Here is a 115,343-nt window from a genome sequence, read left to right as displayed (position 1 = left end):
GCCGGTGGCGATGTCCAGTGCCACCAGCTCGTTGCGGAACTCGGTGGCCTGCGCGCCGCCCGCGTCCGGGTCGCCGGGGTTCACCTGGACCGGGCTGGTCGACAGGATCACCTTGCCGCCGACCACCTTCGCCGCCGGGCAGTCGCGGAGTCCCTGACCCGCGCAGGCGTACTTGAACTCGCCGCGGGTGTCGGTCTTGTAGGCGGCGAACGGTTTCGCCGCGCCGGACGCCGGATCCACGGCGAGCAGCCGGGTCTCGTGACCGCTGTGCCCGACCTCGACCACCAGTGGGTCGACGGACAGCACGCCCCGCACCGGGAGCGGCTCCCCCTTGTCGTCCTTCGGGGTCTTCCACTCCCACTTCAGCGCGAAGTTCGCGTCGTAGGCCCGGAGCGTGCGGAGCTCGTCGTTCTTGTGGTCCCTGTCCTCCGTGTTGCCGGGGCACGTCGAGTCGGCCAGCAGGACGTCGCCGAACAGGCCGAGGCTCGGCGCGGTGCACCCGGCGAACGCCGGCGGGACAGGCACTTCCGCGCCACCGGCGAGGTCGAACACGCGACCCGGCGCGGTGTCGACCACCACCCGGTCGGCGGTGAGGACCGGCCTGGCCATCGTGTCGGGCAGCTTCTTGTCCGCGTCCGGCGCGAGGTCGGCCGTGAACACCTCCTTGCCGGTGCCGAGGTCGAGCACGGTGAGCTTGCCGCAGCCGCCGGGTGTCCCGGCCCTGGACTTCGTGCGCGGCTGCCCCTCGCCCACGCTCCGCAAGAGCGCCACCCGGTTGCCGGACTGTTCGCGCGAGGACTTGCAGTTGTCCTTCGGCGGGTCGTCGAGCGGGAACGCCCACGCCTCGTCGCCGGACGACAGGTCGTAGGCGACGACCCGGCCGGGGAGCCTGCGCACCAGGTGTTCGCCGGTGAGCCAGGCGCCGTTGGCAACCGCCTGGTCCGCCGCCCCGCCCTGCGCGACCCGCCAGGCCACCTCCGCGGCACCGTGCTCCCGGACCGTCGCGTCGTAGTCCTGGTCGGCGGCCGTGCCGCCGCCGGAACCGCCGCCGCCACCCGCGAAGAACAGGAAGTAGCCACCGGCCGCGGCGGCCAGCAACGTCACCGCGACGACGAGGACGATCAGCCCGCGGTTGCCCCGCTTCCGAGGCGGCGGCGGAAACCGGTGGTACTGCTGGTACTGCGGCGGCGGGCCGTACTGGGGTTGCCCACGCCAGGGCTGCTGCTGGTTCACCGCGCCCACCCCTGCGCGACGTAGGCGCTGGGCTGCCGGCGAATCGCACCCTTGAGCTTTCCGGTGCCGTACAACAGGTATCCGGCGACGACCACCCCGGCGAGCAGACCACCGATCATGCCCGCGAACTCGTCGCCGTCCGGGTCGAGGAACGAGTACAGCGACTCGTACACCCCGGCCGACAGGAAGTAGGCCAGGTACGCCACCGGAAACGCGATCCACGTCAGCGGGTGCCACCACTTGGCGGCGGCCTGGTTGCGGCCCACGAACAGCCAGTCGACCAGCACCAGCAGCGGCGTGCAGATGTGCTCGAACGGCAGGTAGCCGAAGTCGCCGCCCATGATGCCGAAGAACGTGCCTGCCACGAGCAGCAGCAGAACCGTGGTGGCGCCGCGCAACCACGGCGACTTCGGCTCGTGCCGCGCGCCGCCGGTGGCGAGCGGGTAGAGCAGCAGTCCGAAGTAGACGACCGCGGTCGCCAGGCTGGCCTGCTGGCTGAGGCCCTCGAAGTTCGCCGACCAGCCGGTGGCATCGCCGAACCCGTACAGCGCGGCCGCGACGATCGCCACCCGCCACAGGCTGACCCCGGCCAGCACGCCGGGGTGCACCTTCGGTTCCGGGTAGGGCTTCGGGTACTGCGGATGCACGTGAACGACCTCACTCTGCGACGTCAATGGACCAACCCGCGAATCGCCCGCGGAAACCCGGCCGGCACGCGCTGCCCCCTCGGCAACACCTGCCGTGTCCGGTGAACACCTGACAACCCGGACATCGGACTCCCGGAAGCCTGGTCTCGACACACAGGATCACGGCGACGCTTTCACCGCGCTTTCACGACGACGAAAGCCGGCGATGGCGAGGGGGCGCGATGGAGTTCCGGGTGCTGGGGGCGGTGCGGTTGCGGGCGGGCGACCGGGAGACCGAGGTGACGGGCAGGCTGCAGCGGACGCTCCTCGGCGTGCTGCTCCGGCACGCCAACCAGCCGGTGCCGGTGGACGTGCTGGCGGGCGCGCTGTGGGGCGACCGGCCGGACTCGCGGACGGCGCAGAAACTGCAGTTGCACGTCCACCGCCTGCGGGGCCTGCTCGACGACCCGGACCGGCTGTCGTTCGGCGCGGACGGCTACCTGCTGCGGGCTGCGCGGGAGGAGGTCGACGCGGAGCGGTTCGACGCGCTGGTCGGGGCCGGGCTGGCGGCGGACGAGCCGCAGCGCGCGATCGAGGCGTTGCGGGCGGCGCTGGCGTTGTGGCGCGGTGGCCCGTTCGGCGATGTGGACCTGCCGGCGCTGGCCGACTGGGCCGGCCGGCTCGCCGAACGCAGGCTGACCGGGATCGAGGCGCTGTACCAGGCGCAGCTGGCGGCGGGCCTGCACGAGGCCGTCACCGGCGAACTCGCCGAGCTGGCCGCCGCGCACCCGCTGCGGGAGCGAGTGCACGGCCTGCTGATGACCGCGCTGTACCGGGCGGGCCGCCAGTCCGAGGCGCTCGACGCGTACCGGCGGGCGAGGGACGTGCTCGTCACCGAGCTGGGGCTGGAGCCGGGACCCGAGCTACGTGCGCTGCAGCAGCAGGTGCTGGCGGGCGATGTGGCGGAGCCGGTGGCACACCGGGAGACGCCGGCGCAGCTACCCGCGGACGTGCACGGGTTCGTCGGCAGGCGCGATGAACTGGCGGAGCTGGACGCGCTGCTGTCCGCCGAGGCGCCGGTGTCGGTGCTCGCGGGCACGGCCGGGGTCGGCAAGACGGCGGTCGCCGTGCACTGGGCACACCGCGTCCGCGACCGCTTCCCCGACGGCCAGCTGTACGTGGACCTGCACGGTTACGGCCCGGACGAACCCGTGTCCGCGACCGACGCGCTCGCCGGGTTCCTGCGTGCGCTCGGCTTCGACGGCGCGGGCATCCCGGAGGACCCGGCCGAGCGTGCGGCCCGCTTCCGGTCACTGACCGATCGTCGCAGGCTGCTCGTCGTGCTGGACAACGCCCGCTCCGCCGACGACGTGCGGCCGCTGCTGCCCGCGGGTCCGTCCTGCGTCACGGTGATCACCAGCCGGGACACGCTCGCCGGGCTCGTGGTCCGTGAGGGCGCGCACCGGCTGGTGCTCGACCGGCTGCCGCTGATCGACTCGGTGACGCTGGTGCGCGAGCTGCTCGGCGCGCGTGCCGACGCGGAGCCGGCCGCGGTCGGCGCGCTCGTGGAGCGGTGCGCGCGGCTGCCGCTCGCGTTGCGGATCGCCGCCGAGCTGGCGCGGTCCCGGCCCGGCCGCGCCATCGCCGACCTGGCCGCCGAACTGGCCGAGGAGGACGCGCTGGACTTGCTGGACGTCGATGGCGACCCGCACACGGCGGTCCGCGCGGCGTTCTCGTGGTCCTACCGGCGGCTCGAACCGGCGGCGGCGCGGGTGTTCCGGCTGCTCGGCGTGCACCAGGGCCACGACGTGGACGCGTACGCGGTGGCCGCGCTCGCCGGCACCGGCCTGCGCCCGACCCAGCGCGCCCTCGACGCGCTGGTGCGGGCCCACCTCGTCGAGCAGACCCCGGCGGGCCGCTACCGGTCGCACGACCTGCTGCTCGCCTACGCCGCCGAGCTGGCCTGGACCGACGGGGACACCACGGCCGCGCTGACCAGGCTGTTCGACTACTACCTGGCGACCGCGGCCGCCGCGACGGCCGCGCTGGCGCCGCACGAGGCGGCGCGGGACACGCACTCCGACACCGAACGGCCCGCGTTCGCGACGCACCACGCGGCGCTGCGGTGGCTGGACGCGGAACGCGCCAACCTGCTCGCGGCGGCCGCGCACCGCGAACCGGCGGCGGTCGTGCGGATGTCGGCGACCGTGTGGCACTACCTGGTGACCGGCGGGTACCACGACGAGGCGATCGCACTGCACACCCGCGCGCTGGCCGCCGCGCAGTCCCTCGGCGACCCCCGCGCCGAGGCCGACGCCCGGCGGATGCTCGGCTCCACGCTGATCCGGCTGGGGCTGGTGGAGAAGAGCGTCGAACACCTCGAACGCGCCAGAGACGGCTACCGCGCACTCGGGGAGCGGGTGATGGAGGCCCGCGTGCTCAACAACCTCGGCATCGTGCACTGGCACCGCGGTGAGGTCGCCGCCGCCAGGGACACCTTCCGCGCCGCGCTCGACGTGGTCGAGGCGGACGACGCCGGGAACCCGAGGGCGGGCGTGCTGAACAACCTCGCCCGCATGCAGGTCATCCTGGGCCGCTGCGACGAGGCGCTGGCCCTGTTCGCCGAGGCCGCGGACCTCGCGACGGCGAGCGGCGACTGGTCGGCACTGGCCAGCGCCCGAGCCGGGGTCGCCGAGGCCACCGCCGCGGCGGGCCGGTACGAGCGCGCGCTCGGCGCGGCACGCCAGGCGCTGGCCGCGGCCCGGGACGCGGGCCACCGCGGTCTCGAGGGCACGGCCCTGCGGGTGCTCGGCGTCGCCAGTCACGGCCTCGGCGACAACGAGCAGGCGCTCGGCCACTTCGAGTCGGCGCTGCGGATCGCCCGCGCGGTCGGTGAACCCGACGAGGTGATGGGCGCGCTGAACGGCTTGGCCGCCACCCGCGCGGCGACCGGCGACCACGCCGAAGCGCTACGCCTGTACCGGGAAACCCTCACGACGGGGAACGGCCACCCCGACCTGTGCGCACACGCCCACGCCGGGATCGCCGCCAGCCACACCGCCCGCGGCGACCACGACGCGGCGCGGGAACACCGGGCGCGGGCGCTGGCCGTCTACCGAGAACTGGGCATGCCGCAAGGGGATGCCTGACGACGCGTGTCGGGTGTTCGCCTCACCGCACGGTGTCGTTGAGCTCGGACAGCGTGATCACGCCGTCGTCGAGGGCGCGGGTGACCAGCTCGCTCTTCGTGCGCGCGGCGCGGCCTGCGTTGGCGTACTTCACCCGCACGCGGGTGATGTGGGTGTCGACGGTCTTGACGGTGATGTGGAGCTTGGCGGCCACGAGCTCCTTCGAGGCGGAGGCGAACCACGCACGCAGCACCTCGGTTTCCCTCGGGGAGAGGTGCGGCCGGCCGGCGTTGTCGTCGGCGGCGAGCGCGCCGGAGAGCGACGGCGCGGTGTAGGGCGCGCCGCGGGCGGCGGCCCTGATCGCGGGCACCAGGTGGCCGGGGCCCTCGCGCTTGGTCAGGTACGCGAGCGCCCCGAGATCGATGCACTTGATGGCGGTGGCGTTGTCGGCGTGCTGCGAGTACACGACCACCCTCCTGCCGCTGTCGACGAGCCTGCGCAGCTCGCCGAACCCGGGTTTGCCCGGCACCAGCTCCAGGTCGAAGATCACCACGTCCGCGGCGCCGCCGGGGCCGGTCCACACGCCGGCCAGCCGGTCGCCCGCGTCGATGAGCGTGATCGGCGGGTCGGCCCGCTCACACCAGTAGCGCACGCCCGCCGCGATCGCCGCGTGGTCGTCCACGATGACCGCCGTGATCAGCTCGGCTGCCATTGGGCCTCCGTCCACACCATTCCGTCCCCGCCGAAGGTCTCCACGCGCACGTCCCCGGTCGCCGGGCGCGGCAGCGACGACTCCACGCAGTCCGCGACCACGCTGACCGACACCAGGTCCGCGCTGCCCACGACGGTGACCCGGGCCCACGAGACAGCGGTGGCGAGCGCGGTGAGCGCCGCGTCGGTGAGGTCGCGGCGGACCACGACCGGCGGCACCGGCCAGGTGCCGCGCGCGTCCAGTTCGACCTCGACCCCCTTGCGGTCGGCGATGTCCGCGCAGTGGCGCAGTTCGTGCAGCAGCGGGTTGTCGACCAGGTCCGTCTCGGCGAACAGCCTGCGCATGCGGGCCGCCTCGACCGCGGACCGGCGCCGGACGTCGGGATCGGACGGGACCAGCGAACCGTCGGCGAGCCCTTCGAGCAGCGGCACGCTCGTCGCCGACAGCTCGGCGTACCGCTGCGCGCGGCGGCGGTGCGCGGCCACGGCGACGGCGTCCGCGGTGCGCACCCGTTCGAGTTCCCGCGCGGCCGCCGCGGCCTGGGCGCCGATCCGGCCCAGCGCGGCCGCCAGCACGCCCAGGCACAGCGGAAAGCCGATCACGGTGACCGAGCCGGTGGCGAAGCGGGCCAGCGAGTTGCGGCTGACGTCGTTCACCACCACCACGTTCGCCAGCGCCAGCAGTTCGTGCCCGGCCAGGAACGCCCCGACCGTCCGGAGTGGACGGTCGAACAGCACCACCAGCCCGGCCCAGTTGGCGGCGCCGAACGCCCAGTCCACCCCGGTCGAGGTCCGGCCCGCCGGCAGCGTCAGGTAGGACAGCGCGGTCGCCGCGAACACCACCGCCACGGCCGGCCCCGCCAGCCGCCCCCACGACCGGCGCCGCACGACCAGCACCACGTTGAGGGCCAGGACCGCGGCCAGCACGGCGAACGCGGTGAGCTGCGTCGCGGGCACGTCGTACTTGCCCAGGTTCTTCTGCAGGTTGTTCATGCTGAGCAGTCCCACGCTCGCGACCGCCGCCAGCATTGTCGCGATCCGCAGGCCGCGCAGCAGCTGCGCGCGGATCAGCTCGTCATCGGGCACGTTCGGCCCGCCATTCCAACCGCACCACGGTGCCCGCTCCCTCGGCCGACGTGACCGTCGCCGTGCCGCCGACGCGGGACATCCTGCCGTGCACGGACTCCCGCAGGCCACGCCGGGTCGCGGGCGCACCGGCCACGTCGAACCCCCTGCCCTCGTCGGCGACCTCGACCCGCAGTTCCCCGTCGCCCGCGTGCAGGCGGACGGTCGCGCGGTCGGTGCCGGCGTGCCTGCGGACGTTGTTGAGCGCCTCCTGCACGGCCCCCGCGATCGCCGTGGCCACGCCGAACGGCAGCGGCAGCCGCGGCGGTCCGTCGAGGTCGACGGTCAGGTGGCCCGCGTCGAGGTCGCCCCGCAGCAGGTCGACGAGGTCGGCGCCGTCCGGTGGCGGGCCGCCGTCGGCGCGCAGGCGCTCGAGGTCGCGGCCGGCCTGCGCGGCGAGCCAGTCCGCGCCGGGCGGGACCTGCCCGACGCCGACCATCAGCAACGTGGTGGCCGCGGTGTCGTGCAGCGAGTTCGCGAGCTCGCGTTCCTCGGCGCGCACGGCCGCCGTGACCGCCGCATCCCGGTGTGCCTGTGCCGTCTCGGCCATCATCCGGTCCGCGCGCCGGGCGGCACGGGCGACCACCACCCACGCGACCCGCGACATCACGGCCATCGCGGGCACCCACAGCTGTGCCTCCACCAGGGTCAGGTCGGACGGGTGGCCCGCGACGACGAGCGTGACCGACCCGCTAGCGGCGACCGCCACGGCCACCGCCCCGGCCACCGGTGCCGTGTGCCACTGCCAGGTGATGCACGCGAACGTGATCAAGAGCCGCAGCCAGCCGGTGTTGGCGGAGGCGACCGCGTCCGTCCACAGCACGCTCAGGTACACGCACATCAGCACGGCGACGTCGAGCGACATCGCGGCCGCGCCGGTCCGGCCCCGGCCCTTCGCCAGCCACCAGCAGTAACCGCCGGTCCAGGCGACGGCCACGACGGCCGCGAGCAGCGTGCCGGTGAACGCGCCCGGCGCGGGCCGCAGCAACGCGATCGCACCGATGGGCACGATGGTGACAAGGCGTACCGCGGCCGCGTAACGGCGGCCGAACCCGTCCAGCGTTCGTACGGCTTCGCCCGCCACCCGTCACCCCAACCCGGTCAATTGTCGCGGCGGGGATAATACCGGCAATCAGCCCATGATTGGGTACGCGTCAGTGGTTCTGCGGCTCGGAGCCGATCCGGTAGGGCACCGGCCGGCCGTCCGCGTCCCGCACCGGAAGCGGCCGCCCCTGCGCGTCGACGATCTTGCCGTCGACGACCTTGTCGCCGTTCTCCAGCTGAGACAGCACCTTCAGGTCGGAGTAGTCGATCACGCGGGTCGCCGTCGCGAACACCGACGGCTCGGTTCCCGCCTTGCCCGGTTTCAGGTGGTTGAAGACCAGGTTCAGCACGACCGCCAGGAGCGCCGCGGAGCTGATCCCCGAGTGGAAGATCGTGCCGACCCACGCCGGGAACCGGTCGTAGAAGCCCGGTACCGCGATCGGGACCATGCCCAGGCCGACGGAAGCCGCGACGATCACCAGGTTGAGGTTGCCGTTGTAGTCCACTTTGGACAGGGTCTTGATGCCGGACGCCGCGACCGTGCCGAACAGCACGAGACCGGCGCCGCCCAGGACGGGGTACGGGATGGCGGCGACCACGCGGCCCAGGACCGGGAGCATGCCGAGGACCACCAGGACGCCGCCGCCGGCGGTCACCACGAACCGGCTCCGGACGCCGGTGATCGCGACGAGGCCGACGTTCTGGGCGAAGGCGCTCTGGATGAAGCCGTTGAAGACCGGCGCGATCGCCGAGGACGCCATGTCGGCCCGCAGGCCGTCGCCGATCCGGCGCTTGCCGACCGGCGTGTCGACGATCTCGCCCACCGCGAGGATGTCGGCCGTGGTCTCGGTGAGGGTCACCAGCACGACGATGAACATCGACACGATCGCGGCGACGTCGAAGGTCGGCGCGCCGAAACCGAACGGCGCCGGCACCGCGAAGATCGGACCGTTCCCCACCTGGGAGAAGTCGGCCTTGCCGAGCAAAGTGGCCAGCGCGGTGCCCACCACGATCGACAGGAGGATCGAGAGCCGGGAGATCGCCGGGACGGCGACCTTGCTGAGCAGCAGCACGATCGCCAGCGTCAACGCGGCCAGCCCGATGTTCGAGACCGACCCGAAATCGCCTGCCTTGGTGTCGTTGCCCATCGCCCACTTCGCCGCGACCGGCATCAGGCTGAGGCCGATCACGGTGATCACCGTGCCGGTGACGACCGGCGGGAAGTACTTCACCAGCCGCGAAAACACGGGGGTGATGAGCAGGCCGAGCAGCGCGGAGGCGATCACCGAACCGAACACCGCGGGCAGCCCGCCGTCGGCCACGATCGCGGTCATCGTCGCGACGCCGGCGAAGGAGGTGCCCTGCACCAGCGGCAGCCGGGAGCCGAAGAAGGGCACGCCGTAGGACTGCAGGATCGTCGCCAGCCCGCCGATGAACAGGCACGACGCGACGAGCAGCCCGACTTCGGCGGGTGAGACGCCCGCAGCGCCCCCGATGATCAGCGGGGGCGCGATGATCCCGCCGTACATGGTCAAGACGTGCTGGACGCCGTAAGCGAGGCTCTTGCCGAACCCGAGCCGTTCGTCCTCGGGGCGGCGTACCGGGGCCACGTCACCCGTCGCCGGCGTCCGCTTCACCCGCGCCATCCGACCTCCCACAGTTTTCGTTCTGCGGAGGTTAACTTCCGTATAGCAGAACAGCAAGACCCGCGTGCTCGAGGGCGACCGGCACTTCCACCCCACCCTGGTCGCGGCCACCTCGCGCCGGCCGAGCACTCCCGCCGCGAGCTCGGCCGCACCGCGGACGACCACCGCCGGCTGCTGGACGCGTTGCGTGCTCGACCTGCTCGCCCACCGCGACAACGGATTCTGTCGCGGCACGACTCACGTCTTCGCGGCGAACGCCCGGGTTCCCGCCTCGCGCCGGAAAGGCTCCAGGGTCTGCCGCTGGCGGGCGGCACGGGCGAGCAGTTCGTCGAAGTCCGTGCCCGGCAGCCGCTCCCGCAAGCCGGCCAGCTCGCCCAGCGTGTGCCAGAGGATCTTCTTGCCCTCGATGCCCATCGCGAGGCCCTCCAGCTCCACGAACCGGCTCAGCGGCGAATAGGAAACCCACCGGCCGTTGCGCTTGAGCCGCCCGAGCCGCTCCCCCGCCGCCGCCAGGACGACCTTGGCCGGGTTGGGGCGGACGCCGAGTGTGCGCATGATCGTCTCGAACGTGCGCACGTCCTCCGCGATTCCGTCGGCGACCTGAACCAGTGCCTCGCCGAGTTCGGTTCCCTTGTTGTTGTCACGGGCGCGGCGCGCCAGCGCCCGCCAGGTGATGCCGAGCGCCAGCTGGTCGCGGAGGTAGACGGCCAGGTAGCCGGTCCTCGCGCGCCGCCGTCGTTCGCGCGCTGCCGGAGTGGTTGCTGACATGACTTTCCTTCCGTGGTGACGGTTCGGAGGTGCCGGATCACGTCCGGCCCGGCTTCCCGTTTCGCACGCGAACACACGCCGGGGGACGCGTCGTTCGTCCACAGGGTGTTCCCTTTTGGGCGATCCTGAGCGATAGTGGTCGAGTCTGAGTTTTACAACGTTGTAAACCCTGGAGGCCCCGATGCGCCGGCGACTGTCCTGGGGAAGTACCTGGTTGGCCGCCCTCGTCCTGGTCGCGCCGGTCGCGCTCGGCGGAGCCGCCGCGGCCGAAGACACCACTCGCGGCTCGGGGACGCACTTCCTCGACCACTCCGCCGCGCTCGCCGGGTTCAGCGAACCTGGGTGGTACGAAGCGAACATCCCCTTCGTGGACTTGCCCGACACCACGATGGAGAGCGTCTACTACTACCGCTGGCGCGTCTTCAAGGAACACCTGCGCTACACCAACCCCGCCGACGGCTGGATCTCGACGGAGTTCCTCGACTGCTGCGGCTACGCCGCGCCCTACCAGGCGATCAACGCCGCCGCCGGGCACCAGCTGACCGAGGGGCGGTGGCTGCGCGATCCCCGCTACGGCCAGGACTACCTCCGGTTCTGGCTCACCGGGCCCGGCGCGGGCGCGAAGCCCGCCACCGACGACGTCAACGCCGACACCACCGACTGGGCGCACGAGTACAGCGTCTGGCTGGCCACCGCCGCCTACGGCCAGGCGCAGGCGACCGGCGACTTCGGCCCGCTGCGCGAGCTGCTGCCCGCGCTCGTGCGCCAGTACCGCGGCTGGGACAAGCAGTTCGACGCCGGCCTCGGGCTCTACTGGTCGGTTCCAGTGTGGGACGCCATGGAGTTCTCCGCCTCGTCCTACGAATCACCGAACCCCTACCACGGCGGCGCCGGCTACCGGCCGACGCTCAACTCCTACCAGTACGGCGACGCGGTCGCGATCAGCCGCATCGCCGGCTCGGTCGGGGACCACGCGCTCGCCGCCGAGTACGCCCAGCGCGCCGCGAACCTGAAGGCCGCCCTGCGGAAGTGGCTGTGGGACCCGGAACGGGGCTTCTACTACGCGATGGCCCGCGACGACAACCCCGGGCACAAGCTGTCGGGCAGCCGTGAGCAGATCGGTTACCTGCCCTGGATGTTCGGCGCCGCGCAGCCCGGTGACAGCGCCGCGTGGTCGCAGCTGCTCGACGCCCAGGGCTTCGCGAGCGCCTACGGTCCCACCACGGCCGAACGCCGCAGCCCGTTCTTCATGAAGGACGCCGGCTCCTGCTGCCGGTGGGACGGGCCGAGCTGGCCCTTCGCCACCGCACAGACCCTGACCGGACTGGCGAACCTGCTCGACGACTACCCCGCGCAGACCACCGTGTCCAAAGAGGACTATGCCGCGGCGCTGGCCACCTACGCCCGCACCCAGACCAAGAACGGCAAGCCCTACGTCGCCGAGGCGCACGACCCGGACCGCGACGCGTGGATCTACGACGGGCGCAACCACAGCGAGGACTACAACCACTCCACGTACAACGACCTGGTGCTGTCCGGGCTGATCGGCCTGCGCCCGCAGAGCGACAGCACCTTGCGCGTCCAGCCATTGACTCCGTCCACATGGGACCACTTCGCCGCCGAAAACGTGCCGTATCACGGGCACGACGTCACCGTGCTGTGGGACCGCGACGGCAAGCACTACGGGCAGGGCGCCGGGATGCGGCTCTACGTCGACGGACGGCTCGTCCAGCGCTCCACGACCCTGCGCGCCACGACCATCGACGTCGGCCGCACCGCACTCCCCGCGGCGGACGAACTCGTCAACGACGCCGCCAACCCGCTGCGCACCGGCTTCCCGAAGCCGATTACGTCCTACACCTGGGCGGGCGACAACCCGTGGAACGCCCTCGACGGCAAGGCCTGGTACGACGAGGTCCCCGAGAACACCCGCTGGACCAACTATTCTTCGCCGAACCCGAGCGACTTCTACGGCGTCGACTTCGGCGCTCCCACCCCCGTCGGCGACATCCGCTGGCAGGGCTACGACGACGGTGGCGGCGTCAAACCCGCCGCGGCCTACCGGCTGGAGTACTGGACCGGCTCGGCCTGGCGGGAAGTACCCGGCCAGGTCCGCGAGCCGGCGGACCCGGTGGGCAACGGCGTCAACCGCGTGACCTTCCCGACGCTGACCACCAGCAAGGTCCGGCTCGTGTTCACCAACCCGCCGGGGGCCTTCGTCGGCGTCACCGAGTTGCAGTCCTGGACGCCGTCGAGCCGGGACGCCCGCATCACCGTCGGTCCCGCCAACGCCAACGGCGTCATCACCGTCCGCCCGGGCACGCCGCTGACCGTGACCGTGCGGAACACCACCGGCAGCCCGCTCACCTCTCCGCGGCTGAGCGTCGCCGTTCCGGACGGCTGGTCGGTCACGGCCGGCAGCCGGCCGGCGGGCGCCATCCCGCCCGGGCAGAGCCGGACGTGGAACTACACGCTGAGCCCGCCGCCGGGTGCCGAACCGGGCGGCGCGGCGACGTTGACCGCGACCGCGTCCTACCGCGGCCCCGGCGGCCGGACCGCATCCACGCACCAGCGCCAGAACCTCCAGATCGCGCACCCCGCGGGACAGCAGGACCCGGTCGGCGCCTGGACCTTCGATGAAGGCAACGGGACCGTCGCCCACGACAGCGCGGGAACGCACGACGCCACCTTGAGCGGCTCCCCCGCGTGGGTCCCCGGCACCGCGGGCACCGCCCTGCACTTCGACGGCTCGGGCCAGTACGCGGCGACCGGCGGCCCCGTCGTGGACACCACCGGCAACTACTCGGTCAGCGCCCGGGTCCGGCTGGACCGCACGGGCTCCTGGGCGACGGCGGTGAGCCAGGACGGCACCCCGAGCAGTGGCTTCTACCTGCAGTACTCGGCGGCCGACGACCGCCTCGCGTTCTCGACCAGTTCGGGCCGGGCGTTGTCGGACGCCGCCCCGCAGACCGGGCGCTGGTACCACCTGGTCGGGGTGCACGACGCCGACGCCGGCACCTACACCCTCTACGTCGACGGCGTGGCGCAGGCGAAGACGTGGGCCCAAGCGGCCGGAGACAGCGCTCCCGGCCCGCTGGCGATCGGCCGGGCGGTCTCCGGCGGGCGGCACAGCGACTTCTGGCCGGGCAGCATCGACGACGTCCAGGTGTGGAACCGGGTCTTGACCGCGGCCGAAGTGAGCCGCTGACGGGCCGGACCTCAGGGCGCCGGCCGCGGCGAGTCGCGCCGGGCGAACCGGCGCGACTTCGCCGGAACCCTGGACGGAACCGGCGTGCCGTCAAGGCGCGCTGCCCGCGGCGCGGGCGGCGCGACGGGACAGCTCGGCGAACGCCGCACGCAGCTGCGGCGGGGCGACCACCTCGATCTCGGTGTCGAAGCGCGCCAACGCCGCCGCGAGGGCGGCCCAGGACCACGACCCGGTCGTCAGCCGGGTCCGCCCCGCGCCGAGTTCCTCGACGACGCCGTCGCCGGCGAACGGGGCGACCTCGGCCGCGGGCCGGTCGAGGATCACCTCGCCGCGGCAGGGCCAGGCGTTCGTGACCTCGGCGCCCTTGAACCGGGCCGACAGGAAGGCGGCCACGTCGCCGCCCGGTACCTCGCGGGGGGTGAACCTCGGCCCGTTCGGCACCCGCGGTGTCATCCGGTCGGCGCGGTAGGCGCGCCAGTCGCCGCGGCCGGGGTCCCAGCCGACGACGTACCAGCGCCCCGCCCGCACCACGAGGTGGTGCGGCTGCACCCGGCGGGGCGGCCCCGGCTCGGCATCGGCGGGGCGTCCCGGCGAGCGGTAGTCGAACCGCAGCTCCTCCCGGGCGCGGACCGCGGCGCTCAGCGTGAGCAGGACGTCGGTGTCGACCTGGGAACCAGCTCCGGCCGCGCTGATCTCGAGGGCGTCGACCCGCTGCCGCAGCCGCGAGGGCAGCACCTGCCGCACGGTGGTCAGTGCCCGCGCGGCCGCCTCCTCGATGCCCGCGCCCGTCCCGACGGCGATCCGCAGCGCCACGGCGAGCGCGACCGCCTGCTCCTCGTCGAACAGCAGCGGCGGCAGCTCGCTGCCCGCTTCGAGCCGGTAGCCGCCGTCGGGTCCCTTGACCGCCTGGACGGGGTAACCGAGCTCCCGCAGCCGGTCGACGTCGCGCCGCACCGTCCGCTCGCTGACGCCCAGCCGCTCGGCGAGCAGGCCGCCCGGCCAGTCACGGCGGGCCTGCAGCAGCGAAAGCAGCGACAGCAGCCGGCTCGAGGTCGTCGTCGAAGAAGCGATCGGCATGTTTTCAGAATGCCACGAGTAGGGGACGTACCCTGACCGCTACTCACGCGACAGTGGCACTCGTCGCCGGAACCCCCGGCGTCGGAAAAACCTCGTAAAGGACCGGAACACCATGCCGCTCAACGCTGTCGCCCACCTGAACTTCCACGGCGAGGCCCGCGAAGCCCTCGAGTTCTACCAGTCGGTGTTCGGCGGGCAGCTCACCATCGCCACCTACGCCGACTTCGGGATGCCCGCCGACCTGCCCGGTGCCACGCACGTCGTGTTCGGCCAGGTCGTCGCCGACAACGGCTTCCGCGTCATGGCCTACGACGTGCCCGGCCAGGCCGCGCCGGCCACCCCGGGCGCACCCCGCACACGGCGCGAAAACGGCACCACGATCACCACCGAGCCGTTCTTCCTCTCCGTCCGCGGCGAAAGCGTCGACGAGGTCGCCCCGGTGTGGGCGGGCCTCGCCGAGGGCGCGACCGTGATCGAGGAGTTCGGCCCCGCCCCGTGGGCGCCCGGCTTCGGGATGCTGGCCGACCGCTTCGGCGTCACCTGGATCGTCGACGTCGCGGCCCAGTACGCACAGGCCTGACCGCCCGCCAGGGGTGCGGCCCGTCCCGGCCGCACCCCCGCCACCCCAGGAGAAACCCCATGCGCACCCGCCCGCTCGGCCGGACCGGTATCCAGGTCAGCGCCTACACCCTGGGCACGATGATGTTCGGCCCGCACGGCAACCCCGACCCCGGCGAGTGCGTGCGGATCGTCCACCGCGCCCTCGACGGCGGCATCACCGTCATCGACACCGCCGACGTCTACGGCGGCGACGGCGAATCCGAGAGGATCGTCGGTAAGGCGCTGCGCGGCCGCCGCGACGACGTCGTCCTCGCCACGAAGTTCAACGGCCCGATGGGCCCCGGCGCCAACCAGCGCGGCAGCTCCCGCCGGTGGATCGTCGCCGCGGTCGAAGGGTCGCTGCGCCGACTGGGGGTCGACCACATCGATCTCTACCAGGCCCACCACCCCGAGCCCGGCACGGACGTCGAGGAAACCCTCGGCGCGCTGACCGACCTGCTGCGCGCGGGCAAGGTCCGCGCGATCGGCCACTCCAACCTGCCCGCGTCGGACATCGTCGAGGCCCAGTGGGTGGCGCGGCGGGCCGGGCTGGCCCGGTTCCGCGCCGAACAGCCGCACTACTCGATCCTCAACCGCGGGATCGAACGCGAGGTCCTGCCGGTCTGCGAGCGCCACGGACTGGGCGTCCTGGTGTGGAGCCCGCTGGCGATGGGCCTGCTCGCCGGCCGCCTCCGCCGGGGCAACGGCGAAACGGCGTCGGCGGGCCGGCTGCACTGGGCGCGGCGGCACATGACCGACGAGCGCAAGCTCGATGCCGTCGAAGCCCTCGCCCAGGTCGCCGGCCAGGCCGGGCTGTCGCTGCCCCACCTCGCGCTGGCGTTCGCGACCGCGCACCCGGCGGTCTCCTCGGCGATCATCGGGCCGCGCACGCCCGAGCAGCTCGACGACCTGCTCGCGGGAGCCGGGACGCTCGTGGACGACGACGTGCTCGACCGCATCGACGAGATCGTGGCGCCGGGCACCGACGTCGGGCCGGTCGACGTGGCCTACGTCCCTCCCCCGCTCGAGCAGGCGGCGCTCCGCCGCCGCCCCGTCGAAACCCGGGCAGCACAACCGAAGCCGGGTACCTGAGGTCAGCGGTGGGCTCGGCGGTCCATCGGTCCCCACTCCGCCGAGCCCTGTCCGTCCACCAGCCGGCGGGCTTCCAGCAGCACTTCGTCCGCCACCCACGCCAACGGCTCCACCGCCACCACCAGCGGTTCGTTGTCCGGCCCGCGGGAGACCTCCCTGGCCCGCAGCACCCACGGCCGGACGTCCGGTCCGCGCAGGTCCCGCAAGTGCTCGTAGTCGTACAACCGCCGCGCCAGCCACAGCCGGATCGAGCGGTCGCCCCACCACGGCTCGCGGCGCAGGGAGTTCGCCGACAGGCCCGGCAGCGGAATCCCGGTCAGCCCGTCCCGGCTCGACGCCGCGTCCGCCAGGTCGACGTCCGGGCCGCGTGACCAGCGGACGTACAGGTCGTCGCCTTCGGCTTCGAACAGGCGGACCAGCTCCCGCAAGTCCTTCACCGTGGGCAGCATGATCACGCGGTACCCCCGCGACCACCGGTTAACCACGCCCCGGCCCCACCGTCGCTAGGCTGCGGCCATGGCCGAGATCGCATCGTTGACCCCCGCTGACGCGTTCGAGCTGCTGCTCGCCGGCAACCGGCGCTTCGTCGCCGGAGCTCCGGAGCACCCGAACCAGGATGCGGCGCGGCGGGCCGAGGTCACGCCCGGTCAGCGGCCGTTCGCCGTGCTGTTCGGGTGTTCCGACTCCCGGCTGGCCGCCGAGATCATCTTCGACCGCGGCCTGGGCGACCTGTTCGTGGTCCGCACCGCGGGGCACGTGGCCGGCTCGGAGGTACTGGGCAGCATCGAGTACGGCGTGGCGGTGCTGGACTGCCCGCTGGTGGTCGTCCTCGGGCACGACTCGTGCGGCGCGGTCGGCGCCGCGTCCGCCGCGCTGGCGGACGGGGTGACGCCCGGCGGGTACATCCGGGACGTCGTCGAGCGGGTGACGCCCAGCGTGCTGGCCGCCCGGGCCGCGGGGCGGGTGGCCCCGGACGAGGTCCTCGCCGAGCACGTCCGGCACACCGTGGACCTGCTGCTGGAACGCTCCCGGGTGCTCGCCGACGGCGTCGACGCGGGCCGGGTCGCGGTCGTCGGCCTGTGCTACCGGCTGGCCGACGGCCGGGCGGACGTGGTGGCGGCCCGCGGCCTCGAGGTCACCGCGTCCTGACCGGACGCCGGGCGGCCACGGCGGAGACCCACAGCATCGCCGTGATGACGCCGAGGGCAAGGGTCAGCGAACCGCCCGCGCCGCCGGTCATCGCCCAGCCGTTGCCCACCAGCAGCGCCGCTCCGGCGACCGCCGACACCACCGCGTCGCGGCGGTTGCCCGCGCGGGCGAAGCGGCGGGCGAGGACGTAGCAGGCCGCGGCGAGCGCCAGGAAGGAGACGCTGCCCGCGGCCAGGTGGCCGATCCCGTGCCACGACAACGTGGCAGGCACGCCCGCGGGGGTGCCGGCCGGGAAGCCGTTGCCCGGGTCCGGGGTGAAGACGCCCGCCGCGATCATGCCGGCGCCGTAGACGGTGAGCAGGCGGGTGACCGCCTTGCCGCCGGAGGTGAACCGGGTGGCGCCGAGGAGGATGAGCACGCCGGCGAGGACGAAGTTGGTGATCTGCAACCAGCCGAGCGAGCCGGTGCTCAACGCGCTCAGCGGGTGGCGGGTCAGGTCGAAGCCCTCCCGCGTCGCGGCCTGGACCAGGGAGACGGCGACCCACAGCGGGGCCGCCACTGCCAAGGTCGTCGACTGCGCGGACGTGGGGCGGGTCAGGGTGACGGTCATGGTTCGTGTCCTTTTCGGATCAGGGGTTTCAGAAGGTGACGCCGGCTTCGGCGGCCGCGGCGTCGTCGAGGAAGTCCTGCTCGATGCGCGGGGAGGCGTGGATGCACATCATCCGCAGCGGCTCGGGGCCGACCGCGCGGAAGGCGTGCGCGGTGCCCGCGCCCACCACCACGACGTCGCCCTGGCGGGCGGTGGCCTCGCCGTCGCCGGTGCGGAACAGGGCCTCGCCGGCGAGCACGACCCAGGTTTCGGTGTAGGGGTGGACGTGGGCGTCCGGGCCCTGCCCGGCGGTGTTGTGGACGTGGAAGAACGAGATGCCGGAGCCGTAGGGCTCGCCCTCGAACCGGGCGGTGCGCCCGCTGCCGATGCGCAGGTCGTCTTCCTTCGCGATGACCACCACGGGAGGTCTCCTTTCGGGGTGTTTTCCGGACTGGGAAGATCCTCGGGCCGGACCCCCGCCCGGGACATCCGTGGCGACCACGGATTCCGCCACGGAGAGCCGGTACGGAAACCGCGGTGCGGCATACTCGGGCCCATGCCCAGCTCGCCGACCATCTCGCCGCGCGAGCGCGAGGTCCTGCTGGCCGTCGCGGACCGGCTGAGCAACGCCGAGATCGCCGAGCGGCTCTTCGTGTCGGTCCGCACGGTCGAGAGCCACGTGTCCGCGTTGCTGCGCAAGCTCGACGCCGCCGACCGCCGCGAACTGGCCGCCCGCGCGGCCACGCTCGGCGGCGAACGGACCGGGCTGGTCGTCGGCGCGCCGCGGCCGCCCACGAGCTTCGTCGGGCGGGCCGAGGAGCGGGACGCCGTGGTGCGGCTGGTGGACGAAAGCCGCGTGACCACGGTTCTCGGGCCCGGCGGGGTCGGCAAGACCCGGCTGGCCGTGGCCGCGACCGAAGCCGCCGCCGCGCGGTTCCCGGGCGGTGCGACCTTCGTCAACCTCGTCCCCAGCCGGCCCGGGTCGGTGCTCGAGTCGGTCGCCGCCGGGCTCGGCGTCCTGCCCCGGCCGCAGCAGCCGCTGGCGGACGCGGTGGCCGCGCAGCTGACCGGGCGGGCGCTGCTGGTGCTGGACAACTGCGAGCACGTGGCCGACGACGTCGCCGACGTCATCGCCGCCCTGATCGCGGCGAACCCGCGGCTGAGCGTGCTCACGACGAGCCGGGAACGCCTCGGCGTCCCCGGCGAAACGGTGCTGCAGCTCGGGCCGCTGCCCGCCACCGGTGCTGCGGCGGCCCTGTTCACCGACCGCGCGAAGGCGGTCGATCCGGCGTTCGACGCCGACCCCGCGCAGGTCGCCGAGCTGTGCCGCGAGCTCGGCGGCACGCCGCTGACCATCGAACTCGCCGCCGCGCGCGTCGCGTCGCTGGGCCTGGCCGGGCTGCGCGCCGGGCTGGCCGACGACCCGCTGCGCGTGCTGTCCGCCGCGCGCGGGGAGCCGCGGCACCGGTCACTGCGGTCGGTGCTCGACTGGAGCTACCGCCTGCTCACCGAGGAGGAACGCACGGTGCTGGTCCGGGTCTCCCGGTTCCGCCACCGCTTCGACCTCGACGGCGTCGCGGCGCTGTCGCCGGAGCTGTCCGCCGGCGCGGTGTCCGACCTGCTTGGCCGGCTGGTCGACAAATCGCTGGTCACCGTGCACGGGACGGACGGCTGGGCGCTCTTCGACGGCGTCGCCCGGTTCGCCCGCGAACTGCTGGACGACGAGGTGTCGGCGCGCTACCGGCAATGGGCCGCCCGCCGCGCGCGGGAGCTGACCGGCCGGCTCGGCGGGGACTGGCGCGACGACTTCGACCGGATCGCCGACGACCTGCGCGCCTGCGTCGCCGAGGACGACTCGCACGGGCTTACCGCCGACCTGGCCAGGCTCGCCTACGCGCGCGGCTTCGTCGCCGAAGCCGTCACGCACTGGCGAACGGCCGCCGGCCGGGCGGCGTCGACCGCGGAGGCGGCCGCGGACCTCGACCGGGCGGGCAGCTGCGCGCACCTGCTGGGCACCGCGCGCGAGCACTACGACCTCGTGCTGACCGCCGCCGGCCGCGCGGCGGACGACGCGGCGACCCGGGCCGGGTGCCTGGCCGCCGCGGTCGTGCTGGCGGAGCGGTTCCGCGGCGCCGGGTTCGTCACCGACCCCGTCCCGGACGCCGAACTCGACCGGATGCTGACCGAAGCGGACCGGCTCGCGTCCGGCTCGGCGCCGGTCGCCGTCGCCCGCGCGTGGCGGTCGGGGCCCGGCCCGCAAACGGTCACGGCCGAGGCGGCCGAGCGCGCGGTCGCGGCCGCGGCAGGCGACCCGCTGCTGCTCAGCTCCGCGCTCGACGCCCGGTGCACCGCGGAGGCCCTCGCGGGCCGCCCGGACCTGGCCCATGCGACGACCCGGCGGCGCCTGGACCTCGTGCTCCCCACCGACCGCGCCGACCCGCGGGCGGCGCTCGAGGTGGTGGACGCGTTCCGCTCGGCGATCACCTACGCCGTGGCCACCGGCGCCCTCGCCGACGCGCTGAGCGTGAGCAGGCGCGCCGCGGCCGACCCCGCGCTCGCGGGGCACCCGTACTGGGCGACGAGCGGGCTGGTCACCACCCTCGCGCTGACCGGGAGCTTCGCCGAAGCCGCCGAGTCCGCCGCCCGGTTGTGGCGCGCCACCGCGGAAACCGGGCCACCCCGCAACGCGACCCTCGGCGTGCCGCTGCTCGCCGCCGCCCTGGCCGCGGGCTTGTCGGGCGACGAAGAGGCGATGGCCGGCTGGCGCACCCGCGCGGCGGCGGTCGCGGGCGTCGCCACCCCGGCGGACTCGGCCAACCTGGCCCCGCTGGACGCGTTCGTCCGCGCCCGCGTCGCGGTGCACACCGGAACGGGCCTGCCGCGGCTGCTTCCCGAGGTCGGCGCCGACTTCACCCCTGGCCGGTTCAACGGCTACGCGGCCGGTGCGGCCGCCGAACTGGCGGTGGTGCTGGACGCCCCGGACGCCGAAAAGCACCTGGAACGCGCCGAACGCCATGCGGCCCACAACACCTGGACCGCGGCGATCCTGACCCGGGCCCACGCCCGCCGCACCGGCGACCCGGCGCTCGTCAAGGACGCGGCGACCCGGTTCGCCGACCTCGGCGCCGCCTTCGAGGAACAGACCACGCTGCAGCTGACCGATCCCGCGTAAGGGCCTACCGGCCGGTCAGCTCGGCAACGACCGGCGCGAGCGCACCGGCACCGGCCGCGCCGACCACGAAGTAGGAAAACCCGATTTCCTCGCGCCGCCGCTGGATCTCCTCGGCCGCGGCAGCGGGGTCGGCGGGCAGGAACGCCAGCGAGTCCGCGGCCCGGACGGCGGCGGGATCGGTGCCGGGCCCGGTCATGAACGCCGCGACCGAGTCGCCGACCACCCGGCACGTGCAGCGCCAGTTCCGCGTCACGACGGTTGTCGAAGCGCGCTACCCGCTGCGTCGTCGTGGCCCGCGTTTCGGTCTGCGGCATCACGAACGTCACCGTGTCGGCCAGCTCGGCGGCGAGCGCCTCGGCCTTCGGACCGCCCACGGCCATGACCACCGGGGTGTGCCGGTCCGGGCCGTCGAGGTCGCGCAGCGCCGTGACGACGTCACGCACCTGGCTCGCCCGTTGCCCGACCGGGGTGGGCGGCAGTCCCAGCTCACGAAGCTGGTCGGCGATCCCCGGCCGCCCGGTGCCGATGCCGAGCTCGAACCGGCCCTCGGTGAGCACCGACAGCGAGTGCGCCTCCCACGCGGTGATCCACGCGGGCCGGACCGGCGAGGCATACACCCAGGTGCCCACGCGCAGGCCGGTGACGGTCGCCGCCACGGCGAGCGCCGGGCCCGGTGCCGGCTGCCACTGCGGCACGTCGGGCATCAGGATCGTCGAGAAGCCGCTGTCGGCCAGCCGCCGTAGCTGATCACGCCAGGCCGGCAGGTCCGCGGTGATCGGCGCGACGACGCCGAACCGCAGCGGCTTGTTCGTCGGGTGGTCCGTCATGGTGAAGCCCCTTCGCCTGCGCCCCGGCCTGGTGCCGGGCTCGTATCCTCCACGAACGGGCCCCGGGGCATCCGACAAGCCGGGCTCTCAAAGCCGGAAGTGGACCCGGATGGCCGTACTTCCGCTGCCGGTGTGCAGGCGGACCAGGTCGGACATGTGGTTGACCAGCAGCAAGCCGCGGTTGCGGTGCTGGTCCGGCAGGACCGGGTGCCGCCCGGCCAGGGGGTCGGTCAGGGTGCCCCGGTCGTCGACCTGGCAGACGAGGTGCGCGTCGGCGGTCCAGATCCGCAGCCTGCCGGAGCCGCCGCCGTGGTCGATGCTGTTGGTGACCAGTTCGGTCACGACCAGTTCCGCGTCGACGACCTGGTCGTCGGCCAAGCCCGCGTGACGCGCTTGCGTGCGCACGAGATCCCGGGCCTGGGCCAGGTTGGTGGCATCGACGGTGAGCTCGGCGGCGCCGGCCGGTTCGGGCAGCGGCCGGTTGTAGGCAGTGATCACCGCCTCGGGGTCGTAGGCCGGGCTGGTTCGCTGACCCGTGCTGTCGATGAGCACGGGATGGGTGGCTTCGGCGTCGGCCAGGACCGCCGGGGTCAGGTTCCGCGTGTCGTAGGGACAGAGGATGGTGACGTCCCGGCCGGTGAAGGCCAGGTTGATCAGCGCTTCGTGCTGGACGCAGGCCGGGTATTCCTGGTCGCTGCGGTCCGGCCAGATCGGTTCGCCGATGATCCGGACCGGCCGGTCCGGGTGGGAGTCGGCGAAGGCGCGAAGCACGCCGGGGATGATCCGGCCGGGGTTCCGCCCGGCCGTCGTCATGTCCATCAGCTGTACGCGGTCGGCGTCGGCGCCGAGTTCGGCGCGCAGCGGAGCGAGGTTGTACCCGGGAACCGCGACGGCGACCGGCTCGCCCGCGGCGAGGCCGGACCGGATGAACGGGACGGTACCGGCGAGGTACTCGGCGGCGTCCCGGTAGAAAAGCGCGGGATGGGTGAACGGCTCGGGAGCACGCCCCTCGACGTGCGTACTCACGACGTTTCCAGTTCTTCGATCACGATTTCACCGGTTCGGTGGGGTACAGCACTGTCAGCATCCTACGCAGCGGACCTGTCGAGGACCGTACCTGTCCGCATCCGATGTCAGGATGGGCGGCACAAGCCCCGACGACAACGGAGAACCCCTGATGAGCCGACACGTCCAGGTCACGTTCGACGCCCACGACCCCCGAGCGCTTTCGTCGTTCTGGCGCGAGGTGCTGGACTACGTCCACCCCGCACCGCCCGGCGTCGAGCTGGCCGAGGGCGCCGACCCGCTGGCGGCGTGGGACGAGTTCCTCGAGCGGGCCGGCGTGCCGGAAGACCGGCGCAACAGCAGCTCCGCCGTGGAGGACCCCGACGGTCGGGGCCCGCGCCTGTTCTTCCAGCAGGTACCGGAGGGCAAGACCGCGAAGAACCGGGTCCACCTCGACGTCAGGAGTGCACCCGGCCTGCAGGGTGCCGAGCGGATGGCGGCGCTCGAAGCGGAGTGCGAACGGCTGGTCGCCCTCGGTGCGACCCGGGTGCGCCGCTTCGAGCCCGAACCCCCGCTCAGCGCCGGGTTCATCGTGATGACCGACCCCGAAGGCAACGAGTTCTGCCTGGATTGACCACGGCGGGGAGCGGGCACCCTCGTCCCATGGAGGTACACCGGCCAGGACCGCTGCGGTGGATCCAGTACGTCTACGGACGCCGGCTGCCCGACACCTACCGCGGCTGGGTCCTGCACGACGCCACCGCGCGCACCTGGCTCCTGCGGTTCGCCGCCCGCATCTGCGCCGAGGCGCTGCCGTGGCTGATCGCGGCCTTCGTCGTCCTGGTGACCCTCACCCCGGTGCCACTGCCGCTGGTGTTCACGATGCTCGCGCTGAGCCTGTTCCTCAGCCTGTTCTTCACCATGACGATGGCCGACGAACTCGCCGAAGTCCGGCTCACCAAGCACGGCTTCCCACCCGGCACCGGAAAGCGCGTCCGCGCCGCACACGGCCGACCGGCCACCTGGCCGTAGCCGGGTCCGCGGTCGCCGTGCGGACGCGGAAACCGGGGATCCAGCGGGCCAGCATGGTGAAGCCCAGCACGGCGACCGGCACCCCTCGTGCCGGCGAGTGCTGTGTGGAACTGCGGCCCGCATCGCCCGGCGAAGGTCAGTGCAGCAGGTCCGGCCGGACGCCGGCGATCTCCTGGGCCAGCTGCCGGACCAGGGTGCCGTTCGGCAGCTTCAGTTCCACTTCCGGGCCGGCGGTGGGCGGCCGGTTCAGCAGCGCCGCATGGCGGGTGGCGAAGTTCCGGTCCACCGGGGTGAAGACCAGTGCCGACAGCACGGCTTTCGAGTTCGGGTCGTCCTTGACCGGCGGGCGCGGTTCCCGGCCCCGGACCGCGCGCAGCTCCTCCCACGCGATCAGGTCTGACTTGCGGCCCGCTCGCCACCACAGTCCGCGTTCGTCGACGACGAAGCGGTGCGTGCGGGGAACGGAGCCGACCATGAGCAGCAGGCCGCCCACCGCGAGCGCGCCGAAGATGAACGAGGCGGCGGTCGGGGAGAAATCGGCTCTGGGCGTCGACGAACGGCCCCCGGCTTCCGGGAAGAGGGCGCCCAGTCCGAAGAAGACACACATGACCAGCCCGCCGATGAACAACCACCGGCTGGACCGGTACTCGATCGCGGGCGTCCCCGGCTTGGGTGACCATGTCTGTTCCGGCACGATCCGCACTCTAGCGGCAGGTGCCGTACCGGACACGGGAACCGAGCCGTTCACGGGCGATCCGCAGGTCGACCCGAAAGCCGTGAAGGGCGGCGTGGACGGCGAAACCGGCGACGGTGCCCATGTTGAGCTACACCTTGTGACCTTCCGCGCCCTCGAAGAGCTTGGTCACCGAGCCGTCGTCGAAGACTTCGTGGATGGCCTCGGCCAGCATCGGCGCGACGGAAAGCACGGTGAGGCCCGGGAACCGCTTGGCAGGCGGTAGCGGGACGGTGTCGGTGAGGACGACCTCCCCGATGCCGCTGGCGGCGAGCCGGTGCGGGGCGTCGCCGGAGAGGACGCCGTGGGTGGCGGCCGCGATCACTTGCGCCGCACCGTGTTCGCGCAGGAGGCGGGTCGCGCCGGCCATGGTGGCACCGGTGTCGATCATGTCGTCGACGACTACGCAGACGCGGCCCCGGACGTCGCCGACGATCTCGGTGCCGTGGCCGTGCTGCAAGGAGTCGCGGTGCTGGACGAACGCGATGGGCCGGCCGCCGAGCAGCTCGGCCCAGGTCTCGGCGAGGCGGACCCGGCCGGAGTCGGGGGCCACGACGGTGAGGTCCGCGTCCGGGTGGGCCGCGCGGACGTGGCGGGCGAGCAGGGGTTGGGCCCGCAGGTGGTCGACGGGCCCGGCGAAGAACCCCTGGATCTGCGCGGTGTGCAGGTCGACGGTCATGAGGCGGTCGGCGCCGGCGGTGGCGAGCAGGTCGGCGACCAGCCGGGCGGAGATGGGCTCGCGGCCGCGGTGCTTCTTGTCCTGGCGGCCGTAGGGGTGGAACGGCCAGATCACCGTGATGGTCTTGGCGCTGGCGCGGCGGAGCGCGTCGAGCATGATCAGGCTTTCCAGCAGCCACGTGTTGATCGGGTCGGTGGGGGTCTGGAGGACGAAGACGTCGCTGCCGCGGACCGACGTGCCGAACCGGACGAACACCTCGCCGTTGGCGAACGCGTGCGCGGTCCGGGGCGCGATCGTCGTGCCCAGGCGCGCGGCGACGGCGTCGGCCAGCCTGGGGTGGGAGCCGCCGGCGGCGAGCATGAGCCGCTTGGTCACGCCGCCCTCGCGCCGGGTGGCCGGGACGCTGGCTGTCACAGGTGTCTTCTCCCTCTTGCGTCGCGGTCAGGCTCCCGGCGGAGTGGCCGGCGCGCACTCGCGCCCATCCCGATCAGTCCCGGTAGGGCGGCGTGGTCAGCGCGACGGCGTCGACCCAGCCGGTGGTGTCCACGTCGTGCCGTCCGGCCAGTTCGAGCAGGTCCCGCACCCGGGCGACGTGCAGTTCGACCTCGCGGTCGAGGCCCGCGTCCCGGGCGGCGTTCAACGCGTCGAGGGCGCCGGCGACCCGCTCGCGCAGGACGCTCACGAACTCGCTCACGGACGTCCCCCGGTTTCGCTGCCGGCCGGTCCCGCGGGCTCGCGCAGGTCGTCGAGCAGCTCGACCTGGCCGCTGAGGACGCTGGTCAGGATGCGCCGGGCGACCCGCAGCAGCTCGGCCACCTCCGGGCTGGTCAGCGAGTAGTAGACCGTCGAGCCCTCTTTGCGCGTCACCACCAGGCCGGCGCGGCGGAGCACGCCCAGCTGCTGGGACAGGTTCGCCGGCTCGATGCCCACCTCCGGGAGCATCTCGGAGACCGCGTGCTCGCGTTGGCTCAGCAGCTCCAGGACCCGGATCCGGGCAGGGTGCCCCAGGTTCTTGAAGAACTCGGCTTTCGCCTGGTAGAGGGGCCTGCTCACGGACTCTCCTCACTGCCGCGCCCGCCGGCGGCGAGCCGGTGACGACTTGCGAAATTCTTTAAGTTCGAAGATTATCATCACATGACGATCGCCGTGGTCTCGGAACCGGCGTTGCCCCGCTACGCCGCCCTGCTGGCCGCGCTGGCCCGGCACGACCGGACCCCGCGGGACGTGCGGGTCCTCGTCGTCGGCGCGCGGACGCTGCCCCCGCTCATTTCGCTGCTGATCGCCGCCGACACCCGCGACCTCGCGCTGTGGAACCTGCCCGACGCCGCCGCTTTCCCGCTGCACCAGGCGATCTTCGGGGCCGACGCCGTCATCGACCTGCTCGGCGCGTTCTCCGCGGAGTTCCGGGAAACCAGCCCGCTCACGATCATCACGCCGGACGACGCCGGGACCGCGCCGTCGGCGATCGCCGGGATCCTGGGCGCGGCGGCCCGCAACCCGCTGGTGACCTGCGACATCGACGTCTACCGCACCGCGGCGGTCGCGCTCGCCGCGGCGCACCGGGGCGGTCCGTTGAGCCCGCACCGGGCGAGGGCGGTGGCTACGGCCGTCGGCGACGCAGTCTTGGCCATGCTCGATCCGACACCACGGCCACCCGGAATCCAGCGCGCCGCCGACGCCTAGCGTTCAGCGCGCTGCCACCCCGCAGGCGGTGGCGACGCCGTCCTGGCCACGCTCGACCTGACACCACGGCCACCCGGATTCCAGCGCGCCACCGACACCTAGCGTTCAGCGCGCTGCCACCCCGCGGGCGGGGTCGGCGTGTCCGCGCCGTTCGCCGGCTCCCGGCCGGCGGGCCGGCTTCCCAGGTTCGCGAGCCAGCCGCGCCAGCGGTCCTGGGCCGGCTTGATCAGGCCGCCGCCGAAACCGACCACGATCACGCCGCCGATCGTCGCCAGCACCGCGATCAGGACCGGGCCCGTGATCGCCGTCGCGATGTTCACCTGGCCCAGCGCCGCGATGATGCCGAACGCCATGATCAGCCAGTACGCCGCCAACGACAGCGGACGCGCCGCACCCCGCCCCGACAACGCCGAGGCCACCACGTCCCGCACGACCTTCGCGATCGCCGCCGCCACCACGACCAGCACCAGTGCCACCACGATCCGCGGCAGGAACGCGATGATGTCGTTGAGCAACTGGCTCACCGGGTTCGTCGGCCCGAACACCCCGAACGCCAGCTGCAGCGCGATCAGCAGGATGAAGTAGTACACCAATTTGACGAGGATCCCCGCCGCGTCGATCTTCTGGCTGCCGATGTTCCCGGAAAGGCCGGTCTTCTCCACGAGTTTCCCGAACCCGACTTTGCCGAGGACCAGCCCCAGCGCTTTCGAAACCGCCTTCGCGATCAGCCAGCCGATCAGCAGGATGATCAAGAATCCCACGAGTTTCGGGACGAACGTGGCCACCAGGTTCCACGCCTGCCCGAGCCCGTCCTTCAGTTGCTGGCCCATAGCGATCCTCTTTCCTTTTCCCGCGTGGAAATCTGCAGCCAGTCTGCGCCCGTCGGCACTGCTTGCCCTGATGGGGTTCCCACGTGGGTGAACCCGCCTGGGTGATCCGCGCGGGTCCGCCGGGCTCAGCGACGAGCGGACCTCCCCCGGCCCGGCCGCCCTCGTCCGACGCGGAGCATCAGCAGCCCGAGCAGGATCGCCGCCAGTCCACTGAGGACCGGCAGGGCGACGTCCACGCCCGTTTGCGGCAAGTCGCCAGGCGGCACCGGGCCACCCGGGCGCGGCGGCGGGGGCGGGCTCGGCGGCGTGGCCGGCGGGGTCGGCGCCGGGATCTCGCCGGCCGGGACGATGACGGTGTCCGGTGGTGAGCCGACGTCGCGGCCGCCGGGGGTCTTGCCCGTCGCCGTGGCGGTGTTCACCACGCCGCCCGAGCCGGCGTCGGCCGGTGTCACGACGTAGGACGCCGTGCAGGTGACCGTGCTGCCCGGCGCCAGCGGCCCGGCCGGGCACTCGACCGCGATCCCGGCGGCGGTCAGCCGATCGTCGACGACCCCCACCGCGGTGACCGTGACCGAGCCGCTGTTGGTCACCACGAACCGGTAGTCGATCCGCTCCCCGGCCTGGGCCTTGCCGTCGCCGTTCGCGTCGGCCAATGCGGCCTGCTTGTCGAGGTTCAGGCCGGCGGTGGCGTCGATCGGCGTGCTCGTGCTGTCGCTGCTGACGACCGGGGTGCCCGAGGGCGGCCGGCCGGTGGCCGTCGCGGTGTTGTCCACCCGGCCCGCGTCGACGTCGGCCTGCGTCAGCCGGTACGCCGCCGTGCAGGTGGTCTGCCTGCCGGGCGCGAGCTTCGAATCCGGGCACCGCACCGGACCGGTCTTCGGGTCGGTCACCTCGATCGGGTCGAGGGTGACGTTCCCGCCGTTGGTAACGGTGAACGCGTAGTCGATCGTGTCCCCCGCGCCGGGGCCGTTGCCGTCCACATCGGACACCGCGCCGGCCTGCTTCACCAGGTTGATCGCGGGCCCGGGCGCGACCGGCGTCGACGTGGTGCCGTCGGCGGTGACCGGGTCGCCGGACGGCGGCCGTCCGGTGGCGGTCGCGGTGTTGTCCACGCGGCCGGCGTCGACGTCGGCCTGCGTCAGCGGGTACGGCTGCGCGGTGCAGGTCACCGACGCGCCCGGCGCCAGCGGACCGGCCGGGCAGGTCACCGCGCCGACCTTCCCGTCGGCCACCGAGACCGGGTCGAGCGTCACCGTGCCGGTGTTCGTCACGACGAACGTGTAGTCGATCGTGTCGCCCGCGCCGGGACCGTTCCCGTCCCCGTCGACGACGCCGCCCGACTTCTTCACCAGCGCGATGGCCGCCTTGCCCGCGAGCGGGGTGCTGGTGGTGTCGACGGCGGACACCGGGTCGCCGGAGGGAGGCGTGCCGGTGGCCGTGGCGGTGTTGTCCACCTTGCCCGCGTCGACGTCGGCCTGCGTCACCGCGTAGGTCACCGTGCAGGTCGTCCGCGCCCGCGGCGCCAGCGCGGTCACCGGGCAGGTCACGGGGCCGGTCTTCGGGTCGTCGACCGCGACGGGGTCCAGCGTCACGTTGCCGGTGTTGGTCACCACGAACGTGTACTCGATGGTGTCCCCGGCGTCGGGGCCGTTGCCGTCGGTGTCGGTGATCGGGCCCGCGGTCTTGTCCAGCGAGATCCCGGGCAGCCGGGTGATCGGCGTGACGACCGTGTCCCGGCCGGTCACCGGGTCGCCCTTCGGGGGCGTGCCGGTCGCCGTCGCGGTGTTGCTCTTCTCCCCCGCGTCGATCTCGGCCTGGGTGAGCACGTGGGGCGCCGCCGTGCAGGTGACCGTGGCTCCCGGGGCCAGCGGACCGGCCGGGCAGGTCACCGGGCCGAGCGCCGGGTCCTCGACGGTGACCGGGTTCAGCGTCACGCTGCCTTCGTTGGTGACGCTGAAGGTGTAGGTGATGACGTCGCCCGGGTCGGTGACCCCGTCGCCGTTCCGGTCGATCACGCCGGAGGAGTTCTTCACCAGGGCCAAGCCGCCCTGCCCCTGGACCGGGGTCGACGTGCTGTCGTCGGCGGTGACCGGATCGCCCGAGGGTGGGGTGCCGGTCGCCGTCGCGGAGTTGTCGACCACGCCCGCGTCCACCTCGGCCTGCGTCACCGCGTACGGCGCGGCGGTGCAGGTCACCGACTTGCCGGGCGCCAGCGGACCGGCCGGGCACGTGACCGCGCCGACCTTCCCGTCCGCGACCGAGACCGGGTCGAGCGTCACGTTGCCGGTGTTCGTCACGACGAACTTGTAGTCGATCGTGTCGCCCGCGTCCGGCCCGTTGCCGTCCACATCGGACACGCCGCTCGCCTGCTTGTCCAGCGCGATCGCGGCCACCACCGGAACCGGTGTCACGGTGCCGTCCCCGGAGGTCACGGGGTCGCCGGACGGCGGCTTCCCGGACGCCGTCGCGGTGTTGCGGACTTCTCCGGCGTCCACATCGGACTGGGTCAGGGTGTAGGACGCGGTGCACTTCGTCGAGGCGCCCGGCGCGAGTTTCGGCTCGGGGCAGCGCACGGTGCCCGCCTTCGGGTCGGCCACCGAGACCGGGTCCAGCGTGACGTTGCCGGTGTTGGTGACGGTGAAGGTGTAGGCGATCGTGTCGCCGGCGTCCGGACCGTTGCCGTCCACGTCGGTGCTGCCGCCGGATTCCTTCTCCAGGGCGATCCCGGGCACCTGGGCGATCGGCGTGGTGGCGGTGTCGTCGTCGGTCACCGGGCCACCGGACGGCGGCCTGCCGGAAGCCGTGGCCGTGTTGTCCACCTTGCCCGCGTCCACATCGGACTGCGTCAGCGGGTACGGCCGCGCCGAACACTGCGCCGACTTGCCCGGCGCCAGCGACGACACCGGACACGACACCGGCCCGACCTTCGGATCAGCCACCGACACCGCCGACAACGTGACGTTCCCGGTGTTGGTCACCGTGAACGCGTACGCCACCGTGTCCCCGGCGTCGACGACCGCGTTGCCGTTCACGTCGGCGATCCCCGTCACGGCCTTGGTCAGCGAAATCGACGGGCCGGACGTGATCGGCAGCGTGGCGGTGTCGTCGTCGGTCACCGGGTCGCCGGACGGCGGCCTGCCGGAAGCGGTGGCCGTGTTGTCGACCTTGCCCGCGTCCACATCGGACTGCGTCAGCGGGTACGGCGCCGCCGAACACTGCACCGACTTGCCCGGCGCCAGCGACGACACCGGACACGACACCGGCCCGACCTTCGGATCAGCCACCGACACCGCCGACAACGTGACGTTGCCGGTGTTGGTCACCGTGAACGTGTATGCCACCGTATCGCCCGCGTCGACGACCCCGTTGCCGTTCACGTCGGTGACTCCGCTCACCGCCTTGGTCAGCGAAATCGACGCCGCGCCGGTCACCGGCGTCGACGTGGAGTCGGTGCCGGTCGCCGTGCCCCCGTCGGGCGAGCGGCCGGTCGCCGTGGCGGTGTTGTCGACCTTCCCGGCGTCCACATCGGACTGCGTCAGCGCGTACGGCCGCGCCGAGCACCGCGTCGATTCCCCCGGCGCCAGCGACGACACCGGGCACGACACCGGCCCGGCCTTCGGGTCATCGACCGACACCGGGTTCAGCGTGACGTTGCCGGTGTTGGTCACGGTGAAGGTGTAGGCGATCGTGTCGCCCGCGTCCTGCCCGTTCCCGTCGACGTCGGTGACCGGGCCCGCCTGCTTGTCCAGTGCGAGGGCGCGGACCACCGGCACCGGGGTGGTGACCGAATCGTCGTCGGTGGCGTCGGGCAGATCGGTCGCGGTACCGGTCGCGCGTGCGGTGTTGGGCACGCTGCCGCTGTCGACGTCCGCCTGGGTGAGCCGGTAGGTGGCGGTGCAGGTGGCCGAGGCGCCGACCGCGAGCCCGCCGGGCGGGCAGGTGACCGGTCCGGTCTTCGGGTCCGCCACGCCGATGGTCAGCAGGGGCACCGTGCCGGTGTTGGTCACGGTGAACGTGTAGGCGATCGTGTCGCCGGCGTCCGGGCCGTTGCCGTCGACGTCCGTGATCGGCCCGGCCTTCTTCACCAGGTCGACGCGCGCGACCTTCGCGACGTCGGTGAACGTGCAGAGCGCGGCGACCCCGGCGGTGCCGCCGTTCGGCATGGTGAACTGCCCGCTCGTGCCGGTACCGCCGGCCAGCGTCCGGCCGGTGTTCTGGTCGACGCACTCCCACGAGCGCTCGTAGCCGGCCGCCGCCGGGCTGCTCTCGACGGCGCCGTCGCCGGACTCCGACACCGTGTAGGTGGTGCCGGCCAGCCCGAACACCGGGCCGGCCACCTCGCCGGGCTCGGTCTGCAGGCCCGCGTCGGTGCCGGTCGTCGTGCCGGTGTTCCCGGTGGTGATGCCGCCGCCGGTGACCGCGACGGTGACCTGGTCGGCCGGCTTGACCCGGCCCTGGGGGAAGTTCTTGCGCACGGTGATCGTGTTCGGCGAGGCGCAGGAACCGAAGTCGACCGAGCCGGGCTGCGACAGCGCCCGGCTGTCCAGAACCGCGCCAGTGCTCGGGTTGGCGCGGTACAGCGTCGTGCCGCTGGCGAGGTAGAGGAACCCGTCGCTGGCGAACGCGATGCCGTTGAGCGCCTGGCCCGGCGTGCTGATCGACGTGATCCGGCTGCCGGTGATCGTCTTCGCGGGCCCGGCGGCCGGGATCTCCTCGTTGACCGCGAACACGCTGTTGGCGCCGTTGGCGCCGCCGACGACGAACAGCTTGCCCTGCTGGTCGAACGCCCAGTCCCCGCTGGCGCCGTCGGTGGGCACGGTGCCCTGCGCGACCAGCCCGAGCGAGGTGCCGGTGTTGGGGTCGAAGCCGTAGACCTTCAGCGTGGTCCCGGAGAAGCCACCGTAGTAGTAGAAGCCGTTGCGCGGGTTGACCGCGCCGTGCGTCACCGGGGCGTCGGCGACCCCGGGGACCGAGGTGGTCACGCCGGTCGTGGTGTCGAGCCGGTAGATCGTGCGGGCCGATCCGTTGGCCGCGACGCCGTACGCCGCGCTGCCGCCCTCGGTGATGCCCAGCGCGTTGATGGTGCCGGTCACGCCGCCGAACGTCGCCGCCGGTGCGCCGGCGCCGGTGGCCGGGTCGACCGACCAGATCGTGCGGGTGCCGGGGTTCGCGCCCGTGCCCTGCAGCGAGTAGAGCGCCCCGCAGCTGAAGGCGGGTGCCGCGGCGGCCGCCACGGCGGCTTGCCGGACGTTCACCGCGGGCGGCGCGCCGCTCCACGCCAGCAGGCTCAGCCCGAGGGCCGACGCGGCCGTCAACGAGCCGATCCGACGCGCTGCCGACGACACCACGGTTGCCTCCTGAGGTCACTCACGCACAGCGGCCCCGTGACACGGCGCAGTGGCGTGGTCACCGTCGGGAATCCGGCTCGATCATAAGGACTCGACGGCCCGGTGCGCGCCCGAAAGTGTCCACAAAGGAATATTCGGCGGCGGAATTCACCCACCCCAGGCCTGGGTTAACCGGTTCGGGTGAGGATTTCCTCGCGGTCCGATTCGGACAGTCCACCCCAGACGCCGTACGGCTCCTGCGCCTCGAGGGCGTGGTTCCGGCACGTCTCCAAGACCGGGCAGTGCTCGCAGATCGCCTTGGCCGTCGCCTCGCGCTGCCTTCGCGCGCTCCCGCGCTCCCACTCGGGGTGGAAGAAGATCGCGCTGCTCGCGTTCCGGCACGAGCCGTCCAGCTGCCAGTCCCACGCTTCCGTGCGGGGAGCGGGAAGCCTGCGGGTGTTCGTCATGACACCTCCGTCGCGATGGTCGCCGGGCCACCGGGACGGCCGAGCAAGCCGGCCTGGTAGGCCAGTGAGACCGCGTGCGTGCGGTCGCGGGCGTGCAGCCGCCGCAGGATCTGCTTGGCGTGCGTGCGCACGGTTTCCGTCGAGATGAACAGGATCCGGCCGACTTCGGCGTAGCTGTTGCCGTCGGCGATCAGCGCCAGGATCTCGTGCTGGCGAGCGGAAAGCTCGAGGTGCCGCGGCCGGACGCCGCCGGGCGCGGGCAGCGCGACCCGGGCGCACCGGTTGGCGTGCGCGAGCCGGATGCTCGCGACCAGCACCGACGGCGGCGCGTCGGCCGGCAGGACCGCGTGCACCCCGGTGGCCGCGTGCCGGTCGGCCGGCGTGCACGGGTCGACCAGGACGACGACGGCGAGCCCGGGGAACAGCACCGTCAGCTGCGCCGCCAGGCGGGCGTCCGGGTCGATGGTGTTGTGCAGGACCAGGACGTCGGGGTGGACGGCGCGGAGCACGGTGTCCGCGGTGCGCACCGAGTCGGTGGCCCCGAGCCACTCGATCCCCTCCCCCGCCCCGACGAGTTCGCCGAGCTTGCCGACGGCGCGCGCGTTCGCACCGAGTGCGTACACGCGCAAGGTTGCCCGCTCGGCCCCGGCGCGCCGGAGACGCCGGTCGAGCAGCTGCACAGTGGACATGGGATGGCCCCCTCGGTTGACGCTGTTGTTCACGACACGGCGGCGGTTTCGCACCCTTACGCGACAATCGACGTGACGCGGGTCACATCACAGAGGGTCGCCGGGAGCGCAGGACCAGCCGACGGGTCGCGGGCGCGGTCACCGCGGGGGTCCGGGTGCCGTAGATCGCCTGCGCGACCGAGCTTTTCAAGGCCTGGCACCGCCGCAGGACGTGCGGCGGGAACGCGCCGACGGGCGGCGCGGGCGGCTCGGGGTCGTCCGCCTCGGACAGCGTCCAGCCGGAGCCGAGATCGATCAGGCCGCGGTGCTTCGGCGTGTAGTAGTCGCGCGAGACGCTGATCGCCACGCCGTTCGCGCCGGCGGCCGCCGCGAGCAGGTGCATGTGGTAGCGGCTGGAAATCCACGTCTGCCCCGGCGCCACCGGCAGGCCGCGGCGCCACACCTCGCGGAACGGGTGGAACTCGGCACCGTCCAGTTCGGACTCCAGCACGGCCGGAACGGCGCGGTCGACGCGCGGGATGCCCTCGACCACGGCCAGCCGCCGGGGATCGACCTCCCACGCCCGCAGGATGTCCAGCACCCGGGCGGCCAGCGCCGGCGGCGAGGCCGTGCCGATGTCGGACTGCAGGCACAGCACGAACTCCCGCGCCTCCCGCGCGGGCACCGGCGCGGGCAGCTCGAGGAAGACGTCGTCGCAGGTGCTCGCGCCCCGGTCCAGCAGCTCCGCCGACGGCTCGTCGCGCGTGTCGACCACGTCGAAGTGCTCGGCCAGCGACCGCAGCAGGCCGGCGGCGCCGGCCGGGAACGGCACGAGGCCCTGTCCGGTCATGGCGGTGCGGGCTCCGGAGCGCCGGGCAGCGGTGGCCACGCCCGCGAGCAACCCGATGTGCCGCGGCCAGAGGGCGTTCAGGTAGCCGCCGCCGATCACGTGCAGCACGTCGGTGCGGCCGAGCAGGTCGATGCCGGCGTCCCAGCGCGGGGCGAGCCCGGGGTCGGACACGGCCGCCCGCACCCACTCCGCCACCTCCGCCGGTTCGTCCGACGGCGCTTCGCCGCACAGCCGCCAGAGGGTGTCGGTGCACCGCAACCGGGGGTGCAGGTCGCCGAGCAGCAGCTGCGCGGGTCCCGGCGAATGCGTGTCGAGCCAGACCTCGGCGTCCGGTTCGGTGCGGGCGAGGTACCGCAGCCACGTCGCGGCGATCAGTTCGTCGCCGAAGTTCGGGTAGCCGCTCGGCCCGACGAGGTAGTGCACCCGGCCCGCCGGAGCGGACGAGGCGGCGCCGGCCGGCCGGAACCAGCCGACGCCGTTGCCCAAGCTCACTGCGCGACGCTGATTTGCGTGTTCAGTGCCTGGTCACCCTGGGCCTTCTCGTTGCCGGTCGCGTCCTGCGCGACGCGGTCCTTGGGCACGCCGAGCCCTTCGAGGGCGGTGGTGATCGCCTCGGCGCGCTTTTCGGAAAGCGCCTTCGCCTTTTCCGCGTCGGGGTAACCCGCGTGGGTGGCGACGGTGATCTTCACGGCGTTCCCCTGCAGCGCCTTGGCGATTTCGCCGAGCGTCTGCGTCGCCTGCGCGGTCAGGTCGGCCTTCTCCGATTCGAAGGTGATGGGCGCTCGCTGCAGCGCCTGCTCGATCGACGTGCTCACCTGCTGGGCCGCGTCCCCGGCGGCCTGGCCCGCCGAACTCGGCGCCCCGGCACCGGACGAGGCGGCGGCGCCGCTGGACGAGCTGAGGTCCGGACCGGAAGAAGCCGCGTTGTCCGTGCCGCCCGAGCCACACGCGGTGACCAGGCCCGCCACGATCGCCAAACCCGCCGCCGTCCGGGCAATTGTACTGCGCATGAAATTGAAACTTCCTTTACGTTCGCTCCGCGTCGGCTGATGCCAGGGATCCGAACACGGCGCGCGGGCAACGGCAAACCACACCCGGGGATGACAGCGAGCCACCCACCGCCGTCCGACCGGGGAAACAATTACCCCGCAACGGGTTCCGGGCGCGGGTCACCTGGCCGGGGGAAGCGCGGCAGATCCACCCGCGTGAGGGATGACCGCCGCCCCGCGCCTGTCAAGCGAACGAAACGAGGCCTCCGGCAATCGCGGAAAATGCCGCAAGGTAACCCCGCGAGCGTCGATCGTCCAATCCCGGGCGCATTCTTCACCCAGGCAACCGGCTCGAGTTGCAGGCCCGCGCCGGGCAGCTTTGATGAAGGCCGTCAACCGGGCCACACACCTCCACCGGCCCCGGTCAAAAACAAACCCCGAGGGAGCTCAGATGGGCATCGACTTCGATGACGTGAAGAACGTCGCGAGCAGCGGCAACATCGACAAGGCCGCGGAGTTCGCCAAATCCCGCTTCGGCGAGCACGGCGACCAGATCGACGCGGCCGCCGGCAAGGCGAAGGACTTCCTCGGCCGCGACGAGAACCAGTCGGGCAACGACAACCCGGCCGGCGACTCCGGCGGCCGCTCCGAGGGCGGTTACGAGAACCGTTCCGAGGGTGGCTACGGAGGTGGCTCCGAGGGCCGCTCCGAGGGCGACTTCGGCGGGCGCTCCGAGGGCGGTTACGAAGGTGGCTCCGACGGCGGTTTCGGGCGCCAGGAGGGGCAAGGGTACGACGGCGGGCAGAGCGAGGGCTACGGCGGCCAGCAGGACGGCGACTACGGCCGGCACGCCACGAGGGGCTACGACGAGTCCTCCTCCGGTGACGACCGCGGCGGGGAGCAGTCCGGCGGGGGCTACGACCAGGGCTACTCGAACGACAGCGGCGAACCGGCCGGTGACCGCGACTACTCCGAAGGCGGCTACGGCCGCTGAGCCGTGGTGGGCGAACTCGTTCTCCGGGCCATACCGCGGGACCGCCTGCGGTGCCAGCGGTGGCGTGACGCCGCGGTGGAGGACCGACTCGACTTCCCGGCCATACCGCGGGACCGCCGGCGGCATGACGCAGCGCTGATAGGCGAACTCGTCTTCCCGGCCAGACCGCGGGACCGCCGGCGGTAACCGCGGCGCGTGACGCCGCGGTGGAGGGCCACCCGCGCGATCGCGGATGGCCCTCCCGAAGGCCGCGTCAGCGGAGGGCGGCGGCGGTCGTGTAGGCGTCCTCGTCGTTGGCGATCGACGCGTTCGGCGCGCCGGCCTGGCAGGTGGCGGGCGGCGTGCCGGGGGTGCCGGTGCCGGGGCACCGGAACAGGTCCGGCGGGCGGGTGTCCGACCAGACCGGGTAGGCGGCGCGGGCCGTGACGGCGATCCCGGCGTAGTCGCCGTAGAACGTCCCGGCGAACTGCGTCGGCGGCGGCATGCTGCCCGACGTCGCCCGGGTCTGGGTGAAGCCGGCCGACACCGTGATGTCGGAGAAGCCGGTGGTCTCGTCGGCGCCGTACTGGCGGTCGTAGTAGCTCACCGCGAAGGTGCCGTCGGGGCCGAACGCGGCGCCCTGCCAGAACTGGTCGGTCCGGGCCTGGCCGGGCGCGGTGGTGACCACCGGCAGCTGCCGGACGTCGGTGGTGCCGCCGGCGAACGAGGCACCGGCGTTCGCCGAAGCCGACAGGACGATGTCGTTGTTGCAGGTGCCGTTCTTCACGCCGGTGTAGGTGTTGATGCCGCTGGCGGGGCTGAACCCGGTCGGGGTGCAGCCGGTGGCTTCGTTCGAGTTCCGGCTGATGTAGGAGCCGTAGGTCACCAGGATGCGGCGCGGGTTGCGCGGGTCGACGCCGCCGACCGGGTAGTTGCTCGCCCGGAACACCGAGTTGGCCGACGCCCCCTTCTCGGGAACGCAGGCGCGGCCGGGGTCCTGGCCGTTCTGGTAGGTCGCGCAGTCGGGCAGCTCGTGGTAGTTGCCGACCAGCACCGGCGCCGAGAAGCTCCCGCCGCCGTCGGCCGAGCGGGCCAGCAGGACCTGGTTGTGGTTGTCGGCCGGGTTCGCGAGTGCGTTGTTGAAGTTGTTGAACACCACGTACAACGCGCCGTCCGGGCCGACGAACGGCTGCGAATCCTGGTTCTGGTTGCACCTCCCCCGCGGTGTCGGGAACCCGAGCGCGTCGGCGCACAACGCGGTGTCGGCGCTGACCAGCACCGGCGCGGAGAACGTTTCGCCGTAGTCGGCCGAATAGGCCTCGTAGATGTAGCCGGTTCCGTCGTCGGCGAATGTCGTCCAGGAAACGTAGACGCGGTCGCGGAACGGGCTTCGCGGGTTGTTGTCGACGGTCAGGAGCTGCTTGTCCAGCAGGAAGTTCCCGGCGCCCGCGGTGTCGTCGTGGGTGGTGACGGGACGGCCGGGGAAGTTCCAGGACGCGCCGTTGGTACCGGTCGAGCGGAAGACCAGGAACGCGCTGGACTGGTCGGGGTTCGCCGAGACGGCGCTGCCGCGGTTGAACACCTGGCACGACAGGTAGGCGTTGCCGCGGGAGTCCCACGCCACCGAGGTGTCGCCGCCGGACTGCCAGTACTCCCGTGGTGCGCCGCCGAAGTCGGTACCGCGGCTGAAGCCGTTGGGCGTGGTCGCGTCGGCCCAGGTCCGGGCGCCGTCGAGGGAGTAGCTGACGCCGCAGGTGCCGTCGCCGCGGCGGTAGTCGTTGTAGGTGGCGATGACGTGGTCCGGGTTGTTCGGATCGGCGGCGGCCCAGGTCTCGTTCTGGGCCTGGGCCCGGCCCTGCAGGTCCGGGTCGGTGAGGTTCAGGCAGTTCTGGTTGACCTTCACGTTCGCGCCGAAGCGGTTGGCGCACGGCGCGGCGGCCGAGGGCGTGGCCCGGTTCGGCGCCAGCGCTCGGGCGGCGTTCGCCGGGTCTTCGCCGTTGAGGACGGTGGACAGCAGCCCGGAGACGTGGCGCTGCTGCACGGGGTTGAGCTGGTGGTAGCCGAACGGCTGCGCGGTCGCCGGGTTGACGGCGAACACGCCGAGCGCGGCGGTGCTCAGGATCGTCACACTGATCGCGGAGATGGTGCGGGGACGCGACACGGGCGTACTCCCTCAATTTGACCGGTATTTCCGGTTTGCGGCCAGCCACCCGGAAAACACCGCGCCTTGGCCGCCGCAGAAATGGTCGCTCCGGACCACCGGGGCGTTACCGGTTTTGTCGACTGTCCATTCGGGACCAGGTAAGCGCACGGCCAATTCTTCGGCCGTTCGGGCGCCCCCGAACGGGTCTGGATCGGTGGAGACCCCTTTACGGCACCCGGTCCTCGGTGGCTGGATCGACAGTCGCCCGTGGCCCGCGGCGGCCACCCCGCCGCTCGCCTCAGTGCCTCACCTCGACGGAGAAGGTGAACACGACATGCCGCTACCCCGAAAACTCGCCGTCCTCCTGCCGGCCCTCGTGACCGGCGGGCTCCTGGTCGCCGCGACGTCCGCGGCCGCGAACGTCGCCGTGACCCAGGTCAGTTCCGATCCGTTCACCGACGCGCAAGCCCAGCACAGAACCGAGGTCGAGCCCGACACGTTCGCGTTCGGCTCGACGATCGTCTCCGCCTTCCAGGTCGGCCGCGTCTTCGGCGGCGGCTCGTCCGACATCGGTTTCGCCACTTCCACCGACGGCGGCGCCACCTGGACGTCCGGCTTCCTGCCCGGCACCACCGCGAACACCGGCGGCCCCTGCGGCCAGATCAGCGACGCCGCCGTCGCCTTCGACGCCAAGCACAACGTCTGGCTGATCTCCTCCCTCGGCGTCAACTGCCCCAGCGGTACCCCGGTGTTCACCAGCCGCTCGACCGACGGCGGCAAGACCTTCGGCAACCCGGTCACCACGGCGACGGGTTCGCTGGACAAGAACTGGATCGTCTGCGACAACACGGCGAGCAGCCCGTTCTTCGGCAACTGCTACACGCAGTACGACATCACCAGCTCCGGCGATTCGATCCGGATGCGCACGTCCAGCGACGGTGGCCTGACCTGGGGCCCGGCCCGTGCCCCGGCCGGCGCGCACACCGGGCTCGGCGGCCAGCCCGTCGTGCAACCCAACGGCACGGTCGTGGTCCCCTACCTGTCGCTCAACGACCAGATCCGCAGCTTCCGCTCCACCAACGGCGGCGGGAGCTGGTCCTCCACCACTGCCGTCGCCTCGATCAGCCACCACGACGCCGCCGGCGGTCTGCGCGAAGAAGCGTTGCCCAGCGCGGAAATCGACAGCTCGGGCACCGTCTACGTCGTGTGGTCGGACTGCCGGTTCCGCTCCGGCTGCCCCAGCAACGACATCGTGCTGAGCAAGTCCGCCAACGGCACCACCTGGACGGCTCCGGCGCGTGTCCCGATCGACGCCACGACCAGCACCGCCGACCACTTCGTGCCCGGCATCGGCGTCGACCCGTCGACCTCCGGCGCCGGCGCCCGGATCGGCCTGACGTACTACTTCTACCCCGCCGCGAACTGCACGGCGGCGACCTGCCGGCTCGACGTCGGCTTCATCTCCTCCACCAACGGCGGCACCAGCTGGGGCACCGCCACCCAGGTGGCCGGGCCGATGAGCCTGTCGTGGATACCGAACACCTCCCAGGGCCGGATGTTCGGCGACTACATCTCCACCTCGGTGCGGGCCGGCGGCAACGCGTTCCCGATCGTGCCGATCGCCGCGGCCCCGAGCGGGTCGACGTTCACCATGGGCATGTTCGCCCCGACCGGCGGCCTGCCCCTGACCGGCGGCGCCCGCCGGGCCGCCGACACCCCGGCACCGCAGGTGGCGTCCGCGCGTTCCGTGGTGACCGCCTTCTGACGACGGCGAGCCGGCCGGGCGATCTCGTCGTCCGGCCGGCTCGCGGTTAGGGTCCTCTCGAGGGAGTGACCGGAGGTGCCGATGCTCGGGCTTTCCCCGTGGCGGTTCGTGGTCGCCTTCGGCACGGTCAGCCTGCTGATGGACTTCGTCTACGAAGGCGCCCGGTCGATCACCGGGCCGCTGCTGGCCGGGCTGGGTGCCTCGGCGGCGGTCGTCGGCGTGGTCACCGGAGCGGGTGAAGCCGCGGCGCTCGGGCTGCGCCTGGTGTCCGGGCCGCTGGCCGACCGCACCCGGCGGTTCTGGGGCCTCACGATCGGCGGCTACGCCCTGACCGCCGCCAGCGTGCCGCTGCTCGGCCTCACCGGCGTCCTCTGGGTGGCCTGCGCCCTGGTCATCGCCGAGCGGGTCGGCAAGGCCGTGCGGTCCCCGGCGAAGGACACCTTGCTCTCGCACGCCACCGCCGTCACCGGCCGCGGCCGCGGGTTCGCCGTCCACGAGGCGATGGACCAGGTCGGCGCCCTGATCGGCCCGCTCACCGTGGCCGCGCTCCTCGCGGCCGGCGGCGGCTACGGCGTGGCGCTGGGCGTGCTCGCCGTCCCCGGGGTGGCGGCGCTCGCCGTGTTGCTGTGGCTTCGCGCCCGCGTACCGGACCCGGCTTCGTACGAAACCGCCGCCGCTCCGAAACGGGACCACACAACGGAAAACCCGGCGCGCCTGCCGCGTGCGTTCTGGGTGTACGCGGGCTTCACCGCCACCACGATGGCCGGGTTCGCCACCTTCGGGGTGCTCTCGTTCCACGTCGTCGAGCGGCACCTCCTGTCCCCCGCGCTGGTCCCGGTGCTCTACGCCGCGGCGATGGTCGCCGACGCGCTCGCCGCGCTGGCGACCGGCTGGCTCTACGACCGCGCCGGGCCGCGCGCCCTGGTGAGCCTGCCGCTGCTGGCCGCGGGGGTGCCGCTGCTCGCGTTCACCGACGCCGTCTGGCCGGTCGTCCTCGGCTCGCTGCTGTGGGGCGCCGCGGTCGGCGTCCAGGAATCCACCCTCCGCGCCGTCGTCGCCGACCTCGTCCCGAGCCCGCGCCGAGCCACCGCGTACGGCGTCTTCGCGGGCGTCCTGGGCGTCGCGACCCTGGGCGGCGGCGCTCTCACCGGCGCCCTCTACGAGCAGTCCGTTCCCATGCTGATCGTCACCGTCGCCGCCGTCCAGGGCGCCGCGCTGGTGCTCTTGGGTGCCACCTGGGGCCGGCGGCCGGCCTGACCGGGACCAGCCTCAGTCCGTGGCCTCGTGCAGCGGGGTCAGCTCGGCGAACGGCCGCCGGATCCGCGCTTCGGGGCCGGACAGGTCGACGTCTTCCCAGGCGACGTAGCGGGTGTGCCGGTGCAGCCACCGGATGAGGGCGACCAGCGGGGCGGGCCCGCGCTGGTCGTGGCGCTGGTAGCCGAACAGCCGCACCGGGGTCCGGCCGACGATCACTCCGCGCACCACCAGCTGCTGGATTCCGTCGCGACCGGGGGTGGCCCGGACCCGGATGTCGCGGATCGCGCCGAGGTCGCGGCCGGCGGGGTCGCGGACCGGACGGCCGATCAGCTCACCGGCTCGCACGGCCCGCTCCCGGGATCCGGTCGATGACCGTGCGGCGGAGCCAGTCCTGGGACGGGCTGTCCGTGGCGTGCGCGACGGCGTCCGTCACGACGATCGTCGGCTCGGCGCGGCGGATCGCGTTCATCGGGATGCGTTGCGGGGCTTGGGCCCGGAACCCCCGGCCGATGCGGCGCAGCAGCTTCCCCATCGGTCCGCCGATGCGGTCGGCGAGCGCTTCGGGACCGACGAGCAGGGCGTCGACGACGTAGGTGCCGTCGCCGTGCGCCCGCAGTTCGACGTCGTCGACCTTGCCGACCACGGTGCCGTCTTCGCCGACGATCTGCCGGTCGAGCACGGCGTCGGACAGGTCGATCGGGTACTGGTCGTCCCAGGGGGTCATTGGCCGGCTCCGGTGAAGATCATCAGGGGGATCGCCGCGACGGCGGCGAGGGCGATGACGACGAGCATGCCGACGCCGACGGTGTTGCTGAAGCGCCCGTTGGCGTGCTCGCCGAGGTACTCCCGGTCGTTGGCGACGATGAGCACCGGCAGGTAGGTCAGCGGCAGCGCGACCGCGGAGAAGATCAGCGAGTACTCGGTCAGGCCGACCGGGTCGATCCCGGTCTGCACCACGAGCACCCCGAGCAGCAACCCGACGCCGACCGTGACGTGGAAGCGGGCCGCGTCGCGCGGGCGGCGGCGCTTGCCCCACTCCCAGCCGAAGTACTGCGCCAGCATGTACCCCGACGACAGCCCGGTCTCCAGTGCCGCGCCGAAGGTGGCGGCGAAGATCCCGATCAGGACGACCACCAGTCCCGCGGTGCCCAGCGCGAGCGTCACCGGCAGCACGATCTGGCTGACCTGGCTGACGTCGACGCCCGCCGGGAACAGCACCACGGCGGAGCAGGCCATCACGGCGAGGGCGAGCAGGCCGCCGAGCGGGAAGCCCAGCAGCACGTTGGCGCGCTGGACCGGGAGGTCCTTGACCGTCCAGCCTTCTTCGACGCCGCCGGAGGTGAAGAAGAAGACCTCGTACGGCGTCATCGCCGACGCGAACAGCGCCACGGCGTGGTAGGCGTAGGTCGGCAGCGCCTGGTCCGGCGGCGGGCCGAACCCGGCGATCTGCGCGCCGAGCGAAGACCAGTCGGGGTGCAGGAAGAACACGGCGACGGCGAACACGGCGATGGCCAGACCGCCGAGCCCGAAAGCGGTTTCCATCCGCTCGAACCCGACCCGCCAGATCACGAGCCAGATCAGCACCCCGATCGGCAGCACCCAGATCAGCCGGTCCACTCCGGACGCGAGCTCGATGGTGAGCGCGACGCCGCCGATCTCCGCGGCCACCGTCAGCAGCGTGATGAGGAACGAGCCGGCGAGGTTGACCAGCGCCGTGCGCGGCCCCAGCCGTTCGCGGATCAGGTCGAACACCGGGCGGCCGGTCACGGCGACGATCCGGCCGGACATGTCGGCGTACACGCAGATGCCGAGCACGCCGAGCGCCGTCACCCAGACCAGCGCCATGCCGTAGCGGGCGCCGACGACCCCGCTTTCGACGAGGTCCCCGATGTCGACGAAGCCGCCGACCGCGGTGAGGATGCCGAGGGTGATGGCGAGGAACTTCTTGCTCATGCGGTCACGCCCCACCGGCCGAGCTCGGCGACGAGGCCTTGGAGCTGGGCGTCGATCCGGTCGAGCCCGTCGTCGGTCCCGTCCCCGATGCCGTCGTCCAGCTGGTGCGCGACCCCGACGGCGCGGTCGGTGATCGAGGTGAACGCCGCGCGGACCCGGTCGTCGGGCAGCTTGCCGACGTCCTTGCCCACCGAGCCGAGTTCGTCGATGGTGTCGCGGACGGTGACCGACAGGCTCGGCGACGGCGGCACGGAGCCGCGGTCGGCGGTCACGACGAGCCGCAGCAGTTCGAGCTGCCCGCGGATCTCGCGACCGGCGTGCACGGTCTCCGCCTGGGAGTCCGAGCCGCAGGCGGCGGTCACGAAGGCCGCCGCGGCGAGGACACCCAGCACCCGGCGGCGGGCTTGCCGGACATGGAGCACGTTCTTGGATACCCGCCTGGCGGCCGCTTAAACGACGCGGGGTCACAGCCCCATCGTGCGGCGCACCATCCGGTCGAGCAGGCGATCCGAGACTAGGTGGGTCAGCCGCGTCATGACCGCCGCGTCGCGGCCGACGGCGTAGCGGGTGCGCGGCTTCCGCTCGTGGATCGCCTTCGAGACGGCGGCGGCGACGACGCTCGCGTCCAGCCCGCCGGTCCCCCAGGACTCCGTGGTGGCGCGGAACGCCGTCATGAGCCCGGCGTAGCGGGTGCGCTGCTCCGGGGTCATGGCCTCGGCCAGCCGCGCCGCCGTCGCTCCCCCGCGTTCGGTCAGCCGCGTCCGGACGGCCCCCGGGACGATCACGGCGACCGAAACACCGAACGGCTCCACCTCGCGGCGCAGCGAGTCGCTGATGGCCTCCATCGCGAACTTCGCGCCGGAGTAGGCGCCGAAGCCCGGCATGGCGACCTTCCCGCCGGTGGACCCGATGTTCACGACGCGGCCCCCGCTCCGCAGGAGAGCGGGCAGGAGCGCCTGGATGACCGCCACCTGACCGAACACCGAGACGTCGAACTGGCGGCGCCATTCGGGCAGCGGCAGCGCCTCGATCGGGGCGTTCACCGCGATCCCGGCGTTGTTGACCACCGCGCGCAGCGGGCGGCGGTCGGCGCCGACCCGGTCCGCGAGCGCGGCCACCTGGCCTTCGTCGGTGATGTCGAGCAGGACCGGTTCGACGCGCCCGGCCTTCACCTCCGCGGCGGCCGCTTCGGTGCGGACGCCGGCGAGGACGTGGAAGCCGTCGGCGGCCAGGCGCCGCGCGCTCGCCCGGCCGATGCCGGTGCTCGCGCCGGTGACGACCACGAGTTCGGCCGGGGTGCTGGAGTTCGTCGCGTTCATGGGACCACCGTCCGCCGCGGCGCCCGCGCCGAACAGCCACGGCAGGTCCTGGTACCGCGAGTACCACCACGAACCGGGCACGCGGGCGCACAATGACCGCATGGACGATCTCGGCCGGGCCCTGCGGACGTGGCGCGACCGCCTCGACCCGGCGAGTGCGGGCATCCCGCACAAGGCACCCCGCCGGGCCCCGGGACTCCGCCGCGAGGAGCTGGCCGTGCTCGCCGGCATCTCGATCGAGTACGTCGTCCGGCTCGAGCAAGGACGCGCGGTGAAGCCGTCCGCGCAGGTCTGCACCGCGCTGGGGCGGGCGCTGCAGCTCTCGGACGCGGAGTTCGCGCACCTCATGCGGCTGGCCGGGCACGCGGCCGGCCCGCACCGCGTGCCCCGGCTGATCCCCGGCAGCGTCCGCCGCCTGCTGGACCGGCTCGAGACCCACCCGCTCGCCGTGTACGACGCCACCTGGCAGCTGCTGCACTGGAACCCGTTGTTCGCCGCGACCTTCGGCGACCCCACGGCGATCGGCGAAGACCACCGCAACCTGCTGCTCATGCAGTTCGAGGGCCTGCCCAGCCCGGTGCGGTTCGGCCCCGGCGAGCGGGCCGCGTTCGAGGAGTCCCTGGTGGCGGACCTGCGCGCCACGACCAGCCGCTACCCCACCGACCCCGACGTCGATGCGCTGATCGCGAGGCTGCGGCGGGCACCCCGCTTTCGGGAGCTGTGGGCGGCCGCGGCGGTCGCCGAGCACCAGAGCGGGCACAAGGTGATCGAGCACCCGGAAGCCGGCCCGGTCGAGCTGGACTCCGACGTGCTCACCACGCAGGGCTCGAACCTGCGGGTCGTGGTCTACACGCCCCGGCCGGGCACGGACGCCCGCGACAAACTGGACTTCCTGGCGGCGATCGGCACGCGGGTCCTGTCCCCCGGACGTCAGGTCCCGGCAGAGGTGCCGCGGCTTGCTCGGCGACAGCATTTCCAGCGTCCTGAATGACTCATTCAGGTCTTCGGAGGTCAGGGTCCCGGCAAAGTCGCGGCGGTTCGCCCGGCGGCGGCTTCGCCGACGTCTTGAATGAGTCATTCAGGTCTTCGGGGGTCCTGAATGACTCATTCAAGACACCGCAGGCCGCCCGGCGCCACTCGCTGCGGCCGGCGCCGGGCGGTTCAGACAGAGCGGTCGGCCCCCGGCGACTTTGCCGGGGCCCTGTCTTCGGGGGTCCTGAATGACTCATTCAAGACACCGCAAGCCCATCCGGCGCGGCTATGCCGAGCCCCTGCCCGGACCCGGCTGACCGGGTTACCGTCGGAGCATGCTGATCGAACATCGGGGACACCGGCCCGTGGTACCCGAATCGGCCTACGTCGCGCCGTCCGCGGTGCTGTGCGGCGCGGTCGTGCTCGGCGAGCGGGCCCGGGTGCTGCACGGCGCGGTGCTCACCGCGGAAGACGGCGAGATCCGCACCGGGGCGGACGTCGTGGTCATGGAACACGCGCTGGTCCGCGGCCGCGCCGGGCATCCGGTGGCGCTCGGGGACGCGGTGCTGGTCGGGCCGCACACCCACGTCAACGGCGCCACCGTCGAGGACGAGGTCTTCGTGGCGACCGGTGCGTCGCTGTTCCCGGGGTCGGTCGCCAGCGCCGGTGCCGAGTTGCGGATCAACAGCGTGCTGCACGTCAATTCGCGGCTCGCGCCCGGCGCGGTCCTCCCCATCGGCTGGATCGCCGCCGGGGATCCGGCCGAGCTGTTCTCCCCCGACCGGCACGACGAACTCTGGGAGCTGCAGGCCACTTTGGACTTCCCGGGCACCGTGTACGGCGTGCCGAGGGGGACGCCGATGCGCGAGGTCATGTCCCGGCAGGCGCGGTTCTACGGCGCCCACCGGGACGATCGGACTCTGGAGGACTGACCCGCCGGGCTCAGGGTTCGATGCCCCAGCTCAGGGTTCCGGACTGGTACGCGGTGGTCGTGGCGAGGTCGCTGAACGACGTCGCCGCGCGGAAGCTGTAGTCGTCGGACTGGGTGAAGGCGGACCAGTCGGCCTTGGCGACCCGGATCTGGACCTCGCCGGTGCCGGCGCCGGCGGCCAGGGAGCCGCCGGTGAAGCCGAGTTCGACGTAGGCGTCCGCGCCGGGGCGCGGCGAGGCGAGCTTCACGACGCGAACGGTGACGTTGGCGCAGCCGAGAACCGCGTAGTCGCACCAGATCTGGTAGCCCGGGTTGGCGGCGTCGCCGGTGAACCAGTAGCGCGCGGTGACCCCGGTCAGGGCGACGGGCGTGCTGCCCCGGTTGAGGATCTGCAGGCTGGTGCGGATCTGGTTGTCCGTCGCGCCGCCGCCACGCTGCTGCACGGCCAGCGAGCCGGTACCGGGATCCCCGCCGCCGGTCGTGGTGGTGACCGACACCGGGCCGCCGGCCGGGGACCGGTTGCCGGCCGCGTCGCGGGCGCGCACCGAGAACGTGTACGCGGTGCCGGGGGTGAGGCCGGTGACCTGGTAGCTCGTGCTCGTCGTGCTGCCCACCACCGTCCCGGCCGCGTTCAGCACGTCGTAAGCGGCTACACCGACGTCGTCGGTGGCAGCGGTCCAGCTGAGCCCGACGGTCGTGCTGCCGGCGGTCGCGGTGATCCCCGTCGGCGCGGACGGCGGCGTGGTGTCCGCTGTGGACGGTCCCGGCTCGGTTCCCCACAGCACCGCGGAACCCTGCGCGAGCACCAGCCGCGGGGCGTCCACCGGCGCGGTCCCGCTGGGCGCGAGGCCGGTGTGCGACCAGTCGTTGGCGGGATCCCAGGTTCCCGTGCTGGAGATCCGGAACTGCACTTCCTTGCGGTAGCGGGACTGCCCGCCCGGCGCGACGCCGCCGGAGCACGCCACCTCGACGTAGTACACCTGCCCGGAGAACTGGTGCACGGAAGGCGCGTCGCACTGGTTGTACGCCGAGGTGACCGAGATCTGGGCGGGCGTGGTGGCGCCGTCGAGGGTGAAGTAGTAGCGCAGCGACCCGGTGAAGGTGCGCGCCGGCCACGCCGACTTGTTGAGCACGTACGCCTTGACTTCGGTGAAGGTGCCGCCGTCGGGCTGGTTCAGCCCGCCCTGCGCCAGGATTTCCGGGCCGTCCGGGGTTTCGGCCGGCGGGAAGCTCGCCAGCGGGGCGCCGCCGTACTCGCCGTAGAGGCGGGCCAACGCGCTGGTGAAGCCGGCGTTGTAGTCGAGCGCCACCTCGTTCATCGTGTAGTTGCTGCGATCGTCGGTGTACGCGTCGTTGGCCGAAGACGGGCCGCCGACGAGTGCGCCGTACAGGACGTGCCGGCTCTGCGCCGGATTGGTGATGTTGTCGTCCCAGGAGCCGTGCGCGGTGCGGTGGTGCGGGTTGCGGGGCGGGTTGACCCCGAACCCGACCTCGAAGCTCGCGCCGCGCGGGTTGTCACCGAGCGCGTAGTCGATCTGCCGGACACCGAAGTTGTGGTACGTCGCGGCACGGGTGGGATCGCTCGCCTTCAACCAGTCCGAATAGGTCAGTGCCACGAACGCGGTGTTCGCCGCGTACCGCAACGAGCCCCACTGGTCGAGCACGGCTTGACCGCCGGGCGAATACGGCACGCGCTGGCCGTTGACGCCGGTGGTCCACCAGTCCAGCCAGCGGTTGGCGTCGGCGACGTACTCGGCGTCGCCGGTGAGCTGGGCGAGCAGGACGTAGGCGCCGTAGGACTTGTCGTCCCAGGCGAGCGTCCAGCGGTAGGACCGGGTGGTGGTCTGCGGTTCGGTGGCCAGCTTTTCGTACTCGGCGCGGGCCTTGGTCAGGTAAGTCGCGTCGCCGGTGGCCTTGTAGAGCCAGATCGCGCCCCACACCAGCTCGTCCTGGTAGCCGCTCCAGGACTTGTAGAAGTTCTGCGCGTCGGTGATGCAGTTCGAGTACGCGCCGCGGTGGTTGTCGGCGAACGAGTACAGCTGCTTGGCGTGGGTGAGCAGGGCGGCCGCGTAGGTGGGGTCGTCGGCCTTGAACACCAGCGAGCTCGCGGCCAGCTGCGCGGCGCCTTCGCCGGCGAGGTCGGAGCCGGGGCAGGAGTCGTCGACGCGGTAGGCGGGCCGCGCCATGGTCATCGCCTCGGCCGGGCCCCACCACTTGTGGTCGTCGTCGCCCTTGCCGACCTGGCCGTAGAGCACGTCGGGCTGCGGGTGCGCCTTGACCAGCCAGTCGTCGCCCCAGCGCAGGTTCGAAAGCAGGTACCGCCACTGGCCGGAACCCTGGTAGGCGGCGCGGTTCTCCAGCGCGCCCCAGGCGAGCATGGTCATGCTGAACTCGAACGGCAGGCCGAACTTGACGTGGTCGCCCGCGTCGTAGAACCCGCCGGTGAGGTCCACGCCGACGTCCTTGCCGTCGGCGAGGGCGGACGGGCCCCGCCAGGACACGCGGTTGTCCGCGGGCAGCGCGCCGGAGCGCTGGGCGTCGTAGAACCAGACGGCCTTCTGCAGGGCCTCGCCGTAGTTGAACTTCCCGGCCGCGGCGGGGCTCGCGGACACCGCCGGAGCCACCACCATCGAGCCCAGTACGAGCAGTGCCACGACCGCTCGGGACATCGCGTTCGCCAGTGAACCGCGCACTCCGCCTCCTCGTCGATGGGAGCGCTTCCAGAGCGGAAGGGTAAGGAGCCGGATCCACGGTGTAAAGCACTCGGGCCCGCGCTGACCGGTTCGGCGGCACCCCGGTACGCCAACCGCCGCAGCCGCCCCGGTTCGACGGGCCGGGTGAGCGGCTCTTCCCCGCGGGCGTTTCCCCGGCTAAAGTCCTCGTCGCCTGGGAGCGCTCCCATTCGTGAACCGGTGGTGCCATGCCACCTGGCCGTCCGAAGGAGAAGTGCATGCGAAGCAGGGCAGTGGCAGCCGGCGCACTCGCCGCGCTGGTCACGACCGGCGTCCTCACCACGCTCACGTGGGGTGACGCGCACGCCGCCGAATCGGCGTTCTACGTCGACCCGAACACCAACGCGGCGAAGTGGGTCGCGGCGAACCCCGGCGACTCGCGGACCGCGGTCATCCGCGACCGCGTCGCCGCGGTGCCGCAGGCGCGGTGGTTCACCACCACGAACACCTCGACCGTGCGCGGCGAAGTGGACTCCTACGTCGGCGCGGCGGCCGCCGCCGGGAAGATCCCGATCATGGTCGTCTACGACATCCCGAACCGCGACTGCGGCGGGGCGAGCGGCGGCGGCGCGCCGTCCCACGACGCGTACCGCGCGTGGATCGACCAGGTCTCGGCGGGCCTGGCGGGCCGTCCCGCGGCCATCGTGCTCGAACCCGACGTGCTCGCGCTCATGACGAACTGCCAGAGCGGCGACCAGCAAAGCCAGACCACGGCGTCGATCGCCTACGCGGGCAAGAAGCTCAAGGCCGGCTCGAGCCAGGCCAAGGTGTACTTCGACATCGGGCACTCCGCGTGGCTGTCCCCGGGCGACGCCGCCGCGCGGCTGCGCGCCGCCGACATCTCGAACAGCGCCGACGGCATCTCCACCAACGTGTCCAACTACCGCGCGACGTCCGACGAGGTGTCCTACGACAAGGCGATCCTCGGCCAGCTCGGCGACTCGCGGCTGAAGGGCGTGATCGACACCAGCCGCAACGGCAACGGCCCGCAGGGCAGCGAGTGGTGCGACCCGGGCGGGCGCGCGATCGGCAAGGCGAGCACCGACCAGACCGGTGACGGCCAGATCGCCGCGTTCCTCTGGGTCAAGCCGCCGGGCGAGGCGGACGGCTGCATCGCCGCCGCCGGCCAGTTCGTGCCGCAGCGGGCCTACGACCTCGCCATCGCGGCCGGCCCGGTGCAGACCACGACCCCCGGCACCAGCACCACCCCGACGACCCCGACCACGCCGACGACGCCGACCACCACGACCCCGCAGCCGTCCGGCACCTGCCACGTCACGCACCGGGTGGTCAGCGCCTGGACGGGCGGCTACACCGGCGAAATCGTCATCGAGAACCGCGGCGCGGCGGTCAGCACCTGGACGCTCACCTTCACCGCGCCCGGCGTCACCGTCAACCAGGGCTGGAACGGCACCTGGACCGACACCGGCGACGTCGTCAAGGTCGACAACGCGGCGTGGAACGGCAGCCTCGCCACGGGCGCGACCGCGACGATCGGGTACAACGCCGGCTACAGCGGCAGCACGCCACCCTTCCAGTCACCCACGCTGAACGGTGTCGCCTGCTGAGGCCGAGGGGAAGAGGATCGGGCTGAGCAGGTAGGGCACCCGGCCGGGCCCCGGCCCGTCGGTAGCGAAGTCGCGCAGGACGGCGACCATCCGGCGGGCCAGCTCGGCGCGTTCGCCCGGGCTGAGCCAGAGCACGCCCTGCCGGTAGGACACCCCGTCCGCGACCGGGTCGGCACCGTCGCGGTCGAGGTAGGCGTTGAACTCGGCGATCAGCACCGCCGCGGCGACCGCGAACCCGCGGCGGTGCTCGTCCGGCCCCATCTCCGCGGCCTCGTCGGCGCCGATCACCGGCCGGTCCTGCCGCAGCCGGTACCGGCGCTCCACGGCTCCCCGCACCCGGCGCTCGCCCGCCACCTCCAGGAACCCGCCCTCGACGAGCAGGGCGATCTGCCGGTACACGGTCACCTTCGCGACGTCGGGCAGGCGGGCGCACACCTGCGCGGTGGTGAGCTCTCCCCCGCCGGACAGGGCGTGCACGATGCGCAGGCGAACGGGGTGCAGGAGCAGGTCGACGGTGTCCACGACCCCACTATTTCACATGAGATACCATTCTCATCATTGAAAACGTAGGTCGTGGAGGAGCCATGCGAACTGCCCACGGGCGGCAGGTGCCCACCGCCGGTCGAACCGTCTACGTCGAGGAATCCGGCCGGGGACCGGACTGGGTGGTCTTCGAGGCGGGTGGCGGCTGCGGCCGGACGTGCTGGGACCCGGTGCTGCCGGAGCTGGCCGGCACGGCCCGGTCGGTGACCTACGACCGGGCCGGACGCGCGCTCAGCGGACGCACGAGCGAGCAGGTCGGCGTGGACGACCTGGCGGCCGACCTGGTCGCGCTGACCGAGGCCGTCGTCCCGGGCGGGTTCGTGCTCGTCGCGCACAGCATGGGCGGGCTGGTCGCCCGGCGCGCGGCCGAGCGCCTGGGGTCCCGGCTGCGCGGGCTGCTGCTGGTCGATCCCCTGCCGGAAACCTCGCCGGTGTACGACACCTGGGACCGGACCACCGCGAAGGTCGACCGCGTGCTGGCCGTGTCGCAGACCCTCAGCCGCGCCCGCCCGCTGGCGCGGTTGCTCAGCGGCAACGTCCGGCGCCTGTTCTCCCCCGACACCTACCAGGCCATGCTCACCGAGGACTTCACCCCCGCCGGGATCGCGCAGACCCGGCGGGAAATGCGGGCGGTGGCCGCGGCCATCCCGCGGTTCCGCGCCCGGCCGCCCCGGCTCCCGGACTGCCCGACGATCGTGCTGTCCGCCGCCCACGCCGCCAAGGGCCGGGAACGCCAGCACGCCGCCACCCGCGAGCACCAGCGCCGGTACGCGGACAGCCTGCCCGACGGGCACCACGAGGAAGTCGCCTCGGCGCACTTCATCCAGGCCGAGCAACCCCAGCTGGTGGCCACCCGGATCCGGCAGCTCCTCCACCCGGCCGGCTGACCGGGTGCCGCGGCGCGGCAGGCTCACCGCGCCGCGGCTGGCGGGGCTACGACGAGAACGACCAGAGCTGGCAGGTGTTGTTGAGCCACATCCACATCTGCGTCTTCGTGCCGTTCGCGGTGCCGCAGTTCTGGTCGTCGAGGACCATGCCGCTGTTCTCCACCACCAGTTCGTAGCGGCCGTTCCCGGCCGGGATCACCGCCCACTGCTGGCACTTGTTGCCGAGCGGCTGCCACAGGTTCGTGGCGGTGCCGAGTGCCACGCCGCAGTTGACCGCGTCCAGCACCGTGCCCGCGTTGACGTTGGTGATGGTCCACTTGTTGGCGCCGACGCTGGTGAAGCGCCACTGCTGGCAGGCGTTGTTCAGGTTGGCCCACAGCTGGACCGCGGTCCCGTTCGCGGTGCCGCAGTTGGCCGCGTCGAGCACCTTGCCCGCGGCCAGGTTCGTCAGGCGGTAGCTGGCGCCGTTGACCGGGAACGTGACGCTCTTGGTGTAGCCGACCGAAACGATGTTGGCCTGCACCGAGTTCTCCGTGGCGTCGGAGGGGTAGCCCGAGGTCATCACGCCTTCGAAGAACGAGCCGACCGAGCCGTTGCTGTTGTCACCGCCGATGCCGAGGATGATGGCGCCCTGCTTCGTCATCGGCTGGTACCCGCCCTGCGTCGGCAGGGATCCGTTCCAGCGGGTCGTGAGGCCGCCGGACTGGGCGTTGCCGTCCTTGATCGCGTACGTCGAGGTGCCGTTGTTCTTGGTCACCGCCGTGACGAACGCGCTGCCGCGGCCGGTGTTCGCGGTGTTCGAACCGTTGCCGCCGGCGAAGAGACCGTTTTCCAGGTCGGCCATGACCTTCGGGGCCGAGCCGCTGCACGGGGAGAACCAGCACAGGGTGCCGAAGTAGATGGCGTCCATGTCCCCGTTGCCGGTGTCGTTGTTGTTCGTTTCGGCGTTGCCGTAGTCGAAGCAGCAGCGGTCGTTGAAGTGCGTGCCCTCGGTGACCATGTACATGCCCTCGGGGGCGCTGCCGGTGGCGATGCCGTTGGTGTTGTTGTTGCGGTAGCCGTTGCCGGCCGAGATGTAGACGCCGTACACCTTGTGGCCGCCCGCGGTCACCGGCAGGGCCGCGGCGTTCGCGCCCTGGTCGGCGGTCGGGTTGGCGCCGCCGCCGGGTGCGATGGTCAGGTCGTTGTGGCGCGCGGTCTGGTCGTAGATCCGCACGATCGTGCAGTACGTGCCCGAGCAGAACGAGTCCTGCGCGGCGGCGTTCGCGTAACCGCCGGCACTGAGCACGCCGATGTTGGCGGTGGCGCCGTCGGACCAGCGGCGTACCTGGTAGAGCGACCCGCCGTAGGAGCCGAACAACGCGCGGGTGGTGCTGTGCGCGGCCACGCAGGGGGTACCACCGGACGCGTAGATGTCACACGGCCCGGTGCCGGCGGCGGTCGCCGTACCCGTCGTGACCGTCAGCGCCGCGCCGGTGAGCAACGCGGCCGCCGCGACCGCGAGCACCTTTCGCCAGCGGTGCCGGAAAACCTGGAACCTCGTGGCTGTCTCGACCGAAGAGCTCATGCGTCGCCTCCTTGCGAGCAGAACTGGGGAGCACAGACAGCACGATAACGACGACGGACAGTGCCAACAAGGACTTTTTGTTATCGCTAACAGCCGATGTTCAGCCAAGTGCCCGGGCGATCTCGGTTGAACACCACCGTGGAACTGGGCGGATTCGAACCCGGCACCCGTCGAAACAGCAAGCGGATCCGGCGAAAGTGTTAACGTGAACACCTTCGTGACACCTCTGGCCGCAGGGTCCCGGCAAAGTCGCGGCGGCTTGCCCGGCGGCGGCTTCGCCGACGTCTTGAATGACTCATTCAGGTCTTCGGAGGTCCTGAATGACTCATTCAAGACACCGCAGGGCCGCCCGGCGACTTTGCCGGAGCCCTGCCTCAGGCCGGCCGCTGGTTCGCGCGGCCGGCCTGAGGCGCTCGGGTCACCAGGGACGGTCGACGGCTCCGCCCGCGAGGGTGAAGGTGATGTAGCCGCCCTGGAAGTCGCTGCGGTACACCCCGTTCACCACGTACTCGTCCGACGTCGGGTAGCGCAGGTACGACCGCTCCCACCCGAGCGCCGCCCAGCGCTTGCGGATCTCGCCCTTCACCGCGTGCGCGCCGGTCGCCACCGTGTAGTAGATCGAGTGGCCGAGGCTGAAGTGGTTGTACCGGCCGATCCGGTCCGGTGTCACGCTTTCGTCGGTCGTCGGGTAGCCGAGCCCGCGTTCGTAGCCCAGTGCGGCCCACTTCTTGCGGATCTCCCCGAAGATCGCGTGCGCGCCGGTGGCGTTCGTGTAGTAGATCGAACCGACGTTGCCGCCCTTGATGAAGTGGTTGTAGCGGCCGACACCATCCGGCGTGCCGGATTCGTCGGTGGTCGGGTAGCCCAGGCCGCGCTCGTAGTCCAGCGCCGCCCACTTCTTCCGGATCTCACCGTAGAGCGCATGCGCGCCCGTCGCGGCCGTGTAGTAGATCGAGCCCACGTTCCCGTTGTTGACGAAGTGGTTGTACTGCCCGGCACCGTCCGGAGTGGACGTCGTGTCGGTCGTCGGCGGGCCGAGCTTGGCGTGCCCGCCGAAGGCGAGGTACTTGGCCAGCACCGGACCGGTGAGGAACTTGGTGCCGCCCACCGCGCTCCAGTACAGGCGTCCGTTGGCGTAGGCCCGGTAGTGGACTCCCCCGTCGGTGACTTCGGGTCCTGCCGGTGCCCCGAGCTTCGCCTGCAGCGCCGGGTCGGCGGTGTAGCGCTGGTCGATCGGCGTGGCGTAGTTCGCCGTCAGCGTCATGTCCGTTGTGCCCACCGTGACGACCCAGGTGGCGCTCGCCGGGCCGCCTTGCCAGCCGGTGAACTTCGAGACGCCGTCGATCGCCAGCGCGGCGGCTTCGACGTCGAACGTGGCGCCCTCGGCGACCATCGCCGTGCTGACGCCGCCCTCGACCGGGATGCCCAGCGCCGCCGGTTGCGTGCTGACCAAGGTGATCCGGTGCTCGCGCGGCCAGGCCACGTAGGTCTTCGACGCGGTCACCCCGGCGCTGTCGGTCACCGTAGCGGTGAACTCCATTCGCGAGTCCGGGTGCTCGGTGAACGGCGCCGCGAAGCTCGCCCCGGTCCCGCCCGCCCCGGGGTGCGAGTGGCACGTCGCCTCGCTCGGGCAGTGCCGCACCGTGGTGGTCCACGTGATCGGCAAGGCGCCGTCCTCGGCGTCGGCCGCGGTGGCGCTCAGCGAAACCTGCTGGTTGACCGCGAACGTCGCCGTGTCCCCCGGCGTGGTCAAGGTGATCTCCGGGGTGTGGTTGCCGGGCGCGACCGCGATGGTGGTCGTCCCCGTCGCCCCGAGCGGGTCCCGGACCGTCAGCCTGGCGGTGAACGCCTCGGTGCCCGCGGCGTAGGCGTGCGACACCGCCGGCCCCGCGTCGAGGACGGTGGTCCCGTCCCCGAAGTCCCAGTCGTACTTCAGCGTGTCGTTGTCGTAGTCCACCGACGCCGAACCGTCGAAGGCGACCGTCCGGGTGGCCGGGTCGGTGGTCGACGACGCGTTCGCCACCGGCGCCGTGTTGCCCGCCGAATAGCTCAGCCGGCGCAGGTTGCCGGACAGGATGTCGGCGTAGACGATGTCGCCGTTCGGCGCCGCCGCGAACTTCACCGGACCACCGATGTCGGTGAACACCGGCGGGTTCTCCGGGGCCTGCGTGAGCCGGCCCTGGTCGTCGTACTTCATCGTCCAGATCTTGTGCGTCACGTAGTCGCCGAAGAAGTACGAACCACGGTAGGCCGCCGGGTAGCTCGATCCGTTGTAGACGATCCCGCCGCTGACGCTGTTGCCCTGCATCACGCCGTTGCCGTGCTGGTACTCGAACACCGGCGGCTGGTTCGCCACGCCGGCGCATTCCGCGAGACCGCTGTAACCCGGCGTCGGGTGGTTGCCCTCCCAGCACGGCCACCCCTGGTTCGCGCCGCGCTGCACGACGTCGACCTCCTCCCACGCGGTCCAGCCGACGTCACCGGCGACCGGCAGGCCCAGGCTCGGGTCGATGCTGAACCGGAACGGGTTGCGGAAGCCGCGCGCGAACACCTTGCTCGCCGTCGAACCCGGGTTCGCCGCGTCGAAGTACGGGTTGGTCGCCACACCCTTGCCGTCCGCGGCCAGGTGGAAGATCTTGCCGTAGGGCTGGTTGACGTCCAGCGCCCGCAGCGCGCCCGGATCCATCTTGGTGAAGTCGCCACTGTCCCCAATGGACAGCCACAGCGTCCCGTCGGTCGCCGCGACCACCTCGTCGATGCCGTGGACGTTGAAGATGCCCGGCACCTCGAACAACGACTGCTCGCCGCCCAGGCCGGTCGGCGCGCCCGCCGCGTCCACGGTGACCGTGAACCGCGCCAGCCGCATCACGAAACCGCTGGTCTGGTTGATCGACCGCGTCAGGTAGATCGCGTGCGACGTCGCGTAATCCGGCGCCACGGCCAGCCCGACCAGCCCGAGGTCCTCATTGGTCCGGACCGGCAGCTTCGTCAGCAACCTTCCCGCCGACCCGTCCGCCGGTAACCAACGCACACTGCCGCTCTTTCCGGTAACCAGCACCGAGTTGTCCGGCAGGTACGCGAAGTCGGTAAGCGGTTCCTGTCCCAGCCCGGCGCTGGTGTCCCGCAGCACGAACCCCGGTGGCAGCGCGGTCGCCGCCTCCGCCGTCGCGACGGGCAGGAGTGCGCCGGTCAGTACCGCCGCCACCAGGGCGTACCGGAGGGTGCGAAGCTTGCTCAAGACCATATCGGGTCCCCTTCCCAACGGTCCTCTATCGCCTGATCAGGGCCTCCGGTTGCACCTGGGCGCGCATGTTGTCCGTTTCGTGACCGGCCACCCGGCGGCGGCGGACCGGGGCCGGCGTCGGGTGGGTGATGCTCCACGCCGCGCTCCGGGAGATCAGTTCCTTCACGCGGGCGGCCGCCCGGCTGGTGACCGCGGACGGCTTGGGCCGGTCGTCCGGGGTCACCCACTGCACGACCGCGTCGCGGCGGCCGAGGCTGATGCACTGGGCGGTGTAGCCGATCTTGTTCGGCGGGACTTCGCGGCCGGTCAGCCGGGCGGCGATGACGTCGGCCGCCAGGCGGGCCGAGGGAACGCCCGAGGCGCACGACATCCGCAGCGGCGCGCCGTTCGCGCCCGGGGCGAGCGCGGCGTCGCCGACCGCGTAGACGTCGGGGTGCGAAACCGACCGCAGGGTCTCGTCGACGACGACCTGTCCCGTCTCGGCGACCGTCAGCGTCGTGGCCGCGGCGATGGGGTGGACGGCGAAGCCGGCCGTCCAGACCGTGACCCGGGCCGGGATTTCGCGGCCGTCCGCGGTGCTCGCGGCGGCCGGGCCGACGCCCACGACGTCGGTGTGCTCGTGCACGACGATGCCGAGCCGAGCGAAAGCCGCGCGCAGGTGCCGCCGGGCCTTCTCGCTCAGCCAGGCACCGAGTTCGCCGCGGACGGCGAACGAGACGGCGAGGTCCGGCCGGGCTTCGGCGATCTCCGTGACGGCTTCGATCCCCGTGAGGCCACCGCCGACGACGAGCACGGTCTCCCCCGCGCCGAGTTCTGCCAGGCGCGCCCGCAGCCGCAGCGCGGACTGCTTGCCCGCGAGGTGGTGCGCGTGCTCGGCGACGCCGGGCACCCCGCTGCCGGCGATGGTGCTGCCGAGGGCGTAGACGAGCGTGTCGTAGGCGATCTCGCCGTCCCCGTCGACGCTGACGGTCTTGCGCTCGGCATCGACGGCGGTGACTTTGCCGATGCGCACCCGCACGCCGGTGCCCGCGAAGACCTCGGTCAGCGGGCGGGGCTTGAGGTCCTGGCCGCTCGCGAGCTGGTGCAGGCGGATGCGCTCGACGAATTCGGGGTCGGCGTTGACGACGGTGATCTCGGTGTCGGCGGGGTGCAGCCGCTTGGCCAGGCGCCCGGCGGCGTTGGCTCCGGCGTACCCGGCCCCGAGGACGACGATGCGGTGCTTCATGGTTCCACTCCTGTCCGGTTCGGTGTTCGCCGCCTGAACCGGATGGCGGCGCGAAACCTGACAGGTACCGGGTGTGACCTGAGTCACCAGTCGCCGGCGAGCGGCTCCCCCTGCGTGGATTCCGCCCACCGGCGCGCCGCGCGGCCGAGCTTGCCGGGGTTCGCCTGCGCGTGGACCGCCGCGATGCCGCCGTCGGTGACGTCCAGCGCGAAGACGCCGGCGATCCGGTCGCCGACCACCATGACCAGCGCGGGCACGCCGTTGGCGACCGCGGCGAACAGCTCGGGGCGGCCGCCGATCATCGCCCACTTGGCGTCGGCGGGCTTGAACAGCGTGCGCAGGAACCTCGCCACCCGCAGGGCACCGGTGATCGGCTCCGGCACCGAGAAGACCACGCCGCCGCCGTCGCCGATCGCGACCGCGTCGTCGGTCAGCAGCCGCACCAGCGAGTCGGTCTTGCCGCTGAGCGCGGCCGCGAGGAACTCCTCGACGACCTTGCGGGCCGCGGCCGCGTCGACCGCCGGCCGGCGCCGCCCGGTGGCCAGGTGCTGCTTGGCGCGCCGGTAGACCTGCTGGCAGTTGGCCTCGGTGAGGTCGAGCACCTCGGCGATTTCGCCGTGGGCGTAACCGAACGCCTCGCGCAGCACGTACACGGCGCGCTCCTGCGGCGTGAGCCGTTCCATCAGCGTGAGCACCGCGATCGAGACGGACTCGCGCTGCTCGGCGGTTTCCGACGGGCCGAGCATCCGGTCGCCGGCGAAGACCGGCTCGGGCAGCCACTGGCCGACGTAGGTCTCGCGCCGGGCCCGCGCCGAGGTGAGCCGGTTCAGGCAGAGGTTGGTGAGCACCTTCGTCAGCCACGCCTCGGGCGTCTCGATGTGCTCCCGGTCCGCGGCCTGCCAGCGCAGGAACGTGTCCTGCACCGCGTCCTCGGCGTCGGCCGCGGACCCCAGCAGCCGGTACGCGATGGCCTCCAGCCGCGGCCGGGCCGCTTCGAACACCTCGACCTCGTGCGCACCCACCAGCATGGCGTCCATCCAACCACCGCGCGCCGCTCTAGATTGGACGGCATGAGCTCGACCGCCGAGAAGGCCACCCTCCTGCAAGAGCTGCACGCCGCACCCGAACTGCTGCTCGTCGTCAACGTCTGGGACGCGATCACCGCGAAGGTCGTCGCCGAGACGCCGGGCACCCGGGCCCTCGCGACCCCCAGCCACGGCATCGCCGCCTCGCGCGGCTACCCGGACGGCGAGCGGATCCCGCGCGACGAGATGATCGCCGAGGTCGCCCTGATCGTGCGGACCGCGGGCGACCTGCCGGTGACGGCCGACCTCGAAGCGGGCTACGGCGACCCGGGCGGCACCGTGGCGAGGGCCATCGAGGTGGGCGCGGTCGGCGCCAACCTCGAGGACCAGATGAAGCCGCTCGCCGAAGCCGTGAAGGCCGTCGAAGCCGCCGTCGCGGCCGCGGAGTCGGCCGGCGTCGACTTCGTGCTCAACGCCCGCACCGACGCCTTCCTCAAGACCGACCCGGAGACGGCGATGGCCGAGGCCCTCACCCGCGGCCGCGCCTACCTCGACGCGGGCGCGTCCAACTTCTTCGTGCCCGGCAAGCTGGACGAGGACCAGGTGGCGCGCCTCGTCGGCGAACTCGGCGAGCGCAAGGTCAACCTCATCGGCATCCCCGGGTCGATCCCGCTGGCCCGCGCGCAGGAACTCGGCGTCTCGCGCGTGTCCTACGGGCCGTGGAGCCAGAACGTGGCGCTCACGGCGCTGGCGAAGCTCGCCGAAGACGTCTACGCCGGCGGCGGGCTGCCCGCGGACACGCGCAAGCTCAACTGACCCGTGGCCGGTCCACGACGGCGGTGACCTCGGCTTCGACCAGGATCTCCGGGTCGAACAGGATCTCGACGCCGATCAGCGCCGCCGGCGGCGTCGCCGTGATGTCCAGTTCCTTCATCGCCCGCTCGACACCCGCGCGGAAGTCGTCGTACTGCTCGCGCCGCCAGCCGGCGGCGTACCAGGTGACGCGCACGACGTCGGCGAACGTGGCACCGGCGGCGGCCAGCGATTTGGCGACATTGCGGTAGACCTGGACGACCTGCCCCGCGAGGTCGCCGGGCGCGACCAGCGCGCCGTTCTCGTCCCACGCGACCTGACCGGCGAGGTGGACCTGCGTCCCGCCGGTGGCGACGGCGACGTGGTGGTAGTCGGGGACCACCACGTGGCCGTCCGGGTTGATCAGCGAAACCGGCATTCCGTGCACTCCTTTTAGTTCAACCTTGAAGTGATTTCAGTCTGCCTTGACTTCAAGGGTGAAGTCAAGGCGAGGCGGTAGAGTGACGCGGTGCCCTCGATCACCAGCCCGGATCCCGGCGACGAGCCGCGGTGGCTCGACGCCTCGGAGAAGGAAGCCTGGACCGGCCTGATCTCCCTGGCCCTCCTGATGCCCGGCCGGCTCGAGGCGCCGTTGCAGCAGGCCGCGGGCGTGACGCTGTTCGAGTACATGACGCTCAGCCAGATCTCGGAGGCCCCGGACCGCCGGATCCGGATGAGCGAACTCGCCTACCTGACCAACGGCTCGCTCTCGCGGCTGTCCAATGTGGTCAAACGACTGGAGAACCGCGGCTGGGTCACCCGCTCCCCCGACCCGGCCGACGGCCGTTACACCCTTGCCGCGCTGACCTCGGCCGGCCATGAAGTCGTCGTCACCGCCGCGCCGGTCCACGTGCGTTCGGTCCGGGAGCTGGTGCTCGACCCGCTTTCGAAGACCGACCGGCAGGCCCTGGCCCGTATCGCGGCGAAGCTCCGCACCCGGCCGGCCGACTACGGCGAGCCGGGCTGACCGCCGACCTGCGGTGCAGCCGCAGGCAGTCGCCAGGGCCCCGGCGGGCGCCGGTCAGCGCGGCTCGAGTGGCGGAGCCGAAGCGAAAACCTCGTCGAAGCGATCACCGGCGTCCGCCGGGAGCGGACCGTCGAACTCGATGCCGACCTGGCCGGCGAGGTCGCGGGCGTGCAGGCGGACGGCGGCCTCGACCAAACGCGCGTAGCCGTCGGTGGCGGTCCGCGTGCGCGTCCGGGCCGTGATCGCGAGCAGCACCGCGATCACCGCGGCGGGCCACCACCAGGAGCTCAGGGACAGGTAGAGCACCGCCCACGCACCGAGTTCGCTCGCCCGCGTCATGCCGGTGCGGGCGGCGGTGATCTCGGCGCGCTCCTGCTCCGGCAGGACCAGCCACAGGTGCGGCCAGAGCAGCGCGATGTCGAGCCGGTGGTCGCGCAGCAGCCGCACGGACACGCCGTGGATCCGGTCGCCGCTCCACGTGGGCCGGTCCGGGCGTTCCGCCGCGACGGCGTCCCGGACGCGGAGCGCGGCCAGCCGGGTGCGCGGATCCACCTCGCGCTGCAACGCTTTCGCCCGCGCGGCTTCGGCCCACAGGGCGCCGTACGCGCGGTGGGCTTCGTCCCAGCGCCGCCGCCGCGCCCGGATCCGGCGCGCCACGAGCGCCCGCGCCGGCCGGGGCCACGACGCCCAGCCGTCGGCGAGCACCAGCCGTTCGAGCCCCGCGCCGAGCAGCCGGACGATCAGCCCCAGCCCGACCGAAAGCACGAGCACGGCCACCACCAGGACGATCTGGCCGCCGACGGTGCCCGCCGCCGGGTCACGGGCCCACGCGGCGACCTGCCGGACCAGCCGGGGGACGTCGAGCGCGTGCGCCTGGCCGAGGGCGGCCGCGGTGGCCGCGGCCGCGAGGAAGAGCGCGCCCGGCAACGCGAGCAGGCCGAGCCACCGGGCCGCGAGGTCCTTGCCGAGCTGGCCGCCGAACCCGCCGAGGAGTCCCGTCACGGCGAAAGCGTCGCACGGCGAAGGGGCGTGTCGTCGACCGCGCAGACGGCGGCGCCGGCGCGATCCGGCCACGCGTAGCGGGCGCACGGGTTTTCCGCGCGCGGGCACAGCAGCACGGTCTCGCGCGGGTGGTCGCGCCGGATCCCGGCGAGCGACGTCATGGCGGCGTCCCGCGTGCGCCCGAAGACCCCGGCCGCGTCCTGGGCCCGGCGCAGCGCGCGGTGCAGGGCTGCCAGCGGCCCGGCGACGTCGGTTCCGGCGCGCAATGCGGTGAAAACCTCGTCGAGCCGGGCGGTTCCGCCCGCTGGACCGCGTTCGAGCGTTTCGCGAATTCCGGTGGCGTTTTCGCAGACATAGGCGACGGCGTCCGCGATCTGCTCCGCCGATTCGGTGCCGCGTTCCACTGGCCTCCCCCGGGAATGGTGCGGCCACTATACACTCGATCACAGCGCGTTCGAGGGGGGATTTCGGTGGGACGTCGCGACGACCTCGTCGTTCTGCTCGGCGATTTCGTGGCGCGGATCCGGCAGTCCGGCGACCATTCCCAGGCGTTCACGCCGTCGGTCGTCGCGGTGGCCGCGGATCTGGAAAACAGCCGCCGGGAACAGGACGTCGAAGCCGGTTATGTGCTGGGCTGGCTGCACTGGCTCCAGGCGCAGGTCCTGCTCGGCGCCGACCGCGAAAACGCCCTTCGCGCGGCAATGCACCTGCTCAGCCCGGCGGCGACGATGCTCGGCGAGATCGACTTCCCCGAGCCCCTCCGGCCTGCGCTCGCGGAAGCGGCGCAGGGCCCGCTGATCGCCGCGCTCCAGGAGGCGGCGCGCACCGGGGACCTCGCTCTGCTCGACGACGTGATTTCCGGTTACCGGCACACCATCGACGCGACCCCGCCCGACGACCCCGGCCTCGCGCGACGGCTGTCCTTCTTCGGTGCGGCCCTCTTCACGCGGTTCCAGCTGACCGGCGACCGGGCCGACGTCGACCAGGCGGTGGTGCCGGCCCGCCGCGCCGTGGAACTGGGCGCCGCGGACGAAGACTTCGACAAGTACCTCTCGAACCTCAGTGGTTTCCTCACGACCCGCTACCAGCAGACCAGCGACCCGGCCGACCTCGACGAGTCCATCGCGGCCGGGCGGCGGGCGGTCGCCGCGGCCGGGAGCCACGGCCGGGTCACCGAGCAGCTGACGAACCTCGGCGGCGCGCTGCTGACCCGCTTCGAACTCGCGGGCGCGCCGGCCGATCTGGCCGAGGCCGTCGCCGTCACCCGGCGCGCGGCCGCGGCACCCGGCGGAGCCGCGCGCGACCGGCCGTCCGTGCTGAACAACCTCGCGCGGGCGCTGTACCAGAGCTTCGGCCACGGCGGTCCGGCGTCGGACCTCGACGAAGCCGTGGCCGCCGCGCGCCTCGCCGTCCGGGACGGGGCCGGCCAGCCCCAGGAGAGCAAGTTCCTGTCCACCCTCGCGGATGCGCTGCGCAGCCGGTTCGAGCGGACCGGCGCCGCGCCGGACCTGGACGAGGCCATCGCGGCCGGGCGGCGGCTCGTCGCCGTCCGGGGCGGCGGGCGGTTCCGCGATCTGACCGGGCTCACCACGGACCTGCTGGTCCGCTTCGACCGGGGCCGCGCACCCGCCGATCTGGACGAAGCCGCGGCCATCGCGCGCCAGGCGGTCCAGGTGGCCCCGCCGGACCTCCGGCTCAACGCGCTTCGCCTGCTCGACCAGCTGGCGTCGGCGCGGTTCGAGGTCTCCGGCGCACCGGCCGACGAGGACGAGGTGATCGCGACCCGGCGGGCGATCGCCGCGGCGACGACGTCCGGCGAGCCCGGGCGCGGCGCGGACCTGACCGGCCTCGGGTTCGCCCTGCTGAACCGCTTCCGGGCCCGGCCCGACCCGCGCGACCTGGACGAGGCGGTGGACGTCCTGCGGTCCGCCGTGCCGGCCGCGGCGCCCGGTGTCGAGCGGCTCGCCTGCCAGTCCGACCTCTGCGTCGCGCTGTTCGCGCGCTACCAGGCCCGCGACGCGCGCGGCGACCTGGACGAAGCCGCGGGCATCGCGCGCGCCGTGTCCCAGGCGGACGCGCCGGCCGGGGTATTGCTCAACTTCGCCCACCTGCTCGACGTGCGCGCGCGGACGGCCGGGGTCCTCGAAGACCTCGACCTGGCCGTCGACCTCGTGCGCCAGTCCGTAGCGGCGGCGGAAAGCGGGCGGCCGCCGGTGGAGCGGCCGCACGGCTACCTCCGGTTGCGCGCCGACGGCGTCTTCGACGACGGCGCGGACCACCGCGAACCGACGCTCGCCGAGGTGCTGCGCCTGCACGGCGCGTACCTGCGGCGGCGGTTCGCCTGGACGAACGTGCTGGCCGACGTGGACGAAGCGATCGAGGTGGCGCGCCGGCTGGTCGCGGTGCCCGGCGACGAAGCCGAGCACGCGCGTGCCCTCGCGACGCTGAGCTTCACGCTCAAGTCCCGGTGGCTCGAGGCCCGCCGGGAGCCGGACCTCGACGAGGCCGTGGCGACCGGACGGCGCGCGCTCGCCGGCGACCCCGGGGACCTCCGCCTGGTCGTCGCGCTGAGCGACACGCTGAAGCACCGGTTCGACCACCACCGCGCCGGCCACGACCTCGACGAAGCGATCGAACTCGGCCGCCGCGCCGCCGTCGACCGGGACCCGGATGCGTTCGGCAACCTCTCGGCGTTGCTGCACGCCCGCTTCGACCGGGACCGCGACCCCGCCGACCTCGACGAGGCGATCGAACTCGGCCGCCGCGCGGTCGAGTTCGGGCGGGACGACGCGTTCGACCAGCCGGCCCGGCTGTTCAGCTTGGCCCGCACGCTGTCCGCGCGGATCGGGACCGGCCGCCGGGCCGGCACCGGGCCCGGCGTCGAGGCCGACCGGGCCGAGGCGCTCGACCTCGTCACGACGGTGGCCGGCCACCCGGCGGCGGCGCCGCGGCTGCGGGTCGAAGGCGCGAAGCTGGGCGCCTGGCTCGCGGTCGAACGGCGGTCGCCCGGCGACGAGGATCTGGTGCTGGGCGCCCGTTTGCTGGAAACCGCGGTCCACCTGCTGCCGGAACTGGCACCGCACCGGATGGCGCGCCCGCAGCAGCAGGGCGCGATCGAGACGGCGGCGGGGCTCGCCGACGACGCCGCCACGCTGGCCCTGCTGGCCCCGGACCGGCCCGAAGACCAGCGTGCCGAGCGCGCGTTGGCGTTGCTGGAAGCCGGTCGCGCGATCCTGCTGGGCCGGGTGCTGGACACCCGCGGCGACCTGACCGCGTTGCGCCGGGCCGAGCCCGAGCTGGCCGAGCGCTTCGCCGCGCTGCGCGAACTCCTCGACCGCGAGCCCGCGCCGGACGACCCGCGGCCGGACCGCGTCGGCGTGGCCACCGCGCTGACCGCGACGCTCCGCGAAATCCGGCGGACACCGGGCTTCGCCGGCTTCGCGTTGCCCCCGGCCGCCGAGGAGCTGCGCGCCGAGGCCGCCCACGGCCCGATCGTCACGCTCACCGTGGCCACCGGCGGCACGGCGCTCCTGCTCACCGGGGCCGGCACCACCGCGCTACCGCTGCCGCGGCTGACCGTGGCCGCCGTGATCGACCAGGTCAACGCCTTCCACGTGGCCCTGCGCGAAGCGGCCGATCCGGCCGCCGATCGCGTGGCCGCCCAGCAGGACCTGCTCGACGTGCTCGCGTGGCTGTGGGACGCCGTCGCCGGCCCGGTCCTGGACGCGCTCGGCTACCGCGAAACCCCCGCGGACGGCGCGCCGTGGCCGCGGCTGTGGTGGGCGCCGGGCGGGTACCTGAGCCTGCTGCCGCTGCACGCCGCGGGACACCACGGCACCGGGCCGGCCGTGCTGGACCGCGTCGTGTCCTCCTACACCCCCACCGTCCGGAGCCTGCGCCACGCGCGCGACCGCCGCCGCGCCGCCCCGGGGCCGCCGGGCCGCGCGCTGGTCGTCGCCATGCCGGTCACGCCGGGCCTGCCCGACCTGCGCCACGTCGGCGCGGAAACCGAGCTGCTGCGCGAACTCCTGCCCGGCGCGGACGTCCTGACCGCACCGGACCGGGCCCGCGTGCTCGCGGAGCTGCCGACGCACGCCATCGCGCACTTCGCCTGCCACGGCACGTACGACGTCGGAAACCCGGCGAAGAGCCGGCTGCTGCTGCGCGACGCTCCGCTGACCGCGGGCGCCCTGAACGCCGTCGGCCTCCAGGGCGTCCACCTGGCCTACCTGTCCGCCTGCCACACCGCGATGAACCCGGCCGAGGGCCTGCTCGACGAGGCGCTGCACCTGGCGGGCGCCCTCCAGGCGGCCGGGTTCCCCCAGGTCGTCGGCACGCTGTGGGAGCTCGACGACGAAGCGGCGGTCGAGGTCGCCGAGGGCTTCTACCGCGGGTTGCGGACGGCCGGGGCGATCGATCCGGGCGCGGCCGCGCGTTCGCTGCACCACGCCGTCCGCGCGCTGCGCGCGGAATACCCCCGCACGCCGTCACTCTGGGCGTCGCACCTGCACTTCGGCGCGTAAGTCACGCCGTCCCCAGGACGATCCGCCGCAGCGAGGGCAGGTACCGCACGAACGGATCGCGCCGGAAGGTCAACGGGCCCGGCCGCAGGAGCGTGGCGCCGAAGGCCGGGGTGTCCGGCCGGATCCCGTGCGCGTCCGGCGGCGTGCCGTCGCCGGGGTCGTCGGGCGTGACGTACACCGGCCCGCGCACCCGCGCCGCGGCGGCGCTGTCGACGCCCGCCCCGGCGCAGCCGAGCAGGACCAGCGCGTCCGCGGCGAGCCCGTGCTCGCGCCCGGTCAGCCCGGCGACGAGACCGCCGTAGCCGAGCCCGACCACCACGACCCTGGCCGCTTTCTTGTAGCGCCCGAAGTTCTCCGCCGTGACCGGCAGGCCGGCCAGGAAACTCGCCAGCCGGCCGGTCGCCGCGGCCGCGTACGCCGGGTCACGGGCTTGCCAGGAGTCCTGCGGTGCCACGTAGTCGGCCCAGCCGACCACGGAGAAGTCGTCCCCCTCGAACCTGCTGATCAGTGTGTCCACGAGGTCGAACAACGGGTCCGCGTTGTGCATGCCGGATCCGGCGCCGGGGATGACGACCACGACGTACCGCGCGTCGTCCGGGTTGTTCCGGGCGATGATGAGCCGCCCTTCGTCGGGATCGAAGCCCAGCAACATCGCGCGGCCGTCGCTCGTCATGGGACCAGTATGGCGGCTCCGGGCGTCAGGCTCCGGCGAACGCGCGGTCGACGGCGTCGGCGAAGGCACCCATCGACGGGTATTCGGCCTGGTAGGACCAGTCGCCGCTCGGCTCGGGCGTCGCGCCCCAGCCCGGGTTGGCGTGCCGCCGGTTGATCCACACCGACGACAGGCCTTCGCGCTTCGCGGGAACGTGGTCGTGGAACAGGCTTTGCGCCACGTGCAGCAGTTCCGCGCGCGCCACCCCCAGCGACGGCAACGTCTCGTCCAGCGCGCGAAAGTGGTTCCCGGCGGGCTTGTAGGCGCCGACGTCCTCGGCGGTGATGATCGCGGCGAACCGGCCGCGCAGCCGCTCGTTGCTCCCCGCGAAGCCCGCACGGTCCACATTGGACAGGATGATCAGCTGGTAGTGCCCGGCGAGCCGCGCCAGCGCGTCGGCCGAGTCCGGGAACGCGGGCCACTGCGGCACGGACTCGCCGAGCCGGCGGGCCCACTCGTCGCCGACACCGCACCCGAGATCCGCGCCGGTCCGGCGGAACGCCTCCGCGAGCACGTCGGGGTACCGCGTCGCCGGCGCTTCCCGCTCGACCGCGGCCTCGTTGTCCGCGTAGGCGACCAGCAGTTCCTCGTCGGAGAGGCCGAGGCCGTGCTCCTTCGCCCACGGCGACAGGACGGCGGCGATCCCCGCCTCCCAGTCGATCAACGTGCCGTAGCAGTCGAAGCTGAGCGCCTTGAACTCCGTCAGGTCGGCCACGGCCCCACTGTAGGACAGCCGTGGCCGACTTCCGCCATCGCCGTACGCGCGCGCTCGCGAAGCTATACGGTCACCCGCATGTACGTGACGCCGCCGAACGCCACCCGCCCGGTCACCGCTCCGGTCTGGTGGCAGGTGCTCGGGCCCGGGTCCACCGCGCTGATCGGGTTCTTCATGCTGACCGTGATCTACCGGTTCGACGGCGAGTCGGAGATCCAGCGCGACCTCGGCCTGTCCAGCCTGTTCTTGCTGGTGGCGGGCCTGGTCGCCTACCTGGCCGGGGTGGCGCTCGGCGCGGTACCCGGGCTCCTGCTCGGCGCCCGCTTCCCGACCGCCGTGGCCGTGCCCGCGTCCTGCTTCCTCGTCTTCGGCGTCCTGCTGGTCGCCTTCGCCGACGCCGGCGCCCTGCTGACGGCCGGCCGCGTCCTCTCGGGACTCGGCACGGGCGCGGCCGCCGGTGCGACGGTCGCGCTGATCGTGAAGCTCCGCGAAGGCCGCGGAGCTGCCGGCGGGGTGACGGCCGGGCTCGCCGTGCTCGCGCTGCTGCTCGGGCCGGTCATCGGCCAGCTGATCTCCGAGGCGGTGGGCTTCCGGCCGGTCCACCTGATCGCGGTGCCGTTCCTGCTCGTCGCCTTGGTCGTCAACGCGGTCCTCGGCATCGTCCGGCTGTCCGCCGCCAAGCGCACGGTGCCGCAGCCCGGGTACCCCGGCGGCCCGTGGCAACCCGGCGGCGCCGCCTGACCCCCGCGGTCAGCGACGACCGGCCGCCAGCAGAACCAGGAACTGACCACCGCCCGGCTGGACGTCGGCGGTCACCGGGAGTCCCGGCAGGAGCCGGGAAAACCGGTCCACCAGCCAGTCCGCGGCCTCCCGGGCGTCCTGCTCGGTCGGGCACCGGGCGACCATTTCGCGGCCGCCCTTGCGCTCCAGCCGTCCGGCCACGGTGATCAGCGGCGCGGGTTCGGCCACGTGCAGGCGGTCCGGCCAGGCGATGACCACCTTGACCGCGCCCTTGCGCGTGTTGCACCCGCGGTGTGCGAGCCGCTCGGGGACCTTCGCCTTCCGGTCGGCGGTCCGGCTGTCGACGCTGGGTCCCCGCGGGTCGTTCACCGACATGTCCGGGTCGACCGGTTCGTCGCACACCCAGCAGCGCCAGCCGTCGCGCTCGGCCACGTCATCGAGGAGACTCACCCGGGCAAGCTACTTCAAGGAGCGTGCGGGCGACCAGTTCGGGGTCCGTGAGCGGCACGTCGTGCGGTCCGTCGAGCGCCCGCGTCGCGTACCCGGCGGACTTCCCGAACCGCTCGAACGGGTACGTCGGCGGCCGGCAGTGCACGGCCGTTCCGGGGACGCGGCCGACCGCGCCGGTCAACCGCGTGGGTTCGGTGAACGTGCGCAGCGGCTGGGGCCGCAGCCGTTCCGCCAGCCAGGCCGCCTGATCCGGGTCGGTCACGCCGAACGCGGCCGGCGGAGGCGCCGGGATCAGCGTGCCGTCCCCGGCCGCCGCCCGGATCGCCGCGCCGAACGATGCGGGCGCCAGGCCGAGGAGGCTCGCGCCGTCCGGTCCGGCCCAGCCGTCGAGCAGGATGACGTGCTCGACCGCGCCGGGACGCGCGTCGGCCGCCTCCCGGACGACCAGGCCGGCGTAGCTGTGCCCGACCAGCACGACGTTTTCGCCGTCCGGGAGGGCGTCGAGGACCGCGCCGGCGTCGTCGTGGAGGCCGCCCCCGCCGAGTTCCGGGGTGATCGTGCGCGCACCCGCGGCGTGCAGGTGGGGTACGACGCCGTGCCAGGCCCACGGTCCGTGCCAGGCGCCGTGGACGAGGACGAACGTGGCCGCCGGGCTCACGCCGGCCCGCCCACGGTCAGCACGACCTTGCCGACGGTCCGTCCACTCGAGACGAGCCGGTGCGCCTCGACCGCTTGCGAGAGCGGCAGTTCGCGGCCGACGTGCACCTCGAGCGCGCCTTCGCGTGCCAGATCCGCCAGCGCGGCGAGACCGACGTGGTCCGGCTCGACCAGGAACCCGGACGCGCGGACACCCAGTTCCGCCGCCCGTTCGTGCATCCCGGGGGTCCACGCGCTCTGGGCGTTGACCAGGATCCCGCCCGGGCGCAGGCACCGGAGCGCGTCCAGCGCCGCGTCACCGCCGAACATCTGGAGCACCACGTCGGCGTCGCGGACTGCCGCGGCGACGTCGGTCGTGGTGTAGTCCACGACCTCGTCCGCGCCGAGGGCCGTCACGAACGCGTGCTTGGCGGCGCTGGCGGTGCCGATCACGTACGCGCCGAGCGCTTTCGCGATCTGGACCGCGAGGTGGCCGACGCCGCCGGCCGCGGCCGTGACCAGCACGCGCTGCCCCGGCCGGACCCCTGCCACGTCGACGAGCATCTGCCACGCGGACAGCCCGGCCAGCGGCAACGCGGCCCCCGCCGGGAAGCCGAGCTCGGCGGGCAGGGCGGCGAAGTGCCGCGCGGGCGCCGTGACGAACTCCGCGTAGGCGCCCGCGGCGCGCGGGAACCACGGCATGCCGAAGACCCGGTCGCCGGGCCGGAACCGCGTGGTGCCGTAGCCGACCTCGGCCACCACGCCCGCGACGTCCCAGCCGTGGACGAACGGCAGGTCGAGGACGCGGTTGTAGGCCTGGCCCCGGGCCGTGTAGCAGTCGACCGGGTTCACGCCCGCCGCCCGCACCTCGACCAGCACCTCGCCGAAGACCGGCACCGGCGCCTCGGTCTCGACCAGTCTCATGCCCTCCGGAGAACCCCACTCGTCTTGGCGCACCGCTCGCATGCTCAGCTCCTTCGGTCAAACAATGTGGACGACCGTACTGGAACTTTCACGGCTCGGCCGCGTAATTTTGACCAACTTCGGCTACGACACCGGTACGGTCGTCCACCTATCGGCTATGCTCACGAGGTGGACAAGCGGATCCTGCGCGGCATGCAGTCACGGCAGCTCATCCTGGACCGGGCGATGAACATCGCCTCGGTGGAGGGGCTGGAAAGCCTGTCCGTGCGACGGCTGGCCACCGAGCTGGACGTCAGCAAGAGCGGGGTGTTCGCGCTCTTCGGGTCGAAGGAGGAGCTGCAGCTCGCGACCGTGCGCGCGGCGATCGAAGTCTTCACGGCGAAGGTCGTCAGACCGGCCAGGAAGGCACCCCCGGGCATCCGGCGCGTCCGGGCACTGGGCGAGTCGTGGCTGCGGTACACCCGCCGTCCGGTGTTCGACGGCGGCTGCTTCTTCACCGCGGCGGCCGCGGAGTTCGACGCCCGCCCCGGCCGCGTCCGGGACACCATCGCCTCGGCCCGCCAAGACTGGCAGATCTTTTACGCGGCAACGACTTCCGAAGCGCAGGAGCTGGGCGAGATCACCGCGGACCTCGACCCGGCCGACCTCGCCTTCGAACTCGACGCGCTGGCCCGCGTCGCCGCCGAAGACGCCGTGCTCTTCGACGACGACAGCCGCTACGACCGGGTCGCCCGCATCATGCTGGCCCGCCTCCGCGCGGTCGCGACCGACCCGGCCCTGCTCGAAGAGGCGTAGTCAGCGCCGGATGACGGTGCTCACGGCCTCGCCGGTGCGACCGGTCTTCAGGTACCCGGTCGCCGCGAAGCTCCCATAGCCGGCCGGCGTCGTCCGCACGGTTGCGACCTCGATCGCGGACCGGGATCCGTTTCCGCGGCCGCGCATTCCTCAACGCCGCCACCGACCCCGACCCTCCGGTACGCCACCCGAGTGATTTCCCTTCTTGACCGCAACAAGGTGTAACCCCGTGGCAAGCGGCGACGACTCACGCTCATCGCGGTAAGCCGAGCTCAGGGAGACAGCTGATGCCGGGAGGAATTTACGAAACAATCCAAAAGTTCGGCCGTTCGCAGCTCCCGGCCTGCCACCGGCTCCTGATCCCCTCCGACCACGTGCTGGGCAGCCTTCCGGAAAACGGCGCTCGAGGACCGACGGCCGCGACGAAAGACCGCCACCGCGTACACGTGACCGTGAACGACATGCGGCTGGCTTCCGACCAAGTGCGCAGCAAGACCTACGACCCGTTGGTGCTCGCCGTAACCGAGTCGCTGTTCGACGGAAAGACCTGCCGGGTTCCGTTCGTCGTCGGTTCTTCACTGGTGAACGCGGAGCACGGCACCCCGCGCACAATGCGGTACTCGGACACACTGGTCGGCGGCCCCTTCCCCTACACCGGGCGGATCGCGGTCACGGTGATCTTGTACCGGCTCTTGCGCGACGACTACGCCCGGGCCGCTCTCAGCGCCGTGCAGAAAATCTGCTCGGCGGTCGGCGTCGGCGGCCCGATGTCCGCCGGGCTCGATATCGCGAACGGTGTCCTGGACGCCGTCGAGGCCGCCCTGGGCCACAAGCAGGTGCAGCCCGTGCTGGGCGAACGCCTCGAACTCCACGGCGACCAGCTGCCCGCGGCATCTTTCGCGGTCCTGCCGAACGCCGAACAAGCCGATCGTTTGTGGCTCGACGGCGGGATGCTGAAGAAGGGCGACACCGCGGCATCGGCGAAACCGCCGGTGAAGACCGATTACCTCGCCTTCAGCGTCGGGGTGGAGCCGACGGTCGATCTGCAGTCGCTGCCGTGGTTCACGCCGCTGTGGAACCGGATCGTGCGATGGGCCGGGATCCCGAACGAGGACGCCCGCTCGGTCATGCGCAACTACCTCGCGGCGCTCTACGAGGAAATCGCGACCAGTCCGGACGTGCCACCCGACGCCGTGGACGAGATCTACGCAGGGTGGGAGCGGCGGGCGGTCGCCGTCCGCGAGCGGGCCCAGGCCATCGAGCGGCTGGACAGCCGGGAGGCGGAAAGCGATCCACTGCTGACCCGGTCCCGGCAGATCAGGGGTGTCTCATGAGCCGGAAGGGGTTCATCGAGTGCAAGCTGGATCTCCTGGACAGCAAGCAGGTCAAGTTCACCAGCGACACCCACCACGACGAATACTTCTGTGAAACCGACGAGGACCTGCTGCACTCGGCGACGACCAAGTGGATCGGGCAGCTCCTGCGGGACCGCCCGGAGGCGGTGTCCGCCGAAGGACTCAAGATCCTGGGGCGGCACCTCTACGATCGCGTCTTCCGCGGCGATGTCGATCTGGCTTTCCGGCAGACGTTCGAACGGTTCCGGGCGTTCGCCGACGATCACCGGGCGGACTCGCTCCGGCTCGTCATCACCTTCCACCCCCGCGCGGAGGACCTCACCAATCTCCCCTGGGAATTCCTCTACCTCGCGCACGAAAACGGAAGCGGAACCTTCCTCACCGGCGAATCGCATTCGCTCGTGCTCACCCGGGTCGTATCGGGCCAGCGGCCACTACCCGACAACCCGCGCGACAACCTGTCCATCCTCTTCGCCCTGTGCGCACCCGAAGGGACGAACGAGGGCACGACCAAGAACCTCCGAGCGCTGTTCGAGGACGACAATCCACTTGCCGCACAGCCGCTCCGGCAGCCGACCTTCGGCCAGCTGAAGAAGGCGATCAGCGAGATGAACCCCGACATCGTGCATCTCGTCGCGCACGGCGAACCCGGCAAGGTGGTCCTTCCGCGCGAAACCGACCGGATCACCGCCGACGTAGCCCTCGCCGACATCGAACGATCGAAGCGTCAGCCGGCCGCGTCCGTCAAACGGACCGAGCTCGTCGACACGAGCAAGCTGCGCGCGCTGTTCGGGTCCTCACCACCGAGCCTCATGTTCCTGCACTCCTGCCACGGCGGCGGGTCGGACAACGAAGCGCTGTACTGCACCGCGGTGGAGATCGTCCGGTCCGGCGTCCCTGCCGTCATCGCGATGCAGTACGACATCGAGGCCGAGGAAGCGGACGTCTTCGCGGCTGCTTTCTACCGGGCTCTCATCGAAAACCGAACCGTGGGTGAAGCGGTCTTCGAAGGGCGCAAAGCACTCGTCGAGCTGGCAGAGGGCACCTACTGGGGGCACCGGAACTTCGGGACCCCGGTCATCTACCTGCAACGCGACGTCGAAATAGTGAAGGCACGGCACCGGAACCCGTTCTCCGAACGCGAAACCCGGCCACCGCAGGGTACTTGCCCTCGCTGTGCGGTCACGACGAGGACCGAGCACAAGTTCTGTCCCGAATGCGCCATCCCCCTCGTCTGTCCCTGCTCCTGGGACACCCCGACCGGCTGCGATTGCCGCGAGAGCCTCCACAAGCCGCAGCTCGGGAGATGCCCGGTCTGCACGCACAGGTTCGAGGTCCAGCCCTACACACCGCCGCCCGGCGAACCCACCGCGCCTCCCCTCGCGCTTCCCCAACGTCCCGGCGACGGATTTGAGAAGGCATCATGAGCGAGGGAGCGGAATGGCGATCTTGGCCAGGATTCGACGCCTTCCAGGACACGCTGACCAACCCGCCGGCCATCCGCCGCGCCGCCGCGGATTACGCGATGGCACTCATCGTGGACAAGCGGCACGAAGCCGCCCGCGACGCGATCGCCACCGCGCTGGCCGAACCGGGCGATCACCCACCTCGTGCCGCACTTCTGCTCATGAACGCCGAGTGCGCTCAGCAGCTGGGTAAACCCGGTGCGGCCGCCGCGCAAGTGCTGGAAGCGGTGGAGGACACACCGCAGGCGCTCGAAGCCGTCACGACCTGGCTGCGCGATCTGTTGCTCGCCGAAGAAGCGGGCCCGGCACGGCGGTACCTGCTCGACCGCGTCCTCCCCGCTCTGCGTCCCCGGGTCGGAGCGCGGGTCGGAGACGCACTGTGCGCTCTCGAACTCGAAGCCGCCATCCTGGAGGGGAAGTGTCAAGACGCCCTGCAGGCCGTCAACCGGCTGACCGACGTCGACCCCGTCGAGGACGTTCTCCGCGCGGTGCGCTCGCGGGATTCCGGCGACGCCGCGGTCTTCCACACCCTCGTCCTGGTCGACATCCAGCTCGGCAGGCAGGAGCAGGCACTCGCCGACGTTTCTCAGTTCATCAGCGAGGGCAAGGTGGACCACGACCCGGCGGCCGCAGTGCGCCTTCGCGAGCTCAAAGCCGAACTGCTTCCCCAGGACGACGTAGATGCCGTGGCGGACGCGTATTTCGACGCCGGGGAGAAGGCCTACCAAACGGATGCGCTCGCCGACGCCGAGCGGCTCCTCCGGTTGTCCCTCACCGCCGCGGATCGTCCGCTCACCCACTGGTACCTCGCGGAGACGCTCCGCTTGAGCTCGGTCGGCCTGCCCGATCGGACCGAACGGCGCCGCACCCTAGAGCAAGCGCTCGGCGAGTGGCGGGCCGGAACCGAGGCCGGTCCGGCGAGCTGGGCTTGGACCTGGGCCCTCGACACCTCCGCCGCGATCTTCCGAGAGCTCGCCGACCTGGTCCCGGAGCGAGGCAGGCTGTCCATGCTCTCCGTGCTCGGAGCGTACGAGCGGCACCTCCTGGTCGAGGACAGGGACGGTGACACGTGGTCACGCCTGGCCGAGGCCTGCATCCAGCTCGAATGGCCGGGGGTGGCCCTCGACTGCGCCCGACGGGCTGTCGCTCTCGCTCCCGACGACCAATTCGCCCTGTGGACTCTCCTCTACGCCCAATTGCAGAGCGGTCACCCCGACGCGGAGACCACCTGCGGCCGATTCCTCGATCTGCCTCCCGACGACGTGTTGATGCACGGACTCGTCCTGCACCTGCTCGGCCGAAACCGGGAAGCGGAGAAGAAGCTGCGCAGCGCCTACGACGGCCCCGAGGGTTTGAGAGCCCGCTTGATCGCGATTCGCGCGTTGCTGCGCGCCGAGCCAGCGGCGGCCGCGGCCACCGCGGCGGGCGCGCTCGAACTGATGGACCAGGGCGATCCTCGGGCCAGGGACGCCGATCTCCCCGTCATCGCCGAACTCCTGTACCGAGGCGGCCGCTACGGCGAGGCCATCGCACGGCTCGAGCCCGTCGATGCCTACTTCACCCGCACGATCTACACCGCGGGCGACATCGCCGGGGCATTGATGTTGTGCCACCTCGCGCTCGACCGTCCGGCAGCCGCAGAAGGACAAATGGCTGTCGTGCGGACTTCCCTGCGCGACGTCTTCGAAGCGACGCAACTCGCCAGGGACCTGCGTGACTTCGCGACCAAAGCCCCGAGCGAAGCCAGTGCGGCGACGGCTCTCCGCCACGCCGACGAGATCGACCGGCTGGCCGGGCGGCTTCAGACAGCCCATCTCGACCCCGACGACGTCCTCCTCCAGCTTGCCGCGGCGAGCGCCGGCGAGGGCGACAACGGCCGGTGGCCGTTGGCACTCACGCGAAGCCGCGTCCTGATCGCCGCGGCTCGCTGGGAGGAAGCGGCACGGGTCTCGATCGACGTCCTCGAGTCGGCCGGACTGCCGGACATCGACCAGCCCGGTCTGGTGGGACGGATTCTGGTAGCGGTCGACGCGCTGCTCGGGAACGACGAGGTGGACCGCGCGCACGAACTCGTGGGCCGAGCACTGGGAACACCGTTGTCTCTCCCGGCGGATGACTGCGTACCCGCACTGGAGTCCCGCCGGCTCCTGACTTCCCTGCTCCGAGACGACCATCAGGAAGCGCGGCGAGCCGCCGCCGCCAGTAGCACGATGTCTGTCAGCGAGCTCACGGACGTCCTCCGGAAGATCGGGGGCGGGGCGGCGCGGCTGGTGCAGCTTCGCCGGGGCACGGGCGGCCTCGATGACGCCTCTCTGGCCGACGCCTTGAACCGGATCCGGGACGAGCTGTTCCAGCTGGCACCGACGTTCGACGAGTGGGCGTGGCCGATGACGGACCCGATCGTCATCTCGATCGCCACCGACCTCGTGCCGGCAAACACGAGCGAGGACGGACCGCTGTTCGCGACCGTCATCCCGCGGATCCGAGACCGCGTGCGGGCGACGACCGGAATCACCGTTCCGGGCGTCCGGGTCCGGGAAGACACCGAGTTGCCTCCCGGCGGGTATCGCATCTGCATCGGCGGCAACCGCGACGTGCCCGGCCACGTCCCTGCCGGCTACGCCTACATTCCGAGTTCGCGCGAGCACGTGCGGTCGAAACTCGGCCAGGACGTCGAGGTCACGGTTGTTCCGGACCCCCTGACCGGGTCGGAATCGTGCTGGGTGCCGGCGCCGCCCCCCGGCGCGGAGGGGGCGGAACACCCGGGAACCACCGCGCTGGAGCGCGCCGTCGGCTGGGTCAGGAACAAGGTCGACCACTTCTTCGATCAAGTCGTCTGGTCCGCGCTGCTGATCGAAACCGGGGCCGACCACGACCGGCTGACGTACCCCATGCGTGTGTTGGAGGCGTGCTTGCTCGGCAGTGTGGCCGATCTCGTGAGGGTCGACGACATCGCCGCACTGATCTCGGAGTGGCGAACAGCCGGTCACCTCGCCGGCGCCCCCGACGTCGATGACCGCGGCGTCGTCCGGCTGACGACGGTTTTCCGGGATCTCCTCCGCACGGGAATCAGCCTCTGCCCCGAAGGTGACCTCGGCGGCCTGGTCCGCATCGTGTCGGGCGAAAAATGGTCGTACGCGGCCGCCGTCCGGGAAGCACGCTCCCGGCTGGCCCTCATCCAGCGCGCCGGAGGTGGAGAAGCATGACCAGCCGCTCCGCGACGACGGTCGACGTCGAGCTCGCGCCGTCCCTGCACACTGTGGTCGCCCGATCCGATCCCGGCCTGCTCGAGTGCCGCACCACGGTCCAGAACGCACTCGACGACCTGGTGCACGGGCTCGGCGCCGGCATCGAGACCACCCTGAACCTCTGGTGCGCGCCCGACGCCCTCGAGCTCTTCTCCGTCACTGCCGGTGGTTCCAGGTGCGACACCGGTGACCTCGCCTCGGCATCGCTGTTCCGGGGGGTCGCGGGCATCCCCTGGTACCGGCAAGCCGGCGAAGCTGACGCCGTGATAGCCGAACGGGCGCGGTCCGGCGATGTCGCGGGCGCCTCGGCAGTGCTGGCCGCCATCGTGGCGGAAGCCGTCAGACGGAACGCGGTCGCGCTCGTGGACCGCGACCAGCTGGCCTCGCTCCTTCCCGGCGACGCCCCGAGGATGGGTTCGGTGGCGGGACTGGAACTCGCGCTGCGGCTCGGTCTTCCCGTGCGGGACGCCGGCGATCGATACCGCGGGGCCGTCGATCCCGGGGCACCGGCCACCGATATCGCCGAACAGGTCGTCGACAGCCTGGCCGCGGACACGTGGGAGATCAAGGTCCACCCCGGCTACCTCGACGCTTTGCTGGAATCCGCCGATGTCACAGCACCAGACGGCTTCGCGGCCGCCCGGAAGGACCTCTACACCGGGCTGGGCGTGTCCCTGCCCGATCTCACCGTGGTCGAGGACCCGGCGCTGCCCGAGCTCGGCTTCGCCTTCGGCCTCGGCGGGGGGAACCCACCACCGTTCATCGGGCTTCCACCCGACGCGGTGCTTGCCGTGGCCACAGCCGCCGACGAGCCCGGTGTCGCCGAGCCCCTCACCGGGATCGGCGCCGCGGTCATCCCCGCTTCACGGGCGACGGACGAGGCCACCGTGACGATCACGCCCGTCGGACTGATGGCGCGGGCCTTCCGGTACGCCATCACCGATCGTCTGCCGGGCACGATCACGTTGACCAGCACCCGTTCTCAAGTAGATCTGCTGCACTACCTGTCGCCACGGCTTACGAGCGCGATCCGCCCCCACCTCGTCGCCTTGACGCGACGGCGCCGAGCGAAGGTATCGGCTGGAACGAGCGTCCGGGACCTTGCCACGATCGCCCAGACGCTGCTCGACGAAAGCTTGCGCCCTGCGGCGTCGCCGGCTGACGAGGCGGAGATCGGGACCGCCCGCAAAGACGAGCCCGCGGCCGCCGACCGGCGCCCGAACCGGTGAAACCGCCCGCCCGGGAGCCGCGCGCTTCCGGGCGGGCGGCGGCTCAGCCGACCTGCAGGTCGATGCAGGCGTAGAACGCGTTCGCCGTGTCCGCGATGTTCCACACCGCGAGCACCGTCTGGCGTCCCGTGTGGCCGGACAGGTTCACCTGGTGCGAAACGGTTTCCGGGGGCTGCTCGTTGTTGCCGCTGATGTCCGCGACCTTCTGGCCGCCGACGTAGTACTCGTAGTTCGCCGTGCGGTGGCGGGCGGTGAACGTCCACGTGAACGTCGCCGTCGTGCCCACCGGCGAAGCGTGCCAGCCCTTGCTGTCGTCGTTGAGCTCGGCGAACTGCGCGTTGCCGCCGTTGCAGGACCGCAGCCCCTTCGGGCCCTCCACGCTCTGGGGCTCGTACTTGATTTCGCCGCACGGCACCGTGCCCTGGGCACACTGCGCCTGCCGGCTGGCCGGGGAGTTCACGTAGCCGTGCGCGCTCGCCACGCCGGCGGGGCTCACCACGACCAGTACCGGTGCCAGGAGGGCGCCCGTCGCGGCCGCGACCAGTTTGCGGTTCATACCAGCTCCTTCGGGGACAGGCTCGCCTCCCGCCGGGCACGGCGAAGCCGCGGTCCGGGCCACCGAGGAGGCCCGCCGCGACGGGATGTGGTGCGAGCGAAGGAAATTGTGGTCTAGACCATACGTCGCAAGGGCACTTAGGTCAACAGATGGCAAAGTGCGAGTTCATGTTGGTAAGACGCCAACCGTCGCCCGATGTTCCGGTCAGCGGGACCCGCCGGGGCGGACCGGTCGGCGGCAGCGGCGCGCGGACCTCTAGGATCACGCCCGTGACCACCTACGACGACACTTTCGAGCACCTCGACGCCGCCGCCCTGCCGGAACGGCAGCAGAAGATCCTCGTGGCGATCCGGGACTGGGTGGTCCGGTACGGCTACTCCCCCAGCACCCGCGAGATCGGCGAAGCGGTCGGGCTGCAGTCGACGTCGTCGGTGTCGAAGCACCTGGCGAGCCTGGAGGACAAGGGGTTCCTGCGCCGCGGCTCGGGCGTGTCGCGCCCGATGGACGTGCGAGCGTTCCTGCAGGGCGGCGAAGCAAGGGAAGACCGCGACTCGGTCCCGGTGCCCGTCGTCGGCGACATCGCCGCCGGTACGCCGATCTCGGCCGTCGAGCACGTCGACGACGTCCTCAAGCTGCCGCGCGACCTCACCGGGCGGGGCACCGTCTTCGGGCTGCGCGTCCGCGGTGACTCGATGATCGACGCCGCCATCTGCGACGGCGACATCGTCGTGGTCAAGCAGCAGCACGAGGCCCACTCGGGCCAGATCGTCGCGGCGATGATCGACGAGGAGGCGACGGTCAAGGTCTACCGCCGCCGCGGCGGTCACGTCTACCTCGAGCCCCGCAACCCCGCCTACGACGTCATCGACGGCGACCGGGCGGCGATCCTGGGCGTGGTCGTGTCGGTGCTGCGGAGCGTCTGACGCGCTTCACCAGGTGACCGGCAGTTCGTACACGCCGTACACGGATCCGTCGTGCTTGAACGGGATCCGCTCGACGGCTGTCGCCAGCGCGAGCGTCGGGATCCGCCGGTAGAGCGTGCGGTAGACGACCTGCAGCTCGAGCCGGGCCAGCGGCTGGCCGAGGCACTGGTGGACGCCGAAGCCGAAGGCGACGTGCCGGTGCGCGTCGCGGGTCAGGTCGAGCCGGTCGCCGCCGGGGAACGCCGCCGGGTCGCGGTTGGCGATGTCGTTGGCCATGATCAGGCCTTCACCGGCCCGGACGGTCACCCCCGCGACCTCGATGTCCTCGAGCGCGACGCGGCGGCGGCCGTTGTGCGTGATGTTCAGGTACCGCAACAGTTCTTCGACCGCCGACGCCACCAGCGCCGGGTCGTCGGACTCGCGCAGCAGCGCCAGCTGGTCCGGGTGCTCCAGCAGGGCCAGCGTGCCGAGCGCGATCATGTTCGCCGTCGTCTCGTGGCCGGCGATGAGCAGGAGCGCGCCCATCTGCGCCGCTTCGACCCGGGTCAGCTCCCCGGCGTGCACGCGGGCCGCGAGCCCGGAAAGCAGGTCGTCCGCGGGGTTTTCCAGCTTCTCCCCCACCAGCCGGTCGAGGTAGCCGACGAGCGCCTGGTGCCCGGCCGCGCGTTCTTCCGGCTTCGCGTCCCGCCGGATGATGACCTTGCTGTTGTCCTGGAAGAAATCGTGGTCGGCGTAGGGCACGCCGAGCAGTTCGCAGATCACCAGTGACGGCACCGGCAGCGCGAACGCCTCGACGAGGTCGGCCGGCTTCGGGCCGGCCAGCAGCGCGTCGATCCGCTCGTCGACGATCTGCTGCACCGCCGGGCGCATGGCGGCGACGCGGCGGATCGTGAACGGCGCGGTCACCATCTTGCGCAGCCGCGCGTGCTCGGGGTTGTCCATCAGGATGAAGCTGATGCCGGTGCCGCCCTTCGGCAGCGGCGCCGGGCTCGGGTAGCCGGGGCGCGTGACGTCGGCGCTGACGCGCGGGTCGGCCAGCAGCGCGCGCTGGTCGGCGTAGCGGGTCACCAGCCACGGCGTGCTGCCGTCCCACAGCCGGACGCGCGCGAGCGGCGCCTCGGCCTGCAGTTCGCGGGCCGCGGGCGGCGGGTCGAACGGGCAGCCGGCGGCGCGCGCCATCGGGAACCCGGGGATGTCGGTGGTGTTCGTCATCGGTCCTCCAGTTCGTGATCAGTCAACCGAAGACTGCTACGCTAAGTCAAGCGACTGATTTAATTCGGACATCCCGACGGAGGACCCGTGCCCGACCCCGCCACCCCCGCCGTCGAGGCGCCGTCACGCGCGAACCTCGTCGTGGGGGTCCTCGCCTTCGCGGGCATCGTCGTCTCGCTGATGCAGACGCTGGTCATCCCGCTGATCCCGGCCCTGCCCGGGCTGCTGCACGCCTCCGCGGCCGACGCCACCTGGGCGATCACGGCCACCCTGCTCGCGGGCGCGGTGGCGACGCCGACGGTCGGCAGGCTCGGCGACATGTACGGCAAGCGGCGGATGCTGCTGCTCAGCCTCGGCGCTCTGGTGGCGGGTTCGACGATCGGCGCGCTGTCCGGCAGCCTGGCGCCGATGGTCGCCGGCCGGGCGCTGCAGGGCCTCGCGGCCGGCGTCATCCCGCTCGGGATCAGCATCATGCGCGACGAGCTGCCCGCCGAACGGCTCGGCTCGGCCACGGCGCTGATGAGCGCGTCCCTCGGCGTCGGCGGCGCGCTCGGCCTGCCCGCCGCGGCACTGCTGGCGGAAAACGCCGATTGGCACGTGCTGTTCTGGACCGCGGCCGGGCTGGGACTGGTGGTGGCCGGCCTGGTCGTCGCGCTGGTGCCGGAGTCCCCGGTCCGCACCGGCGGCCGGTTCGACGTGCCGGGCGCGGCCGGGCTGTCGATCGCGCTGGTGTGCCTGCTGCTCGCGATTTCGAAGGGCGCCGACTGGGGCTGGGGCAGCCCGGCGACGCTGGGCCTGTTCGCGGCCGCGGCCGTCGTCCTGCTGCTGTGGGGCCGGTGGGAGCTGCGGACCGCGCGGCCGCTGGTGGACCTGCGCACGACCGCGCGGCGCCAGGTGCTGCTGACGAACATCGCGTCGGCGGTGTTCGGCTTCGCGATGTTCGCGATGTCACTGGTCCTGCCCCAGCTCCTGCAGCTGCCGGCCGCGACCGGCTACGGCCTCGGCAAGTCGATGCTGGTGGTGGGCTTGGTGATGGCGCCGTCGGGGCTGGTGATGATGGCGCTGGCCCCGGTCTCGGCACGCGTTTCCCGCACGCGCGGCCCGAAGACGACGCTGATGCTCGGCGCGGTCGTCGTCGCGGCCGGGTACGCGCTGGGCATCGGGCTGATGAGCGCGACCTGGCAGCTCGTGGTCGTGTCGAGCATCATCGGCGCGGGCATCGGGCTGGCGTACGGCGCGATGCCCGCGCTGGTGATGGGCGCGGTCCCGGTTTCGGAGACCGCCGCGGCGAACAGCCTCAACACGCTGATGCGCTCGATCGGCACGTCGGTCTCGAGCGCGACGGCGGGGCTGGTCCTCGCGCGGTGGACGATCGGCTTCGGACCGGCGACCCTGCCGTCGCAGAACGGTTTCCGGCTGGTGCTGGCGATGGGCTCGGCGGCGGCGCTGATCGCGCTGGCGGTCGCGGCGTTCCTGCCCCGGCGGGCACCCGCGGCGGTGGCGGCGAGTCCCGAACCGGCCGCCGCGGCGAGCCGCTGACCGCCCGGGGTCACTCCCGGGCGGCCAGTCCGTCGAGGTGGAGCACGCCGCCGGTGTGGTGCGCGGCCACGAACTCCGGTCCCTTCGTCACCAGGCGGGCGATCGCCGTGGCGTGGCCGTGGCCCAGGCCGTGGTCCGTCTTCAGCCAGGTGATGATCTCGCCGTGCTTGGTGAGGTTCTTGCTCGCCGCCAGGTCGAGGAAGGCGCGCGGGGTGATGCCGGTCTGCTTCTCGGCGTTGTCGAGGTAGGCCTGGAAGGACATGGGGACTCCGGAGGTCGGTGCGGGTTGTGTGTCCCCAACTTCTCACCGACAACTTTTTTTGTCAAGGCTTTGCCGCGAACACCGCCAGCGTCGTGTACGGCAGCACGAAGGGCTTTTCGATCGCCGCGCCGACGGCGGCCAGCACCTCCGCCAGCGCGCCCGGCGCCAGCCGCGTCAGGCCGCCGGTCGTCGGCAGGAAGTCCAGCCACTCCTCGCGCGTGTAGCGCTTCTCCCAGGTGAACCGCCGGAGTTCCGGCTCGCCGAAGGCACCCGAGGCCCGGACCGCGTCGGCGAACCCGGTGAACATCACCTCGTACAGCTCGGCGGCGCTCCTCGACTCCCCCGCGAACGGCGAGCCGGGCATGGCGGCCTTCAGCGCGTCCGCGACCGCGGCGGGCGGCTGGAAGACGTGCGCGAACACCGCGAGCAGCCCGCCGGGCCGCAGCACGCGCGCCGCCTTCGCCGGGCCGGCGACCGGGTCGACCCAGTGCCAGGCCTGCCCCGCGACGACCGCGTCGAACGCGCGCCCGGCGGGGTCCCACTCCTCGAAGGTCGCGACTTCGACGTCGGTCCCCTTGTCCCGCGCGAACGCGGCCATCCGCGGGTCGGGGTCGACGCCGAGCACCCGGCACCCGGCGGCGGCCAGCTGCCGCGCCTCGATCCCGGTGCCGCAGCCGACGTCGAGGAGGTCCGGGCCGGGGCTCGCGGCACGCACCGCGGTCACGAGTTCTTCCGGGTACGGCGGGCGCGCGCGGTCGTAGCGTCCGGCGTCGATCCCGAACGACTCCGCGATCCGGCGTGCTTCATGCGGTTGAGTGGGCATGTGCCCACTCTAATGGGCAAGCGCCCACTCGGGCAATGCGCGTTCGACGGCGGCGTACCGGAGAATGGGGTTCATGCCGACCGGGGTCCACTTGCGCGACGTGCGACGGCAGCTGTTCGCCGCCGCCGAGCGCGTCCTGCTGCGCGACGGCGCGGAGGCGCTCACGAGCCGCGCGGTCACGACCGAAGCCGACGTCGCCAAGGGCGTGCTGCACCGACACTTCGCGGACTTCGACGACTTCCTGGCGGAACTCGTCCGCGAGCGCATCACCCGATTGCGGGACCAGGCCGCGCTCCTGCGGGCCGCCGCGGGCACGCGGACGGTCGCGGACAACGTGACCGCCACCCTGACCGAGCTGTTCGACCCGGTGTCGCTGGCGCTCGTCAGCCTGCTCTTCTTCCGCGACGAGCTTCGCACCCGGTTGCGCCGGCCGGGTGACGGCCTGCCCATCCTGGTGGAGGCGCGCACGATGCTCGCGGACTACCTGACCGCCGAGCGCGCCCAGGGCCGCATCGCCGCGGACGCCGACGTCGACTCGCTGGCCCTGTCCCTGATCGGCGGTGGCCACCTGCTGTTCGCGAGCCGCCGGGGCACCCTGCCGGACGAACGCGAGCTGACCAAGGTGGTCGGCACGGTGCTCGCGGATGTGCTGCAGCGCAAGCTGCTTTGACCGTCCGAAGTGGACCGGCACTGCCCCGCTCACGCGACCACACTGGGGGTCCGGGGGCTCGCCCCCGGCGGGGGCGTGGGGGCTCGGCCCCCACAAGACACAGAACGAGAGAGCCCCTGTTCGCGCATTCCGCGAACAGGGGCTCCCGCTCTCGAGTGGGCGATACTGGGATCGAACCAGTGACCTCTTCGGTGTGAACGAAGCGCTCTCCCCCTGAGCTAATCGCCCGGTGGTACCAACTTCCACGAAATCCCGGGGGTGGGTTCGTGGTGCGCGATACTGGGATTGAACCAGTGACCTCTTCCGTGTCAGGGAAGCGCTCTCCCGCTGAGCTAATCGCGCGTTGCGGAACTTGGTACTGACGGAAGCATATCGGACGCGTTCGCGGGCCTTCACGGGGGTCTCCTCCATCGTGCGGTGTGACCCGCTGCACTGCGGAAATCGCCGTGACACCGGGGTGCGGGCACGGGCAGACTGCAAGGAGACAGCCGGCCCGGCCGACCCAGGAGAGCTCCCACCCCGATGACCGACACCGATTCCCGTCCGCCCGCCGACCTGACCCGCGCTCCGGCGCGGGCGGGGCTCCTCATCGGGGTCCTCGTGCTGTCCGCGTTCGTGATGATCCTCAACGAGACGATCCTCAGCGTCGCGCTGCGCGACCTGACCGTCGACCTCCGCGTACCGACGACGACGGTGCAGTGGCTGACCAGCGGGTTCCTGCTGACCATGGCCGTCGTCATTCCCACGACCGGGTTCCTGCTGGAGCGCTTCTCGCCGCGGCAGGTCTTCCTCTTCTCGCTGTCGGCGTTCAGCCTCGGCACGCTGCTGTGCGCGCTCGCGCCCGGCTTCGCGCTGCTGATGACCGGGCGCGTGGTGCAGGCGTGCGGTACGGCCGTGATGCTGCCGCTGCTGATGACGTCGGTGATGCGGCTCGTGCCGCCGGAGCGGCGCGGCGCGACGATGGGCACCATCACGATCGTCATCGCGGTGGCGCCCGCGATCGGGCCGACCATCGGCGGCGGCGTGCTGTCGTCGCTGGGCTGGCGCTGGATGTTCTGGATCGTGCTGCCGCTGTCGATCGCCGCGCTGGTGGCCGGGGCGCTGCTGCTGAAGCTGGAGAGCGAACGCCGCCGCGTGCCGCTGGACGTGCCCTCGGTGCTGCTGTCCGCGATCGGGTTCGGCGGCGTGCTGTACGGCCTGTCCGCCGGCGGCGAACAGGCCGGGGTCGAGCCGCCGGTGCCGGCGTGGGTGCCGATCGTCGTCGGCGTCGTCTCGCTGGCGGTGTTCACCTGGCGCCAGCTGCGGCTGCAGCGCCGCGACCGCGCGCTGCTGGACCTGCGGCCGTTCACCCACCGCAGCTTCGTCGTCTCGCTGGTGCTCACCGCGCTGCTGTTCGTCTGCCTGATCGGCGCGGCGGCCATCATGCTGCCCCTCTACCTGCAGACGGTGCTGCACACGAGCACGTTCGTCAGCGGACTGGCCGTCCTGCCCGGCGGCTTGGTGCTGGGCCTGCTCGGCCGTCCGGTCGGCGCGCTGTTCGACAAGGTCGGCGCGCGCCCGCTGGTCATCCCCGGCGCCGGGGCGATGGCCGTCTCGCTGTGGCTGTTCACGATCCTGGGCCCGGACTCGCCGCTGATCGCGGTGATCGGGATCCACGTGCTGCTGATGGCCGGGCTCGGCCTGATGATGACGCCGCTGTTCACCGAATCGCTCGGCGTCCTGCCCGAGCACCTGTATTCGCACGGCAGCGCGATCCTCTCGACGCTGCAGCAGGTGGCGGGCGCGCTCGGCACCGCGGTGTTCGTCAGCGTGGCGACCCTGGGCAGTGCGGACCAGACGGCGGGCAGCCCGGACGCGTCGGGCCTGCACGCGGCGTTCGTGGTGGCGGGCTGCATCGGGCTGGCCGCGTTCGCGGGCACCTGGCTGATCCGCCCGAAGAAGCCGGGTTCGACCCCGGCGGCCGCGGCGCACCACTGAGCAAACCGCCCCAATGTGGCGTTCGGTGCGTCCAACGCACCGAACGCCACATTGGGTGCGCTGGACGCAACCAACGCCACATTGGGGCGGTTGAAGCCGGGCAAAAGAAAGTCCCGCTTCCGCTCGGCGAAGGCTGGGGGGAACCTGCGAGCGGAAGCGGGAGTTCGAGGCCGGTACGGGGGTCGCCTCGCGGCGAAAGGCTCAACACGGCTCCAGCCGGACTGGTTTTCCGTGAAGGCAAGGGGTGAGGCCCGGGGACTCCTCCGTACCGACACCCCTTACAACGCCCTACGCCACGCGGTGTTCCCCCGGCCGTCCCGACGTGACGGGGCTCATCCCGCGGCCTTCGGGGTCGCCCGCACGCCCGTGTGCAGGTACCGCTCCCCCGTCGGCAGCGTGTAGAACGTCACCGAGACCCAGCCCCGCATGCCCGCCGGGCTGTGGGCGAAGTGGCCGGGGCCGACCGGCACCAGGTCGTCCTCCGTCGTCGGGTCCGGCATCAGCGACGCGAGCGAGCCCGTCACCGTCTGGCGGATGCGCAACTGCCCTTCCCTGGTCAGGATTTCGATGCGCATCGACTCGCGCTCGTACACGCCCAGGTACTCCGAGACGTCCAGGTCCGGCGGCGCCGCGGGCGGCTCGAACGGGCGCGGCATCGCGACGCCCGCCAGTTCCGCGAAGATCTCCGCGTAGAGCTCCTCGTACAGGTCGTGGGCGCTGCCGCCGTTGGTGAGCAGCGTGACCGCCAGCCCGTGGTCCGGCAGCACGCGCAGGAACGCCGACTGGCCGATCGTGTTGCCGTCGTGGCCGATCACGCGGTGGCCGTCCCAGCCGAAGCGGATCCAGCCGAGGCCCCACGAGTCGCCGAGGGTGTGCTTGTCCGGCATCTCGACCTGTTCCTCGGTCATCGCCGCGGCCGACTCCGCCGAGAGCACCCGCGAGCCGTCCGCGGCGACGCCGCCGGCCAGGTGCATGCGGGCGAACGTCAGGACGTCCGACGCCGACGCCGTGATCAGGCCGGCCGGGCCCGCCGAGCGCGGGAGGCCCCACGCGGGCGCGGGCTGCGGGTCCTCCTCGCCGCTGGCCACGTGGCCCATCGCCGCGCGGAACAGCAGCGCCTCCTCCGGCAGGGTGCCCGTGCGGGTCAGGCCCAGCGGCGTGAACAGCCGCTCGCGCAGGGCCGCGTCCCACGTCTTGCCGGTCAGCTTCTCGATCACCCGTCCGATGAGGATGAACCCGGAGTTGCAGTAGGACAGCGTCGCGCCGAGGGGGTGGGTCTGCGCGGCCTGGTCCAGCACCTCGACGTACTTCTCGACGCAGTCGTCGCCGCGGCCGGTGTCGGTGAAGACGTCGCCGTCGATGCCGCTGGTGTGGGTCAGCAGGTGCCGCAGCGTCACCTTCTTCGTGACGTCGGGGTCGGCCAGCCGCAGCTCCGGCAGCACGTCGGCGATCGGGGCGTCCAGGCTCAGCAGGCCCTCGTCGACCAGCTGCATGGCCACGGTGGCCGTCCACACCTTGCTGATCGAGCCGATCTGGAACACCGAGTCGTCGGTGACCTCGACGCCGGTGGCCTTGTTGAGCACCCCGAAGCTCGCGACGGCCTCGTCGTCGCCGCGCGCGATGCCCAGCGTCGCCCCGGGGACGCGGTGCTTGCGCGCGAGTTCGGCCAGGCGCCGCCGCCAGTGCGCGGTGTCGAGCGGGACGCGGGCCGGCTTGCCCGGCTCGCCCGCGTGCTGCTCGACCCAGTCCACGATCCGGCGGTTGAAGTCCACCCGGTGCGACGGCCGCCCGTCGAGGATGAACAGGTGGGACGCGCCGGGGTAGAGCACCAGCCGGGTCGGCACGCCCTGCTCGCGCAGCGCGGTGAACCACTGCTCGGCCTGCCCGGCCGGGCACCGGTCGTCGTTCGCGCCGTGCACGACCAGCGTCGGCGTGCGCACCTTTTCCACCTGCGCCAGCGGGGAGAGCGCCGCGTAGTGCGCCCGGTTCTCCGTGGGGATCGCGCCGAGCTCGGCGACGCCGAGGAAGTGCCCGGCGTCGGACGTGCCCGCCATGCTCACCGGGTCGCTCACCACGCCACCCGCGACCGCGGCGGCGAACCGGTCGTCGCGGCTGGTCAGGTAGCAGGTCATGTAGCCGCCGTAGCTGTAGCCGGTCACGGCGAGCCGCCGCGCGTCCGCCACGCCCTCGGCGACCAGGTCGTCCAGCGGCTCGAGGAAGTCCTTGGCGTCGGCCAGCCCCCACGCGCCGACCGCCGCGGTGTAGAACGCTTCGCCGTAGCCGTCGCTGCCGCGCGGGTTCAGCAGCAGCACCGCCCAGCCGCGGGCGGCGAGCTGCTGGTGGTAGACGTGCACGGCGTCGGCGGCGCCGTTCCACGCGTTGTGCGGGCCGCCGTGGATGTCCAGCAGCAGCGGCAGCGGGCCGGTGCGGGCGGGGTCGCGCAGCAGCCAGCCGTGCACGACCGTGCCGTCGGAGATCGTGAACTCGCGCTCCTCGTGGGTGAACAGCTCGAGCTCGCCGTCGCCGTGCGAAGTGCGGACGGTCGCCGCTCCCCCGCCGACGCCGACCGTCGCGATCTCGCCGTACGACGTCGTCGTGGCCAGCACGACCGCCGCGGTGTCCCCGGCGACGCTCAGGCCCGCCACGGCGTTCCCGGTGCCGCCCAGTACCAGCCGCGGCTCGCCGCCGGTGACGTCGACGGCGTAGAGGTGCGTGTAGCCGCGGTCGCGGACGCAGAACAGGACTTCGGAACCGGCCAGCTGCGGCAGGGCACCCGGGTAGCCCGGTCCGCCCGGCATCACGTTGCGGTCGAGCGACGCGGCCAGATCGACGGTTTCGCCGCCGTCGAGCGGCACGCGCAGCAGACCGGCGTGGCCGGTGGCCGTGTCCCGGCGGCCGACGACGAGCAGCGCGCTCCCGTCGGCGGTCCAGAGGGCCGGGCCCGCCATGCCTTCGCCCGAGCCCACGAGCCGGGGTTCGGCGGTCGCGTTCCCGGGCTCGACGACGTAGGCGCCCGAACGGAAGGTCAGGTCGCCGTCGGCGTCCCGGGCCGCCGGGAAGGCAAGCCGCGTGCCGTCCGGCGACCAGGCCGGGTCGCCGGCGTGCCAGTCGCCCGAGGTCACCCGGCGGACCTCGCCGGTGGCGACGTCGAGGACGTGGACGTGCTTGCGCAGGGTCCGCAGGAACCCGGGGCCGTCGGCCTTGAAGTCGAGCCGGTCGGCGACGACCGGGGCGTGCGCGCGCCGGCCTTGGGCGCCCGCGTCCTCGCCCTCCTCGGCGTGGAGGTCGATCGGGGCGCTGAAGGCGATCTCGGCGCCGTCGGGCCGCCACACCGGCGTGCCCGCGCCGAGCGGGAGCGTGGTGACCTGCTCGGGCTCGCCGCCGTCGGCGGGCAGCAGCCAGAGCTGCGCCGGGCCGTCCTGGGCGCGCAGGAACGCGATCCGCGTGCCGTCCGGGGAGAACGCCGGTGCGACGTCGGCCTTGCCGCGGGTGAGCCGCCGGGCCGGGCCGCCTGCGGTGGCGACCTGCCACAGCGACCGGGTGTCTTCGTCGGCGTCGCGGTCGGCGGTGCGCACGACGTACGCGATCCGGCTCCCGTCGGGCGAGAGCGCGGGCTGCTCGGGGAATTCGAGGGCGTACAGGTCGTCGGTGCCCAGACGTCGGGTCATGCGGGATCTCCTTGTGGGAAACGGGTTCACGCGGCGAAGTGGCAGGCCGCCCGGTGCGGCCGGTGCTCGGTGCCCGCGGCCGGGTCGGTGCGGGCGCAGACGGTCCGGTCGGCGTGCACGAGCGGACCGATCGGGCACCGCGGGTGGTAGCGGCAGCCGGACGGCGGGTGGTGCGGGTCGGCGGGTTCGGTGTCGGCGAGGAGGTCGTCCCCGGCGAGCAGGTTGCCGTGCGTGGACGGCGCGGCGGCCAGCAGTTCCTTGGTGTACGGGTGCCGCGGGTCGGTGAGCACCTGCTCGGCGGGCCCGGCTTCGACGATCCGGCCGAGGTACATCACGGCGACGACGTCGCTGACGTACCGCACCACGGCGAGGTTGTGGGAGATGAACAGCATCGACAGGTTCAGCCGCCGCTGCACGTCCCGGACGAGGTTGAGCACCGCGCCCTGCACCGAGACGTCGAGTGCGGAGGTGATCTCGTCGGCGATCAGGACCTTCGGCTGCCCGGCCAGCGCCCGGGCGAGCGCGACGCGCTGCCGCTGCCCGCCGGACAGCTGACCGGGCAGCATCCCCGCCCGATCGGGGTCCAGGTGCACCAGTTCGAGCAGCCGGGCCACCTCGGCCTTCCGCCCGGGACCGCGCGGCATCGCCTCGGCGATCGACTCGCCGATCGCCATCCGGGGGTCCAGCGACGAATACGGGTCCTGGAACACCATCTGCAGCGGGCGGCGCCGGGGCAGCTTCCGCACGTCGGTGCCGTCGAGCCGGACCCGGCCCGCGCTGACCGGCGCGAGGCCGGCCGCCGCCCTGGCCAGGGTCGACTTACCCGAGCCGGACTCGCCGACCAGGCCGACGACCTGTCCGGAAGGGACGGTCAGGCTGACGCCGTCGACCGCGGTCAGCCTGCCGTAGCGGACACTCACGTCCTCGAACTCCAGAGCGCTCACGCGGCACCCTCCTCATGGGACTGTCCGGAAAGGACACCGGCGGGCGGGTGCCAGCAGGCCACCCGGTGCCCGGCCCCGGCCGGTTCGAGCACGGGGTCCTCGGTGCGGCAGCGCTCCGACGCCAGCGGGCAGCGATCGGCGAACGCGCAGCCGGGCGGCACCTGGTCCGGGGCAGGCGGGCGGCCGGGGATCACTTCGAGGGGCTCGTCGCGGTCGGTGCCGAGGTCCACCGTCGTGGCCAGCAGCGCCCGCGTGTACGGGTGCCGGGCCTCGCCTCCGGTCGGCAGGTCCTCCACCACGCGCCCGGCGTACATCACCAGCATCCGGTCGCACGTCTGGGAAACGACGGCGATGTCGTGGCTGATGAGCAGGATCGCCGCGCCTTCGGTCTCGCGCGTGCGGGCGAGCAGGCGCAGCACCTGCCGCTGCACGGTGACGTCGAGCGCGGTGGTCGGCTCGTCGGCGATGACCAGCTTCGGCTCGCCCATCAGGCCCATGCCGATCATCGCGCGCTGCCGCATCCCGCCGGAGAACTCGTGCGGGTACTGCCGCGCCCGCCGCGCCGCGGCCGGGACCCGCACCGCGGTCAGCTTCTCGACCGCGCGGGCGAACGCCTGGCGCCGCGACAGGCCGTGGTGCCGCTCGGACACCTCGGCGAGCTGGCCGCCGACCCGGCGGGCCGGGTTGAACGACGTCATCGGGTCCTGGAACACCATGGCCAGCGCCGTGCCGAGCTCGCGGTCCGTCGCCGACGCCAGGGGCTTCCCGGCGAACTCGAGCCGGTCGGCGGTGACCACGCCGGGTGCTTCGATCAGGCGGGACACGGCCAGCGCGGTCAGGCTCTTGCCGGACCCCGACTCGCCGACGACGCCGATCGCCTCGCCCGCGCGGACGGTGAAGCTGACCCCGCGCACCGGCACGGTCCAGCCGCCCGGCCCGGGGAACGCCACCTGGAGGTTTTCGACGGCGAGCACCGCGTCGGCCGCGGGTTCGCCGCCGGGCGCGGGCCGGGGCGCCGGGAGCGGGCCCGCCGCGCGCCGGGTCGCACGCGTCCGGACCCCGACCACCGCGGCGACCGTCTCCCCCACCAGGTTGAACGCCAGCCCGGCCAGCACCACCGCCGCGGCGGGCGCGAGCGCGGCCACCGGGCTGACGTAGATGCCGTCCAGGCCTTCGCGCAGCAGCCGTCCCCAGTCGTAGTCCGGCGCCTGCACGCCGATCCCGAGGAAGGACAGCCCGGCGAAGGCGAGCAGCGACGAGCCGGCCCCGATGGTCGCGTTGACCACGAGAGGTTCGCCGATGTTCGGCAGCACGTGCCGGGCCAGCAGCCGGAGCCGGCCGACCCCGGCGATCCGGGCCGCGGCGATGTAGTCGCGCCCGCTCACCGACGCCGAGAGCGTCTGCACGAGCCGGGCGAACGCCGGCGCCATCGCGAACGCGATCGCGAGCACCGCGCCCTGGGTGCCGACGCCGAAGATCACCGCGAAGAACAGGGCCAGCAGCAGCCCGGGGAACGCCACCGCGATGTCGACGGCCGCGATGAGCAGCCGGCCCGCCCACCGCGGCAGCACCGACGGCAGCGTCCCGAGCACGACCCCGGTGCCGACGCCGATCGCGGTCGCCAGTACCGCGAGCCCGATCGAGAGCCGGGTCGCCACCAGGGTGCGGAGCAGCAGGTCGCGGCCGAGGGAGTCGGTGCCGAACGGGTGCGCGCCCGACGGTCCCTGGCCGATCGCGTCGGTGTCGATCGCCGCGGCGCCGTCACCCCAGACGAGCGGGGCCACCACCGCCAGCACGACCACCACCGCCAGCAGCACCGCCGAGCACGCGCCCACCGGGGTGCGCACGGCCGCCACCCACACCGAACCACGTCGTCGCGCCGTCATCAGGCCTCCCGGATCGCCGAGCGGGGGTCGAGCAGCCCGAGCACGACGTCGACCAGCAGGTTGACCAGCAGCACGCCGACGCCGTAGACCAGCACGATCCCCTGCACCAGCGGGTAGTCCTTCGTCACGATCGACTGCACGATCGTCGAACCGAGGCCGGGCCAGGCGAACACGTTCTCCACCAGCACCGTCCCCGCCACCATCGAAGTCAGCATCAGCCCGCCCAGGGTGAGCGTCGCGGTCAGGGCGTTCGGCAGCGCGTGCCGCACGTAGACCAGCCGCGCGGGCAGCCGCTTCGCCCGCGCGGTGCGGACGAAGTCGGCGCCCAGCACGGAAAGCAGCTCGACGCGGATGATCCGGGCCAGCACCGCCGCCGGCCCGATCGCCAGCGCCGCCACCGGCAGCACGTACCCGCTGACGTCGTCGGCGCCCGCGACCGGGAACCAGCCGAGGCCGACGGCGAGCAGCGCCACCAGCCCGACCCCGATCAGGAACTCGGGGATGGCCGCGACGAGCACGCTCACCGACGTGAAGCCCAGCTCCGCGCCCCGGCGGCGGCCGCCGCGGGTGAGCACCGCGAAGCCGACGCCCAGCGGGACCGCGACGGCCACCACGACCGCGAAGGCCAGCACCGCCAGCTGCACTGTCGAGGGCAGCCGGTCGCCGATCACCTGCGCCACCGGCTGCCCGCTCGCCATCGACGTCCCGAAGTCCCCGGACAGCAGGTTGCGCACGTAGTGCCCGTACTGCACCCACAGCGGGTCGTCCAGGCCGAGCTCGGCCCGCTTCGCCGCCACCAGCGCGGCGGGCGCGGTCATCCCGAGCGACGCGCGCACCGGGTCGCCGGGCACCAGGTGGATCATCAGGAACGCCGCGGTGAGCAGCGCCCACAGCGAGACGGCGAACCGGGCCAGCCGGCGCGCGGCGAACGCCGGCCACGGGCCGCCGCGCAGCCGGGGTGGTGCCGCCGCCGTGGTCACTTCGCCAGCATCCGGATCGACGACGGCGTCAGGCTGCCCTGGCTGAGCGTGAACTTCGCGCCGCTGGCGTAGGTCGGCACGACGGAGTCGAAGTAGGGCACCGCGTCGACCCGCTTGATCAGCGCGGTCTCCGCCGCGTTCCAGTCCGCGCAGCTCGCGTCGCCGGGCTTGGTCGCCGCGGCCTGCGCGCCCTGGTCGTAGCCGGGGTTGGAAATGTGGGCGAAGTTCGTCCCGTCCGGCGCGGCCGGGCCGGAGACGAACGGCACCAGCTGGCTCGGCAGCGAGAACCCGACCGGGCCGAGGGAGACCTCCCACTCGCCGGTGCCGAACAGGACCTGGCTGAGACCGGGGCTGTCGACCGCCTTGAGCGTCACGTCGGCGCCGAGGGACTTCCACTGCTGCTGGACCAGCTCCGCGGTCGGCGCCATCGTCGGGCCGAGCTGGGTGCCGTAGAGGACGGTCAGCGCGAGCTTCTTGCCGTCCTTGGCGCGCACGCCGTCCGCGCCCTTCTTCCAACCCGCGGCGTCCAAAGCGGACGCCGCCGCGGCCGGGTCGTGGGCCGGGAGGTTGCCGGTGACGGTGTCGCCGGGGCAGACCTCCGGCTCGTTCGTGATCATGCCCTGCGACGGCTTGCCGGCGCCGTTGGTCAGCACCTTGCCGAGCTGGGGCAGGTCGAGCGCCTGGGTCAGCGCCCGGCGGACGGCTTCGTCCTGCCCGGGCCGCCCGGCCGCCTGGTTGTAGAACACCTCGCCCATCGGCGCCGTGAAGTCGGCGTGGAAGAGCTTGCGCCCCTCCAGCCGCTGCCGGTCCGGCCCGTTGACCTGGGCCGCGTTCAGCTCGCCGGACAGCAGCAGGTTGGTCGCGGTCGTGGTGTTCGGGATGACCCGCACGACGACCTTGTCCGGCAGGCCCGGCTCCGCCTTCCAGTCACCGGGGCCCCACGCGTAGTCCTTGCGGCGGGTGAACGTGTAGTGGTCGTTGGGCACGGACTCGGTGACGGTGAACATCCCGGTGCCGGCTTCGCCCTTGGCGAGCAGCTTCCGGTCCGCGAGCCCCTTGGCGCAGGCGATCGGCACCCCGCCGACGTTGCGGGCCAGGAACGCGTCCGGCTTGCCGCTGGTCACGGAGATCGTGCCGGTCGCCGCGTCCGCGGTCGCCTTGGTGCCCGGGGCGATGAACAGCCCGGCGATGGGCGACTTGTTCGCCGGGTCGCCGATGAAGTTGATGTTGGCCGCGACGTCGGCGGCGGTCAGCGGGCTGCCGTCCGCGCACGTGAGGCCCTGGCGGAGGGTGAAGGACGCGGTCGTCGTCGACGCCTCCCACTTCGCGGCCAGCCCGGCGACCGGCTTGCCGGCGTCGTCGAGGCCGAGCAGCGTGTCGTAGAGGAACCGGTCGACCTGCAGGGCCACCGACAGCACGGTCATGTGCGGGTCGAGGCTGCCGGGGTCGGAGCCGACGCCGAGGCTGAACGTCTTGCCGTCCACCGGCTTCCCGTCCCCGCTGCCGGCGTTGCCCGATCCCCCGCAGGCGGTCGCGGTGAGCGCGAGCACCCCGAGCACGACCCCCGCCGTCCGAATCCTGGTCATGGTGTTTCCTTCCGGAGGTGGTCCACGGCGAGGCGGGCGGCCTTGCCGATGGCTGCGTCGACGGCGGGTTGCCGCTCGGCCAGGGAGTCCGCGCGGGTGAAGACCGCGACGGCGAAGCGGCGGCCGTCCGGGAAGGACAGGACGCCGGCTTCGTTGCGCACCGCGGGCAGGGTGCCGGTCTTGGCCGCGATCTTGACGTCGGAGCCGAAGCCGGAGGAGATGCGGTGCGGCCAGATCTGCCGCGCCATGATCGCGCGCACCCGCTCGCACGCGGCCGGTTCCGCGGCGCGGTCGGTCCAGATCGCTTCGAGCAGGGTCGTGATCTCCCGGGGCGTGGACGCCGTCGTCCGCTCGGGGTCGAGCACCGCGAGCTTCCAGGTCTGTTCGGGCGTCGCGCCGGCGAACACGGCGTCGAGGTCGGCGTCTTCGGCGGCGCCCAGATCGGCGAGCACCGAGGCGAACAGGTCCTCGCAGCAGCCGATCAGCCGGGTCCGCCCGAGGCCGAGGTCGGCGAGGACGCGGTCGACGGCGGCCTGGCCGACGCGGTGGTAGAGCACGTCGGTGGCCGCGTTGTCGCTCATGGTCAGCATGAACAGGGCGAGGTCGCGCCAGCTCATTTCGACGTCGTCGGCGCAGCCCGCGGTGCCGATCCCGCCGATGCGGTAGCGCTTTCCGACGCGGGTGCGCTCGGTCTCGTCGAGCCGGCCGGCCACGACTTCGCGGGCGTAGGCGACGGCGACCGGGATCTTGAACACCGACGCCAGCACCACCGGGTCGTCGGCGCCGACGGCGACCTCTCCCCCGCCGCCGATCTCCTTGGCGTGCAGGAAACCCCGGGCGCCCGCCGCCAGGAAGGCGTCCGCGATCCGCGTCGGGCTCACGCGCGCACCCGCCGGTCGGCGCGGCCGGTGTGCAGGTACAGCGCGCGCCCGGTGCCGTCGTCGCCGACGAACGCGTGCGGCAGGTACATGCCCTGCATCGGCTCGGCCAGGATCAGCGTGTCGCCGTTCATCGCGACCAGCTCGGTCTTCTCCGGCTTGGCCAGCTCCGCGAAGATCCCCTTCGGGACGCGCTCCACCCAGACGCGGCCGTCCTCGTCCTGGCTGACCGTGATGTCCGCGACGGACGACGAGTACTCGCCGACGTACCGCGTGGCGTCGATGCGCGGGGCTTCCGGGTTCGGCACCGGCGGCACCTTCAGCTCGATGCCGGTCAGCTCCTTCAGCACGTGCCCGACGACCTCGGTGTAGAGCGCGATCGGGTTGCCGCCGTTGGTCAGCAGCGCCACGGCGACGTCGTGCCCGGCCGCCAGGCGCAGGAAGGCCGACTGGCCGATCGTGCCGCCGTCGTGGCCGACCACCTGGCCGCCCTCGGACAGCGACCAGCCGAGGCCCCACGCCTCGCCCATCAGGCCGAGGTCGGGCAGCTCCACGACGCGTTCCCGCATGGCGCGGGCGCTTTCCGCGCTCAGCACCCGGGTGCCGTCCGGGCCCTCGCCGTCGCGCAGGTGCATGCCGGCGAACGTCACCAGGTCGCGCGGGCGCATGGCGAGCATCGAGCCGGCCGGGGCGTTGGACGCCGCCAGCGCCCAGACGCCGGCGGGCTGCGGGTCGGCGCCGGGCTCGGGCGTGAGGTGCCCGAGCGCGGCGCGGAAGCGGATGGCCTCGTACGGGCTCGCGGCGGCGTGCGTCAGTCCCAAGGGGACGAACAGGTGCTCGGCCAGGCAGTCGTTGTAGGGCTTGCCGCGCAGCACTTCCACGACCCGGCCGAGCACGCAGAAGGCGGCGTTGTTGTAGGAGAACATCTCGCCGGGCGCGAACAGCTGCGGGACGTCGCCGAGGGTCGCGACGTACTTCTCGACGCAGTCGTCGCCGCGGCCGGTGTCGGTGAAGATGTCGCCCTCGAAGCCGGAGGTGTGGCACATCAGCTGCCGGACGGTGATCCGCGCGGCGGCCTCTTCGTCGGCGATCTTGAACTCGGGCAGGTACTTCCGGACCGGCTGGTCGAGGTCGAGCAGGCCATCGTCGGCGAGCTGCAGGGCCAGCGTGGTCGTCCAGATCTTGGTGATGGAGCCGATCTGGAACAGCGAATCGGTGTCGGCCTCGACGCCGGTGCCCGTGTTGAGCACGCCGGCCGCGTGGTCGATGATCTCGCCGCCGGCGTAGACGGCGACGGACGCGCCCGGCACCTTGTGCTCGGCCAGCAACGCGGGGAGCCGGCGGTCGAGCCAGGCGGAGAGTTCGGTGAGCTTCGACATGGTTGCCTCTCGTGGCGAACGGTGGGGGAACCGGCGATGCGGGGATGCTAGGACGGGTCCCGGGGCCGCCGATTCGTCGAAACCGACGAGACCCGGGGAAACTTTCATCGCGGGCGACGAACCGCCCGCAGCCGGTGGGCCGCGCCGGCCCGCAGGCCCGCGTACCGCACCGCGACCAGGACCTTGACCCGCGACGCCGTGACGGCGGCGCCGGCCGCGCACGTCCGGGCCCGCGCGCCGGCTTCCGCCACCCAGCGGCCGAGCACTTGTTCGGCTGACTCCATGGAACCCTCCGTCCGTTGTGGACTATCCGGCAGGCGAGGTGAGCCACGCCTTGGCGGTCGTCACCTCGGCGAGCCGTTCCGGGATCGGCGTGACGCCGAGACCGGGACCGGACGGCACCGGCAGCCGGCCGCCCGCTTCCAGGACGAACGGCTCGGTGATGTCGGTGCGGTAGAACCGGTCGGACGCCGAGGTGTCGCCCGGCAGCGTGAACCCGGGCAGCGACGCCAGCGCGACGTTGGCGGCCCGGCCGAGGCCGGTCTCGATCATCCCGCCGCACCAGACCGGGACGCCGTGCGCGGCGCAGACGTCGTGCACCCGCCGCGCTTCGAGGTAGCCGCCGACCCGGCTCGGCTTGATGTTGACGATCCCGCAGGCGCCGAGCTTGATCGCGTCGGCGGCCGAGCGCGCGGAGACGACGGACTCGTCGAGGCAGATCGGCGTCCGGATGTGCTTGGCCAGCTCGGCGTGACCGAGCACGTCTTCCTCTTCGAGGGGCTGTTCGATGAGCAGCAGCTCGAACGGGTCGAGCCGTTGCAGCTGCGGCACGTCCGAGAGCGTGTACGCGGTGTTCGCGTCGACCTGGAGCAGGATGTCCCCGAAGCGTTCGCGGACCGCGCGCACCGGCTCGACGTCCCAGCCCGGCTCGATCTTCAGCTTGATCCGGACGTACCCGTCGTCGAGGTAGCCGGCGACGACGTCGAGCAGCTTCGGGACGGTGTCCATGATGCCGACGGACACCCCGCACGGCACGGAGTCTCTGGTGGACCCGAGCGCGGTGCCGAAGGACATGCCGTGGGCGCGCAGCTCGGCGTCCAGGACCGCCATTTCCAGTGCGGCCTTGGCCATCCGGTGGCCCTTGAACTTCGCCAGCAGCGGCGCGACCTTGTGCGCGGTCAGGTCCCCGGCGGCGAGCAGCGCCGGCACCAGGAAGGTGCGCAGCACGTGCTCGACGCCGTCGACGTACTCCGAGGAGTACAGCGGGTCGACCATCGCGCCGCACTCGCCCCAGCCCTCGCCTTCGGACGTCACCGCCCGAAGGAGCAGGAGTTCGCGCTCGGCCTGCGTGCCGAACGACGTCCGGAACGGCGCCACCAGCGGCATCCGGACGCGCAGCAGTTCCACCCCGGTCAGTTTCACGCCGTGTGCTCCTTCGCGACCACGTACCAGCCGGCACGATCGAACCCCGTGACCGACGCCCCGCCGGCCATCAACCCGCCCAGGACGTCCCGCAGCGCGACCCGCCACGCCCGGCCCAGCCCGGGGTCGCTCCGCCGGAGCGCCTCGATGTCCGGCGGCACGGCGACCAGCACCACGGGCGCGTCCGCCGGCCCGGTGACCGGCGCCCCGCCCGCGTCCGCGGCCAGCGCGACCGCGGCGCCCTGCTTCCGCAGCACCGCGGTGTCCGCCCGGTCCGGGACCCCGCTCGCGGCCGCCCGCACCGGCGGGCTCGTCAGGTTCCAGACGGCCATCAGCCGGTCGGTGTCGCCGGCGCCGTTGATGCCGTCGTGCATCGGGCCGTAGAAGTCGGGCAGGTAGTGCGCCGGGCGGGCGGCGAGCTTGGTCAGGTTGAAGTGGGCGTTGCGCCGCACCAGCGGGTCGAACGTCCAGGAGATCTCGCCGACGTCCTGTCCCAGCGCCCACGCGCGCTGGTGCAGCTTGAGCGCGAAGCCGATGCCGCGGCCGTGCCCGCGGGTGGCGACGCCGGCGATGTGGCTGTGCAGTCCTCCCTTCGCCGGTCCGCCGAAGAACCCGAAGCAGGCACCGAGGAGCTCGGGCCCGTCGAAGGCACCGGCCACGTAGTTGCCCGCCGAGACCATGGCGCGCAGCAGTTCGGCGGTCACCGGCGGGTTTCCCGGCTCGGGGCGCCAGATCGACTCGAAGAGCCGGGTCACGGCGGCCAGGTCGGCGACCTCGGCCAGGGTCCGGACGGCGACCCCCGAGGCCGTGGCGGCGGTGGCCGCGGCGGCGGCCGCCTCGTCCCGCAGCGGCGGGGCTGTGTTCGTCACGACTTCAGTCACGCTGACGATCCTCTCCGGACCCGGCCCGCCGGTCACCGTTGTGCCGCACCGGATTCGCCCCGCGCGTTCGTCGGCGCGGACGAACTTTCCCGCGCCAGCAGGGTTTCCGCGAGCTCCCGGACCAGCGCGGTGCGGCGGGGCAGCTCCGCGACGAGGACGTGTTCGTCGTCGGCGTGCGCACCGCCGCCGACCGCGCCGAGGCCGTCCAGCGTCGGAATGCCCAGCCCGGCGGTGAAATTGCCGTCCGACGCCCCGCCGACGGCCGCCTCGGTGAGCGGTCCGATGCCGAGGCCGGCGGCGAGTTCGTTCGCGAGCGCGAAAAGCTCGGCCGACGCCTTCGCCTCCAGCGGCGCCCGGTTGATGCCGCCGCCGATCCGGATCCCCGAGCCGTCGACGACCGGGGTCAGGCTCCGGATGGCGCGGTCGACGCGGCCCTGCTCGCCGGTGTCCCACACGCGCGCGTCGACGGCGACGCTCGCCGCGGCGGGCACGGTGTTGGTGGTCGTCCCGGCGCTGAGCGCGGTCGGGACGACGGTGGTGCCCTTCTCCGCGTCCGCGAGCGCGGCCACGGCGAGGATCTGGTGGGCGACCTCGATCCCGGCGTTGACGCCCTTCTCCGGTTCGAGCCCGGCGTGCGCGGCGCGGCCGTCGACCTCGACCCAGTACCGGGAAACGCCTTTGCGGCGGGTCTTCAGCGCCCCGCCGTCGGCCGACGCTTCGAGCACGAGCACCGCGTCGCAGGTCTTGGCCTCGTCCTCGATCAGCGGCCGGGACAGCGGCGAGCCGATTTCCTCGTCGCCGGTGACGAGGATCGACAGGCCGTCCCGGTCGGGCAGCGCCGCGGCGGCGTGCAGGGCCATCACGACGCCGGCCTTCATGTCGAAGCAGCCGGGGCCGCGCAGGACGCCGTCGCGGACCTCGAACGGGTGGGTGGCCAGGGATCCCAGCGGCCACACGGTGTCGTGGTGCCCGAGCAGCAGCACCCGCGGCTCGCCGAAGCGCCACCGCAGGTGCGTGCAGCCGTCGGTGACGATCCGTTCGGGCTCGGTCCCGAGGAGCCGCCGCCCGATCGCGGCGACGACCTCGGCACTGCGCGCGACGGCTTCGTGGTCCTCCGACGGGGATTCGCAGCCGACGAGCGCCTCGATGTCGTCGATCACTTCGGCTCACCCCGCAGCGGTTGCCCGGGAAGCGCTTCCGGGTCGAGCTGCCCGTCGCCGATCACCCGCACGCCGGCCACGAAGAGGTGCCGGATGCCGTGCGACGGCCGGGTGGGGTCGGTGTAGGTCGCGGTGTCGGTGATCCGGTCCGGGTCGAGCACGACGACGTCGGCGTCCGCTCCGGCACCGAGGTGGCCCTTGCCGCGGGCGGCGGGCGCGACGTCGTCGAGGAGCCGGGAAGGCAGGTAGGAGCAGCGGCGGAAGGCTTCGAGCCACGTCCAGGTGCCGGTTTCGCGGACCATCAGCCGCAGGGTTTTCGCGAAGGTGCCAGAGGTGCGCGGGTGCGTCGTGCCGCCCGGCGGCAGCGGCCACTCGGTGCTCTCGGCGCGGCCGTCCTTCCAGTACACCGGCATGGCGTCGCTGGCGACGATCGCGTCCGGGAAGGCCAGCGCCTGGTGCAGCAGGCCGCGGTCGCGGGGATCGTGCTCGTCGAGGAACTCCAGCAGGCACGGCGCGCCCGGGTCCGCCTTCCGGATTTCGCGGAGGCGGGCTTCGTCGCGGACGCGCTCGCCCGTCTCGAGGATCACCACGCTCGACGGGCGGAGTCCCTTCAGCCGCAGGCGGTCCGGCTCGATGAACGCGGCGCCGACGGCGGTGCTGCCGGCACCGTACGGGTAGGCCTCGACGGTGACGCGCGAGCCCTCGCGGCGGGCGTTGTCCAGGGTGGCGAGGACGCGGTCGACGTGGTGACCGGAGGTGCTGTTGACGTGGCAGTGGTGCATCGCGGCGCCGGTTTCCCCGGCCGCGACGGCGATTTCGACCGAGCCGTCGACCGGGATCGCGGGGTCGACCTCGACCAGTTCGCGGACGTGGGTGTAGGTCGGCACTCCGGCCTTCGCCGCGAGGCGCGCGACGGCGAGGAACTCCCCGGGGTCGGTGGCGGGCGCGTACCCCATGAGGACGCCGATGCCCAGCGCGCCTTTCGCGATCTCGGTGTCCAAAAGGGACAGCCAGGCGCCGAGTTCCGGTTTGGACGAACTCCGCTGCCAGCGGGGGTTCCCGAGCACGGCCAGTCCGCTGCCGATGTTCGCGTCAGGCTCGATCCCGGCGAGCACCTGCGCGCGGGCCGCGCCCCAGGAGGCGGAGAAGCCGTAGTGCAGTGGCCGCCCGGCCGCGGCGGCCTCGGCGTACGCCCGCTCGACGGGCATCAGCCCGGCTTCGAGGTCGAGCGCGGTGGTGACCCCGTCCATGGCCTGCAGCCGCTGCCCGGCGACGGAGTGCACGTGGCTGTGCAGGTCGACGAACCCCGGCCCGACGACGAGCCCGGTCACGTCGATCCCGGTCGCGTCGGGGGCGTCGAGGTTCGCCCCGACGGCGGCGACCTTGCCGCCGTCGAGGAGCACGTCGGCGACGCCGTCGAACCCGCTGCCCGGGTCGACGACCCGGCCGCCCCGCAAGAGTGTCCGCACCCGCTGCCTCCTCGTGGTCACCGATCCCGGTGACGTTAGGAGCATTCCGGCGGACGCCGTTGGTGCGCGACGACGAATGCGGGCGGCGTGGTCCGTCCGCACGGACGAACCACGCCGCTCGCGGTCAGGCGCTGGGGCCGGTCCAGCCCTCGGGCACGTGCCCGATCCGGACCCGCTGCGGGTGGTCGCCCACCGGGACCGAAACGCGCTTCTGGCCCGTCGCGAAGTCGATCGCGGTGACCTGGTCGGCACCGGCCTCGGAGATCACGCACGCCGTGCCGTCGCCGCTGACCGTCGCCCAGTACGGCTTCACCGCCGGCACCAGCGCACCCTGCTGCAGGGTCGCGCGGTCGACGACCGTCGCGTAGTCGTCCATCGTGCCCGCGACGCAGAGCTTGTCGCCCGCCGGGCTCATCGACAGGCCGTGGTGGCGCGAGTCGTTGACGAACGTCGTGCGGTCGTCGCTGGTGGCCGGGTTCTTCGGCAGTTCCTTGAGCCGGGTGATCTTGTCGGTCGCGACGTCGTACTCCAGGAAGCCGTTGAAGAACGAGACCTGGAAGTACAGCTTCGACTCGTCCGGCGTGAACGCCACCGGCCGCACCGCGTCGGACAGGTCGCGGCGCCCGAAGGCGTCGAGGCGCTGGCGCATGTCGATCACCTTGACCTGGGCGAACGTCGTGGCGTCGACGACGGTGATCCGCCGGTCCCCCTTGGTGAAGTCCCAGCCCGGGTCGTCGAGGTCGGTGTTGACCTCGCCGATCGACATGTTCCACAGGTACCGGCCGCCGCCGGTGAACACGTTCTCGTGCGGCTTGTCGCCGGTCGCGAAGGAGCCGACCTGCTGGCCGGTGACGATGTCCAGCACGTGCACGGTGTTGGACGTCGAGGCGGACACCGCGACGCGGCGCCCGTCCGGCGAGACGGCCATGTGGTCGGAGCGGAAGCCCGACACCGGGAAGCGCCAGTTGATCCGGCCGGTGGTGAGGCTGATCGACACGACGTCGGCGAAGCTGGGCCGCGACGCCACCACCGAACCGCCGTCCGGGGTGGTGTACATGTCGTCGACGAACTGGTCGTGGCCTTCGCCGGGGCCGTTGCGGATGCCGAGGAAGAACGCCAGCTTGATCGGGTTGAGGTAGATCTCCCGCAGCCGGTCGTCCTTGTCCGGGATGATGTTCACGCGCCCGATGCGGGCGAACGAGCCCCGCGACTGGATGACGTCCGCCGTCCCTTCCCAGTTGTTGCCGACGAACATCACCTCCCGCAGGGCCGCGGGGGCACCGGTCGCGGGCACCGCGGCGCCGGTCACCAGCAGGGCGGCGGCGGACAGCGCGTACGCCGCGCGCGAGAGGTACGACCGCCGTCGGGTCGGGGAAGTGCGCACTGGGAACACCTTTCGACGCTGAAGAGGTGCGGCGGGAACTGCGATGGCTTTCGTGCGGTAGAGCGGTTACTGTCCGGTATCGCCACGATAACCGGCCCCCGGAGCCGCTCCGGTAGGGCCGCTCGGCCAACATCGCGCGCGCGGCGTTGTGGCCGTGCCACAACGGGCCCGGGAGGTGCCGTGCCGGCGTTGCCGCTGCTCCGGCAGGTGCTCGACGCGATGGCCGCGGACGAGACCGTGCTGGACGAGCTCGTGCGCGCGGCGCGCAGCCAGTCCCCCGAGGTCGCGCGGCTGCCGGAAGCCGAAAACCGCCGCCACGTGCAGTTCCTGCTGTCGGCGGCGCTGCGGGCCACGACGAACCCCGGCACCGCCGACTACACGACGGCGGAGAAGCTCGGCGCCGACCGCGCGGCGCAGGGTGTCCCGCTCACCGACCTGCTGCGCGGCGTCCAGGCGGGCCGGACGCTCGCCGCGCGCGTCGCCGTCGAACGCTGCCGGGCCGCCGGGCTGCCCGACGACGTCATCCTCGAGACGGTCCTGGACGCCGAGCGCTACACCGGCGCGCTGGAACGCCACATCGTCAAGGGGTACCACGCGGCCGAGCTCCAGCTGTCGCGCACCGTCCGCGACGCGCGCACCCAGCTGCTGCGGACGCTGCTGCTCGCCGGGCCGCCGCCGACGCCGGAGGAGCTCCGGCAGGCGGGCCTGCGTCCCGATGGCCGGTACCACTGCGTGGTTTCCGACGTCAGCGATCCGGCGCGGGCCCGCACCCTCGAACAGGCGCTGCTGGAGTTCGGCGGGGTCTACGGCCTGGTCGAAGGCAGGCTCACCGGCCTGGCGGCCCGCGCGCCGTCCGTCGAGCCCGCCGCCGGCGCGGTCCTGGTCGTCGCGCCCGCGGTCCCGCTGCCCGGGCTGCCGGAAGTCCACGGCCTCTGCACGGCGGCGGCCCGCCTGGCCGGCCCCGGCCGCCACGACCTCACGGCGCTGGCGGGCAGCCTCGCGCTGGCCGCCCAGCCGCTGCTCGCCGACCTGCTCACGACGTCGTCGCTCGGCGCGCTGGACCCGGCGAACCCGTTCCACCGCGAGCTGGCGGCGACGGCGCTGGCCTACCTCGACCACGGGCAGCGCCTGCGGACGACGGCGGAAGCCCTGCACCTGCACCCGAACACGGTCCGGTACCGGCTGGACCGGCTGGCGGAGCTGACCCCGGTGGCACTGGCGGAAAACAGCGGCGGCCGGGTCCTCGACGCGGTCCGGTCGTGGTGGGCACTGCACCACTGGCTGGGCGACGCGGGCTGAGCACCGGCCGTCACCCGCTAGGGTCACCCCCATGGCTGAACTCGAGCGCCTGCCGGCGACGACCGACGGCGGCGAATGCATCTTCTGCGCCATCGCCACCGGCCGCGCCCCGGCGGCGTTCGTGCACGAGGACGACGACTTCGTCGCGGTGGCCGACCTGCGCCCGGTCACCACCGGCCACCTGCTCGTCCTCCCCCGCGCGCACCACGCGGACCTGGCCTCGCTGCCGGCCGAGACGGGTGGCCGCCTGTTCGCCGTCGCCCACACGCTGGCCGCGGCCCTGCGCCGCACCGACCTGCCGTGCGAAGGCATCAACCTCTACCTCGCCGACGGCAAGGCCGCCGGCCAGGAGATCCCCCACGTCCACCTGCACGTGATCCCCCGCCACGCGGACGACGGCTTCGTCATGAACGCCGACTGGCGGGTGCGGTCGCGGGAGGAGCTGGCCGAGGTCGCGGCCAAGGTCAAGGCCGCGCTTTAGGACTTGTGCAGCTTGTCCGGGTGGTGCCGCGGGCCGGCCGCGTGGTCTGCCCGGCGTCGCGGGATGTCGTGAAAGGGTCGTTCATGTCGTCTGGCGAGGTGAACTCCTTCAGCACCAACGCGTTCGCCGCCTCGCGGATCGGGCGGGCCATCTGCTCCAGGACGCGGTTGCGGCCCGGCAGGTACGGCATCAGCTTGATCATCCGGGTGTTGAACCACGCGAACGCCCGCGACTGCGGGATGATCCCGCGCAACGCCGTCTTCGCCAGTGCCTGGTTCTTCTCGATGAACGGCCGCATTTCCGCCTCATAGCGGGAAAGCGCGACGGCGAAGTCGGTCGAAGCCGCCAGTTCGCCCGCCAGCACGTACGCGCCCGCCAGTGCCAGGCTCGTGCCCTGGCCCGACGCCGGGGACGCGCAGTAGCCCGCGTCGCCGAGCAGGGTCACCCGGCCGGTCGACAGGTGGTCCATGACGATCTGGCACACCGGGTCGAAGTAGAAGTCGCCCGCTTCGCGCATCGCGTCCAGCAGCGCCGAAACCTCCCAGCCCAGGCCCGCGAACTGGCCGGCCACCAGGTCCTTCTGGCTCTCGACGTCCCGCCGGTCGTAGGTCAGCGGCGGGGCGCTGAACCAGAACGCGGCCTTGGCGTCCTCGGCGCGGGCGGTGCTGTAGACGTTGACCATCTTGCCCGGCGCCGCCGAGTGCAGCAGTTCCCAGCGGTCGAGCTCGAACGTGTTGGGCACCGTCGAAATCGAGATGTAGGCGTCGAACCGGCGCAGGAAGTCCTCCTCCGGGCCGAACGCGAGCGCGCGGACGCCCGAGTGCAGGCCGTCGGCGCCGACGACCAGGTCGAACCGGCGTGGCGCGCCGTGGGCGAACGTCACCTCGACGCCGCCGGGGCCCTGGTCGAGGCCGGTGATCCAGTCGCCGAAGACGTACTCGGTGTGCTCGCGGGTGGCGTCGTAGAGGATCTTCGCGAGGTCGCCGCGGAGGATTTCGGTGTCGTCGCCGTGGCGGAAGCCGAACGTGTCGGCGTCGAGGGTCGCGACCTGCTTGCCGCGCTTGTCCACGAACGCCGCGCCCCGCATGTCGGTGCTCGCCGCGTGCACCCGCTCCAGCAGCCCCATCCGGCGGACGACGTCGACGGCGACGCCGCGGATGTCGACCTTGTAGCCGCCTTCGCGCAGGCTCGGGGCCCGCTCGACGACGGTGGCGCGGAAGCCGTGGCGGTGCAGCCAGAAGGCGAGGGCGGGGCCGGCGACGCTGGCGCCGGAGATCAGGATGTGCTTCGTCATGCCACGCAGCTTGGGCGCGGCCGCTCACCGTTCACGAACCGAGCGCGAACCGCCGCTGACCGAGCTCGTGAATGGCCTGCTCAGGGGGCATTTCCCGGCCGCGGGCGAACGCGGAAGCGTAGGCCTCGGGGCCGATCCGCGCCCGGACGCGGCCGGCCACGGCGGCGACGTCGGCGTCCCCGGCGACCGGCGCCCCGCGCAGCCCGACCGCGACGCCGAGCAGGAACGCGGCCCGCTCGTCCTCGTCGCGTCCGGCGAGCACCCCGGCCAGCCCTTCGATCGCCTGGGCCGCGCCGGGCAGGTTCGCGTGCTCGAGCGCGGTGGCGAGCGCCTCCTGGTGCAGCTCGGTCGCTTCGTCGAGGTCGCCGCCGGCGGCCGCGGTCCAGCCGAAGCCGGTGTGGAGCCGGATGCGCGTCTCGCCGCCGGTCACCGGGCCGGTGGCCAGGCCGAGCGCCGCGGTGTACCAGCGCCGGGCCGTGGCCAGGTCACCCGCGCGGCGCGCGACTTCGCCGAGCCCGCCGCGCGCCCGGGCGAGGGTCAACGGCGTACCCCGCGCTTGTTCGGCGGCGGCTTCGTAATCGGCCTTCGCGGCCTCGACGCCGCCCGCGCGCAGCAGGCCGTCGGCGCGGCGGCACAGCAGCTCGGCCGCGTCTTCGAAGGCGCCGAGTTCGCCCGCCAGCCGGACGGACTCGTCCATCAGCTCGCGGAACCCGGCGTGGTCGCCGCGCCAGTCGGCGAACTCCGCGAGCTTCTCCAGCGCGCTCGCCGCGCCCCAGCGGTCACCCAGCTCGCGGAACCCGGCCAGTGCCGCGGCGAAGTGCGCCTCGGCGTCGGCGATCCGGCCGCCGTACTGCGCGCCGAGGCCGTCGCCGATCCGCGCGAACGCCCGGGACCACAGGTCCGGGCCGATCAGCGCGGCGAGCCGGGCGCCCTCCTTCGCCTTGGGGCGCGGGGAAAACGCCCACAGCAGGAAGAGGTACGGGTGCCGCAGCGGCCCGTCGAGCCGCCGCACGATCGGTTCGATCCCGGTGGCGGTATCCGACGCGTGGATCAGGCAGAGGACGTACTCCTCGGCCAGCCCCGGCGGCGGCTCGGGGCCGACGGCGGCGAGCACGGCGTCCGCGAACGGGGTCGCCTCACTGCGCAGGCCGCGCAGCCACCAGTACCAGGTCAGCGCAGCGAGGAGCCGCAGGGCGAGTTCCGGGGCCGCCGCCGCGCTCCAGCGCAGGGCCGCGTGCAGGTCGGCGTGTTCGGCGGTCAGCTCGGCCAGCGCCGTCAGCTGGCCGGCACCGCGCAGCCGGGGCCCGGCGGCGCGGGCGAATCCGAGGAAGTACTCGGCGTGCGCGGCGCGGACGTCGTCGCCCCGCTCGGCGCAGAAGGCGCGGATGGTCTCCAGCATCCGGTACCGGCCGCCGTCGAACTCGACGAAGGACTTCTCGACCAGGCCGGCGAGCACGCCCTCGGCGTCCGGGACGGCGCAGACCCGCTCGACGGCGTCGAGCCGCGCGCCGCCGGCGAACACCGCGAACCGGCCGGCGAGCCGCTGTTCGGCCGGCTCGAGGAGGTCCCAGCTCCACTCGACGACGCCGCGCAGGGTCCGGTGCCGCGGCTCGGCGGTCCGTTCGCCGCGCGACAGCAGGCCGAACCGGTCGCCGAGCCGGGCGGCGACGTCGGTGGCGGACAACGTCCGCAGCCGGGCGGCGGCGAGCTCGATCGCCAGCGGCAGGCCGTCGAGCGCGGCGCAGATCCGCGTGACGGCGTCGCTGTCGGGCGCTTCGCCGGGAGCGACCGCGGCGGCCCGTTCGGTGAACAGCCGGGCGGCGGCCGCCGCGGGCAGCGCGCCGACCGCCACCAGCACCTCGCCGGTCAAGCCCAGCGCTTCACGGCTCGTCGCGAGCACGCGCAGTCCCGGGACGGCCGCGAGCAGCCGCCGCACCAGCCGCGCGGCATCGGCGACGACGTGCTCGCAGTTGTCGAGGACGAGCAGCAGCGACCGGTCGGCGAGCCCGGCGGCCAGGCGGTCGGCCGGGTCCGCGGGCGCGCCCGGCGCCAAGACGCCCTGTTCCCGCAGCCCCAGTGCGGCCAGGACGGCGGGCGCGACCTCGGTCGTCGTCGCCAATTCGACGAAGCAGACTTCGCCGGCTTCGCGGGTCGCGGCTTCGACGGCGAGCCGCGTCTTGCCCGCGCCGCCGGGCCCGGTGAGCGTGACGAGCCGCGCCGACGCGAGCGCCGCGCGCAGCCCGTCGAGCTCGCCGCGTGCGACGAACCCGGTGAGCGGCACGGGAACCCGGCGCGCGGGCGCACCGCGCAGGACGGCGGTGTGCGCGTCGGCGAGTTCGGGTGACGGGTCGGCGCCCAGCTCGTCGGCGAGGCGTTCGCGGACTTCGGCGAACACCGACAGCGCTTCGGCGGACCGGCCGCTGCCGTGCAACGCGCGCACGAGCCGGGCGGCGAGCCGTTCGCGCAGCGGGTGTTCGCGGACGAGTTCCCGGAGTTCGGCGACGAGCCGGTCGTGCTGCCCGAGGGCGAGCCCGGCGTCGACGCGGTCCTCGATCGCGGCCAGCCGCAGCTCGGCCAGCCGGGCCGCGCGCGGCGGGTCGGCGAGCCCGTCGAGCGCGGGACCCCGCCAGAGCGCGAGCGCTTCGGTGAAGAGCGCGAGTTTCGCTTCCGGCCCGGCGGTTTCCCGCGCCCGCGCGGTGAGCCGCTCGAACCGGTGGAGGTCGACGTCCTGGGGGTCGACGGCCAGCCGGTACCCGGCGGAGGTGAACTCGACGAGCCCGTCGGGCGCGCCGCCGTCCTTGAGCCGCTTGCGCAGGCGCGAGACCTGGGACTGCAGCGCCTCGGCGGCCCCCTCGGGCGGGTGGTCGCCGTGCAGCCCGTCGATCAGCCGATCGGCCCCGACGACCCGCCCGGCGTCGAGCGCGAGCAGGGCCAGCAGCCCCCGCAGCTGCGGCCCGCCGAGCGCGACGGGCGTCCCATCGGGACGGCGGGCTTCGACCGGCCCGAGGATGGCGAACTGCACACCGCCGATTCTGGCCTACGCACGCCGGTCGTGAGTGGCGAGTCGGGTTAGGGCCAATGGTCATTTGGCTACCTACGGCGCGGGGAGTCGGCGGCGGCCGGGAACGCACCCAATGTGGCGTTCGGTGCGTCAGACGCACCGAACGCCACATTGGGTGCATCCATACCCGGCACACCGGCCCCCCCTTGAGTCCCAACAGCACCACCGGCCACAACGCCTCCCGCAGCGGCCAACTCATCAACCGGAACGGCCAACTCACCCGCCTTGCCGGCGAGTTGGCCGTTCCGGTGCGTGAGTTGGCCGCTGCGGGCGGTGAGTTGGCCGTTCCAGCACCCGGCGACAACGCAGGTCGGCAAAAGAACGTTCGCCAGAACCCTACTTGTCACTCACGACCCGGTTCACGGGCGCAGGCCGCGGAAGAACGCGCGGATGTCGGCCACGAGCAGCTCCGGCTCCTCCAGCGCGGCGAAGTGGCCGCCCGAGGCGAACTCCGACCAGTGCGCGATCTTCTCCTCCGGGTCCATGATCCGGCGGACCACCGGCGAGGAGTTGAACACCGCCCAGCCCGCCGGGACGTCCGACGGCGCCAGCCAGCCGTGCCCGGAATGCGCGGCCTCGTACAGGAACCGGGCCGCGGACGCGCCGCTGCGGGTGAACCAGTAGAGGCTCACGTTCGTCAGCAGGCGGTCGCGGTCGACGCCGTCGCCGCTCCACGCCTGGAACTTCTCCGCGATCCAGGCCAGCTGGCCGACCGGGGAGTCGGTGAGCGCGGCCGCGATCGTCTCGGGCTTGTGGGACTGGAGGTCGAGGTAGCCGCGCCCGGCCTGCCACGCCTCGCGCGCGGCGTCCAATTCGGACTGTTCCGCGGGCGACAGGTTCTCCGGCAGGGGAAGCTGCTCCCCCGCCAGCGCGATCGTCCCGCGGTCGCTGGTGACGTGCGTGCCGATCACGCGCTCCGGGTACAGCGCGGCCAGCCGCCCGGTGACGCCGGCGCCGATGTCGCCGCCCTGCGCGGCGAAGCGGTCGTAGCCCAGGCGCGTCATCAGCTCCGCGAACGCGTCCGTCGTCTGGGCGAGCTCCCAGCCGGGGCCGCTCAGCGGCGTCGAGAACCCGAAGCCGGGCACGGACGGGACGACGACGTGGAAGGCGTCCGGCCCGTCTTCGGTGAGCGGGCCGATGACGTCGAGGAACTCGGTGAACGAGCTCGGGTAGCCGTGGGTGAGCAGCAGCGGCACCGCGTCGGCCCGCGGCGAGCGGACGTGCAGGAAGTGGATGACCTGCCCGTCGATCTCGGTCGTGAACTGCGGGAACGCGTTGATGGCCGCTTCCTGCGCCCGCCAGTCGAAGCCGTCGCGCCAGTACCCGGCCAGGTCGCGGACGGCCTCGGTGGGCATGCCGCGGGACCAGTCCGGCTCGTCGCCGGGCACGGGGTCGGCGAACCGGGCGGTGGCCAGGCGGCGGTGCAGATCGTCCAGCTCGGCCTGCGGGACGTCGATGCGGAAGGGGCGGATTTCGTTCGTCATGGGAAGCACGCTATGAGCCATTGCGGAAGACTTCATTCCGCGATTCATGCGAGACTCGGAAAATGTTGCAGACTTCCGCCCGCCTGCTCCGGCTCCTGTCGCTGCTCGAGACCCGGCGCGACTGGACCGGCGCCGACCTGGCCGAGCGGCTCGGCGTCAGCGCGCGCACCGTCCGCACCGACGTCGGCAAGCTGCGCGAACTCGGGTACCCGGTCGAAGCCGCCCCCGGCGTCCAGGGCGGCTACCGGCTCGGCGCCGGCGCGCAGCTGCCGCCGTTGCTGCTCGACGACGACGAAGCGGTCGCCGTCGCGGTCGGCCTCCGCACGGCGACCGGCGTGTCCGACATCGCCGAGACGTCGGTGCGCGCGCTGGCGAAGCTGGAGCAGGTCCTGCCGTCGCGGCTGCGGCACCGGGTCCAGGCCCTGGAGGCCGCAACGGTGTCGGTGCCCGGCGCCGGCCCGGCCGTCGACGCCCGGGTGCTGACCGCGATCGCGGCGGCCATCCGGGCGAGCGAGCGGCTGCGCTTCGACTACCTGAGCCACCAGCGCGAGGCGAGCCGCCGCGAGGTCGAGCCGCACCGGCTGGTCAGCTGGGGACGGCGCTGGTACCTCGTCGCGTGGGACACCGCGCGGGACGACTGGCGCACGTTCCGCGTCGACCGCCTGACGCCGAAGGTGCCGAACGGCCCGCGCTTCACCCCGCGCGAGCCGCCCGAGGGCGACGTGGCGCGGTTCGTCCAGCGCAGCGCGGGCGCGGCGACCTGGCGCTTCCACGCCCGGGTCCGGCTGCACGCCCCGGTGGACCACGTCCGCGCCCGGCTGCCGATCGCGGTCGAGGTGACGCCGGAAGGGCCGGACCGCTGCGTCGCGGAGGTCGGCTCGGACAACGCGGCGATGCTCGGGCTGTACCTCGGGCTGCTCGAAGTGGACTTCGAGGTGCTCGACGCGCCGGAGCTGGCCGCGGAGCTGGCGAAGACGGGCGAGAGGTTCCTCCGCGCCGCTAACGCAGGGAGTCCGCCAGCTCCTGGATGATCACCATCTGCTCCCGGGCACCGACCTCCATGCCGGACTGCAGGATGGTGTCGCGCAGCTCCTTGCTCCCGGTCTCGGTGAGCAGCCGCAGCAGGGTGCGGTCGCCGTCGAGCGCGGTGAAGGTGACGGTGTTGAGCGGCCCGTCCACCGAGTCGAGGGGCACGCCGGGCATTTCGAACACCTCGGTGTAGACGAGCCGCTCGCCGGGGACGACTTCGCGGTACTCGCCGTGGAACCCGACTTCGGTACCGTCGCCCGTCTTCAGCACGTACCGCCAGCGGCCGCCGGGGCGCAGGTCCAGCTCGACTTCGGTGGTGGTCCCGCGGTGGCCGCTCCACCAGCGGCCCACCAGCTCGGGCGTGGTCCAGACGCGGTAGACGAGGTGCTTCGGCGCGTCGAACTCGCGCGTGATGAGGATCTGGTCGTCGGCGGGGGTGGTGATCTCCACGTCAGTGCTCCTGTTCCTTGAGTTCCTCGAGGACGTCATCCATCAGGTCGAACCGCCCGGCCCACGTCCGCTCGTACTGCCGCACCCAGTCGTGGATCGGCTTGAGCGCGGGCCCGTTGAGCCGGTACAGCCGCTGGCGGCCATCGCCGCGCACGTCGACCGCGCCGACCTCGCGCAGCACCCGCAGGTGCTTGGAGACCTGCGGCTGGGCGAGACCGAGCAGGTCGACGAGGTCGCCGACGGAACGCTCGCCGTCGCGGAGGACGTCGAGGATCTGCCGCCGCCGGGGTTCGGCGACCGCGTTGAAGGTGTCGGTTGTCGTCGCTGCTCGGGCCACGGGAGTCATCATATGCCGATATGGGTATGCGTCAAGCTCGCCTGGCCGCGTGGTCTGCCCGGCGCCGCGGGGGATGTCGTGAAAGGGTCGTTCATGTCGTCTGGGGACAGGGTCCCGGCAAAGTGGCGGCGGTTTGCCCGGCGGCGGCTTCGCCGACGTCTTGAATGACTCATTCAGGTCTTCGGAGGTCCTGAATGACTCATTCAAGACACCGCAGGGCCGCCCGGGGCCGCGGCGGGGATGTCATGAAAGGGATGCTCCTATGGATGTCGAGGGGTGAGTTCGAGGCCGTTTGCGGTGATGATCCGGTAGAGCTCCCGGGCGATGTAGCG

At 72.8% G+C, this 115,343-nt stretch carries 97 protein-coding genes, 2 tRNA genes and 1 pseudogene (1 of these 100 running past the window's edge); 32 read left to right on the top strand and 68 right to left on the bottom strand.

Annotated features, from left to right (window positions below; all coding sequences use genetic code 11):
* Together EIY87_RS39800 and EIY87_RS39795 are read right to left on the bottom strand one after the other, a co-directional pair.
* Positions 1–1,233: the 5' portion of a hypothetical protein gene (locus EIY87_RS39800; RefSeq protein ID WP_125315145.1), read on the bottom strand. Its footprint begins 339 nt before the window's first position; the window shows 1,233 of its 1,572 coding nt (coding positions 1–1,233); it begins with the start codon at positions 1,231–1,233; the stop codon falls past the left edge of the window.
* A complete protein-coding gene (locus EIY87_RS39795) occupies positions 1,230–1,880 on the bottom strand; it encodes a hypothetical protein (RefSeq protein ID WP_125315144.1) in 651 nt (216 codons plus the stop codon). The genes EIY87_RS39800 and EIY87_RS39795 overlap by 4 nt, the downstream gene beginning before the upstream one ends.
* 221 nt (positions 1,881–2,101) lie before the next feature.
* Here EIY87_RS39795 and EIY87_RS39790 point away from each other — a divergent pair, with 221 nt between their 5' ends.
* A complete protein-coding gene (locus tag EIY87_RS39790; protein WP_125315143.1) occupies positions 2,102–5,008 on the top strand; it encodes an AfsR/SARP family transcriptional regulator in 2,907 nt (968 codons plus the stop codon).
* A gap of 22 nt (positions 5,009–5,030) precedes the next feature.
* Here EIY87_RS39790 and EIY87_RS39785 read toward each other — a convergent pair whose 3' ends face one another.
* The 5 genes from EIY87_RS39785 to EIY87_RS39765 form a co-directional block, all read right to left on the bottom strand.
* Positions 5,031–5,699 (bottom strand): response regulator, encoded by a 669-nt coding sequence (locus EIY87_RS39785; protein WP_125315142.1) that lies wholly within the window; start codon positions 5,697–5,699, stop codon positions 5,031–5,033.
* On the bottom strand, positions 5,684–6,784 hold the full coding sequence (locus EIY87_RS39780; protein ID WP_125315141.1) for a hypothetical protein: 1,101 nt from the start codon (positions 6,782–6,784) through the stop codon (positions 5,684–5,686). The genes EIY87_RS39785 and EIY87_RS39780 overlap by 16 nt, the downstream gene beginning before the upstream one ends.
* Positions 6,774–7,832, bottom strand: coding sequence for a sensor histidine kinase (locus EIY87_RS39775; RefSeq protein ID WP_125315140.1), 1,059 nt, complete (start codon positions 7,830–7,832; stop codon positions 6,774–6,776). The genes EIY87_RS39780 and EIY87_RS39775 overlap by 11 nt, the downstream gene beginning before the upstream one ends.
* Positions 7,833–7,977: 145 nt before the next feature.
* Entirely contained in the window at positions 7,978–9,513 is a 1,536-nt protein-coding gene (locus EIY87_RS39770) for a nucleobase:cation symporter-2 family protein (RefSeq protein WP_125315139.1), read from the bottom strand.
* A gap of 237 nt (positions 9,514–9,750) precedes the next feature.
* A complete protein-coding gene (locus tag EIY87_RS39765; RefSeq protein WP_125315138.1) occupies positions 9,751–10,281 on the bottom strand; it encodes a hypothetical protein in 531 nt (176 codons plus the stop codon).
* Positions 10,282–10,495: 214 nt separating this feature from the next.
* Here EIY87_RS39765 and EIY87_RS39760 point away from each other — a divergent pair, with 214 nt between their 5' ends.
* Positions 10,496–13,489 (top strand): MGH1-like glycoside hydrolase domain-containing protein, encoded by a 2,994-nt coding sequence (locus EIY87_RS39760; protein ID WP_225440345.1) that lies wholly within the window; start codon positions 10,496–10,498, stop codon positions 13,487–13,489.
* A gap of 90 nt (positions 13,490–13,579) precedes the next feature.
* Here EIY87_RS39760 and EIY87_RS39755 read toward each other — a convergent pair whose 3' ends face one another.
* A complete protein-coding gene (locus EIY87_RS39755) occupies positions 13,580–14,566 on the bottom strand; it encodes a helix-turn-helix transcriptional regulator (RefSeq protein WP_125315136.1) in 987 nt (328 codons plus the stop codon).
* A 112-nt stretch (positions 14,567–14,678) separates the two neighbouring features.
* Between EIY87_RS39755 and EIY87_RS39750 the strand changes: the two genes are divergently transcribed.
* Complete coding sequence (locus EIY87_RS39750; protein ID WP_125315135.1) at positions 14,679–15,146, top strand: VOC family protein; 468 nt, start codon at positions 14,679–14,681, stop codon at positions 15,144–15,146.
* A gap of 59 nt (positions 15,147–15,205) precedes the next feature.
* Entirely contained in the window at positions 15,206–16,258 is a 1,053-nt protein-coding gene (locus EIY87_RS39745) for an aldo/keto reductase (RefSeq protein ID WP_125315134.1), read from the top strand.
* 2 nt (positions 16,259–16,260) lie between these two features.
* Here the strand turns inward: EIY87_RS39745 and EIY87_RS39740 are convergent, their stop codons facing one another.
* Positions 16,261–16,707, bottom strand: a complete 447-nt coding sequence (locus EIY87_RS39740; protein ID WP_125315133.1) for a DUF6098 family protein — start codon at positions 16,705–16,707, stop codon at positions 16,261–16,263.
* Positions 16,708–16,774: 67 nt separating this feature from the next.
* Between EIY87_RS39740 and EIY87_RS39735 the strand changes: the two genes are divergently transcribed.
* Positions 16,775–17,407, top strand: a complete 633-nt coding sequence (locus tag EIY87_RS39735) for a carbonic anhydrase (RefSeq protein WP_125315132.1) — start codon at positions 16,775–16,777, stop codon at positions 17,405–17,407.
* On the opposite strand, the gene EIY87_RS39730 is transcribed toward EIY87_RS39735, so the two are convergent.
* Positions 17,394–18,017 (bottom strand): DUF998 domain-containing protein, encoded by a 624-nt coding sequence (locus EIY87_RS39730; RefSeq protein WP_125315131.1) that lies wholly within the window; start codon positions 18,015–18,017, stop codon positions 17,394–17,396. The two genes, EIY87_RS39735 and EIY87_RS39730, sit on opposite strands and share 14 nt — an antisense overlap.
* A 28-nt stretch (positions 18,018–18,045) precedes the next feature.
* A complete protein-coding gene (locus EIY87_RS39725) occupies positions 18,046–18,417 on the bottom strand; it encodes a cupin domain-containing protein (protein ID WP_125315130.1) in 372 nt (123 codons plus the stop codon).
* A 135-nt stretch (positions 18,418–18,552) separates the two neighbouring features.
* Here EIY87_RS39725 and EIY87_RS39720 point away from each other — a divergent pair, with 135 nt between their 5' ends.
* The gene (locus EIY87_RS39720) at positions 18,553–21,168 is read left to right on the top strand and encodes an ATP-binding protein (protein WP_125315129.1); all 2,616 of its coding nucleotides are present in this window, start codon (positions 18,553–18,555) and stop codon (positions 21,166–21,168) included.
* A gap of 4 nt (positions 21,169–21,172) precedes the next feature.
* Here EIY87_RS39720 and EIY87_RS48745 read toward each other — a convergent pair whose 3' ends face one another.
* The 3 genes and pseudogenes from EIY87_RS48745 to EIY87_RS39710 all read right to left on the bottom strand — a co-directional run bounded on the left by EIY87_RS48745 (position 21,173) and on the right by EIY87_RS39710 (position 23,021).
* On the bottom strand, positions 21,173–21,421 hold the full coding sequence (locus EIY87_RS48745) for a hypothetical protein (RefSeq protein WP_225440387.1): 249 nt from the start codon (positions 21,419–21,421) through the stop codon (positions 21,173–21,175).
* A 55-nt stretch (positions 21,422–21,476) separates the two neighbouring features.
* Positions 21,477–21,995: pseudogene (locus tag EIY87_RS48740) on the bottom strand (LLM class flavin-dependent oxidoreductase); the annotation flags it as partial.
* A gap of 87 nt (positions 21,996–22,082) precedes the next feature.
* The gene (locus EIY87_RS39710; protein ID WP_125315128.1) at positions 22,083–23,021 is read right to left on the bottom strand and encodes a sensor histidine kinase; all 939 of its coding nucleotides are present in this window, start codon (positions 23,019–23,021) and stop codon (positions 22,083–22,085) included.
* A gap of 151 nt (positions 23,022–23,172) precedes the next feature.
* Between EIY87_RS39710 and EIY87_RS39705 the strand changes: the two genes are divergently transcribed.
* Positions 23,173–23,634, top strand: a complete 462-nt coding sequence (locus EIY87_RS39705; RefSeq protein ID WP_125315127.1) for a VOC family protein — start codon at positions 23,173–23,175, stop codon at positions 23,632–23,634.
* Positions 23,635–23,663: 29 nt separating this feature from the next.
* Positions 23,664–24,032: a DUF5313 family protein gene (locus EIY87_RS39700; RefSeq protein ID WP_125315126.1), complete on the top strand. Its 369-nt coding sequence runs from the start codon at positions 23,664–23,666 to the stop codon at positions 24,030–24,032.
* Positions 24,033–24,168: 136 nt separating this feature from the next.
* Here the strand turns inward: EIY87_RS39700 and EIY87_RS39695 are convergent, their stop codons facing one another.
* The 4 genes from EIY87_RS39695 to EIY87_RS39680 all read right to left on the bottom strand — a co-directional run bounded on the left by EIY87_RS39695 (position 24,169) and on the right by EIY87_RS39680 (position 26,497).
* Positions 24,169–24,726, bottom strand: coding sequence for a hypothetical protein (locus EIY87_RS39695; protein WP_125315125.1), 558 nt, complete (start codon positions 24,724–24,726; stop codon positions 24,169–24,171).
* Positions 24,727–24,856: 130 nt separating this feature from the next.
* Entirely contained in the window at positions 24,857–25,858 is a 1,002-nt protein-coding gene (locus tag EIY87_RS39690) for a ribose-phosphate diphosphokinase (protein ID WP_225440344.1), read from the bottom strand.
* 73 nt (positions 25,859–25,931) lie between these two features.
* Complete coding sequence (locus tag EIY87_RS39685; RefSeq protein WP_125315124.1) at positions 25,932–26,138, bottom strand: hypothetical protein; 207 nt, start codon at positions 26,136–26,138, stop codon at positions 25,932–25,934.
* Positions 26,135–26,497, bottom strand: coding sequence for an ArsR/SmtB family transcription factor (locus tag EIY87_RS39680; RefSeq protein ID WP_125315123.1), 363 nt, complete (start codon positions 26,495–26,497; stop codon positions 26,135–26,137). The genes EIY87_RS39685 and EIY87_RS39680 overlap by 4 nt, the downstream gene beginning before the upstream one ends.
* An 81-nt stretch (positions 26,498–26,578) precedes the next feature.
* Between EIY87_RS39680 and EIY87_RS39675 the strand changes: the two genes are divergently transcribed.
* Positions 26,579–27,127: a hypothetical protein gene (locus tag EIY87_RS39675; RefSeq protein WP_125315122.1), complete on the top strand. Its 549-nt coding sequence runs from the start codon at positions 26,579–26,581 to the stop codon at positions 27,125–27,127.
* A gap of 98 nt (positions 27,128–27,225) precedes the next feature.
* On the opposite strand, the gene EIY87_RS39670 is transcribed toward EIY87_RS39675, so the two are convergent.
* From EIY87_RS39670 to EIY87_RS39645, 6 genes are all read right to left on the bottom strand, one after another.
* The gene (locus EIY87_RS39670) at positions 27,226–27,957 is read right to left on the bottom strand and encodes a mechanosensitive ion channel family protein (RefSeq protein WP_125315121.1); all 732 of its coding nucleotides are present in this window, start codon (positions 27,955–27,957) and stop codon (positions 27,226–27,228) included.
* 125 nt (positions 27,958–28,082) lie between these two features.
* Positions 28,083–33,305, bottom strand: a complete 5,223-nt coding sequence (locus EIY87_RS39665) for a WD40 repeat domain-containing protein (protein ID WP_125315120.1) — start codon at positions 33,303–33,305, stop codon at positions 28,083–28,085.
* A 167-nt stretch (positions 33,306–33,472) separates the two neighbouring features.
* Entirely contained in the window at positions 33,473–33,751 is a 279-nt protein-coding gene (locus EIY87_RS39660; RefSeq protein ID WP_125315119.1) for a WhiB family transcriptional regulator, read from the bottom strand.
* Complete coding sequence (locus EIY87_RS39655; RefSeq protein ID WP_125315118.1) at positions 33,748–34,440, bottom strand: response regulator transcription factor; 693 nt, start codon at positions 34,438–34,440, stop codon at positions 33,748–33,750. The genes EIY87_RS39660 and EIY87_RS39655 overlap by 4 nt, the downstream gene beginning before the upstream one ends.
* An 82-nt stretch (positions 34,441–34,522) precedes the next feature.
* A complete protein-coding gene (locus tag EIY87_RS39650; RefSeq protein WP_225440343.1) occupies positions 34,523–35,761 on the bottom strand; it encodes a polysaccharide pyruvyl transferase family protein in 1,239 nt (412 codons plus the stop codon).
* On the bottom strand, positions 35,758–36,279 hold the full coding sequence (locus tag EIY87_RS39645; RefSeq protein ID WP_191984439.1) for an OmpA family protein: 522 nt from the start codon (positions 36,277–36,279) through the stop codon (positions 35,758–35,760). Before EIY87_RS39645 ends, EIY87_RS39650 begins: the two co-directional genes overlap by 4 nt.
* A 430-nt stretch (positions 36,280–36,709) precedes the next feature.
* Between EIY87_RS39645 and EIY87_RS39640 the strand changes: the two genes are divergently transcribed.
* Entirely contained in the window at positions 36,710–37,252 is a 543-nt protein-coding gene (locus tag EIY87_RS39640; protein WP_158641447.1) for an antitoxin, read from the top strand.
* A gap of 253 nt (positions 37,253–37,505) precedes the next feature.
* On the opposite strand, the gene EIY87_RS39635 is transcribed toward EIY87_RS39640, so the two are convergent.
* On the bottom strand, positions 37,506–39,392 hold the full coding sequence (locus tag EIY87_RS39635) for a sialidase family protein (RefSeq protein ID WP_125315116.1): 1,887 nt from the start codon (positions 39,390–39,392) through the stop codon (positions 37,506–37,508).
* A gap of 316 nt (positions 39,393–39,708) precedes the next feature.
* On the opposite strand from EIY87_RS39635, the gene EIY87_RS39630 reads away from it, so the two are divergent.
* Positions 39,709–41,139 (top strand): sialidase family protein, encoded by a 1,431-nt coding sequence (locus EIY87_RS39630; RefSeq protein ID WP_125315115.1) that lies wholly within the window; start codon positions 39,709–39,711, stop codon positions 41,137–41,139.
* 81 nt (positions 41,140–41,220) lie between these two features.
* Positions 41,221–42,396: an MFS transporter gene (locus tag EIY87_RS39625; protein ID WP_125315114.1), complete on the top strand. Its 1,176-nt coding sequence runs from the start codon at positions 41,221–41,223 to the stop codon at positions 42,394–42,396.
* 12 nt (positions 42,397–42,408) lie between these two features.
* Here the strand turns inward: EIY87_RS39625 and EIY87_RS39620 are convergent, their stop codons facing one another.
* From EIY87_RS39620 to EIY87_RS39600, 5 genes are read right to left on the bottom strand one after another with little or no spacing between them, the layout of a single operon-like run.
* Entirely contained in the window at positions 42,409–42,741 is a 333-nt protein-coding gene (locus EIY87_RS39620) for a hypothetical protein (protein WP_125315113.1), read from the bottom strand.
* Positions 42,728–43,120 (bottom strand): hypothetical protein, encoded by a 393-nt coding sequence (locus EIY87_RS39615; protein WP_125315112.1) that lies wholly within the window; start codon positions 43,118–43,120, stop codon positions 42,728–42,730. The genes EIY87_RS39620 and EIY87_RS39615 overlap by 14 nt, the downstream gene beginning before the upstream one ends.
* Entirely contained in the window at positions 43,117–44,349 is a 1,233-nt protein-coding gene (locus EIY87_RS39610; RefSeq protein WP_125315111.1) for an NRAMP family divalent metal transporter, read from the bottom strand. Before EIY87_RS39610 ends, EIY87_RS39615 begins: the two co-directional genes overlap by 4 nt.
* Entirely contained in the window at positions 44,346–44,771 is a 426-nt protein-coding gene (locus tag EIY87_RS39605) for a hypothetical protein (RefSeq protein WP_225440342.1), read from the bottom strand. Before EIY87_RS39605 ends, EIY87_RS39610 begins: the two co-directional genes overlap by 4 nt.
* Positions 44,772–44,813: 42 nt before the next feature.
* A complete protein-coding gene (locus EIY87_RS39600) occupies positions 44,814–45,749 on the bottom strand; it encodes an SDR family oxidoreductase (RefSeq protein ID WP_225440341.1) in 936 nt (311 codons plus the stop codon).
* A 19-nt stretch (positions 45,750–45,768) separates the two neighbouring features.
* Between EIY87_RS39600 and EIY87_RS39595 the strand changes: the two genes are divergently transcribed.
* Positions 45,769–46,659, top strand: coding sequence for a helix-turn-helix transcriptional regulator (locus EIY87_RS39595; RefSeq protein WP_125315110.1), 891 nt, complete (start codon positions 45,769–45,771; stop codon positions 46,657–46,659).
* A 316-nt stretch (positions 46,660–46,975) separates the two neighbouring features.
* Positions 46,976–47,572, top strand: a complete 597-nt coding sequence (locus tag EIY87_RS39590; RefSeq protein WP_125315109.1) for a gamma carbonic anhydrase family protein — start codon at positions 46,976–46,978, stop codon at positions 47,570–47,572.
* Positions 47,573–47,582: 10 nt separating this feature from the next.
* Here EIY87_RS39590 and EIY87_RS39585 read toward each other — a convergent pair whose 3' ends face one another.
* The gene (locus EIY87_RS39585) at positions 47,583–50,264 is read right to left on the bottom strand and encodes a glycoside hydrolase family 9 protein (protein WP_225440340.1); all 2,682 of its coding nucleotides are present in this window, start codon (positions 50,262–50,264) and stop codon (positions 47,583–47,585) included.
* Between the two features lie 272 nt (positions 50,265–50,536).
* Between EIY87_RS39585 and EIY87_RS39580 the strand changes: the two genes are divergently transcribed.
* Positions 50,537–51,871 carry a glycoside hydrolase family 6 protein gene (locus tag EIY87_RS39580; RefSeq protein WP_125315559.1) on the top strand — a complete coding sequence of 445 codons (1,335 nt, stop codon included), beginning with the start codon at positions 50,537–50,539 and terminating at the stop codon, positions 51,869–51,871.
* Here the strand turns inward: EIY87_RS39580 and EIY87_RS39575 are convergent.
* Positions 51,842–52,393, bottom strand: a complete 552-nt coding sequence (locus tag EIY87_RS39575) for a helix-turn-helix domain-containing protein (protein WP_125315108.1) — start codon at positions 52,391–52,393, stop codon at positions 51,842–51,844. The genes EIY87_RS39580 and EIY87_RS39575 overlap by 30 nt on opposite strands.
* Before the next feature lie 62 nt (positions 52,394–52,455).
* Here EIY87_RS39575 and EIY87_RS39570 point away from each other — a divergent pair, with 62 nt between their 5' ends.
* Complete coding sequence (locus tag EIY87_RS39570; protein WP_125315107.1) at positions 52,456–53,301, top strand: alpha/beta fold hydrolase; 846 nt, start codon at positions 52,456–52,458, stop codon at positions 53,299–53,301.
* Positions 53,302–53,347: 46 nt separating this feature from the next.
* Here the strand turns inward: EIY87_RS39570 and EIY87_RS39565 are convergent, their stop codons facing one another.
* The 4 genes from EIY87_RS39565 to EIY87_RS39550 form a co-directional block, all read right to left on the bottom strand.
* Positions 53,348–54,868: an arabinofuranosidase catalytic domain-containing protein gene (locus EIY87_RS39565; protein WP_125315106.1), complete on the bottom strand. Its 1,521-nt coding sequence runs from the start codon at positions 54,866–54,868 to the stop codon at positions 53,348–53,350.
* Positions 54,869–55,286: 418 nt separating this feature from the next.
* On the bottom strand, positions 55,287–58,112 hold the full coding sequence (locus EIY87_RS39560) for a PQQ-dependent sugar dehydrogenase (RefSeq protein WP_125315105.1): 2,826 nt from the start codon (positions 58,110–58,112) through the stop codon (positions 55,287–55,289).
* A gap of 25 nt (positions 58,113–58,137) precedes the next feature.
* Positions 58,138–59,337 (bottom strand): NAD(P)/FAD-dependent oxidoreductase, encoded by a 1,200-nt coding sequence (locus tag EIY87_RS39555; RefSeq protein WP_125315104.1) that lies wholly within the window; start codon positions 59,335–59,337, stop codon positions 58,138–58,140.
* An 83-nt stretch (positions 59,338–59,420) separates the two neighbouring features.
* Positions 59,421–60,365: an RNA polymerase sigma-70 factor gene (locus tag EIY87_RS39550; protein ID WP_125315558.1), complete on the bottom strand. Its 945-nt coding sequence runs from the start codon at positions 60,363–60,365 to the stop codon at positions 59,421–59,423.
* Positions 60,366–60,407: 42 nt separating this feature from the next.
* Here EIY87_RS39550 and EIY87_RS39545 point away from each other — a divergent pair, with 42 nt between their 5' ends.
* Entirely contained in the window at positions 60,408–61,178 is a 771-nt protein-coding gene (locus EIY87_RS39545) for an isocitrate lyase/PEP mutase family protein (RefSeq protein ID WP_125315103.1), read from the top strand.
* On the opposite strand, the gene EIY87_RS39540 is transcribed toward EIY87_RS39545, so the two are convergent.
* Entirely contained in the window at positions 61,171–61,593 is a 423-nt protein-coding gene (locus EIY87_RS39540) for a RidA family protein (protein ID WP_125315102.1), read from the bottom strand. The two genes, EIY87_RS39545 and EIY87_RS39540, sit on opposite strands and share 8 nt — an antisense overlap.
* A 99-nt stretch (positions 61,594–61,692) precedes the next feature.
* On the opposite strand from EIY87_RS39540, the gene EIY87_RS39535 reads away from it, so the two are divergent.
* Positions 61,693–62,181, top strand: coding sequence for a MarR family winged helix-turn-helix transcriptional regulator (locus tag EIY87_RS39535; protein ID WP_125315557.1), 489 nt, complete (start codon positions 61,693–61,695; stop codon positions 62,179–62,181).
* Positions 62,182–62,235: 54 nt separating this feature from the next.
* Here the strand turns inward: EIY87_RS39535 and EIY87_RS39530 are convergent, their stop codons facing one another.
* Complete coding sequence (locus EIY87_RS39530; RefSeq protein WP_125315101.1) at positions 62,236–63,183, bottom strand: hypothetical protein; 948 nt, start codon at positions 63,181–63,183, stop codon at positions 62,236–62,238.
* Entirely contained in the window at positions 63,180–63,587 is a 408-nt protein-coding gene (locus tag EIY87_RS39525; RefSeq protein WP_125315100.1) for a hypothetical protein, read from the bottom strand. The genes EIY87_RS39530 and EIY87_RS39525 overlap by 4 nt, the downstream gene beginning before the upstream one ends.
* Before the next feature lie 66 nt (positions 63,588–63,653).
* Here EIY87_RS39525 and EIY87_RS39520 point away from each other — a divergent pair, with 66 nt between their 5' ends.
* Positions 63,654–67,706, top strand: coding sequence for a CHAT domain-containing protein (locus EIY87_RS39520; RefSeq protein WP_125315099.1), 4,053 nt, complete (start codon positions 63,654–63,656; stop codon positions 67,704–67,706).
* 1 nt (position 67,707) lies between these two features.
* Here the strand turns inward: EIY87_RS39520 and EIY87_RS39515 are convergent, their stop codons facing one another.
* Together EIY87_RS39515 and EIY87_RS39510 are read right to left on the bottom strand one after the other, a co-directional pair.
* Complete coding sequence (locus EIY87_RS39515) at positions 67,708–68,379, bottom strand: alpha/beta hydrolase (protein WP_125315098.1); 672 nt, start codon at positions 68,377–68,379, stop codon at positions 67,708–67,710.
* Between the two features lie 25 nt (positions 68,380–68,404).
* Positions 68,405–69,133, bottom strand: a complete 729-nt coding sequence (locus tag EIY87_RS39510) for an HAD-IA family hydrolase (RefSeq protein WP_125315097.1) — start codon at positions 69,131–69,133, stop codon at positions 68,405–68,407.
* A gap of 78 nt (positions 69,134–69,211) precedes the next feature.
* Between EIY87_RS39510 and EIY87_RS39505 the strand changes: the two genes are divergently transcribed.
* Positions 69,212–69,874 (top strand): MFS transporter, encoded by a 663-nt coding sequence (locus EIY87_RS39505; RefSeq protein ID WP_125315096.1) that lies wholly within the window; start codon positions 69,212–69,214, stop codon positions 69,872–69,874.
* A 9-nt stretch (positions 69,875–69,883) separates the two neighbouring features.
* Here the strand turns inward: EIY87_RS39505 and EIY87_RS39500 are convergent, their stop codons facing one another.
* From EIY87_RS39500 to EIY87_RS39490, 3 genes are read right to left on the bottom strand one after another with little or no spacing between them, the layout of a single operon-like run.
* The gene (locus EIY87_RS39500; protein WP_125315095.1) at positions 69,884–70,324 is read right to left on the bottom strand and encodes a hypothetical protein; all 441 of its coding nucleotides are present in this window, start codon (positions 70,322–70,324) and stop codon (positions 69,884–69,886) included.
* The gene (locus EIY87_RS39495; RefSeq protein ID WP_125315094.1) at positions 70,308–70,982 is read right to left on the bottom strand and encodes an alpha/beta fold hydrolase; all 675 of its coding nucleotides are present in this window, start codon (positions 70,980–70,982) and stop codon (positions 70,308–70,310) included. The genes EIY87_RS39500 and EIY87_RS39495 overlap by 17 nt, the downstream gene beginning before the upstream one ends.
* Positions 70,979–71,926 (bottom strand): NADP-dependent oxidoreductase, encoded by a 948-nt coding sequence (locus tag EIY87_RS39490; RefSeq protein ID WP_125315093.1) that lies wholly within the window; start codon positions 71,924–71,926, stop codon positions 70,979–70,981. Before EIY87_RS39490 ends, EIY87_RS39495 begins: the two co-directional genes overlap by 4 nt.
* Before the next feature lie 126 nt (positions 71,927–72,052).
* Here EIY87_RS39490 and EIY87_RS39485 point away from each other — a divergent pair, with 126 nt between their 5' ends.
* From EIY87_RS39485 to EIY87_RS39470, 5 genes are all read left to right on the top strand, one after another.
* Positions 72,053–72,679 carry a TetR/AcrR family transcriptional regulator gene (locus tag EIY87_RS39485; RefSeq protein ID WP_225440338.1) on the top strand — a complete coding sequence of 209 codons (627 nt, stop codon included), beginning with the start codon at positions 72,053–72,055 and terminating at the stop codon, positions 72,677–72,679.
* Positions 72,680–73,125: 446 nt separating this feature from the next.
* Positions 73,126–74,013 carry a hypothetical protein gene (locus tag EIY87_RS47900; RefSeq protein WP_158641446.1) on the top strand — a complete coding sequence of 296 codons (888 nt, stop codon included), beginning with the start codon at positions 73,126–73,128 and terminating at the stop codon, positions 74,011–74,013.
* Complete coding sequence (locus EIY87_RS39480; protein ID WP_158641445.1) at positions 74,010–75,461, top strand: CHAT domain-containing protein; 1,452 nt, start codon at positions 74,010–74,012, stop codon at positions 75,459–75,461. The genes EIY87_RS47900 and EIY87_RS39480 overlap by 4 nt, the downstream gene beginning before the upstream one ends.
* Positions 75,458–78,706, top strand: coding sequence for an FHIPEP family type III secretion protein (locus tag EIY87_RS39475; RefSeq protein WP_125315091.1), 3,249 nt, complete (start codon positions 75,458–75,460; stop codon positions 78,704–78,706). The genes EIY87_RS39480 and EIY87_RS39475 overlap by 4 nt, the downstream gene beginning before the upstream one ends.
* Entirely contained in the window at positions 78,703–79,977 is a 1,275-nt protein-coding gene (locus EIY87_RS39470) for a hypothetical protein (RefSeq protein WP_125315090.1), read from the top strand. Before EIY87_RS39475 ends, EIY87_RS39470 begins: the two co-directional genes overlap by 4 nt.
* A gap of 43 nt (positions 79,978–80,020) precedes the next feature.
* Here EIY87_RS39470 and EIY87_RS39465 read toward each other — a convergent pair whose 3' ends face one another.
* A complete protein-coding gene (locus tag EIY87_RS39465) occupies positions 80,021–80,533 on the bottom strand; it encodes a lytic polysaccharide monooxygenase auxiliary activity family 9 protein (RefSeq protein WP_125315089.1) in 513 nt (170 codons plus the stop codon).
* Positions 80,534–80,802: 269 nt separating this feature from the next.
* Between EIY87_RS39465 and lexA the strand changes: the two genes are divergently transcribed.
* Positions 80,803–81,456, top strand: a complete 654-nt coding sequence (lexA, locus tag EIY87_RS39460) for a transcriptional repressor LexA (RefSeq protein ID WP_125315088.1) — start codon at positions 80,803–80,805, stop codon at positions 81,454–81,456.
* 6 nt (positions 81,457–81,462) lie between these two features.
* Here the strand turns inward: lexA and EIY87_RS39455 are convergent, their stop codons facing one another.
* Positions 81,463–82,668: a cytochrome P450 gene (locus EIY87_RS39455; protein WP_125315087.1), complete on the bottom strand. Its 1,206-nt coding sequence runs from the start codon at positions 82,666–82,668 to the stop codon at positions 81,463–81,465.
* A gap of 87 nt (positions 82,669–82,755) precedes the next feature.
* On the opposite strand from EIY87_RS39455, the gene EIY87_RS39450 reads away from it, so the two are divergent.
* Complete coding sequence (locus EIY87_RS39450; protein WP_125315086.1) at positions 82,756–84,207, top strand: MFS transporter; 1,452 nt, start codon at positions 82,756–82,758, stop codon at positions 84,205–84,207.
* A gap of 10 nt (positions 84,208–84,217) precedes the next feature.
* Here the strand turns inward: EIY87_RS39450 and EIY87_RS39445 are convergent, their stop codons facing one another.
* Both EIY87_RS39445 and EIY87_RS39440 read right to left on the bottom strand, forming a co-directional pair.
* The gene (locus EIY87_RS39445; protein WP_125315085.1) at positions 84,218–84,469 is read right to left on the bottom strand and encodes a DUF4287 domain-containing protein; all 252 of its coding nucleotides are present in this window, start codon (positions 84,467–84,469) and stop codon (positions 84,218–84,220) included.
* 61 nt (positions 84,470–84,530) lie between these two features.
* Positions 84,531–85,262, bottom strand: a complete 732-nt coding sequence (locus EIY87_RS39440; RefSeq protein ID WP_125315555.1) for a class I SAM-dependent methyltransferase — start codon at positions 85,260–85,262, stop codon at positions 84,531–84,533.
* 103 nt (positions 85,263–85,365) lie between these two features.
* Between EIY87_RS39440 and EIY87_RS39435 the strand changes: the two genes are divergently transcribed.
* The gene (locus tag EIY87_RS39435) at positions 85,366–85,962 is read left to right on the top strand and encodes a TetR/AcrR family transcriptional regulator (RefSeq protein WP_125315084.1); all 597 of its coding nucleotides are present in this window, start codon (positions 85,366–85,368) and stop codon (positions 85,960–85,962) included.
* A 156-nt stretch (positions 85,963–86,118) separates the two neighbouring features.
* Here EIY87_RS39435 and EIY87_RS39430 read toward each other — a convergent pair.
* Both EIY87_RS39430 and EIY87_RS39425 read right to left on the bottom strand, forming a co-directional pair.
* Positions 86,119–86,190: transfer RNA gene (locus EIY87_RS39430), tRNA-Val, on the bottom strand.
* 39 nt (positions 86,191–86,229) lie between these two features.
* A tRNA-Val gene (locus tag EIY87_RS39425) sits at positions 86,230–86,304 on the bottom strand.
* A gap of 180 nt (positions 86,305–86,484) precedes the next feature.
* Between EIY87_RS39425 and EIY87_RS39420 the strand changes: the two genes are divergently transcribed.
* A complete protein-coding gene (locus EIY87_RS39420) occupies positions 86,485–87,939 on the top strand; it encodes a DHA2 family efflux MFS transporter permease subunit (protein WP_125315083.1) in 1,455 nt (484 codons plus the stop codon).
* A gap of 332 nt (positions 87,940–88,271) precedes the next feature.
* On the opposite strand, the gene EIY87_RS39410 is transcribed toward EIY87_RS39420, so the two are convergent.
* The 13 genes from EIY87_RS39410 to EIY87_RS39350 form a co-directional block, all read right to left on the bottom strand.
* Entirely contained in the window at positions 88,272–91,607 is a 3,336-nt protein-coding gene (locus EIY87_RS39410; protein ID WP_125315081.1) for a serine hydrolase, read from the bottom strand.
* Between the two features lie 26 nt (positions 91,608–91,633).
* Positions 91,634–92,551: an ABC transporter ATP-binding protein gene (locus EIY87_RS39405; RefSeq protein ID WP_125315080.1), complete on the bottom strand. Its 918-nt coding sequence runs from the start codon at positions 92,549–92,551 to the stop codon at positions 91,634–91,636.
* Positions 92,548–94,437: a dipeptide/oligopeptide/nickel ABC transporter permease/ATP-binding protein gene (locus tag EIY87_RS39400; RefSeq protein WP_125315079.1), complete on the bottom strand. Its 1,890-nt coding sequence runs from the start codon at positions 94,435–94,437 to the stop codon at positions 92,548–92,550. Before EIY87_RS39400 ends, EIY87_RS39405 begins: the two co-directional genes overlap by 4 nt.
* Complete coding sequence (locus tag EIY87_RS39395; protein WP_125315078.1) at positions 94,437–95,417, bottom strand: ABC transporter permease; 981 nt, start codon at positions 95,415–95,417, stop codon at positions 94,437–94,439. The genes EIY87_RS39400 and EIY87_RS39395 overlap by 1 nt, the downstream gene beginning before the upstream one ends.
* Positions 95,414–97,003: an ABC transporter substrate-binding protein gene (locus tag EIY87_RS39390; RefSeq protein ID WP_125315077.1), complete on the bottom strand. Its 1,590-nt coding sequence runs from the start codon at positions 97,001–97,003 to the stop codon at positions 95,414–95,416. Before EIY87_RS39390 ends, EIY87_RS39395 begins: the two co-directional genes overlap by 4 nt.
* Positions 97,000–97,884 (bottom strand): serine hydrolase, encoded by an 885-nt coding sequence (locus EIY87_RS39385; RefSeq protein WP_158641444.1) that lies wholly within the window; start codon positions 97,882–97,884, stop codon positions 97,000–97,002. Before EIY87_RS39385 ends, EIY87_RS39390 begins: the two co-directional genes overlap by 4 nt.
* Positions 97,881–99,260, bottom strand: coding sequence for a serine hydrolase domain-containing protein (locus EIY87_RS39380; protein WP_125315076.1), 1,380 nt, complete (start codon positions 99,258–99,260; stop codon positions 97,881–97,883). Before EIY87_RS39380 ends, EIY87_RS39385 begins: the two co-directional genes overlap by 4 nt.
* A 104-nt stretch (positions 99,261–99,364) precedes the next feature.
* Positions 99,365–99,544 carry a hypothetical protein gene (locus tag EIY87_RS39375; protein ID WP_125315075.1) on the bottom strand — a complete coding sequence of 60 codons (180 nt, stop codon included), beginning with the start codon at positions 99,542–99,544 and terminating at the stop codon, positions 99,365–99,367.
* Between the two features lie 22 nt (positions 99,545–99,566).
* Entirely contained in the window at positions 99,567–100,682 is a 1,116-nt protein-coding gene (gene menC / locus EIY87_RS39370; RefSeq protein WP_125315074.1) for an o-succinylbenzoate synthase, read from the bottom strand.
* Complete coding sequence (locus EIY87_RS39365) at positions 100,679–101,563, bottom strand: GNAT family N-acetyltransferase (RefSeq protein WP_125315073.1); 885 nt, start codon at positions 101,561–101,563, stop codon at positions 100,679–100,681. The genes menC and EIY87_RS39365 overlap by 4 nt, the downstream gene beginning before the upstream one ends.
* Positions 101,564–101,595: 32 nt before the next feature.
* Positions 101,596–102,723 carry a M20 family metallopeptidase gene (locus tag EIY87_RS39360; RefSeq protein ID WP_125315072.1) on the bottom strand — a complete coding sequence of 376 codons (1,128 nt, stop codon included), beginning with the start codon at positions 102,721–102,723 and terminating at the stop codon, positions 101,596–101,598.
* A complete protein-coding gene (locus EIY87_RS39355) occupies positions 102,720–104,192 on the bottom strand; it encodes an amidohydrolase family protein (protein ID WP_263855657.1) in 1,473 nt (490 codons plus the stop codon). Before EIY87_RS39355 ends, EIY87_RS39360 begins: the two co-directional genes overlap by 4 nt.
* Before the next feature lie 124 nt (positions 104,193–104,316).
* Entirely contained in the window at positions 104,317–105,576 is a 1,260-nt protein-coding gene (locus EIY87_RS39350) for a YncE family protein (protein ID WP_125315070.1), read from the bottom strand.
* Between the two features lie 180 nt (positions 105,577–105,756).
* On the opposite strand from EIY87_RS39350, the gene EIY87_RS39345 reads away from it, so the two are divergent.
* Together EIY87_RS39345 and EIY87_RS39340 are read left to right on the top strand one after the other, a co-directional pair.
* Positions 105,757–106,875, top strand: a complete 1,119-nt coding sequence (locus EIY87_RS39345; RefSeq protein ID WP_125315069.1) for a helix-turn-helix domain-containing protein — start codon at positions 105,757–105,759, stop codon at positions 106,873–106,875.
* A gap of 31 nt (positions 106,876–106,906) precedes the next feature.
* Complete coding sequence (locus EIY87_RS39340) at positions 106,907–107,356, top strand: HIT family protein (protein WP_125315068.1); 450 nt, start codon at positions 106,907–106,909, stop codon at positions 107,354–107,356.
* Here EIY87_RS39340 and EIY87_RS39335 read toward each other — a convergent pair.
* The 3 genes from EIY87_RS39335 to EIY87_RS39325 all read right to left on the bottom strand — a co-directional run bounded on the left by EIY87_RS39335 (position 107,340) and on the right by EIY87_RS39325 (position 113,195).
* Entirely contained in the window at positions 107,340–108,650 is a 1,311-nt protein-coding gene (locus EIY87_RS39335) for an FAD-dependent monooxygenase (RefSeq protein ID WP_225440336.1), read from the bottom strand. The two genes, EIY87_RS39340 and EIY87_RS39335, sit on opposite strands and share 17 nt — an antisense overlap.
* A 31-nt stretch (positions 108,651–108,681) precedes the next feature.
* On the bottom strand, positions 108,682–111,672 hold the full coding sequence (locus tag EIY87_RS39330; protein ID WP_125315067.1) for a BTAD domain-containing putative transcriptional regulator: 2,991 nt from the start codon (positions 111,670–111,672) through the stop codon (positions 108,682–108,684).
* A gap of 398 nt (positions 111,673–112,070) precedes the next feature.
* The gene (locus tag EIY87_RS39325; protein ID WP_191984438.1) at positions 112,071–113,195 is read right to left on the bottom strand and encodes an epoxide hydrolase family protein; all 1,125 of its coding nucleotides are present in this window, start codon (positions 113,193–113,195) and stop codon (positions 112,071–112,073) included.
* Positions 113,196–113,257: 62 nt separating this feature from the next.
* On the opposite strand from EIY87_RS39325, the gene EIY87_RS39320 reads away from it, so the two are divergent.
* A complete protein-coding gene (locus tag EIY87_RS39320; protein WP_125315065.1) occupies positions 113,258–114,226 on the top strand; it encodes a helix-turn-helix transcriptional regulator in 969 nt (322 codons plus the stop codon).
* On the opposite strand, the gene EIY87_RS39315 is transcribed toward EIY87_RS39320, so the two are convergent.
* Both EIY87_RS39315 and EIY87_RS39310 read right to left on the bottom strand, forming a co-directional pair.
* Positions 114,195–114,674 carry an SRPBCC family protein gene (locus tag EIY87_RS39315; protein WP_125315064.1) on the bottom strand — a complete coding sequence of 160 codons (480 nt, stop codon included), beginning with the start codon at positions 114,672–114,674 and terminating at the stop codon, positions 114,195–114,197. The genes EIY87_RS39320 and EIY87_RS39315 overlap by 32 nt on opposite strands.
* A gap of 1 nt (position 114,675) precedes the next feature.
* Positions 114,676–115,011: an ArsR/SmtB family transcription factor gene (locus tag EIY87_RS39310; RefSeq protein WP_125315063.1), complete on the bottom strand. Its 336-nt coding sequence runs from the start codon at positions 115,009–115,011 to the stop codon at positions 114,676–114,678.
* Between the last annotated feature and the right edge of the window lie 332 nt (positions 115,012–115,343).

The organism is Amycolatopsis eburnea (assembly GCF_003937945.1).
GTDB classification, from domain to species: domain Bacteria; phylum Actinomycetota; class Actinomycetes; order Mycobacteriales; family Pseudonocardiaceae; genus Amycolatopsis; species Amycolatopsis eburnea.
Note: the sequence above shows the minus strand (reverse complement) of the source record. Positions and strands in the feature narration are given on the sequence as shown.

Bases quoted from the DNA above. Each gene is read 5' to 3' on its own strand.
- EIY87_RS39435 (WP_125315084.1), top strand. From the start codon at position 85,366: ATGCCGACCGGGGTCCACTTGCGCGACGTGCGACGGCAGCTGTTCGCC.
- EIY87_RS39740 (WP_125315133.1), bottom strand. From the start codon at position 16,707: ATGCTGCCCACGGTGAAGGACTTGCGGGAGCTGGTCCGCCTGTTCGAA.
- EIY87_RS39410 (WP_125315081.1), bottom strand. From the start codon at position 91,607: ATGACCCGACGTCTGGGCACCGACGACCTGTACGCCCTCGAATTCCCC.
- EIY87_RS39445 (WP_125315085.1), bottom strand. From the start codon at position 84,469: ATGTCCTTCCAGGCCTACCTCGACAACGCCGAGAAGCAGACCGGCATC.
- EIY87_RS39480 (WP_158641445.1), top strand. From the start codon at position 74,010: ATGAGCCGGAAGGGGTTCATCGAGTGCAAGCTGGATCTCCTGGACAGC.
- EIY87_RS39700 (WP_125315126.1), top strand. From the start codon at position 23,664: ATGGAGGTACACCGGCCAGGACCGCTGCGGTGGATCCAGTACGTCTAC.
- EIY87_RS39765 (WP_125315138.1), bottom strand. From the start codon at position 10,281: ATGTCAGCAACCACTCCGGCAGCGCGCGAACGACGGCGGCGCGCGAGG.
- EIY87_RS39470 (WP_125315090.1), top strand. From the start codon at position 78,703: ATGACCAGCCGCTCCGCGACGACGGTCGACGTCGAGCTCGCGCCGTCC.
- EIY87_RS39770 (WP_125315139.1), bottom strand. From the start codon at position 9,513: ATGGCGCGGGTGAAGCGGACGCCGGCGACGGGTGACGTGGCCCCGGTA.
- EIY87_RS39615 (WP_125315112.1), bottom strand. From the start codon at position 43,120: ATGACCCCCTGGGACGACCAGTACCCGATCGACCTGTCCGACGCCGTG.
- EIY87_RS39475 (WP_125315091.1), top strand. From the start codon at position 75,458: ATGAGCGAGGGAGCGGAATGGCGATCTTGGCCAGGATTCGACGCCTTC.
- EIY87_RS39630 (WP_125315115.1), top strand. From the start codon at position 39,709: ATGCCGCTACCCCGAAAACTCGCCGTCCTCCTGCCGGCCCTCGTGACC.
- EIY87_RS39420 (WP_125315083.1), top strand. From the start codon at position 86,485: ATGACCGACACCGATTCCCGTCCGCCCGCCGACCTGACCCGCGCTCCG.
- EIY87_RS39570 (WP_125315107.1), top strand. From the start codon at position 52,456: ATGCGAACTGCCCACGGGCGGCAGGTGCCCACCGCCGGTCGAACCGTC.
- EIY87_RS39555 (WP_125315104.1), bottom strand. From the start codon at position 59,337: ATGAAGCACCGCATCGTCGTCCTCGGGGCCGGGTACGCCGGAGCCAAC.
- EIY87_RS39610 (WP_125315111.1), bottom strand. From the start codon at position 44,349: ATGAGCAAGAAGTTCCTCGCCATCACCCTCGGCATCCTCACCGCGGTC.
- EIY87_RS39375 (WP_125315075.1), bottom strand. From the start codon at position 99,544: ATGGAGTCAGCCGAACAAGTGCTCGGCCGCTGGGTGGCGGAAGCCGGC.
- EIY87_RS39670 (WP_125315121.1), bottom strand. From the start codon at position 27,957: ATGGGCCAGCAACTGAAGGACGGGCTCGGGCAGGCGTGGAACCTGGTG.
- EIY87_RS39560 (WP_125315105.1), bottom strand. From the start codon at position 58,112: ATGGTCTTGAGCAAGCTTCGCACCCTCCGGTACGCCCTGGTGGCGGCG.
- EIY87_RS39565 (WP_125315106.1), bottom strand. From the start codon at position 54,868: ATGAGCTCTTCGGTCGAGACAGCCACGAGGTTCCAGGTTTTCCGGCAC.
- EIY87_RS39540 (WP_125315102.1), bottom strand. From the start codon at position 61,593: ATGCCGGTTTCGCTGATCAACCCGGACGGCCACGTGGTGGTCCCCGAC.
- EIY87_RS39640 (WP_158641447.1), top strand. From the start codon at position 36,710: ATGGGCATCGACTTCGATGACGTGAAGAACGTCGCGAGCAGCGGCAAC.
- EIY87_RS39625 (WP_125315114.1), top strand. From the start codon at position 41,221: ATGCTCGGGCTTTCCCCGTGGCGGTTCGTGGTCGCCTTCGGCACGGTC.
- EIY87_RS39660 (WP_125315119.1), bottom strand. From the start codon at position 33,751: ATGACGAACACCCGCAGGCTTCCCGCTCCCCGCACGGAAGCGTGGGAC.
- EIY87_RS39590 (WP_125315109.1), top strand. From the start codon at position 46,976: ATGCTGATCGAACATCGGGGACACCGGCCCGTGGTACCCGAATCGGCC.
- EIY87_RS39320 (WP_125315065.1), top strand. From the start codon at position 113,258: ATGTTGCAGACTTCCGCCCGCCTGCTCCGGCTCCTGTCGCTGCTCGAG.
- EIY87_RS39325 (WP_191984438.1), bottom strand. From the start codon at position 113,195: ATGACGAACGAAATCCGCCCCTTCCGCATCGACGTCCCGCAGGCCGAG.
- EIY87_RS39515 (WP_125315098.1), bottom strand. From the start codon at position 68,379: ATGACGAGCGACGGCCGCGCGATGTTGCTGGGCTTCGATCCCGACGAA.
- EIY87_RS39785 (WP_125315142.1), bottom strand. From the start codon at position 5,699: ATGGCAGCCGAGCTGATCACGGCGGTCATCGTGGACGACCACGCGGCG.
- EIY87_RS39465 (WP_125315089.1), bottom strand. From the start codon at position 80,533: ATGAACCGCAAACTGGTCGCGGCCGCGACGGGCGCCCTCCTGGCACCG.
- EIY87_RS39400 (WP_125315079.1), bottom strand. From the start codon at position 94,437: ATGACGGCGCGACGACGTGGTTCGGTGTGGGTGGCGGCCGTGCGCACC.
- EIY87_RS39735 (WP_125315132.1), top strand. From the start codon at position 16,775: ATGGCCGAGATCGCATCGTTGACCCCCGCTGACGCGTTCGAGCTGCTG.
- EIY87_RS39750 (WP_125315135.1), top strand. From the start codon at position 14,679: ATGCCGCTCAACGCTGTCGCCCACCTGAACTTCCACGGCGAGGCCCGC.
- EIY87_RS39455 (WP_125315087.1), bottom strand. From the start codon at position 82,668: ATGACGAACACCACCGACATCCCCGGGTTCCCGATGGCGCGCGCCGCC.
- EIY87_RS39390 (WP_125315077.1), bottom strand. From the start codon at position 97,003: ATGACCAGGATTCGGACGGCGGGGGTCGTGCTCGGGGTGCTCGCGCTC.
- EIY87_RS39490 (WP_125315093.1), bottom strand. From the start codon at position 71,926: ATGCGAGCGGTGCGCCAAGACGAGTGGGGTTCTCCGGAGGGCATGAGA.
- EIY87_RS39675 (WP_125315122.1), top strand. From the start codon at position 26,579: ATGACGATCGCCGTGGTCTCGGAACCGGCGTTGCCCCGCTACGCCGCC.
- EIY87_RS39335 (WP_225440336.1), bottom strand. From the start codon at position 108,650: ATGACGAAGCACATCCTGATCTCCGGCGCCAGCGTCGCCGGCCCCGCC.
- EIY87_RS39595 (WP_125315110.1), top strand. From the start codon at position 45,769: ATGGACGATCTCGGCCGGGCCCTGCGGACGTGGCGCGACCGCCTCGAC.
- EIY87_RS39730 (WP_125315131.1), bottom strand. From the start codon at position 18,017: ATGACCGTCACCCTGACCCGCCCCACGTCCGCGCAGTCGACGACCTTG.
- EIY87_RS39505 (WP_125315096.1), top strand. From the start codon at position 69,212: ATGTACGTGACGCCGCCGAACGCCACCCGCCCGGTCACCGCTCCGGTC.
- EIY87_RS39790 (WP_125315143.1), top strand. From the start codon at position 2,102: ATGGAGTTCCGGGTGCTGGGGGCGGTGCGGTTGCGGGCGGGCGACCGG.
- EIY87_RS39645 (WP_191984439.1), bottom strand. From the start codon at position 36,279: ATGCGCAGTACAATTGCCCGGACGGCGGCGGGTTTGGCGATCGTGGCG.
- EIY87_RS39755 (WP_125315136.1), bottom strand. From the start codon at position 14,566: ATGCCGATCGCTTCTTCGACGACGACCTCGAGCCGGCTGCTGTCGCTG.
- EIY87_RS39745 (WP_125315134.1), top strand. From the start codon at position 15,206: ATGCGCACCCGCCCGCTCGGCCGGACCGGTATCCAGGTCAGCGCCTAC.
- EIY87_RS39340 (WP_125315068.1), top strand. From the start codon at position 106,907: ATGGCTGAACTCGAGCGCCTGCCGGCGACGACCGACGGCGGCGAATGC.
- EIY87_RS39720 (WP_125315129.1), top strand. From the start codon at position 18,553: ATGCCCAGCTCGCCGACCATCTCGCCGCGCGAGCGCGAGGTCCTGCTG.
- EIY87_RS39705 (WP_125315127.1), top strand. From the start codon at position 23,173: ATGAGCCGACACGTCCAGGTCACGTTCGACGCCCACGACCCCCGAGCG.
- EIY87_RS39545 (WP_125315103.1), top strand. From the start codon at position 60,408: ATGAGCTCGACCGCCGAGAAGGCCACCCTCCTGCAAGAGCTGCACGCC.
- EIY87_RS39380 (WP_125315076.1), bottom strand. From the start codon at position 99,260: ATGTCGAAGCTCACCGAACTCTCCGCCTGGCTCGACCGCCGGCTCCCC.
- EIY87_RS39655 (WP_125315118.1), bottom strand. From the start codon at position 34,440: ATGTCCACTGTGCAGCTGCTCGACCGGCGTCTCCGGCGCGCCGGGGCC.
- EIY87_RS39550 (WP_125315558.1), bottom strand. From the start codon at position 60,365: ATGCTGGTGGGTGCGCACGAGGTCGAGGTGTTCGAAGCGGCCCGGCCG.